118 protein-coding genes (1 of these 118 running past the window's edge) are annotated in these 112512 nt (G+C 60.3%); 50 read left to right on the forward strand and 68 right to left on the reverse strand.

Annotation, left to right across the window (positions count from 1 at the left end):
• The 3 genes from EK369_RS03975 to EK369_RS03985 form a co-directional block, all read left to right on the forward strand.
• On the forward strand, nucleotides 1-593 hold the 3' portion of the coding sequence (locus EK369_RS03975) for a phosphoadenylyl-sulfate reductase (RefSeq protein ID WP_127112360.1). 169 nt of this gene lie to the left of the window's left edge; the window shows 593 of its 762 coding nt (coding positions 170-762); its start codon lies beyond the left edge, outside the window; it ends in the stop codon at nucleotides 591-593.
• A complete protein-coding gene (locus EK369_RS03980; RefSeq protein ID WP_127112361.1) occupies nucleotides 590-1003 on the forward strand; it encodes a DUF934 domain-containing protein in 414 nt (137 codons plus the stop codon). The genes EK369_RS03975 and EK369_RS03980 overlap by 4 nt, the downstream gene beginning before the upstream one ends.
• Nucleotides 1004-1118: 115 nt before the next feature.
• Nucleotides 1119-1976, forward strand: coding sequence for a ferredoxin--NADP reductase (locus EK369_RS03985; RefSeq protein WP_127112362.1), 858 nt, complete (start codon nucleotides 1119-1121; stop codon nucleotides 1974-1976).
• A 131-nt stretch (nucleotides 1977-2107) separates the two neighbouring features.
• Here EK369_RS03985 and EK369_RS03990 read toward each other — a convergent pair whose 3' ends face one another.
• Nucleotides 2108-2377 carry a hypothetical protein gene (locus EK369_RS03990; protein ID WP_127112363.1) on the reverse strand — a complete coding sequence of 90 codons (270 nt, stop codon included), beginning with the start codon at nucleotides 2375-2377 and terminating at the stop codon, nucleotides 2108-2110.
• A 204-nt stretch (nucleotides 2378-2581) separates the two neighbouring features.
• Between EK369_RS03990 and EK369_RS21730 the strand changes: the two genes are divergently transcribed.
• Together EK369_RS21730 and EK369_RS03995 are read left to right on the forward strand one after the other, a co-directional pair.
• Nucleotides 2582-2743, forward strand: coding sequence for an NAD-dependent epimerase/dehydratase family protein (locus tag EK369_RS21730; protein WP_164726849.1), 162 nt, complete (start codon nucleotides 2582-2584; stop codon nucleotides 2741-2743).
• Nucleotides 2744-2747: 4 nt separating this feature from the next.
• Nucleotides 2748-3515 (forward strand): sulfite exporter TauE/SafE family protein, encoded by a 768-nt coding sequence (locus EK369_RS03995; RefSeq protein WP_164726852.1) that lies wholly within the window; start codon nucleotides 2748-2750, stop codon nucleotides 3513-3515.
• A gap of 3 nt (nucleotides 3516-3518) precedes the next feature.
• On the opposite strand, the gene EK369_RS04000 is transcribed toward EK369_RS03995, so the two are convergent.
• Nucleotides 3519-4706: a winged helix-turn-helix domain-containing protein gene (locus tag EK369_RS04000; RefSeq protein WP_127112365.1), complete on the reverse strand. Its 1188-nt coding sequence runs from the start codon at nucleotides 4704-4706 to the stop codon at nucleotides 3519-3521.
• A gap of 120 nt (nucleotides 4707-4826) precedes the next feature.
• Nucleotides 4827-5339 (reverse strand): hypothetical protein, encoded by a 513-nt coding sequence (locus EK369_RS04005; RefSeq protein WP_127112366.1) that lies wholly within the window; start codon nucleotides 5337-5339, stop codon nucleotides 4827-4829.
• A 282-nt stretch (nucleotides 5340-5621) separates the two neighbouring features.
• Between EK369_RS04005 and infC the strand changes: the two genes are divergently transcribed.
• Together infC and EK369_RS04015 are read left to right on the forward strand one after the other, a co-directional pair.
• Nucleotides 5622-6086, forward strand: a complete 465-nt coding sequence (gene infC / locus EK369_RS04010) for a translation initiation factor IF-3 (protein ID WP_235871342.1) — start codon at nucleotides 5622-5624, stop codon at nucleotides 6084-6086.
• Nucleotides 6087-6149: 63 nt separating this feature from the next.
• On the forward strand, nucleotides 6150-6779 hold the full coding sequence (locus tag EK369_RS04015) for an SAM-dependent methyltransferase (RefSeq protein WP_306461200.1): 630 nt from the start codon (nucleotides 6150-6152) through the stop codon (nucleotides 6777-6779).
• Here the strand turns inward: EK369_RS04015 and EK369_RS04020 are convergent.
• The 11 genes from EK369_RS04020 to EK369_RS04070 form a co-directional block, all read right to left on the reverse strand.
• On the reverse strand, nucleotides 6776-7177 hold the full coding sequence (locus EK369_RS04020) for a hypothetical protein (RefSeq protein WP_127112368.1): 402 nt from the start codon (nucleotides 7175-7177) through the stop codon (nucleotides 6776-6778). The genes EK369_RS04015 and EK369_RS04020 overlap by 4 nt on opposite strands.
• Nucleotides 7178-7288: 111 nt before the next feature.
• A complete protein-coding gene (locus EK369_RS04025; protein ID WP_127112369.1) occupies nucleotides 7289-8065 on the reverse strand; it encodes an FAD binding domain-containing protein in 777 nt (258 codons plus the stop codon).
• A gap of 14 nt (nucleotides 8066-8079) precedes the next feature.
• On the reverse strand, nucleotides 8080-10443 hold the full coding sequence (locus EK369_RS04030; RefSeq protein WP_127112370.1) for a xanthine dehydrogenase family protein molybdopterin-binding subunit: 2364 nt from the start codon (nucleotides 10441-10443) through the stop codon (nucleotides 8080-8082).
• Between the two features lie 96 nt (nucleotides 10444-10539).
• Complete coding sequence (locus tag EK369_RS04035; protein WP_127112371.1) at nucleotides 10540-11025, reverse strand: (2Fe-2S)-binding protein; 486 nt, start codon at nucleotides 11023-11025, stop codon at nucleotides 10540-10542.
• Nucleotides 11026-11146: 121 nt separating this feature from the next.
• Nucleotides 11147-12169 (reverse strand): molybdopterin-binding protein, encoded by a 1023-nt coding sequence (locus tag EK369_RS04040; RefSeq protein WP_127112372.1) that lies wholly within the window; start codon nucleotides 12167-12169, stop codon nucleotides 11147-11149.
• The gene (locus tag EK369_RS04045) at nucleotides 12166-13134 is read right to left on the reverse strand and encodes an XdhC family protein (protein ID WP_127112373.1); all 969 of its coding nucleotides are present in this window, start codon (nucleotides 13132-13134) and stop codon (nucleotides 12166-12168) included. The genes EK369_RS04040 and EK369_RS04045 overlap by 4 nt, the downstream gene beginning before the upstream one ends.
• Nucleotides 13135-13270: 136 nt before the next feature.
• Nucleotides 13271-13858 carry a YeeE/YedE thiosulfate transporter family protein gene (locus tag EK369_RS04050; protein ID WP_127112374.1) on the reverse strand — a complete coding sequence of 196 codons (588 nt, stop codon included), beginning with the start codon at nucleotides 13856-13858 and terminating at the stop codon, nucleotides 13271-13273.
• A 3-nt stretch (nucleotides 13859-13861) separates the two neighbouring features.
• Complete coding sequence (locus tag EK369_RS04055) at nucleotides 13862-14416, reverse strand: YeeE/YedE thiosulfate transporter family protein (protein ID WP_127112375.1); 555 nt, start codon at nucleotides 14414-14416, stop codon at nucleotides 13862-13864.
• Nucleotides 14417-14485: 69 nt separating this feature from the next.
• Entirely contained in the window at nucleotides 14486-14956 is a 471-nt protein-coding gene (locus EK369_RS04060; protein ID WP_127112376.1) for a DUF1203 domain-containing protein, read from the reverse strand.
• Between the two features lie 78 nt (nucleotides 14957-15034).
• The gene (locus EK369_RS04065) at nucleotides 15035-16300 is read right to left on the reverse strand and encodes a vWA domain-containing protein (RefSeq protein WP_127112377.1); all 1266 of its coding nucleotides are present in this window, start codon (nucleotides 16298-16300) and stop codon (nucleotides 15035-15037) included.
• Between the two features lie 60 nt (nucleotides 16301-16360).
• Complete coding sequence (locus EK369_RS04070; protein WP_127112378.1) at nucleotides 16361-17269, reverse strand: AAA family ATPase; 909 nt, start codon at nucleotides 17267-17269, stop codon at nucleotides 16361-16363.
• Between the two features lie 172 nt (nucleotides 17270-17441).
• Here EK369_RS04070 and EK369_RS04075 point away from each other — a divergent pair, with 172 nt between their 5' ends.
• From EK369_RS04075 to EK369_RS04190, 25 genes are all read left to right on the forward strand, one after another.
• On the forward strand, nucleotides 17442-18392 hold the full coding sequence (locus EK369_RS04075) for a phosphoadenosine phosphosulfate reductase (RefSeq protein ID WP_127112379.1): 951 nt from the start codon (nucleotides 17442-17444) through the stop codon (nucleotides 18390-18392).
• Nucleotides 18393-18448: 56 nt separating this feature from the next.
• Nucleotides 18449-19492: a dihydroorotase gene (gene pyrC, locus EK369_RS04080; protein ID WP_127112380.1), complete on the forward strand. Its 1044-nt coding sequence runs from the start codon at nucleotides 18449-18451 to the stop codon at nucleotides 19490-19492.
• Nucleotides 19493-19569: 77 nt separating this feature from the next.
• Nucleotides 19570-20250, forward strand: a complete 681-nt coding sequence (locus tag EK369_RS04085; RefSeq protein ID WP_127112381.1) for an orotate phosphoribosyltransferase — start codon at nucleotides 19570-19572, stop codon at nucleotides 20248-20250.
• Nucleotides 20251-20473: 223 nt separating this feature from the next.
• A complete protein-coding gene (locus EK369_RS04090; protein ID WP_127112382.1) occupies nucleotides 20474-21961 on the forward strand; it encodes a replicative DNA helicase in 1488 nt (495 codons plus the stop codon).
• Nucleotides 21961-22371, forward strand: a complete 411-nt coding sequence (locus EK369_RS04095; RefSeq protein WP_127112383.1) for a VOC family protein — start codon at nucleotides 21961-21963, stop codon at nucleotides 22369-22371. Before EK369_RS04090 ends, EK369_RS04095 begins: the two co-directional genes overlap by 1 nt.
• Nucleotides 22372-22419: 48 nt before the next feature.
• Complete coding sequence (locus EK369_RS21735) at nucleotides 22420-22584, forward strand: hypothetical protein (RefSeq protein WP_164726854.1); 165 nt, start codon at nucleotides 22420-22422, stop codon at nucleotides 22582-22584.
• Between the two features lie 48 nt (nucleotides 22585-22632).
• A complete protein-coding gene (locus EK369_RS04100) occupies nucleotides 22633-23577 on the forward strand; it encodes an isopenicillin N synthase family dioxygenase (RefSeq protein ID WP_127112384.1) in 945 nt (314 codons plus the stop codon).
• A 78-nt stretch (nucleotides 23578-23655) separates the two neighbouring features.
• A complete protein-coding gene (alr, locus tag EK369_RS04105) occupies nucleotides 23656-24690 on the forward strand; it encodes an alanine racemase (protein WP_127112385.1) in 1035 nt (344 codons plus the stop codon).
• Nucleotides 24687-25469, forward strand: coding sequence for an MlaE family ABC transporter permease (locus tag EK369_RS04110; protein ID WP_127112386.1), 783 nt, complete (start codon nucleotides 24687-24689; stop codon nucleotides 25467-25469). The genes alr and EK369_RS04110 overlap by 4 nt, the downstream gene beginning before the upstream one ends.
• Nucleotides 25466-26212, forward strand: coding sequence for an ABC transporter ATP-binding protein (locus tag EK369_RS04115; protein ID WP_127112387.1), 747 nt, complete (start codon nucleotides 25466-25468; stop codon nucleotides 26210-26212). Before EK369_RS04110 ends, EK369_RS04115 begins: the two co-directional genes overlap by 4 nt.
• A complete protein-coding gene (locus EK369_RS04120) occupies nucleotides 26212-26748 on the forward strand; it encodes a hypothetical protein (RefSeq protein ID WP_127112388.1) in 537 nt (178 codons plus the stop codon). The genes EK369_RS04115 and EK369_RS04120 overlap by 1 nt, the downstream gene beginning before the upstream one ends.
• Nucleotides 26745-27098 (forward strand): hypothetical protein, encoded by a 354-nt coding sequence (locus EK369_RS04125; RefSeq protein WP_127112389.1) that lies wholly within the window; start codon nucleotides 26745-26747, stop codon nucleotides 27096-27098. Before EK369_RS04120 ends, EK369_RS04125 begins: the two co-directional genes overlap by 4 nt.
• Before the next feature lie 127 nt (nucleotides 27099-27225).
• Nucleotides 27226-27612: a hypothetical protein gene (locus EK369_RS04130; protein ID WP_206198018.1), complete on the forward strand. Its 387-nt coding sequence runs from the start codon at nucleotides 27226-27228 to the stop codon at nucleotides 27610-27612.
• Nucleotides 27613-27901: 289 nt separating this feature from the next.
• The gene (locus tag EK369_RS04135) at nucleotides 27902-28327 is read left to right on the forward strand and encodes a paraquat-inducible protein A (protein WP_127112391.1); all 426 of its coding nucleotides are present in this window, start codon (nucleotides 27902-27904) and stop codon (nucleotides 28325-28327) included.
• 17 nt (nucleotides 28328-28344) lie between these two features.
• Nucleotides 28345-29712, forward strand: coding sequence for a DNA repair protein RadA (radA, locus tag EK369_RS04140; RefSeq protein ID WP_127112392.1), 1368 nt, complete (start codon nucleotides 28345-28347; stop codon nucleotides 29710-29712).
• Nucleotides 29713-29755: 43 nt separating this feature from the next.
• Nucleotides 29756-30307, forward strand: coding sequence for a CvpA family protein (locus EK369_RS04145; RefSeq protein WP_127112393.1), 552 nt, complete (start codon nucleotides 29756-29758; stop codon nucleotides 30305-30307).
• A 245-nt stretch (nucleotides 30308-30552) separates the two neighbouring features.
• On the forward strand, nucleotides 30553-32007 hold the full coding sequence (gene purF / locus EK369_RS04150) for an amidophosphoribosyltransferase (protein WP_127112529.1): 1455 nt from the start codon (nucleotides 30553-30555) through the stop codon (nucleotides 32005-32007).
• A gap of 32 nt (nucleotides 32008-32039) precedes the next feature.
• Nucleotides 32040-32399: a DUF1801 domain-containing protein gene (locus EK369_RS04155; RefSeq protein ID WP_127112394.1), complete on the forward strand. Its 360-nt coding sequence runs from the start codon at nucleotides 32040-32042 to the stop codon at nucleotides 32397-32399.
• Complete coding sequence (locus tag EK369_RS04160; protein WP_127112395.1) at nucleotides 32396-32965, forward strand: DUF2199 domain-containing protein; 570 nt, start codon at nucleotides 32396-32398, stop codon at nucleotides 32963-32965. The genes EK369_RS04155 and EK369_RS04160 overlap by 4 nt, the downstream gene beginning before the upstream one ends.
• A gap of 124 nt (nucleotides 32966-33089) precedes the next feature.
• On the forward strand, nucleotides 33090-33344 hold the full coding sequence (locus EK369_RS04165; protein WP_127112396.1) for a hypothetical protein: 255 nt from the start codon (nucleotides 33090-33092) through the stop codon (nucleotides 33342-33344).
• Between the two features lie 46 nt (nucleotides 33345-33390).
• Nucleotides 33391-34035 carry an SDR family NAD(P)-dependent oxidoreductase gene (locus EK369_RS04170; protein WP_127112397.1) on the forward strand — a complete coding sequence of 215 codons (645 nt, stop codon included), beginning with the start codon at nucleotides 33391-33393 and terminating at the stop codon, nucleotides 34033-34035.
• Nucleotides 34036-34097: 62 nt separating this feature from the next.
• A complete protein-coding gene (locus tag EK369_RS04175; protein ID WP_127112398.1) occupies nucleotides 34098-34757 on the forward strand; it encodes a class I SAM-dependent methyltransferase in 660 nt (219 codons plus the stop codon).
• 90 nt (nucleotides 34758-34847) lie between these two features.
• Nucleotides 34848-35630: a 5'/3'-nucleotidase SurE gene (gene surE / locus EK369_RS04180; RefSeq protein ID WP_127112399.1), complete on the forward strand. Its 783-nt coding sequence runs from the start codon at nucleotides 34848-34850 to the stop codon at nucleotides 35628-35630.
• Nucleotides 35627-36280: a protein-L-isoaspartate(D-aspartate) O-methyltransferase gene (locus EK369_RS04185; protein ID WP_127112400.1), complete on the forward strand. Its 654-nt coding sequence runs from the start codon at nucleotides 35627-35629 to the stop codon at nucleotides 36278-36280. The genes surE and EK369_RS04185 overlap by 4 nt, the downstream gene beginning before the upstream one ends.
• 110 nt (nucleotides 36281-36390) lie before the next feature.
• Nucleotides 36391-37590, forward strand: a complete 1200-nt coding sequence (locus EK369_RS04190; protein WP_127112401.1) for a peptidoglycan DD-metalloendopeptidase family protein — start codon at nucleotides 36391-36393, stop codon at nucleotides 37588-37590.
• Between the two features lie 20 nt (nucleotides 37591-37610).
• On the opposite strand, the gene EK369_RS04195 is transcribed toward EK369_RS04190, so the two are convergent.
• The 4 genes from EK369_RS04195 to EK369_RS04210 form a co-directional block, all read right to left on the reverse strand.
• Nucleotides 37611-38453, reverse strand: a complete 843-nt coding sequence (locus EK369_RS04195; protein ID WP_127112402.1) for an ATP-binding protein — start codon at nucleotides 38451-38453, stop codon at nucleotides 37611-37613.
• Between the two features lie 119 nt (nucleotides 38454-38572).
• On the reverse strand, nucleotides 38573-39535 hold the full coding sequence (tatC, locus tag EK369_RS04200) for a twin-arginine translocase subunit TatC (RefSeq protein ID WP_127112403.1): 963 nt from the start codon (nucleotides 39533-39535) through the stop codon (nucleotides 38573-38575).
• The gene (gene tatB, locus EK369_RS04205) at nucleotides 39532-40038 is read right to left on the reverse strand and encodes a Sec-independent protein translocase protein TatB (RefSeq protein WP_127112404.1); all 507 of its coding nucleotides are present in this window, start codon (nucleotides 40036-40038) and stop codon (nucleotides 39532-39534) included. The genes tatC and tatB overlap by 4 nt, the downstream gene beginning before the upstream one ends.
• An 18-nt stretch (nucleotides 40039-40056) precedes the next feature.
• Entirely contained in the window at nucleotides 40057-40275 is a 219-nt protein-coding gene (locus EK369_RS04210) for a twin-arginine translocase TatA/TatE family subunit (RefSeq protein ID WP_127112405.1), read from the reverse strand.
• Between the two features lie 202 nt (nucleotides 40276-40477).
• Here EK369_RS04210 and EK369_RS04215 point away from each other — a divergent pair, with 202 nt between their 5' ends.
• Both EK369_RS04215 and EK369_RS04220 read left to right on the forward strand, forming a co-directional pair.
• A complete protein-coding gene (locus EK369_RS04215) occupies nucleotides 40478-41140 on the forward strand; it encodes a helix-turn-helix transcriptional regulator (protein WP_127112406.1) in 663 nt (220 codons plus the stop codon).
• A gap of 77 nt (nucleotides 41141-41217) precedes the next feature.
• The gene (locus EK369_RS04220) at nucleotides 41218-41769 is read left to right on the forward strand and encodes an NADase-type glycan-binding domain-containing protein (RefSeq protein WP_127112407.1); all 552 of its coding nucleotides are present in this window, start codon (nucleotides 41218-41220) and stop codon (nucleotides 41767-41769) included.
• Nucleotides 41770-41772: 3 nt separating this feature from the next.
• On the opposite strand, the gene EK369_RS04225 is transcribed toward EK369_RS04220, so the two are convergent.
• The 3 genes from EK369_RS04225 to EK369_RS04235 all read right to left on the reverse strand — a co-directional run bounded on the left by EK369_RS04225 (nucleotide 41773) and on the right by EK369_RS04235 (nucleotide 44872).
• Nucleotides 41773-42858 carry an ABC transporter ATP-binding protein gene (locus EK369_RS04225; RefSeq protein ID WP_127112408.1) on the reverse strand — a complete coding sequence of 362 codons (1086 nt, stop codon included), beginning with the start codon at nucleotides 42856-42858 and terminating at the stop codon, nucleotides 41773-41775.
• Nucleotides 42859-42959: 101 nt separating this feature from the next.
• On the reverse strand, nucleotides 42960-44072 hold the full coding sequence (locus tag EK369_RS04230) for a YhaZ family DNA alkylation repair protein (RefSeq protein ID WP_306461201.1): 1113 nt from the start codon (nucleotides 44070-44072) through the stop codon (nucleotides 42960-42962).
• A 20-nt stretch (nucleotides 44073-44092) separates the two neighbouring features.
• Nucleotides 44093-44872 (reverse strand): SDR family oxidoreductase, encoded by a 780-nt coding sequence (locus EK369_RS04235; protein WP_127112410.1) that lies wholly within the window; start codon nucleotides 44870-44872, stop codon nucleotides 44093-44095.
• A gap of 145 nt (nucleotides 44873-45017) precedes the next feature.
• On the opposite strand from EK369_RS04235, the gene EK369_RS04240 reads away from it, so the two are divergent.
• The 5 genes from EK369_RS04240 (at nucleotide 45018) to EK369_RS04260 (ending at nucleotide 51155) form a co-directional block, all read left to right on the forward strand.
• Entirely contained in the window at nucleotides 45018-46043 is a 1026-nt protein-coding gene (locus EK369_RS04240) for a Hint domain-containing protein (protein ID WP_127112411.1), read from the forward strand.
• Between the two features lie 121 nt (nucleotides 46044-46164).
• A complete protein-coding gene (locus EK369_RS04245; RefSeq protein WP_127112412.1) occupies nucleotides 46165-47772 on the forward strand; it encodes a peptide chain release factor 3 in 1608 nt (535 codons plus the stop codon).
• Between the two features lie 46 nt (nucleotides 47773-47818).
• Nucleotides 47819-48580, forward strand: a complete 762-nt coding sequence (locus EK369_RS04250; protein WP_127112413.1) for a hypothetical protein — start codon at nucleotides 47819-47821, stop codon at nucleotides 48578-48580.
• On the forward strand, nucleotides 48577-49539 hold the full coding sequence (locus EK369_RS04255; RefSeq protein WP_127112414.1) for a glycosyltransferase family 2 protein: 963 nt from the start codon (nucleotides 48577-48579) through the stop codon (nucleotides 49537-49539). The genes EK369_RS04250 and EK369_RS04255 overlap by 4 nt, the downstream gene beginning before the upstream one ends.
• A gap of 218 nt (nucleotides 49540-49757) precedes the next feature.
• Nucleotides 49758-51155, forward strand: coding sequence for a DEAD/DEAH box helicase (locus EK369_RS04260; protein WP_127112415.1), 1398 nt, complete (start codon nucleotides 49758-49760; stop codon nucleotides 51153-51155).
• A 233-nt stretch (nucleotides 51156-51388) separates the two neighbouring features.
• On the opposite strand, the gene EK369_RS22270 is transcribed toward EK369_RS04260, so the two are convergent.
• The 32 genes from EK369_RS22270 to EK369_RS04415 all read right to left on the reverse strand — a co-directional run bounded on the left by EK369_RS22270 (nucleotide 51389) and on the right by EK369_RS04415 (nucleotide 80410).
• Nucleotides 51389-51514 carry a hypothetical protein gene (locus EK369_RS22270; protein WP_268920602.1) on the reverse strand — a complete coding sequence of 42 codons (126 nt, stop codon included), beginning with the start codon at nucleotides 51512-51514 and terminating at the stop codon, nucleotides 51389-51391.
• A gap of 86 nt (nucleotides 51515-51600) precedes the next feature.
• On the reverse strand, nucleotides 51601-53268 hold the full coding sequence (locus EK369_RS04265) for a ribonuclease J (RefSeq protein ID WP_127112416.1): 1668 nt from the start codon (nucleotides 53266-53268) through the stop codon (nucleotides 51601-51603).
• On the reverse strand, nucleotides 53265-54041 hold the full coding sequence (locus tag EK369_RS04270) for a type III pantothenate kinase (RefSeq protein WP_127112417.1): 777 nt from the start codon (nucleotides 54039-54041) through the stop codon (nucleotides 53265-53267). Before EK369_RS04270 ends, EK369_RS04265 begins: the two co-directional genes overlap by 4 nt.
• Nucleotides 54042-54065: 24 nt before the next feature.
• Nucleotides 54066-54818 (reverse strand): biotin--[acetyl-CoA-carboxylase] ligase, encoded by a 753-nt coding sequence (locus EK369_RS04275; RefSeq protein WP_127112418.1) that lies wholly within the window; start codon nucleotides 54816-54818, stop codon nucleotides 54066-54068.
• 107 nt (nucleotides 54819-54925) lie between these two features.
• Entirely contained in the window at nucleotides 54926-56365 is a 1440-nt protein-coding gene (gene nuoN, locus EK369_RS04280) for an NADH-quinone oxidoreductase subunit NuoN (RefSeq protein ID WP_127112419.1), read from the reverse strand.
• Nucleotides 56366-56380: 15 nt separating this feature from the next.
• The gene (locus EK369_RS04285) at nucleotides 56381-57928 is read right to left on the reverse strand and encodes an NADH-quinone oxidoreductase subunit M (protein ID WP_127112420.1); all 1548 of its coding nucleotides are present in this window, start codon (nucleotides 57926-57928) and stop codon (nucleotides 56381-56383) included.
• Nucleotides 57928-60066 carry an NADH-quinone oxidoreductase subunit L gene (gene nuoL / locus EK369_RS04290; protein ID WP_127112421.1) on the reverse strand — a complete coding sequence of 713 codons (2139 nt, stop codon included), beginning with the start codon at nucleotides 60064-60066 and terminating at the stop codon, nucleotides 57928-57930. Before nuoL ends, EK369_RS04285 begins: the two co-directional genes overlap by 1 nt.
• Before the next feature lie 5 nt (nucleotides 60067-60071).
• Nucleotides 60072-60377 (reverse strand): NADH-quinone oxidoreductase subunit NuoK, encoded by a 306-nt coding sequence (gene nuoK, locus EK369_RS04295; protein WP_127112422.1) that lies wholly within the window; start codon nucleotides 60375-60377, stop codon nucleotides 60072-60074.
• A gap of 4 nt (nucleotides 60378-60381) precedes the next feature.
• Entirely contained in the window at nucleotides 60382-60831 is a 450-nt protein-coding gene (locus EK369_RS04300) for a hypothetical protein (RefSeq protein ID WP_127112423.1), read from the reverse strand.
• 32 nt (nucleotides 60832-60863) lie between these two features.
• Nucleotides 60864-61472, reverse strand: a complete 609-nt coding sequence (locus EK369_RS04305) for an NADH-quinone oxidoreductase subunit J (RefSeq protein WP_127112424.1) — start codon at nucleotides 61470-61472, stop codon at nucleotides 60864-60866.
• Nucleotides 61469-61876 (reverse strand): carboxymuconolactone decarboxylase family protein, encoded by a 408-nt coding sequence (locus tag EK369_RS04310; protein WP_127112425.1) that lies wholly within the window; start codon nucleotides 61874-61876, stop codon nucleotides 61469-61471. The genes EK369_RS04305 and EK369_RS04310 overlap by 4 nt, the downstream gene beginning before the upstream one ends.
• A complete protein-coding gene (gene nuoI / locus EK369_RS04315) occupies nucleotides 61873-62367 on the reverse strand; it encodes an NADH-quinone oxidoreductase subunit NuoI (protein WP_127112426.1) in 495 nt (164 codons plus the stop codon). Before nuoI ends, EK369_RS04310 begins: the two co-directional genes overlap by 4 nt.
• A 1-nt stretch (nucleotide 62368) precedes the next feature.
• Complete coding sequence (gene nuoH / locus EK369_RS04320; protein ID WP_127112427.1) at nucleotides 62369-63409, reverse strand: NADH-quinone oxidoreductase subunit NuoH; 1041 nt, start codon at nucleotides 63407-63409, stop codon at nucleotides 62369-62371.
• Between the two features lie 6 nt (nucleotides 63410-63415).
• On the reverse strand, nucleotides 63416-63847 hold the full coding sequence (locus EK369_RS04325; RefSeq protein WP_127112428.1) for a YNQ4 family lipoprotein: 432 nt from the start codon (nucleotides 63845-63847) through the stop codon (nucleotides 63416-63418).
• Nucleotides 63847-65859 carry an NADH-quinone oxidoreductase subunit NuoG gene (gene nuoG / locus EK369_RS04330; protein ID WP_127112429.1) on the reverse strand — a complete coding sequence of 671 codons (2013 nt, stop codon included), beginning with the start codon at nucleotides 65857-65859 and terminating at the stop codon, nucleotides 63847-63849. Before nuoG ends, EK369_RS04325 begins: the two co-directional genes overlap by 1 nt.
• A gap of 3 nt (nucleotides 65860-65862) precedes the next feature.
• Nucleotides 65863-66267 carry a DUF5333 domain-containing protein gene (locus EK369_RS04335; RefSeq protein WP_127112430.1) on the reverse strand — a complete coding sequence of 135 codons (405 nt, stop codon included), beginning with the start codon at nucleotides 66265-66267 and terminating at the stop codon, nucleotides 65863-65865.
• Nucleotides 66268-66356: 89 nt separating this feature from the next.
• On the reverse strand, nucleotides 66357-66734 hold the full coding sequence (locus EK369_RS04340) for a hypothetical protein (protein ID WP_127112431.1): 378 nt from the start codon (nucleotides 66732-66734) through the stop codon (nucleotides 66357-66359).
• A 4-nt stretch (nucleotides 66735-66738) separates the two neighbouring features.
• Nucleotides 66739-68034 carry an NADH-quinone oxidoreductase subunit NuoF gene (gene nuoF, locus EK369_RS04345; protein WP_127112432.1) on the reverse strand — a complete coding sequence of 432 codons (1296 nt, stop codon included), beginning with the start codon at nucleotides 68032-68034 and terminating at the stop codon, nucleotides 66739-66741.
• A gap of 4 nt (nucleotides 68035-68038) precedes the next feature.
• Complete coding sequence (locus EK369_RS04350) at nucleotides 68039-68266, reverse strand: DUF5337 domain-containing protein (protein ID WP_127112433.1); 228 nt, start codon at nucleotides 68264-68266, stop codon at nucleotides 68039-68041.
• Between the two features lie 3 nt (nucleotides 68267-68269).
• The gene (nuoE, locus tag EK369_RS04355; protein WP_127112434.1) at nucleotides 68270-69382 is read right to left on the reverse strand and encodes an NADH-quinone oxidoreductase subunit NuoE; all 1113 of its coding nucleotides are present in this window, start codon (nucleotides 69380-69382) and stop codon (nucleotides 68270-68272) included.
• Nucleotides 69382-70605 carry an NADH-quinone oxidoreductase subunit D gene (locus EK369_RS04360; protein ID WP_127112530.1) on the reverse strand — a complete coding sequence of 408 codons (1224 nt, stop codon included), beginning with the start codon at nucleotides 70603-70605 and terminating at the stop codon, nucleotides 69382-69384. The genes nuoE and EK369_RS04360 overlap by 1 nt, the downstream gene beginning before the upstream one ends.
• The gene (locus tag EK369_RS04365) at nucleotides 70605-71210 is read right to left on the reverse strand and encodes an NADH-quinone oxidoreductase subunit C (RefSeq protein ID WP_127112435.1); all 606 of its coding nucleotides are present in this window, start codon (nucleotides 71208-71210) and stop codon (nucleotides 70605-70607) included. The genes EK369_RS04360 and EK369_RS04365 overlap by 1 nt, the downstream gene beginning before the upstream one ends.
• Nucleotides 71207-71731: a NuoB/complex I 20 kDa subunit family protein gene (locus EK369_RS04370; RefSeq protein WP_127112436.1), complete on the reverse strand. Its 525-nt coding sequence runs from the start codon at nucleotides 71729-71731 to the stop codon at nucleotides 71207-71209. Before EK369_RS04370 ends, EK369_RS04365 begins: the two co-directional genes overlap by 4 nt.
• Entirely contained in the window at nucleotides 71731-72096 is a 366-nt protein-coding gene (locus tag EK369_RS04375; RefSeq protein WP_127112437.1) for an NADH-quinone oxidoreductase subunit A, read from the reverse strand. Before EK369_RS04375 ends, EK369_RS04370 begins: the two co-directional genes overlap by 1 nt.
• Before the next feature lie 436 nt (nucleotides 72097-72532).
• Entirely contained in the window at nucleotides 72533-73318 is a 786-nt protein-coding gene (locus EK369_RS04380) for a crotonase/enoyl-CoA hydratase family protein (protein ID WP_127112438.1), read from the reverse strand.
• A 69-nt stretch (nucleotides 73319-73387) separates the two neighbouring features.
• On the reverse strand, nucleotides 73388-74245 hold the full coding sequence (locus EK369_RS04385) for a hydroxymethylglutaryl-CoA lyase (RefSeq protein WP_127112439.1): 858 nt from the start codon (nucleotides 74243-74245) through the stop codon (nucleotides 73388-73390).
• Nucleotides 74238-74903, reverse strand: coding sequence for a glutathione S-transferase family protein (locus EK369_RS04390; protein ID WP_127112440.1), 666 nt, complete (start codon nucleotides 74901-74903; stop codon nucleotides 74238-74240). Before EK369_RS04390 ends, EK369_RS04385 begins: the two co-directional genes overlap by 8 nt.
• Nucleotides 74904-74908: 5 nt before the next feature.
• Nucleotides 74909-75568 carry a glutathione S-transferase family protein gene (locus EK369_RS04395; protein WP_127112441.1) on the reverse strand — a complete coding sequence of 220 codons (660 nt, stop codon included), beginning with the start codon at nucleotides 75566-75568 and terminating at the stop codon, nucleotides 74909-74911.
• Nucleotides 75569-75584: 16 nt separating this feature from the next.
• A complete protein-coding gene (locus EK369_RS04400) occupies nucleotides 75585-76226 on the reverse strand; it encodes a glutathione S-transferase family protein (protein ID WP_127112442.1) in 642 nt (213 codons plus the stop codon).
• Entirely contained in the window at nucleotides 76223-78187 is a 1965-nt protein-coding gene (locus EK369_RS04405; protein ID WP_127112443.1) for an acetyl-CoA carboxylase biotin carboxylase subunit, read from the reverse strand. Before EK369_RS04405 ends, EK369_RS04400 begins: the two co-directional genes overlap by 4 nt.
• A 73-nt stretch (nucleotides 78188-78260) precedes the next feature.
• Nucleotides 78261-79868, reverse strand: coding sequence for a carboxyl transferase domain-containing protein (locus EK369_RS04410; protein WP_127112444.1), 1608 nt, complete (start codon nucleotides 79866-79868; stop codon nucleotides 78261-78263).
• Nucleotides 79869-79888: 20 nt separating this feature from the next.
• Nucleotides 79889-80410 (reverse strand): lysozyme inhibitor LprI family protein, encoded by a 522-nt coding sequence (locus EK369_RS04415; RefSeq protein WP_235871336.1) that lies wholly within the window; start codon nucleotides 80408-80410, stop codon nucleotides 79889-79891.
• A gap of 235 nt (nucleotides 80411-80645) precedes the next feature.
• Between EK369_RS04415 and EK369_RS04420 the strand changes: the two genes are divergently transcribed.
• On the forward strand, nucleotides 80646-81248 hold the full coding sequence (locus tag EK369_RS04420; RefSeq protein ID WP_127112445.1) for an OmpW/AlkL family protein: 603 nt from the start codon (nucleotides 80646-80648) through the stop codon (nucleotides 81246-81248).
• 94 nt (nucleotides 81249-81342) lie between these two features.
• On the opposite strand, the gene EK369_RS04425 is transcribed toward EK369_RS04420, so the two are convergent.
• Nucleotides 81343-82509 carry an isovaleryl-CoA dehydrogenase gene (locus EK369_RS04425; protein WP_127112446.1) on the reverse strand — a complete coding sequence of 389 codons (1167 nt, stop codon included), beginning with the start codon at nucleotides 82507-82509 and terminating at the stop codon, nucleotides 81343-81345.
• A 264-nt stretch (nucleotides 82510-82773) separates the two neighbouring features.
• The gene (locus EK369_RS04430) at nucleotides 82774-83973 is read right to left on the reverse strand and encodes a DegT/DnrJ/EryC1/StrS family aminotransferase (RefSeq protein WP_127112447.1); all 1200 of its coding nucleotides are present in this window, start codon (nucleotides 83971-83973) and stop codon (nucleotides 82774-82776) included.
• Between the two features lie 137 nt (nucleotides 83974-84110).
• Here EK369_RS04430 and EK369_RS04435 point away from each other — a divergent pair, with 137 nt between their 5' ends.
• Entirely contained in the window at nucleotides 84111-85421 is a 1311-nt protein-coding gene (locus EK369_RS04435) for an MmgE/PrpD family protein (RefSeq protein WP_127112448.1), read from the forward strand.
• On the opposite strand, the gene EK369_RS04440 is transcribed toward EK369_RS04435, so the two are convergent.
• Nucleotides 85394-86065 carry an HAD-IA family hydrolase gene (locus tag EK369_RS04440; RefSeq protein WP_127112449.1) on the reverse strand — a complete coding sequence of 224 codons (672 nt, stop codon included), beginning with the start codon at nucleotides 86063-86065 and terminating at the stop codon, nucleotides 85394-85396. The genes EK369_RS04435 and EK369_RS04440 overlap by 28 nt on opposite strands.
• A gap of 131 nt (nucleotides 86066-86196) precedes the next feature.
• Here EK369_RS04440 and glmU point away from each other — a divergent pair, with 131 nt between their 5' ends.
• The 5 genes from glmU (at nucleotide 86197) to EK369_RS04465 (ending at nucleotide 92552) form a co-directional block, all read left to right on the forward strand.
• Nucleotides 86197-87552, forward strand: a complete 1356-nt coding sequence (glmU, locus tag EK369_RS04445; RefSeq protein WP_127112450.1) for a bifunctional UDP-N-acetylglucosamine diphosphorylase/glucosamine-1-phosphate N-acetyltransferase GlmU — start codon at nucleotides 86197-86199, stop codon at nucleotides 87550-87552.
• Nucleotides 87552-89375, forward strand: coding sequence for a glutamine--fructose-6-phosphate transaminase (isomerizing) (gene glmS / locus EK369_RS04450; RefSeq protein ID WP_127112451.1), 1824 nt, complete (start codon nucleotides 87552-87554; stop codon nucleotides 89373-89375). Before glmU ends, glmS begins: the two co-directional genes overlap by 1 nt.
• An 83-nt stretch (nucleotides 89376-89458) precedes the next feature.
• Nucleotides 89459-90154 carry a DNA alkylation repair protein gene (locus EK369_RS04455; protein ID WP_127112452.1) on the forward strand — a complete coding sequence of 232 codons (696 nt, stop codon included), beginning with the start codon at nucleotides 89459-89461 and terminating at the stop codon, nucleotides 90152-90154.
• A gap of 101 nt (nucleotides 90155-90255) precedes the next feature.
• Nucleotides 90256-91263, forward strand: coding sequence for a GTP 3',8-cyclase MoaA (moaA, locus tag EK369_RS04460; RefSeq protein ID WP_127112453.1), 1008 nt, complete (start codon nucleotides 90256-90258; stop codon nucleotides 91261-91263).
• An 11-nt stretch (nucleotides 91264-91274) separates the two neighbouring features.
• Nucleotides 91275-92552 carry a 3-deoxy-D-manno-octulosonic acid transferase gene (locus EK369_RS04465; protein WP_127112454.1) on the forward strand — a complete coding sequence of 426 codons (1278 nt, stop codon included), beginning with the start codon at nucleotides 91275-91277 and terminating at the stop codon, nucleotides 92550-92552.
• 95 nt (nucleotides 92553-92647) lie between these two features.
• Here the strand turns inward: EK369_RS04465 and EK369_RS04470 are convergent, their stop codons facing one another.
• Genes EK369_RS04470 through EK369_RS04495 form a run of 6 tightly spaced genes read right to left on the reverse strand, consistent with a single transcriptional unit; the run spans nucleotide 92648 to nucleotide 100085 of the window.
• On the reverse strand, nucleotides 92648-93811 hold the full coding sequence (locus tag EK369_RS04470; protein WP_127112455.1) for a M20 aminoacylase family protein: 1164 nt from the start codon (nucleotides 93809-93811) through the stop codon (nucleotides 92648-92650).
• A gap of 19 nt (nucleotides 93812-93830) precedes the next feature.
• Complete coding sequence (locus EK369_RS04475; RefSeq protein WP_127112456.1) at nucleotides 93831-95003, reverse strand: M20 aminoacylase family protein; 1173 nt, start codon at nucleotides 95001-95003, stop codon at nucleotides 93831-93833.
• 26 nt (nucleotides 95004-95029) lie between these two features.
• Entirely contained in the window at nucleotides 95030-96373 is a 1344-nt protein-coding gene (locus EK369_RS04480; RefSeq protein ID WP_127112457.1) for an NAD(P)/FAD-dependent oxidoreductase, read from the reverse strand.
• Between the two features lie 5 nt (nucleotides 96374-96378).
• Nucleotides 96379-97542, reverse strand: a complete 1164-nt coding sequence (gene argE / locus EK369_RS04485; protein WP_127112458.1) for an acetylornithine deacetylase — start codon at nucleotides 97540-97542, stop codon at nucleotides 96379-96381.
• Nucleotides 97539-98234, reverse strand: coding sequence for an SDR family NAD(P)-dependent oxidoreductase (locus EK369_RS04490; RefSeq protein WP_127112459.1), 696 nt, complete (start codon nucleotides 98232-98234; stop codon nucleotides 97539-97541). The genes argE and EK369_RS04490 overlap by 4 nt, the downstream gene beginning before the upstream one ends.
• A gap of 30 nt (nucleotides 98235-98264) precedes the next feature.
• Nucleotides 98265-100085, reverse strand: a complete 1821-nt coding sequence (locus tag EK369_RS04495; RefSeq protein WP_127112460.1) for an ABC transporter ATP-binding protein — start codon at nucleotides 100083-100085, stop codon at nucleotides 98265-98267.
• Nucleotides 100086-100383: 298 nt separating this feature from the next.
• Here EK369_RS04495 and EK369_RS04500 point away from each other — a divergent pair, with 298 nt between their 5' ends.
• The 4 genes from EK369_RS04500 to EK369_RS04515 all read left to right on the forward strand — a co-directional run bounded on the left by EK369_RS04500 (nucleotide 100384) and on the right by EK369_RS04515 (nucleotide 105434).
• A complete protein-coding gene (locus EK369_RS04500) occupies nucleotides 100384-102084 on the forward strand; it encodes a peptide ABC transporter substrate-binding protein (RefSeq protein ID WP_127112461.1) in 1701 nt (566 codons plus the stop codon).
• 111 nt (nucleotides 102085-102195) lie between these two features.
• Nucleotides 102196-103203, forward strand: coding sequence for an ABC transporter permease (locus EK369_RS04505; protein ID WP_127112462.1), 1008 nt, complete (start codon nucleotides 102196-102198; stop codon nucleotides 103201-103203).
• Complete coding sequence (locus EK369_RS04510) at nucleotides 103196-104164, forward strand: ABC transporter permease (RefSeq protein WP_127112463.1); 969 nt, start codon at nucleotides 103196-103198, stop codon at nucleotides 104162-104164. The genes EK369_RS04505 and EK369_RS04510 overlap by 8 nt, the downstream gene beginning before the upstream one ends.
• Nucleotides 104165-104372: 208 nt before the next feature.
• A complete protein-coding gene (locus tag EK369_RS04515) occupies nucleotides 104373-105434 on the forward strand; it encodes a YeeE/YedE family protein (RefSeq protein WP_127112464.1) in 1062 nt (353 codons plus the stop codon).
• Here the strand turns inward: EK369_RS04515 and EK369_RS04520 are convergent.
• From EK369_RS04520 to EK369_RS04545, 6 genes are all read right to left on the reverse strand, one after another.
• Nucleotides 105370-106650: a DUF3422 family protein gene (locus EK369_RS04520; protein ID WP_127112465.1), complete on the reverse strand. Its 1281-nt coding sequence runs from the start codon at nucleotides 106648-106650 to the stop codon at nucleotides 105370-105372. The genes EK369_RS04515 and EK369_RS04520 overlap by 65 nt on opposite strands.
• Nucleotides 106651-106801: 151 nt before the next feature.
• A complete protein-coding gene (locus EK369_RS04525; RefSeq protein ID WP_127112466.1) occupies nucleotides 106802-107473 on the reverse strand; it encodes a phytanoyl-CoA dioxygenase family protein in 672 nt (223 codons plus the stop codon).
• 137 nt (nucleotides 107474-107610) lie between these two features.
• On the reverse strand, nucleotides 107611-109068 hold the full coding sequence (locus EK369_RS04530) for an NAD(P)(+) transhydrogenase (Re/Si-specific) subunit beta (protein ID WP_127112467.1): 1458 nt from the start codon (nucleotides 109066-109068) through the stop codon (nucleotides 107611-107613).
• Nucleotides 109069-109081: 13 nt separating this feature from the next.
• Nucleotides 109082-110653 carry a Re/Si-specific NAD(P)(+) transhydrogenase subunit alpha gene (locus EK369_RS04535; protein WP_127112468.1) on the reverse strand — a complete coding sequence of 524 codons (1572 nt, stop codon included), beginning with the start codon at nucleotides 110651-110653 and terminating at the stop codon, nucleotides 109082-109084.
• A gap of 136 nt (nucleotides 110654-110789) precedes the next feature.
• Nucleotides 110790-111239, reverse strand: coding sequence for a methyltransferase family protein (locus EK369_RS04540; RefSeq protein WP_127112532.1), 450 nt, complete (start codon nucleotides 111237-111239; stop codon nucleotides 110790-110792).
• A gap of 199 nt (nucleotides 111240-111438) precedes the next feature.
• A complete protein-coding gene (locus tag EK369_RS04545) occupies nucleotides 111439-112389 on the reverse strand; it encodes an MBL fold metallo-hydrolase (RefSeq protein ID WP_127112469.1) in 951 nt (316 codons plus the stop codon).
• Nucleotides 112390-112512 lie beyond the last annotated feature (123 nt).

Genomic DNA, 112512 nt, shown 5'->3' on the forward strand with positions numbered 1-112512 from the left:
GCGTGGTGCTGTTGCACATGGCCGCCGTGGTCAACAAGGCAACGCCGGTCGTGTTCGTGGACACGCAGATGCTGTTCACCGAAACCCTGGTCTATCAGGCCGAGGTGGCTGAGCGTCTGGGCCTTACAAACGTGCAGATCATCCGCGCCGATCAGGAAGACATCGACCGCGACGACCCTTACGGGGCGCTGCGTCTGAGTGACACCGACGCCTGCTGCACTCTGCGCAAGACGATCCCGCTGCAACGCGCCCTCAAGGGGTTCGACGGCTGGATCACCGGGCGCAAGCGCTTTCAGGCGGGCAGCCGCGAGGCGCTGGAGTTCTTCGAGGTCGAGGACGGTACAGGGCGTATCAAGGTGAACCCCCTGGCCCACTGGGCGCCCGAGGACGTACGCGCCTATATGACTGAAAACCGCCTGCCCCGGCATCCGCTGGTGGCCCAAGGCTACCCATCCATCGGCTGTGCCCCCTGCACCAGCCCGGTCAAACCCGGCGAAGACCCCCGTGCGGGCCGCTGGCGCGATCAGAACAAGGAAGAATGCGGCATCCATTTTGTCGACGGCAAAATGGTGCGGATAGGAGAAAACGCATGACTGTCATCGTAACCGATACCGGCTTTGGCACCGACGACTGGACCAAAGGCTATGTGCCTGCCAATGGGGTCGCCAATAACGAGCTGTCGCTGGACGTGGCCTCGGACACCGACCCGGCCACGCTGGTTGATCACCTGAAAGGCGTCCAGATGATCCGCGTCGACTTTCCGTCCTTTGCAGACGGTCGCGGTTTTACCATTGCGCGGCAACTGCGTCTGGCAGGCTACAAAGGCCGACTGCGCGCCAAAGGTCACGTGATCTCGGATCAATATGCGATGGCGCGTCGGTCCGGATTTGACGAAGTGGAAATCAGTGATGATCTTGCCACCCGCCAACCCGAATCCGAATGGCTGGCCCGCGCCAACTGGCAGGCGCACGACTATCAGGCCCGCATGCGCGGCAACCGCTGACGCCGCGTAACAGATCGCAACTTTGCGATATGTCAAAGACATATCGTCGATATACCTTCAATTCCCTCGTGGACATGATAAAGGGGGGCAGAATTTCCTGCCCCGAAACCCCGTGATGACAGAGCAAACGCCCGTGACCGACGCACAAGCAACCGCCGTACCCAAGGTACCCACCCTGCCCGACGCCCAAACCGTGACCGAGGTGCAGCACTACACCGACCGCCTGTTCTCGTTCAAATGCACGCGGCCTGCATCCCTAAGGTTCCGCTCGGGCGAGTTCGTGATGATTGGCCTGATGGGCGACCCGCACCCCGAAACCGGCAAGCAAAAGCCGTTGCTGCGCGCCTATTCGATTGCCTCGCCCTCGTGGGATGAAGAGCTCGAGTTCTACTCGATCAAGGTTCAGGACGGCCCGCTGACCTCGAAGCTGCAGCACATCAAACCCGGCGACCAGATCATCCTGCGCCCGAAACCCGTCGGCACCCTCGTGCATGACGCACTGATCCCCGGCAAACGCATCTGGTTCTTTGCCACTGGCACCGGTTTTGCGCCCTTCGCCTCGCTCCTGCGCGAACCGCAGACCTACGAGGACTACGACGAAGTCATCATCACCCACACCTGCCGCGAAGCGGGTGAGCTGACCTATGGCCGCAACATCATCGAGTCGCTGAAAACCGACGAGCTGCTGAACGAAGTGATCGGCGAAGGCTTCTGGAAAAAAATCAAATACTACCCGACCACCACCCGCGAAGAGAGCGCCAAGATGGGCCGGATCACCGACCTCATCAACTCGGGCGAAGCTTATGCCGACCTCGGCGTGGAACCCCTCTGCCCGCAAAACGACCGCGCCATGATCTGCGGCAACCTTGCGTTCAACCTGGAACTCAAGGACATGCTGGAGGCAGCAGGGCTTGAGGAAGGCGCGAATTCGAAGCCCGCGCAATACGTGGTCGAGAAAGCCTTTCTGGACTGATCATCTGAATCAGACTCGTACACAAAGATATCCCGGCTGTTATGCCGGGGTTACTCTTTACGGTTCCAGATGCCGGAAATGGCGCGGCACCCAAGACGCTTTGCATGCTGCAAAACTTAAACCTGTCACGTCTAGCACGTCTGGTTTGAAGGTTCCCACAACCCTTTGCTGTTGCAATAGTTGTACACGCCTCCAATGCACATGCGCGCACCTTTGTTGTACCTCTTGCCATCAAGAATACAGGTTGCCGTTTGGCTAAGCCGGTACTCGGAATCCAAGGTGCTGCTCTGCGGAGTCGATTGCTGAACAGATGGCGTAATCTCTGTTTGCTCAAGGGCAAAACCGCTACCCGCGAACGCGAAGATAAGGGCCGTTGCGGCCAAGGTTTTCAACTTTGTCATTTGGATACTCCTTTGCTCTCGAATTGACTTTTTTGCGGCACCTGTATTTTGACAGAACTTCCTAAATTTTCCATGATACAAATCAATTACTTACGTCTTCATTCGTCTTTCAGAATGTGATTTGTGCACGACCCGCGCGCCGCTGCTCTGTTCTTTGCATTTCCCCAACTCGGACGTAGGCTGACCGACAACCAAGGAGCCCCCATGAACAAAGTTGTTCTCACCGGCGAAACCGGGATGATTGGCAGTGCCGCCCTGCGCGCACTGAACGCCGAACCCCGCATGGCTGAGATCACTTCGATCTCGCGAGGGTCCGGTGGGGTGTGCGATGAAAACCGCGACATCCGTGATTTGTGCGTGGGCTGACCGCATGGACTTCGCCGGTCTCGACACCTACGCCATTCTCGCCCTTGCCGGGATTGTTGCAGGTGCCACCAACGCCGTGGCGGGCGGCGGCACTTTCTTCACCTTCCCGGTGCTGATCTGGGCCGGGCTACCGCCATTGGTTGCCAACACCACCAACATGGTGGCCCTGACCCCCGCCAACCTCGCCGCCTTGCCTGCCTTTCGTCCACAGCTGCGCCGTCTAGGCCGCCGCTGTATCGCCCCCATTCTGATCGGTGCGCTCGGCGGCTCGCTTGGCGCGCTATTGCTGCTGGCGCTGGGGGCCGAAGTCTTTGCAACGCTGGTGCCCTACCTCATCGGCCTTGCCACGCTGTTCTTTGCCACCGCCCCCCAGATGCGCCGGATCGTAGAGCGCCTGACCAAAGGTCGGGACACATCGAACCTTCTCCCGCTCGCGGTGCTCTTTGTTTTTTCGGTCTACGGAGGGTATTTCGGCGCAGGGCTGGGGCAGATCGTGCTCGCCGCACTGATTCTCACCGGCTTTGGCGACCTGCACGAGGCCAACGCCCTGAAAAATGCCGTGACGTTTGCCTCCAGCCTGATGGCCGTGGCGATTTTCGCTCTGACCAGCACAGTGTCGTGGCCTTTTGCCCTGACCATGATGGTCAGTTCTGCCATCGGAGGCTACTTTGGCGGTGTGCTGTCCCTGATGGCTCCTCAACGGGTGTTACGTCTCGGGATCATCGTCTTTGGCCTGTTCCTGACGGGCTATTACCTCTGGCAGGGCGCCTGAGCGTCACATGTCCTCGCGCAGAACCTCGGACACGCCGACAAACCGCGCCAACCGCATGACTTCGGCGTCGAACTTGGCCAACCGCGCAGGCGTCCATTGCACCCGGGGTTCTGCCCACCGCTTGCTGACCGTCAGACGATCCTTGGCGCGCTCGGCCTTGATCTCGCAGCGTCCCACCACCCGGTCGCCCTCGAGGATCGGATAGATGTAATACCCCCACCGACGCTTGGCGGCGGGTACAAACATCTCGACACGGTATTCAAAGCCGAACAGGAACTCCAGCCGGGCGCGATCCCGGATCACCGGATCAAACGGGTTCAGAATACGCAGCCGCGAAGTGGGTGCAGTCAGCTCCTGCAGCCGGGCTTCGAAGTCAGGCAAGGCGAATGCCTGTTTCCAGGCCCCATCCGCACCCTGCACCTCAACCGGAACCAGTTCTGGCGTGGCCCCACACCACGCCCGCACTTCTGCGGACCCCACCGCATCCCAAAACCGCTGGATGTCGCCAAAGCTGCCAAACCCCATCCGCGCCAGCGCCGCACGGTTCAGCCAGTCGATCTGATCCGCATCGGCCATTCCGGCCGCGCGCAACTGTTCCGGAAACACCCGCTCGGCCAGATCATAGACCTTGGTGAACCCATCGCGGTGACAGGTCGCCAACTCGCCAGTGTACCACATGAAATCCAGCGCCAGCTTATGCGGAGGTCGCCGCCACATCTCTTTCTTGCCTTCAATCTTGGTGTCAAAGGCATGGGTCGACAACGCGCCCTCATCAGCAATCCGCGCCTTGATCGCAGCGCGCCCCGCCGCATCAGGCAGTCCCCGGAACCACCCCGCCTGTCCCATCTGCTCGGCTTTGCGACGAAACTGGCGTTGCCACATGGGCAGGAATTCCATGGGTAAGACGCTGGCGTCATGGGTGAAATGTTCAAACACCCCCCGTTTGCGCAACAGCTTGTCCAGCATGGGCTCGCGGTAGTGCTGGTTGCGTGACCAGAGGATATGATGATGGGCGCGCGACACAACCTGAATGGTGTCAAGCTGGACAAATCCAAGGTCATGAATGATCTGCGGCAGATCCAGAGCCCCTGTGGGCGGTGTTGCCAGGCCCTGCGCATTCAGCCAAAGCGCCCGTGCCTGCCGGTTGGGAATGCGCACAGCTGCGCCGCCCGTGTTTTTGCCCTTGGCCATGTCTGCTCCCTGCGCGCACGCGTGTCTTGATGGCAATCCTTTCGCCACACGGTGTCCACTGCAAGCAAAAAACCGCCCGGCCCACGCGGGTCGGACGGTTGCTGTCAACCTGTGTCAGGATCAGTTGCCAGAGGTCGTGTCTGTCACCGCATCGGTCACCGCATCCGTTGCCACGTCAGCGCCTTCCACGACCGAGCTTGCCGTGTCGCTGACCGCGTCTGTCGCGGCTTCGGTTGCCGCTTCGGTTGCCGCCTCGGTGGCGGTTTCGGTGGCGTCCGAGCCTGCTTCTTCGGCCTGGCCGGTCGCGTCGTTCACCAGATCGTTGACCTGTTCGGTGGCGTCATTCACCGCCTCTTCGGCCTGTTCCGTGACCTCTTCGACCATCTCTTCGGCTTGCTCGGTGACCTCGTTCACGGTCTCTTCAGCGGCCTCAGTGGCCTCTTCCATGGTATCCTCAACCACGTCTTCTGCCGCTTCAACGGCCTCTTCCACGGGGCTGGCCTCGGGCTCGGATGTCGTTTCGGCCACCGGTGCCGGAGCAGGTGCCGCCTCATCCGTGCCCTGTCCAGCGACAAAGAAATAGGCAACCGCCACACCGCCCAGCAGGACTATTGCAATAATCAGGTTCCGCATCGTGTTGAACTCCTCTCAGGTCCTCTTTGGTGCAACATGCCCAAAGCTTGGCCCCGAGATGCGCCGCAACCCCTTTAGCTACAAGGGGGAAACTCGCCTGATTTCGCTCATTTCCCATGATTAACCGCTTGTATCACCCCACCGCCCCGCCTAAATTGGCGCGCAGGAAAACTGCACTATCGAAGGAACGAAACCATAGCCCGCAGACCACATAACGCGCCCCCGCAGCGTGACACCGGCCCCCGCGTCAATGACCGCATCCGCTCGCCTGAAATCCGCCTGATCGGCGCCGAGGGTGAAAACGTCGGGGTTGTCAGCCCCCGCGAAGGCATGCGCATGGCCGAAGAGGCAGGCCTGGACCTGGTGGAAATCTCGCCCAACGCGAACCCACCCGTCTGCAAGATCATGGATTTCGGCAAGTTCAAATACGAACAGCAAAAACGCGAGTCCGAGGCCCGCAAGAAACAGACCACCATCCAGGTGAAAGAGGTCAAGTTTCGCCCCAACACCGACACGCATGACTATGATGTCAAGATGCGCAATGTGATCAAGTTTCTGGAAAAAGGCGACAAGGTCAAAATCACCCTGCGCTTCCGCGGCCGTGAAATGGCCCACCAGAACCTTGGCCGCGAGCTGCTTGAACGCGTGGCCAATGACGTCAAAGAGATGGAGTTGGGCAAGATCGAGAATATGCCCAAGATGGAAGGCCGCCAAATGATCATGATGATCGGCCCCCTTTCGCGGTAATCTCGCTAAATGGCAAATAAATTTGACCCCCACGCTTGAAACCCGGGCGTGGGGGTCTTTCTTTTGAACAAACGGTTACAAGAGGGTGCCATGTGGGAAGAGCGGTTTTCATCCAGCAATGAGTATGTCTTTGGCAAGGCTCCGGCCCAGTTCCTGCTGGACCATCAGGCGCGGCTGACGCGTGGCCATACGGCCTTGTCGGTCGCCGATGGCGAGGGGCGCAACTCGGTCTTCATGGCACAACAGGGCCTCGATGTGACAGCGCTCGAGTTTGCCCCCTCCGCCATCGTCCGGGCGCGTGCTCTGGCTGATGAGCTTGGCGTCTCTGTCGATTTCCAACAGCTCGACATCATGGCCGACCCCTGGCCGGACGAGCAATTCGATCTTGTCGCGGGGATTTTCATCCAGTTTGTCGGCCCCGATGGCCGCCGTGTCCAGTTCCAGCGCATGAAGGACGCCACCAAGCCCGGCGGCCTCGTGATGCTTCACGGCTACCGCCCCGAGCAGCTCGAGTACGGCACCGGTGGCCCGCCGTTTGCTCAGAACATGTACACCGAGGTCATCCTGCGCGCCGCCTTCGTCGGCTGGGAGATTCTCGACCTGCGCGAATACGACCGCGAGGTACAAGAGGGCAGCGGCCACTCCGGCATGTCCGCCCTGATCGATCTTGTGGCGCGTAAACCAATGGACTAGGCAATGGCGCGATCTCCGCGCCACCACTTGACCGCGTCCGGGTAATCAAACGCAAGTGAGATCAGGTTCACAGCCATCAAAACGATCAAGGCGACGTCCTGCACATCGCGCGGCCCCTCTCCACCCTGCGCCACGGCCTGCCCCAGCGCGATCACCAGCGGTGTCCAGAGCAGGATGTGCGGAAAAGCCATCGCCTTGGAAAATCCGCGCTCGATCAAAAGGATCGGCAGGTTCAGCGCCATGCCCCCCACTGCGAGAACGGCAAATATCCCCCAGAATGGCGCCCCGCTGACCCAAAAGATCAAGGGCATCAGGTTCACCGGCATCAAAATGAGCGCCACCCAAATCTGTACCCATCCCGGCAACCGCCGAAAACTCGCCCATATTTCACCAATCATGCAGATCTCCTTGAATGCGCAAAGGGCGCCGCATACGCGCCGCCCCCTGCTTCATTTCGCCAAAAATACTCGCGCCGCAGGCTGCGCCCCAACAGGGGCGCATCTGCAACCCTATCCAATCGCGGCGACTGCCCGTTTGGTCAGCACCGCCACCAAATGTGCGCGATACGCCGCAGTCCCGTGCAGGTCCGAGATCATGCCATCCGCGGAGGGTGCCGCAGGCACCGCATCCGCCGAGAAGCTGCCATTCAACGCCGCCTCAGCCTCCGTCCAGCGGAACGCGCCCTCTTCCGAGGCCCCGGTCACGCCCACACGCACGCCTTCCGCCGTTTTGGCCACGAACACACCCACCAGCGCAAACCGCGAGGCAGGCTGCTCGAACTTCTGATAGTTCGCGCCGTCCGGTACGTTGATGCGGACACCGGTGATGATCTCACCTTCGTCCAGCGCCGTTTCAAACATGCCCTGGAAGTAATCATCCGCCGCAATCTCACGGGCATTGGTGACGATGGTCGCATTCAGCGCCAGCATGGCCGACGGATAGCAGGCCGCCGGGTCGTTATTGGCCAGCGATCCGCCAATGGTCCCGCGATTGCGCACGGCCGGATCCCCGATATTGGCCGCCAGCGCAGCCAGGGGCGCACAGGCATCTGCCGCCACCTCAGCATGGGTCGCACCGCCTCCGATGGTCAAAACCCCATCGGCGATGCTGACGCCCTTCATCTCGGCAATGCCCGCAAGGCTTACCAGCTTGGACGGGCTGGCCAGCCGCTGCTTCAGCGTGGGGATCAGGGTTTGCCCGCCTCCCAACGCCTGCGCATCCTCGTCTGCCAGGGCCGCAACCGCTTCGGCGACCGTCGAGGGCTGTTCGAACTCAAAGTTATACATCTCAATAACCCTCCTTATCCGTTCATGGCTGCCCAGACGCGCGACGGCGACACGGGCATATCGATGTGGGTGATGTCATGGCCGCCAGACTGCAATGCGTCGATCACAGCGTTGACCACGGCAGGTGGCGACCCAATGGCACCGGCCTCGCCACAGCCCTTCACGCCCAGTGGATTGTGCGTACAGGGTGTCTGGCTCGAGTGATCCACCGCATAGAACGGCACATCGTCTGCACGCGGCATGGCATAGTCCATGTAGGATGCACTCAGAAGCTGCCCATCCTCGTCATAGACGCAGTTCTCGAGCAAGGCCTGCCCGATGCCCTGGCCAATGCCACCATGTACCTGACCATCCACGATCATCGGGTTGATGATGTTGCCAAAGTCATCCGCCGCCGCAAACCGTTCGACGGTGACCTTGCCGGTCTCGGGATCGATCTCGACCTCGCAGGCATAGGCGCCCGCCGGATAGGTAAAGTTCGCCGGGTCATAAAACGCGGTTTCCTCCAGCCCCGGCTCCAGCTCGTCCAGCGGGTAGTTCGCCGGAACATAGGCCGTCAGCGTCACGCTGCCCCAGTCAATCGACTTTTCGGTGCCTGCAACAGTGAACACGCCGTCCTTCAGTTCAATGTCGGCATCAGACGCCTCAAGCAGGTGCGCCGCGATCTTCTTGGCCTTGGCAATGATCTTTTCGGTGGCCCGCACCATGGCCGAGCCGCAGACCGCAATGGACCGCGAGCCATAGGTGCCCATGCCAAAGGGCACGCGCCCGGTATCACCATGCACGATGTCGATCATGCTCTCGTCGATGCCGATCATCTCGGCCACCACCTGTGGAAAGGCGGTTTCGTGCCCCTGCCCGTGGCTGTGCGCGCCGACAAAGACGCTGATCGAGCCGGTGGCATTCACCCGCACCGTGGCCGCATCATAGAGACCCGCGCGTGCGCCCAGCATGCCCACCACATTCGAAGGCGCAATGCCGCAGGCTTCGATATAGCAGTTCACACCCAGACCCCGCAGCTTGCCCTTGGCTTCGCTTTCCGCGCGACGCGCCGCAAATCCGGAGATATCCGCCGCCGCCTCCAGCTTGTCCATGGTGCCGTGGTAGTCGCCGGTGTCATAGGTCAGCGCCACAGGCGTCTCATAGGGGAACTCGGTGACAAAGTTCTGCCGCCGCAGGGCAATCGGATCGACCCCCAGCTCGCGCGCCGCCTTGTCGATCACACGCTCGATGGAATAGGTCGCCTCGGGGCGTCCCGCACCACGATAGGCATCCACCGGCACCGTGTTTGTGAACAACGACTTCACGTTTACCTGGATAAGCGGTGTCTTGTAGTTCCCCGCCATCAACGTGCCATGCAGATAGGTCGGCACCGAGGTCGAGAAGGTCGACAGATACGCCCCCATATTGGCATGGGTGCGCGTGCGCAGCGCGGTAAAGTTGTTGTCCGCATCCAACGCCAAGTCGATGGTGGTCAGATGGTCGCGACCATGGGCGTCCGAGATAAACGCCTCGGAGCGGGTTGAGGACCATTTGACGGCGCGTCCACAGGCCTTGGCGGCATGGGTGCAGAACGCCTCTTCCGCGTAATGGAAGATTTTCGAGCCAAAGCCGCCGCCAACATCCGGCGCCACGACACGCACCTTATGCTCGGGCAGACCCAGCACAAAGGCGCACATCAACAGCCGGATCACATGCGGGTTCTGGCTGGTGGTATAGAGGGTATATTCGTCGTTCGACTTGTTGTGCTCACCAATGGCCACACGGGGTTCCATCGGGTTGGCCACAAGGCGGTTGTTGACCAGTTCCAGCGTGGTGACATGCGCCGCGCTGGCAAAAGCAGCCTCCATCGCATCGTCTTCGCCATTACCGAAAACCCAGTCATAACAGACGTTTGACGTCAGATCATCATGCACCTTGGTGGCGCCATCCTCGGCTGCAGACTTCATGTTCACCACGGCGGGCAGATCACTCAGGTCCAGCTCGATCGCTTCGGCGGCATCGCGCGCCTGCTCCAGGCTGTCTGCAACGACAGCCGCCACGATCTCGCCTACGTGACGGATCTTGCCATGGGCAATGATCGGGTGCTTGGGTTCCTGTTGCGGCTCACCATGACGGTCGGTCACGCCCCAGCCACAGGGAATGCCGCCGACTTCGGCAAAGTCATCCCCGGTAAAGATCTTCACGACACCCGGCATCGCCTCGGCGGCGCTGGTATCCAGACCGTTGATGGTTGCGTGTGCAACATCAGCGCGCAGGAAATGCACATAGGCCTGTCCGTGTACGTTGATGTCATCGGTGTAGTTGCCGTTTCCGGTCAGAAACCGGACGTCCTCGCGCCGCTTTGGGCTGGCGCCAATGCCTGAATCTTTCGGCATGATATTCCTCCCTGTGATCCGGTCGCCGCTCCTCCACCCTGTCGGGTGTCCTCGCGAGGCAGGCCCAATACGGGCCGACGAGCGCGCCGGCGTGGATTACTCGGCGGCGATCGCGCTCACGTCCTGTCCGGACGCAGCCATGATTGCCTTGACGATGTTGTGGTACCCGGTGCAGCGGCAGATATTGCCCTCCAGATAATCCCGGATTTCCGCCTCAGAAGGCTTGGGATTGTCCTTGAGCAGCGCCGCAGCCGACATCACCATGCCGGGGGTGCAGAACCCGCATTGCAAACCGTGGTGGTCCTGAAACGCCTGCTGGATCGTGTTCAGAGACCCGTCTGCGTTGGCCTGACCTTCAATGGTCGCCACGTCGGCACCGTCCGCTTCGGCGGCCAGCATCGTACAGGATTTCACAGCCTCTCCGTTCACATGCACCACACAGGCACCACACTGGCTGGTATCACAGCCCACATGGGTTCCCGTCAGGTTCAGGTTTTCTCGCAAGAATTGGCTAAGCAAGGTGCGTCCTTCGACATCGCCGGACGCGGTCTTGCCATTCACGGTCATTGTGACCTGTGACATTGGCTCCTCCCAGAGTTGTTTGTCTTGTTTATGTTTTTATAGCTAGGAGTAAAACACGGGTCGGCCACTCTGAGAACCCGCTTTTTATTCACTGGTCAAATTTTACCCAAAATCGGCAGAGTCACGCCTCTGGTGGAGGCGCAGGTTTACGCCGTGATCGCTCGCGCGGCATGGGACGTGTCGGGATTTCCTTGAGCAATCCGCCGACGCCCATCGCCGCAATATCGGCCGCGGAAACCTCTAGCCCACAGGCCACCCGGCTCAGCACCCAATCCGCGCCGTTCAGCGCCGGAGAACGCGCACACCCCGGCAAGCCAATCACCGGCTTGTTCAAATACCCACCAATAAACAACAAGTTACCCGGGTCCACCGGCATTCCGAATCGCGAGACCGAGCCTCCTGCATGCCGCACCGCCTGCGGAGCAACGTCATAAGGATCCGACGTCGCCGACCCGGTCAGGATCATCACCATCTCGCCCCGCGCCGAGCGGATCGCCGCGCCCAGCGCCTCGGTGTCATGTGGGACACGCAGACATTCTGCCAGCGTCATGCCCAGCGCTGCCAAGCGCCCTTCGATGGCGGCGCGACCCTTGTCGCCGACCCCGCCGGGGATCTCTGTAATGATGAGCGTGGCGTTCTTGATCGTGACAGGACGCAGCCGCAGTGCCTGTCGCGCCACGGCGCAGGCACGGTCAACATCCACCTCGGGCACGGCATAAGAGATCACCTTGACCGTCCCCACCATGTTCCCCGCCGCCACCTGTTGCCACTCGGGCACCGTGGCCAGAGTGATCATCGGATTGACCGCGTTGAAGGCCTTCAGCGCGGCGGCGTCCATCTCGACCACCCCCGGCAGGGCGGCCTTGATATTCACGCGTCCGGTAAAGGCTTTGGACAGGGTCACGCCCGCAGCTGCCGGATCAGGGACCAAAGCCGCGGCCAACCGATCCGCCGCCGCATCTTCGTGCAGGTCACCGGGATCGAGCCGGGCAACAATCACCTCGGTCAGCCCAGCCGCCTGCAAGGCCGCAATATGGTCGGCCTCGAGCCACAGGCCTTTGCGGATTTTCCGTGTCCCTGCCTGCACCGAATGCGCGAGGATCGCGCCTTCAGCCTCGGCCACCGGAACCGGGCCGAACTTCATGGCGCTTTCCTCAGCACCTGGATCATCTCCGACAGGATCGACACCGCGATCTCTGCAGGCCCCGCTGCTCCGATGTCCAGCCCAACGGGTCCGTGAATGCGTGCAATCTCATCCGCACTGAACCCGGCCTGTTGCAACCGATCAACGCGCCCCGCATGGGTCCGCTTTGACCCCAGCGCACCGATGTAGAACACCTCGGACCGCAGCGCGATGTGCAGCGCCGGATCATCCAGCTTGGGGTCATGGGTCAGCAACACCAGCGCCGTGCGCGCGTCCAGCCCGATCTGTCCCATCGCCTCATCTGGCCAATCCTCAAGGATAGTTTCGCCCGGGAACCGCGCCTCTGAGCCAAAGGCACTGCGCGGATCCACAAGAATCGGGTCAAACCCGGCAATCCGCGCCATTGGCAGAAAGGCCTGCGCGATATGCACCGCACCCACCACGGCCACGCGCAGGGGCGGGTTGTGAATGGCCACGAAACGGCCATCCTCTTCCATGCCCGAACGATCCATCCGGAAGCGATCCGCAAAGCCGGTGTGTACCAGCGCCCCGCCGCCGGTCTCGGGGTTGCAAACATAGGCCACCGGCTGCCGCGCGCCGCGCGCCGCGACCAGATCGGCCAGCACAGCCGCGTCCAGAACCGTGCCCACAGGCTCGACCAGCACCCGGATCGTCCCGCCACAGGCCAGCCCCACGGCAAAGGCGTCACCGTCGCTCACGCCAAACTCCAGCAAGCGTCCCTTGCCGTCTTCCAGCGCCTCCAGCGCTTCGACCATCACGGCCCCTTCGACGCATCCCCCCGACACCGACCCTTCGATCTGACCGTCCTCTGAGACCACCATCTGCGCGCCCACCCGGCGCGGGGCGGATCCCCAGGTCTCGACCACGGTCGCAAGGGCCACACCACGCCCGGCGCGATGCCACTCCAACGCCAGTTCCGGCGCGCCTGTCAGACTGTCGGCCATGATTTTCCCCCAATGGTTTCCAGACAAGATGGCCGCGCCCCTGCCAATTGACAAGCCACACCCCGCTTATCAACAAAATGAGCCGGTCCCTGGGGGAGGACCGGCCCGACTTCCCTTGTTGAGGGACAGTAATGGCTTACTCGGCGGCGACCGGTGCGGGTCCCGCTCCGTTCAGGCGCTCTGGTAGCGCGAACGCCACGATCACAAAGACGACACCCAGCACAATGCCGAGGATGTCACCCGAGAGAGCCATCAAACCGTCGTATTTGGCCCCCGGAACGGTTCCGAGAGTGACCTTGCCGCCAGCCAGATTGTCCAGCAACCCCGAGGCCTTCCAGGACGGATAGGTCACCATGTAGGCTGCAGCCCCGAGAAGGCCACCGGCGATGAAGAACCAGCCGTCCTTGCGGCCAGATGCGGCAGCACAGACGCCGGTTCCGGGGCAATAGCCCGAGGCCGCCCAGCCTGCGCCCAGCATCAGCCCGCCGATGAACACGCCCGCATAGGCGCTCTTCACCGACATATGCATCACGTCGACGACGCCGATCATCTGGCCTGCAAACATCAGGATCGAGCCTGTGCCAATGGCCAGCAGGATGGTTTTCATCAGGTGCAGATTGCGCAAGGACAACATGCGGATGATCCAGTTGGGGCTGGTCGCCCCTATCCGGTCCAGCGTGGCGCCAAAGGCCACACCAATCACGATAGCGAGGAAAATGGACATGGATCAGGCCTCCTTCTTGTACATCATCATGGCCACGGGCACCGCCGCGGCAAAGGCACCGGCGGCAAAGATGTAGCCCGAGAGCGAGGTCTGCATCATGCCCGACATCATGTGGCCGGACGTGCAGCCCCCGGCGAGGCGCGCGCCATAGACCACGATAAAGCCCCCCAAGAGCGCCACCATATAGCGCTTCATCGGCGTATCGCCGTAGTTGGCGTACCATACGGCGGGCAATCTGCGCTCGTCCTTGGTGACACCCCCGCGCGCCATGGCCGACAGAAAGGCCCCGGCCATCATCGCGAGAACAAAGACAAAGCTGTAGTTCAGCGGGTTTGCGGCGTTCTTGGCGTATTTGCCGCCGGACTTGGCAAGATAGGCATTGGTCGACGTATAAGCACCGTCATCGGTTTGAGTGATCAGTGACGGGTTTACCGCATCGGCCACCATCGCATCGAGAATGACGAACTGGGTCGAGACCCCGATAGGCTTGACCAGCAGCACCGCCAGAAAGAAGACAAAGCCCAAGAGGACTCCGCCGGTTTTCCAGTTGAGAGGCATGGATTGACTCCTCCAGATTTCACATTCCGGTTATTTTATATATTAGACTCGGAATGTAATTGATCTGAATCAATCCGCCCCGGGCACCCGTGTCAGAAAGCAGTTGTTGCGGGCTGAGCGCACATCGACAAAGGCAATATCTTCGCGCGCGAGCAGCTGCGCGGCATAGTCCCTCACCGCGTCCTGTTCGGTGATCTGGCCCGTGCCATAGACGATGCGATGATCTCGCCCGTAGCCTTTGACCAGGTAATCCGGCGATCCGTGCAGGATCGGCGGCACCCCATCGCCGCTCCATGGCGTGCAGGCATCAGCGCAGAGATAGACCGGGCCGCATTCGGCATAGGGTTGCAAGGTGGGAAAGGGGCGCGCGGCCAGCACCAGCACGCCTTTGCCTTCCGGCACGGTGTCCAGACAGGACCGGCAGGGAAACCCCTCGCCATCCGACACCGCGTGTTCGGCGGGCAGGCCGTTTGCATCCGGCCCTCCGGCGCGGATCGAGGCCACAAATTCGGGATCAAGAGGGGTAAATCTAATGGTCATGAGAGACTCCTTTGACTGGGTGTCCCCCTACCTGCCACCGCCCCGAGGCCCGGATCGACCCGGTTCCTGCGCTTTCGCTCAAGGTTCCTGGAGCGCCGCCATCAACCGCGCCTTTTCCCCGGCATCATCCGGTTTCGAGATCGCCACGGCCAGCTCCTCGAGCGTGGCAATCGAATGCCCGGCCCGAAAGCTGTCCACATGCGGCAGCATGGCGCGAATGCCCTGCGCCTTGGGGGCGAACCCCTCCCAGCGCAGCAAAGGGTTCAGCCAGATCAGCCGCCGCGCGGACAGGTGCAGCCGCTGCATCTCATGCGCCAGCGCCGCAGCCTCGCCCCGATCCAGCCCATCCGTGATCAACAGCACAACCGCCCCCTGCCCCATGACCCGGCGCGACCAGTCGCGGTTAAAGTCGTGCAGGCAGTCGCCAATCCGTGTGCCGCCCTCCCAGTCCTGCGCCTCGGCCCCCGCCGCCGCCAGCGCCGCATCGACGTCGCGGGTGGCCAGATGGCGGGTGATATTGGTCAGTCGCGTGCCAAAGGTGAACCCATGCACCTTGGCCCAGCCCGCGCCCTTGTGATTGGCGACAGCGTGGAGAAAATGCAAAACCATCCGACTGTATTGGCTCATCGATCCCGAGATATCGCAAAGCACGACAAGGTTTGGCCAGCGGGGCCGCGGTTTCTGCCGCGCCAAGGTGTGGATGTCCCCGCCCTGTCGCATGGCCGCACGTAGGGTGCGCCGCCAGTCTGCCCGCGCCCCGAGCCGATCCGGCATGCCGCGACGCGACAGGATCGGCTTTACCGGCAGGGTCAGCCGCGCCAGCATGCGCCTGGCTTCGGCGATCTCATCCGTACTCATCTGTTCAAAGTCCAGCTGACGCAGCCGTTCTTCTGATGACATGGTTTGCGAGGCGTCGATCTCGACCTCGCTCTCCTCTTCGCCCCCGTGCGGGTCCTCTTCGGATGTGTCGGGCTGTGCTCCGTCCAGCAACGCTTCTGCCGCGCGTTTCTCGCCGGGTGCGGCCATGCGCTCTTCCTGCACACCGCGCACGGCGGGCAGCATCATCGACATCATGTGTTCCAGATACCGGGGGTCGCGCCAATAGAGCCGAAACACCTGGGCAAACACGGTACGCTGCTCTGGGCGAGAGACAAAACAGGCGTGCAGGGTCCAGTAAAAATCGTCTTTCGAGGTGAACCCCGCTGCCTCAACAGCGCGGATCGCATCAATCACCCGCCCCGGGCCAATCCGCAGCCCCGCCTTGCGCAGGGCGCGGGCGAACCACGTGATATTATGGCTGAGGCGTGGAGTGTCCGGGATCTCGAGCGGAACGAATTCAGGCATGCAACACCCTGGGGGGCCAGCCCCCCAGTCCCCCCGGGATATTTTCGGCCAAAAGAAGCATCACGCGACCGCAAGATCCGAACGCACCTCGTCCAGCAGCCTCTTGGCTTCGGAGCCCTGCAGTTTCTGAATATCGTCCTGATACTTCAGCACGGCCCCCAACGTGTCGGCAATCACCTCGGGGCTGAGCGTGATCATGTCCAGCGCCAGAAGGCATTTGGCCCAGTCGATGGTCTCGGCCACCCCGGGTTTTTTGAACAGATCTTCGGTGCGCAGCTTCTGCACGAACCCCACCACCTCGCGGCTGAGCGCCTCGGCGGCTTCGGGTGCGCGCGATTGCAGGATGGCGATCTCGCGGTCGAAATCCGGATAATCGACCCAGTGATAGAGACAGCGCCGTTTCAACGCGTCATGCACCTCGCGGGTGCGATTCGACGTCACGATCACGATCGGCGGCTCTGGCGCCTTGATGGTGCCGATCTCTGGGATGGTGACCTGAAAATCACTCAGCGCCTCCAGCAGAAAGGCCTCAAACGGCTCATCTGTGCGGTCCAACTCGTCGATCAGCAAGACCGGAGGCCCCGCCGGATCGGGCTGCATCGCCTGCAAGAGCGGGCGCTCAACCAGGTACTCTGGCCCAAACAGTTCGGCATTCAGCGCGTCCCGGTCCGCCGTGCCAGAGGCCTCGGCCGTGCGGATCGCCACCATCTGCGCGGCAAAGTTCCACTCGTAAACGGCACTCGAGGCGTCCAACCCCTCGTAACACTGCAGCCGGATCAGCCGCCGCCCCAAGGCCGCAGAGATGGCCTTGGCAATCTCGGTTTTGCCCACCCCGGCCTCTCCTTCGAGAAACAGGGGCCTGCCAAGTTTCAGCGCCAGAAACACCACGGTGGACAAGGCGCGGCCACAGACATACCCCTCTGCCTCCAGCCCGGACTGGACGTCGTCAATCGATTGCATGGACTGCATGTTACCCCTCTCTCGCTGGCGGTCAGGCTGCACGTGGACGACGGGTTGGTCAAGCACGGCTGCTACTAGAAAATTTCCTTTCGCCACCCCATTTTTGCCTCAATGACACGGTAGCCAGAGAGAAAGAGTAGAACCCGCGACCCCTTTGGCCAGCGGGAAAAGGAACGAGTAGATGCAGGATTCGCCAAACGGGTTTGACACACCGATGCAGGGGCTCAAGACGCCCCAGTGGCTTGAAAAACTGGAAGAAGTTGCCGAAGATCATGGGTATTTCCAACGCCTCGGCCCGAATTATTTCGCCACTTTTGTCGAAGACAAACCCACGTTGCTGGTCACCTTTGAGACTATAGAAGGTATTCAGGAACGCGGTGACACCGGGCAACCCTTGGGGTTCGAACTGGTGAAGGAACTTGGCTGGTCGCATCTGTGCATTCTGACCGAGAAACAAAGCTGGTTCCGCGATCCGGCTGTCTATGCCTTTTTTGATCGCGCCTCGGACGACGGATTCTTCGACGAGTTTGACAACGTCCTGTTCTATGGGGCTGGCCCCTGTGGCTATGCGGCGGCCACCTATTCCGTGGCCTCGCCCGGTGCCCGGGTTGTCGTACTCAACCCGCAGGCCACGCTGACGCCGTCCCTGGCTGGATGGGACAAGCGGTTTGAAGGCACGCGGATGATGTCCTTTACCGACCGCTACGGCTTTGCCCCCGATATGATCGAAGCGGCGGAAAAGGCCTATGTCATCTACAACGATGCAGCGGTTGAAAACACCATTCATGCCGCGCTGTTCCGACGCCCCAATGTCGAGTTGCTGCCAGTGCCTGTTCTTGGCAACCGGGCCTTGGAAATGGCCTTGCAGGATATTCAGGTGCTCTTTCGGATACTTGTTCAGGCGGGGGTCGGCAAAATGACCCGTCAGGGGTTCTACAGCCTGATGCGCGCCCGCCGCGACCACGGACCCTACCTCAGGTCCCTGTTGCGCAAGCTGAACGAACAGAACAGACCACTCCTGACGGCGCTCTTATGCGCCAATGTCACCTCGCGCATGCATGCACCGAACTTTGCCCGCACACTCTCGGCGCTGGAAAAGGCCGCGGTTGGGGGCGACCTGACCGAGGAATGAACCACGCGGCGTCATTGCCACTGGAAACACAAGGCCGTTTTGTGTAATCGGCCCTCATGAGCACCTCCCTGACCATCGCCCGCCCCGATGACTGGCACCTGCACCTGCGCGACGGCGCGATGCTGGAAGCTGTCTTGCCTGAAACTGCCCGCCATTTCGCCCGCGCGATCATCATGCCGAACCTTGTGCCGCCGGTGGTGACCGGGGCCGAGGCCGCTGCCTATCGCGACCGGATCATGGCCGCTTTGCCCGACGGCATGCAATTTGAGCCGCTGATGACGCTCTATCTGACCGAAGACACTGACCCCGAAGACGTGGCTGCCGCTCACGCCAGCGGTCTGATCAAGGCGGTCAAACTCTATCCCGCAGGGGCCACAACCAACTCGGCCTCTGGCGTGACCAATTTCGACAAGGTCCGCGCCGTGCTCGAGAAAATGGCCGAGATTGGCCTGCCCCTCTGTGTGCATGGCGAGGTGACCGACCGCGAGATCGACATCTTCGACCGCGAAGCCGTGTTCATCGACCGCATCCTGGACCCCGTTCGCCAGTCGACACCGGGTCTGCGGGTCGTGATGGAGCACATCACCACCAAGAACGGCGCCGACTATGTCTTGGCCAATGAGACCGACCTCGGCGCCACGATCACCGTTCAGCACCTGATCCTGGATCGCAACGACATGCTGGTGGGGGGCATGCGCCCGCATTATTACTGCCTGCCGATCCTCAAACGCGCCGAACACCGCGAGGCGCTGCTGGCCGCTGCAACCTCGGGGGATGCACGGTTTTTCCTCGGCACGGACAGCGCGCCCCACCCGACCCACGCCAAAGAAAGCGAATGCTGTTCCGCCGGGTGTTTTACCGCGCCAAACGCGCTACCCATCCTGGCACAGACTTTTGAGAAGGCGAGCGCATTGGATAAGCTCGAAGGCTTCACCTCGCGCCACGGCCCCGCCTTTTATGGCCTGCCGGTCAACACGGACACGATCACGCTCACCAAATCGGACAGGGTCACCGAATTCCCCGCCAAGATCGACGCGGGTGACCATACCGTCACCGTCTTCGATCCCGGCTTCCCGGTCTATTGGACCGTTGCATCGTAAGAAATCCTTCTAGAAGGATTTCCCCACATCAGAATTTTCTAGAAAATTCTGCCCGCCAATAAAAGAAGAGCTGCCAAATGATCCCGACCTCCTATCCCTCGCAAGAGGAAATCGCCCGCCTCACTGCCCGCATGCTCTTGGAGATCGGCGCAGTGAACTTCAACACGGATGAGCCCTACACGCTGGCCTCTGGCCTGCCCTCGCCCAGCTACATCGATTGCCGCAAACTGATTTCCTTTCCGCGCATCCGCTCGACACTGATGGACTTTCTGACCGTCACCGTCATGCGCAACGCAGGGTTTGAGGCCTTTGACAACATCGCAGGCGGCGAAACCGCGGGTATTCCCTTTGCCGCGCTTGTCGCCGAACGCATGGCCTTGCCCATGACCTATGTGCGCAAGAAACCGAAAGGCTACGGCAAGAACGCCCGAATCGAAGGCGCCATGAGCGAAGGCGAGCGCGTGTTGCTGGTCGAAGACCTCACCACCGATGGCGGCTCCAAGCTCAGCTTTGTGGATGCGATCCGCGACACCGGCGCCACTTGCGGCCACACGGCGGTGATTTTCTACTATGACATCTTCCCCGAGACCACCAAGATCCTCGGGGATCACGGGGTCGAACTGCACCACCTGTGCACCTGGTGGGATGTGCTGGCCGAGGCCCGCGCCCAGAACGCCTTTAGTGAAGAGACCCTCGCCGAGGTCGAATCCTTCCTCAAGGCCCCCCGCGCCTGGCAAGAGGCCCGCATGAAGGGGTGAGACCCCTCGTAGGTCGGACAATCTGTCCGACCTACAAGCCATGCCGCGGGCGGAATTCCGGTCGCACCGCACAATTTCTGGGCCACCCTCTAGGACCAAACTACCAGATGTGGTAAAAGCCCAGCAGCCCTGATTTATCCACAGCTTGCCCACAAAAACATACAATTTGCGGACAACTCGCGCTGTGATTACAAGCTAAATCTCAAGGGCAGTGAGGGGCAAAATGAACGAAATCGCGACAATCAACGCAACCGGCACCGAAGCGAACTCAGAAGACCCGATGCCGCATTCCATCGAGGCGGAACAACAGCTTCTGGGTGCGATCCTCACCAACAACGACATCTATGACCGCATCGCTGCGATCATCAAACCGGATCATTTCTATGACCCGGTGCATGCCCGCATCTTCGAGGTCGCCTCAGCGCGGATCGCGCGCAACAACCTTGCCTCGCCGGTCACGCTGAAGACCTTTCTCGAGGACGATGAGGGCCTCAAGGAACTCGGCGGCCCTGCCTATCTTGCCCGTCTCGCCGGAGCCGCGATTTCGGCCTTTGCCGCCCGTGACTACGCCCAGATGATCTATGACATGGCGATCCGACGCGAGCTGATCGGCCTTGGCAATGACATCGCAACCAAAGCCACCAAAGCTGACGTGGCGCTGGAGCCCAAAGAGCAGATCATCGAGGCCGAACAGGCGCTCTACAAGCTCTCGGAGCAGGGCAAGACCGACAGCGGCTTTGTCTCGTTCCTGAAAGCCGTCACCGAGGCCGTCAACGTCACCAATCAGGCCTACGAACGGGGCGGCGGCATGGCCGGTGTCTCTACCGGGCTTGTGGATCTCGACAAACAGCTTGGCGGCCTGCACCCTTCGGATCTTCTTATCCTCGCAGGACGCCCCTCAATGGGCAAAACCTCGCTGGCCACCAACATCGCCTTCAACGTCGCCAAGGCCTACAAGAAGGGCGTGAAATCCGACGGGACCGAGGGCGCCCTTGATGGCGGCGTCGTCGGCTTCTTCAGCCTCGAGATGAGCGCCGAACAGCTGGCGGCACGTATCCTCGCCGAAGCTTCGGAAATCTCTTCGCACAAGATCCGTCAGGGTGACCTGACCGAAGGCGAGTTTCGCCGCTTTGTCGATGCGGCCAAGGAACTCGAAGCCTGCCCGCTGTTCATCGACGACACCCCGGCCCTGCCCATTTCACAGCTTGCCGCCCGTGCCCGTCGCCTCAAGCGGACCCATGGTCTGGACGTTCTGATCATCGACTACCTGCAGCTGTGCCGGGGTACGTCGGAAAACCGAGTCAACGAGATTGCCGAGATTTCCATGGGCATGAAGGCCATCGCCAAGGAGCTCAACATCCCCGTGATCGCGCTCTCTCAGCTCTCCCGCCAGGTCGAAAGCCGCGACGACAAACGCCCGATGCTGTCGGACCTGAGGGAATCGGGCTCGATCGAACAGGACGCCGACGTGGTGATGTTCGTCTTCCGCGAGGAATACTACAAGGAACGCGAAAAGCCCGGCGAACACGAGATGGAGCGGATGGCCGAATGGGTCGAAGCCATGGAACGTTTGCATGGCAAGGCCGAAGTGATCGTCGGCAAACAGCGCCACGGTCCCATCGGCACCGTTGAACTCAGCTTCGAGGCGCAGTTCACCCGCTTTGGCAACCTCGTCAAACCCTGGCAACAGCCGACGGACGACAGCTTCTGATGACCGGGATCACCGGTCTGAACCACGTCACCCTGGCAGTCTCAGACCTCCCGCGCGCCATTGCGTTTTACCGCGACACACTGGGCGGACGACTTGCGGCTGACTGGGACAGCGGCGCCTATCTGGAACTTGGATCGTTGTGGCTGTGCCTCTCCTTCGGCCCGGTGAAGCCCCGCGATGACTACACGCACATCGCCCTGTCCTGTGCGCCAGACAACTTCGCGACCCTCGCCAACCGCATCCGCGCCACGGCCGACTTGTGGCAGGACAACACCAGCGAAGGGCAATCGCTCTACTTCCTCGACCCCGATGGGCACCGACTCGAACTGCATGTCGGCACCCTGCAAAGCCGCCTAAGCCATTACCGCACGCATCCGGACAAGGCGGTCCGCCTCCACGGCAACACCTGAACGCGCTTTCCTCTTGACGCCTGCCCCCTTCACGGACCACAAATCCTCATGACCCGCGCGACCCTGATCCTGACCTTCCTTGCCCGTGCCCTTGGCTGGCCGCAGCAAGCTGCGTTGCTGCCGGTCCCGGTCAAAACCACGTCACACCGCTACCCGCACCTCGTCGTGCTGGAACGCCACAGCGCCCACCGTCGCAAGCGCTTCGCAGGCTAGCCACGTTCTCCCCGCCATCCAACACTTTGGTTCCCAGGAGAGAGACACATGACCGAATTCACAGACATCCCCGTGATCGACGCCGCCGCTTTGCACGCAGGCGATCAATCCAATCTTATCGAGGCCTTTCGCACCGCTTACGGCAGCACCGGCTTTGGCTATATCATCAACCACGGCATTGACCCGGCACTGGTCGAGGCGGTTTTCGAGGCCTCCCGCCGGTTTCACGCCCTGCCGATGCAGGACAAGATGGCCATTGCCGTCGACCGCAACCACCGCGGATACATCCCCATTGACACCTCAACGGACGTGAACTCCACCCTGGCCGAGGTGACCAAACCCAACCAATCCGCCAGTTTCATGATGATGCGCGAGGACAGGGCCGAGATCCCCGGCCTCTATCTGTCCGGCCCGAACCAATGGCCGGCGCTGGCCGGTTTCCGGGAGCCGCTCGAGGCCTATGTCACGGCCCTCGCAGGGCTTGGCCACGCCCTGATGCAGGTCGCTCTCAAGGCCGCAGGTGTCTCCGACCTGTCGATCATGTCCGCTTTTGACACGCCGACAATCTGGCTTCGCCTCCTGCACTACCCGCCCGCACCAGCGCAGGCGCCCAAAGACCTCTATGGCTCCGCCCCGCATACGGATTTTGGCTGCCTCACCATCCTTGCGCAGGACGATGTCGGCGGATTGCAGGTCCGCACGCCGTCGGGCAACTGGGTCGATGCCCCGCGTATCCCCGGCAGCTTTGTCGTGAATGTCGGTGACATGCTGCACCGCCTGTCAAACGGACGCCTGCTGTCCACCCCGCACCGCGTCATCAACCGCTCGGGCCGCGAGCGTTATTCCTGCCCGTTCTTCTATGACCCGGGCGTCGCAACCGACGTCGTACCGCAACCCGGCACGGGAACGCCCCGGTTCGAGCGGCTGAACTTTGGCGACTTCCTGCGTGGGGAACTCGAAGCGGCCTACGACGCGCATAAAACCGCCTCGTGACCGCGACAAGGGGGGCAGGATACGTCCGCCGCGCCTTTCCCCCTTGACCTCTCGCGCCCTACCGACAACAACGATCCCATGGCTACCGCGACCCTTTCCATCGACCTTTCCGCCCTGATTGACAACTGGCGTGCGCTTGACGCGCGCTCGGCCTGCGAGACCGCCGCTGTGGTCAAGGCCGACGGCTACGGCCTCGGCGCGGACCGCGTTGCCCGCGCCCTGAACCACGCAGGCGTCACCCGCTTTTTTGTCGCCGCGACCGAAGAAGGCGCTTCTCTACGTGAAGCCCTCGGGCCCGGCCCCGAAATCAACGTCTTCTCGGGCCACATGTCCGGCGACACCGACATGATCGCCGACATGACCCTGACGCCCATGCTGAACAGCGCCGAGCAGATGCTGCGCCATTTCGAGGCCCTGCCACAGGCCCCCTTTGGCGTGCAGCTCGACACCGGCATGAACCGCCTTGGCATGGAGCCCGCCGAATGGGACGCGCTGAAAGACATCGCGCTCGACCTTGGCCCGACCCTCCTCATGTCGCACCTCGCCTGCGCCGATGATCCCGAACACCCGATGAACCCGCAACAGCTGGCGACGTTCCGCCAGATGACCGACGGCCTGAACGTGCCCCGCTCTCTCGCTGCCACCGGAGGCATTCTTCTGGGCGAAGACTATCACTTTGACCTCACCCGCCCCGGCGTCGGCCTCTACGGCGGCATGCCCTTTGTTGACGCCACGCCGGTGGCCCAACTCGACATCCCCGTCATCCAGATCCGCGACGTCGAACCGGGCGAAAGCGTCGGCTACTCCAACACATGGATCGCCGAGCGCCCCAGCCGCGTGGCCACCATCGCCGCGGGCTATGCTGACGGCATTATCCGCGCCATGGGTGAAAACGCCTGGCTGCACGCCGGAGACGACGCCTGCAAAGTCATTGGCCGCATTTCCATGGACATGATCGGCGTCGACGTCACCGACCTCGCCGAGGAGCCGACCAGCCTGCAATTGCTGGGCAGCCACCAGTCCGTCGACACCCTCGCCGAGGCCGCTGGCACCATCGGCTATGAAATCCTCACCTCTCTGGGGCAACGCTACTACAGGCGGTACAAGCCATGACCCTCACCGCCCCCCTCGCCGCGCTGGGACGTGCCACACTGGGCGTGCTGGCGACCATCGGTCAGGTCACGCTCTTTGCCCTCTCGGCGATCACCCATATCTTTCGCCCACCGTTCTACGCCCGCGAATTTGCCGTGGCACTCCTGAACATCGGCTGGCTCTCACTGCCCGTCGTCGGCCTCACCGCCATCTTCACCGGCGGCGCGTTAGCCTTACAGATCTACGACGGCGGCAGCCGCTTTTCGGCCGAGGCCGTGGTCCCCCAGATCGTCGCCATCGGCATGGTGCGCGAGCTTGGCCCCGTGCTTGTCGGCCTTATGGTCGCGGCCCGCGTGACCTCGTCCATCGCAGCCGAGATCGCCACCATGAAAGTGACCGAGCAGATCGACGCGCTGACAACCCTGTCCACCCACCCGATGAAGTACCTCACCGCACCCCGCCTGCTGGCCGCAGTTCTCGTGGTGCCCGTGCTGGTCGGTATCGGAGACATCATCGGCATCTACGGCGGCTTCCTTGTTGGCACCCAACAGCTGGGCTTCAACCCGTCCACTTACGTCCGAAACACCGTTGATTTCCTTCAACAATCCGACATCGTCTCATCCCTCATCAAGGGCGCAGTGTTCGGCGGCATCGCCGCCACCATGGGCTGCTACTATGGCATGAACTCTGGCCGTGGCGCGCAAGGCGTGGGCCGCGCCACCAAGGCCTCGGTCCAGGCCGCCGCCGTCCTGATCCTCGCCGCCAACTTCTTGCTCACATCACTGTTTTTCACCTCATGATCACTTTCACAGACGTCCACAAATCCTTTGGCCCCAAGCGGGTCCTGCGCGGGGTGAACCTCGACATCCCCAAGGGCGAGTCCATGGTGATCATCGGCGGTTCCGGCACCGGCAAATCCGTCGCACTGAAATCGGTCCTCGGCCTCATCACCCCAGACAGCGGCACCATCACCGTCGACGGCAAAGACGCCACCCAGGGCGACCGCGACGCCTTTCTCGCCCGCTTTGGCATGCTGTTTCAGGGCGGCGCGCTGTTTGATTCCCTGACCGTCTGGCAAAACGTCGCCTTCCGCCTGCTGCGTGGGTCCCTGAAGCGCCCCAAAGACGAAGCCCGCGAGATCGCCATCGAGAAACTGCGCCGCGTCGGCCTCACCCCCGACGTCGCCGACCTCTTTCCGTCCGAACTCTCCGGCGGCATGCAAAAACGCGTCGGCCTCGCCCGCGCTATCGCCGCTGAACCCGAGATCATCTTTTTCGACGAGCCGACCACCGGCCTCGACCCCATTATGTCCGGTGTTATCAACGAGTTGATCCGCGAAATTGTCGTGGAAATGGGTGCCACCGCCATGACCATCACCCACGACATGACCTCCGTCCGCGCCATCGCCGACAAGGTCGCCATGCTGCACGACGGCGTGATCCAATGGACCGGCCCGGTCAGCCAGATGGACAGTTCAGGCGATCCCTATCTGGAGCAATTCATCTCCGGCAGTGCAGAGGGGCCGATTGAGGCGGTGCGGTGATGTCTGTTTTTGCTGAACTTTTCCTGGCAGTTGTAACTTTCTTTGTCCAATTGCTCACGGAGCTGCTCAGCTTGGTCTTCTCTACAAGTTGGATGGCTTTGCACTCTCGCGGGATGTCCCGCGTCGCCTACGCAATTTCTGCCGCCTGCACCTTGCACCTTTTTGCAGCGCTCTTGTTGAGTTTTTCTGCATCTCCTCAGCCAGTTTTGCTCTCTTGGTTCTTCTCTTGGCCCGCGATCATCATTTCAGGGACTTTTCTACTCATCAGCCTCCTCGTCCCAACGGCTTTGGCAGGAAAAACGGCAGGCACAGTTGTGCCCACTCTAGTAAGCTACAGCTTTGCTTTTGCTATAGTTCTGGCGACTACTTCCGCATGGTCTAGCCAATCCTCAAGAACCATCTTGATCGACGCAATCTGCGATCCAACGCATCAAGAGATGACCATAAAGGCGCTGCAAAAGCTGCAAAACGAGAAAGTGACTGAACTGCTTGAATCAAAATATGCGGAGCGCTTCAGGGATTGGTGTTCAGAGTGATTTTCACGCTGGAAACACCTACCTTTCTGAAAACGCTCTCCTTATCTGCGGCGGCTATCGCCTTTGTTGCTGCCGGTTTGTCCATCTGGCAAAGGGAAAGAGGTCTTGTAGCACCGGCTGCCCTTATCTGTTTGCCCTTTGTTTTCTGTGCGACCTTTATCGTTTGGAACGTTCTTTCCGAACCATATCTCCCCGCGAAACCACCGTTTATCGGTTTTCACACTTTGGCGCTGTGCATGCTTGTTACAACTCAGTTAGTTGCACTGGGCCTGTTTTTCCGTAGGCACCGTATCGCAGCCCTTGCGGTGAGCCTTTCCTGCATTTGCGGAGCTATCATTTGGCTTTTCTAGTGTTTCATCTGCGTGCAGAGAGTTCCGAAAAAGTCTATATGCTATAAGCTTGAACTACTCGCACGGGATCCAGGCACCAAGGGCGCCGTCGGGCAGCACCCGCCCCGAACAAAAAAGTGACCCCTTAATGATCGTCCTAGGCATCCTCCTTTTGTTCGCGCCCCCAGTGGCCTCCGTGATGGCGCTCATCGTGGCGCTGCGCCTGGTTACAACCCGCCGGCTGCTCTCGTGGTGCCTCATTGGTCTGAATGTCTTCCTCGGTCTCCTGATGTTGTGGGAGTTTCAGTATGATCTGGGCATTCGCCTGCCAGACACGGGCGGTTTTCAAGACGCGGTTGTGACCGAAACCAACCTGTTCATTCTGGTCTCTCTCATTCTGGGAACGCTGGTCGTCGCGATTGCAAAATGGCCCTCCGAGACACGCTCAAAATGGCTGGCCATCGCCACCGCGCTGTTGTGGGCCGCCATTTTGCTGGCGGGTCTGGTCACCAGTCAGCTGGACTTCAGGTTCTGAAGCGCGCCATTCCGGGATTTCCCAGCGATACGTGGCGCTCACACGCGGAGCCCCCGTAGGTCGGACAAAAATGTCCGACCTACCCGCGTCAAACTCTTTAACGCCCCCCACCGCGCGCGCCGTTAACCAGTCCAATCCACCACCCCGGCACCGACGTAATACCGACGTGATACCGACATAAAACAGACCCACGTTTTTGCCAAATCCCCCTTGTTTACCTGTCTTTCCGCCCACTTAACGCCGAAGGCGCTTGTTTCCACCGCGCGCCGTGTTTACCTCTGCCCTCATGATGCTGCGCACTGCCAACCTCGCCCTTTTGATCCTCTACCCGATCGCGTGGTTCGCCCCGCTCCTGCGCGCGGGCCTTCTCCCGGTCTTCGGCCTCAGCGAAATCTCCATCATCTCCGGCCTGCAAAGCCTATGGGACACCGACCCCGCGCTTGCCCTCCTGGTCACTTTCCTCGCGATTTTTGCCCCTTATCTCAAGACCATAGGCCTCGCCCTGATCCACTTTGGGCAACTCCGCCGCCGCACCCTGCCTGCGCTCGAAATCCTCGGCAAACTCGCCATGGCGGATGTTTTCCTGATCGCGCTCTATGTGGTGCTGGTCAAAGGCGCGGGCTATGTGACCGTGGAAACCGGCTGGGGTCTCTACCTCTTTACGGCCTGTGTTTTGACCTCAATCGGCATTAGCCATTTGACCCGCAGGCGTTAGTGGTCCAAAACGAGAACATGGCCAAATCAAAAAACCAGTTCTCCTGCTCCGCCTGCGGCAACATCACCAACAAATGGTCCGGCCGCTGCGACGCCTGCGGCGAGTGGAATTCCATCGTCGAAGACACCCCCCTGTCGGCAGGTCCCAAGGCGGCGAGCCTTGGTGCGACCAAGGGCCGGTCGATCCCTCTGACCGACTTGCGCACCGAAGAGATCCCACCGCCCCGTACCCTCTCCGGTCTGGCCGAGCTGGACCGGGTTCTGGGCGGGGGCCTCGTGCCGTCCAGCGCCATTCTGGTCGGGGGGGATCCGGGCATCGGCAAATCGACTCTGTTGTTGCAGGCAGCGGCCAACTTTGCCAACAAGGGTCTGAAAACCCTATATGTTTCGGGGGAAGAGGCCAGCGCTCAGGTGCGTATGCGCGCGCAAAGGTTGGACTTGACCAGTGCCCCGGTGCAGCTCGCGACCGAGACAAACCTGCGCGATATCCTGACCACGCTCGAGACGGAAAAGCCCCAGCTTGCCATCATCGATTCCATCCAGACCATGTGGTCCGACAATGTCGGCAGCGCGCCCGGCAGCGTGTCCCAGGTGCGCGCCGCCGCGCACGAGTTGACATCCTTTGCCAAGCGCAAGAACACCGCTGTGATCCTGGTTGGCCATGTCACCAAAGATGGCCAGATTGCTGGCCCCCGCGTGGTCGAACATATGGTCGACACGGTGCTCTATTTCGAGGGCGAACGTGGCCACCAGTTCCGAATCCTGCGCGCCGTGAAAAACCGCTTTGGCCCGGCGGATGAGATCGGCGTCTTCGAGATGACCGGCAAGGGTCTGGCCGAGGTCATCAACCCCTCGGCCCTGTTCCTGTCAGACCGCGGCGAACCTACCCCCGGCAGCGTCGTCTTTGCCGGGATCGAAGGCACCCGCCCCGTCCTGACCGAATTGCAGGCGCTTGTCGCGCCCAGCCCGCATTCCCAACCCCGCCGCACGGTGGTGGGATGGGATAGTGGCCGCCTCGCCATGATCCTCGCCGTGTTAGAGGCCCGCTGCGGCATCCCCTTTACCGGTCTCGACGTCTACCTCAACGTCGCCGGCGGCATGAAGATCAACGAACCCGCCGCCGATCTCGCCGTCGCGGCCGCACTATTGTCTGCGCGGGAAGACGCTGCTTTGCCCGCAGATACCGTGGTTTTTGGCGAAATCAGCCTCTCAGGCGCCCTTCGTGCCGTTGGTCAGACAGAAAACAGGTTGAAAGAAGCGCAAAAACTTGGTTTCACAACGGCAATCGCTCCGAAGGGCGGCAAATCCCCGTCCGTCGGCGGCATGGCGCTGAAGCACATGGGGGATCTGGCGACCTTTGTTGGCGAAGTGTTTGGTGCTGGTTAAGGCCCGGTAAGGCCGCCAAAGGACGAAGGGAAGCGAAGAGCGCATGGAAGGTTTCACACTGATTGACGGCGTGGTGGCGGGTGTCATTATCGTCTCGGCCCTGTTGGCCTATAGCCGCGGGCTGGTGCGTGAAGGCATGGCAATTGTCGGCTGGGTCGCCGCTGCTGTGCTGGCGTTTGTCTTTGCCCCACAAGTGGTGCCACTGGTCAAGGAAATCCCCAAAGTGGGAGAGTTCCTCGGCGAAAGCTGTGAACTTTCGGTCATTGCCTCGTTTGCCGCTGTTTTTGCACTGGCGCTGGTGGTTGTGTCGCTGTTCACGCCCCTGTTCTCGTCACTGGTCAAGCGTTCGGCGCTTGGCGGGTTGGATCAGGCGCTGGGGTTCCTGTTCGGCGTGCTGCGTGGCATCCTGCTCGTGGCCATTGCCTTTTTTGTCTATGAAACCGTGGCCACCTCGCAGACCTTTCCGATTGTCGACGACAGTCGCTCGGCCAAGGTGTTCAGCCGTCTGACCGGTCAGATCGAAGAACGTGACCCTGCACAGGCGCTGGGATGGATCACCCAGCAGTACGAAGACCTCGTGGGCGTCTGCGAATAGTTTTCCTCAGTTTAATCAAATGGAAAGGCCCGCTCATGTGCGGGCTTTTTTGTTCACACCTCTGTTTTAACTGGTTTGGTAACGCATTGGTTGCGCCAGACAGAACAAGTCCCCTCAAAAAGCCCCGCATTTTCAGTACCGCGACATTTTCGATTGTGATCCTTTGGTGACAAGCGTGGTTTGACCCCTTATGAGGGGCCTCAAGCCTGCCCAACGGATTCGGAGCACCCGCCTTGTCCACTCTTATGCCGCCTGCCCACCCTTTCGATGACGACAAGCTGAAAGAGGAGTGCGGCGTTTTTGGCGTTGTCGGCCTCAAGGATGCTGCAAACTTTGTTGCCCTTGGGCTACATGCCCTGCAACACCGTGGACAAGAAGCCGGCGGCATCGTCTGTCACCACCCCGAGCACGGCTTTAACAACGCCCGACGCTTTGGCTATGTGCGTGACAACTTTACCAAGGAAAGTCTGATGAAAACCCTGCCCGGTCCGCTTGCGATCGGGCATGTGCGTTACAGCACCGCAGGTTCCAAGGGCGCGGCCATCCGTGATGTACAACCCTTCTTTGGCGAGTTCTCCATGGGCGGCGCGGCGATTGCCCATAACGGCAACATCACCAACGCCGATTCCTTGCGCAAGGAACTGATCGAGCGTGGCTCGATTTTTCAGTCTTCGTCGGATTCCGAATGCATCATTCACCTGATGGCGCGGTCCCTGCAACGCAACATCCCCGAACGCATGGAAGACGCCCTGCGCCGCGTCGAAGGGGCCTTTTCGGTGGTTGCCATGACCCGCACCAAACTGATTGGTGTGCGCGATCCGCATGGGGTCCGTCCTTTGGTGCTGGGTAAACTTGGCGAAGGCTGGGTTCTGTCTTCGGAAACCTGCGGCCTCGATATCATCGGCGCGGAATACCTGCGCGAGATCAAACCGGGCGAGATGGTGGTCATCACCGAAGATGGCGGCGTCGAAAGCTCGTTCCCCTTCCGTCCGCAACCGTCAAAGTTCTGTATCTTCGAACACGTCTATTTCTCGCGTCCCGACAGCATCATTGGCGGCCAGTCGGTTTATGAAACCCGCCGTCAGATCGGCGTGGAGCTGGCCCGCGAAAACCCGGTCGAGGCTGATCTGGTCTGCGCCGTGCCCGACAGCGGCACGCCCGCCGCGATCGGTTTTGCCCACGAGAGCGGCATTCCCTTCGGCATGGGGATCATCCGCAACCAGTACATGGGCCGGACATTCATCGAACCGACCGAGCAGATCCGCAACATGGGCGTGCGCCTGAAACTGAATGTCAATCGCTCGCTGATCAGGGGAAAGCGCGTGATCCTCGTGGACGATTCGGTTGTGCGCGGCACTACCAGCCGCAAGATCAAGGAAATGATCCTTGATGCGGGCGCGGCCGAGGTACACTTCCGCATCGCCTCGCCCCCGACGGCCTGGCCCTGTTTCTACGGTGTCGACACGCCCCAGCGCGACAAGCTGCTGGCCGCAACCATGACCGAGGATGAGATGGCCGAGCACCTCGCCGTCGACAGCCTCAAGTTCATCTCGCTCGACGGTCTTTATCGCGCCGTTGGCGAGGCCCAGGGCCGCGACTCGTCCTGCCCGCAATACTGCGACGCCTGTTTCTCGGGCGAATACCCGGTCGTACCCGCAGACATGATGGAAAAAGGCTTTGAGATGAAGGCGGCGGAGTGATTCCACCCAAACTACCTGAAGACATCACTCAAGTGATCACTCACTGGCCAGACACGGCGCAAAAGACCTTCCACCATCTGCGCCAAATCATTTTTGACACTGCCGCCTCCAACCCGCAGGTCGCCCCCCTCAGCGAAGCGCTGAAATGGGGGGAGCCCTCTTTCCTTACCAAAACAGGCACCACACTGCGCATTGACTGGAAGGCCAGATCACCGGATGAAATCGGCCTCTTTGTGATCTGCCGCACCGACCTGTTGGACCAAATCCGCGCCATGTATCCAAACGCCTTTCGCTTCGAAGGTACCCGCGCGCTTTACCTGCGCCTCGACGCCCCGATCCCGGAACAGGCGGTCGCCTACCTTGCCACCCGCACGCAGACCTACAAGCTATGAACCTTTTGAACCTTGATGCCCGCTGGCGCCGTTTCAACGACGAAGGCCGCAAGTGCCCCTGCTGCGGGCAATCGTTCAACGGTATCTTCGACATCGGCTATGACCACCCCGATTGCTGGCCACATGGCGCATTGCGGGAAAGCGGCACAGACGATCTGCTGGTTGGCGAGGACCGGCTGACCGCAGATCTTTGCCGCTGGCAAGAACACCGCTTTATCCGCTGCGTCCTGCCCCTGCCGATCCGTGGCAGTGATGAGGTCTTCAATTTTGGTCCCTGGGCCAGCGTGCAACCCGACACCTTTTACAGTTACCTGAACGACGCAACAGGCGTGGAATCGGGCTTCAAGGGCGGTGCTGCCTGGCTGATGAACGATCTGCCCGGCTTTGAAACCCACGACCCCCTCGCCTGCGACCTGCGCCCAGGTCCCGAAGGCCATCGCCCCCAGCTCTTTGCACATGAAGGGCCGCTGGCTGAGGCTCAGGAGAACGGGCTGAGCTTTGACCAGCTGTTGGACATCTATGCCGCCACCGGCACCGACATCCGGCCACATCTGGCGAACGACTAGCAAGTTGATGCTGCAATGCGGCAATTTCCCGCCGACACCCGCAGCATCAGACCTTTCCTTCCCTTCCGCCCCCTGATACCTGCCCGCTTCGACCCCATATCAGGGTCAACAGAACAGGTATCTCATGAGCAACAACACCCCAAAGAACGTGGCTGACGAGGCCACCCAAAAAGGCGCGCTTCAACGCGGCACGCTGACCCTGATCGGGATCATGGGCAGCTCGGACGCCATGCGTGCGTTGATCATGCTGCCCTCGGGCAAAGTGGTGACGGCGCATGAGGGCGAGACATCCAGCGTTGGCACCGTGGTCGGCATTGACGAGGCTCGCGTGATCCTGCTCCGCGGGGGCAAAGAACTCACCCTGGAAATGCCCGCCTGAGCCTCGACCTCTTGACCTCACCCGCAGAACCCCGCACATGGGGGCCATGACCGAAAAGATCGCACTTATCATGGGCGCGTCCCGTGGCCTTGGCGCCGCGCTGGCCGAAGCCCTCGCCCCCGAGTATCACATCGTCGCCGTGGCCCGCACCACCGGCGCATTGGAAGAGCTCGACGACCGCATTCAGGCCAAGGGTGGCAAAGCCACGCTCGCGCCGATGGACATCACCAACAAGGACGCCATGGCCCAGCTTTGCCGGTCAATCCATGACCGCTGGGGCAAGGTTGACCTCTGGGTTCACGCCGCCATCCATGGCGCGCCGCTGACACCTGCGGGGCATATCTCAGAGAAAGACTGGGACAAATCGATTGCCATCAACGTCACGGCGACAGGCATCCTGATCCCTTTCCTGACCCCGCTTCTGGGCGAAGAGGGCCATGCCGTGTTCTTTGACGACCCACGTGGCGGCGAAAAATTCTTTGGCTCTTACGGGGCCACCAAGGCCGCGCAAATCGCGCTGGCCAAAAGCTGGCAGGCCGAGAGCGTCAAAACCGGCCCGCGCGTCTCGGTTCTCGCACCATCCGAGATGCCCACCGGCACCCGCGCCCGGTTCTTCCCCGGTCAGGACAAAGACGCATTGGCGCACCCTCGTGACGAAGCCCAACGCCTGCTGCCCGAAATCACAGGCTGACGCGCGATTGACCCAATTGGCCCGCTGACCTAGCCTTGATTTCAGGCAAGGAGGCTCACGCCATGCGCCATTTCGCGTTTTACCGCAGGATCACACAATCGGAACGTCTGGCAGGTGCCTATGACGCGGCTGCGGCCAATTGGCAAAAAGGTATCGCCGGGCTTGGCTATCCGGCGGCCTACGCGGCTCTTGCAGAACAGGCCGTCGCGCGTGAGCCAAGCCGCCACGGCGAAACATTGCTTGACGTAGGAACAGGGTCCGGTGCGATGGGCCTGGCGATGATGCAAGCGCTGCGCCAACACGCAGAAATTGACCTCATGGACATGTCCGAGGAAATGTTGCGGGCAGCCAAAGCCGCACTTCCCCAAGTACGCAACTGCTTTACCGGGCTGATTGGCAGGGCACGCCTTCCCTCGTCCGCCTATGACCGTGTTTCCTGCGCTCACGCCATCGAACACGGGTCCGACCCACAGTCTCAGATTGCATGGTTGAAACGTCTTATCCGCCCGGGTGGGCAATTGGTGCTTGCCGTGTCGCGTCCTCATTGGTGCACTGCGCTGGTGCGCCTGCGGTGGGGACATGCCGCTTACCAACCGAACACCGTGTGCCACTTTCTCGAAGAGCAAGGCTTTGAGGACATCCACGTCCACCCACATGCCAAAGGCCCCCCATCGCGAACCAGCTGTGGCTACCTTGCACGTCGGCCGGTTCATGGAACCTGAACTCTCACCCACCCAGAGCTTGCCCCGCCCCCGTTGCTCGCTTAGACACAACCTAAGAGCATTTCGGGGCAGTTTCAGGGGCAAAAACATATGCGCATTCTCATCACCAATGACGACGGCATAAATGCCCCCGGCCTTGCGGTCCTGCACACCATCGCAACCAAGATCGCAGGGGATGCGGACGAGGTCTGGACCGTTGCCCCGGCTTTTGAGCAATCCGGCGTTGGCCATTGCATCAGCTATACGCACCCGATGATGGTCTCCAAAATGGGAGAACGCCGCTTTGCCACCGAAGGCAGCCCTGCGGATTGCGTGCTGGTCGGCATCCACGACGTGATGAAAGACACGCCCCCCGACCTGATCCTGTCCGGCGTGAACCGCGGCAACAACTCGGCTGAAAACACGCTTTACTCCGGCACCATCGGCGCCGCACTGGAAGGCGCCTTGCAGGGGGTGCCCTCGATCGCCCTCAGCCAGTATCTCGGCCCGGAAAACTATGACATCGACGACCCGTTCGAAGCGGCCTCGCAGCATGGGGCCGAGACCATTCGCAAGATCCTCGACGCCACCCCGCAAGAAAGCGCCGATTATCGCCTGTTCTACAACGTGAATTTTCCGCCTGTGCTGGCCAACAACGTCAAGGGCATCAAGGTTGCGACCCAGGGCTTTCGCCGTGGCACCTGTTTCAGTGTCGAGCCGCACAATTCGCCCTCGGGCCGTCGGTTCCTGTGGATCAAGGGCGGCAACCAGCGCATCATGACCGAACCGGGATCGGACGCGGCGGCCAACCTTGATGGCTATATCTCGGTCACGCCCATGCGCGCCGACCTCACCGCCCATGACACGCTGGACGCGTTGAAAGCCATCGAATGACCGATCCTGCCGCCCTCGCCCAACGCAAGATGCAGTTCCTGTTCGCGCTGCGCTCTAAGGGCGTGACCGATCAGGCTGTGCTGACGGCGATGGAACGGATCGACAGGGGACCTTTCGTGCGCGGTCTGTTTTCCGAGCGCGCCTATGAGGACACGCCGCTGCCCATCGCCTGCGGCCAGACAATCTCGCAGCCTTCCGTGGTGGGCCTGATGACGCAGGCCCTGGACGTCAGCCCGCGCGACAAGGTGCTCGAGGTGGGCACTGGCTCGGGCTATCAGGCGGCGATCCTCAGCCAGCTGGCGCGCCGGGTCTACACGGTTGATCGCCACAAGCGACTGGTGCGCGAGGCCCGCGCCATTTTCGAGGCCATGGATCTTGCCAATATCACGGCTTTTTCGTCGGACGGCAGCTTTGGCCTGCCGGATCAGGCCCCCTTTGATCGGATCATCGTGACCGCCGCTGCCGAAGACCCTCCGGGTCCGCTTCTTCAACAATTGAAGGTTGGCGGCATCATGGTTGTCCCTGTCGGACAGTCGGATTCGGTGCAAAGCCTGATCCGGGTGCGCCGCCACGAAGCGGGCTTTGACTATGACGAGATGCGGCCCGTGCGCTTTGTGCCATTGGTCGAGGGGCTTGCGCCGGACAGCTGATCTGGGGCATACCCTGCCTCAGAAGAGGCGAAAACGCCCGGTTCCTGGTAAAGAGTAATGACAAGCCACCACTTGCGTGTTGCAGCAGGGTGGCAATTGAGGATTTCGAGATGGCATTCCCGGTTTTGGCTCGGACATCGGTGCGCATTCTCATGGCCAGCGTTGCCCTCGGCGCGCTTGCGGCCTGCGAGGATGGGCTGGACTATGACATGCGCGGTGGCTTTGGCAGCACGCTGGACACCACGACAGCGGCACAAAACGCGACCGCCGAACGCCCGCGGCCCGACAAACGCGGCATCATCTCTTACCCGAACTACCAGGTCGCGATTGCCCGCCGGGGGGACACTCTGACAGACGTGGCCACCCGCATCGATATGCCGGTGGCAGACCTGGCCGGATACAACGGCATCCGCCCCGACGACACGCTGCGCCAGGGCGAAGTCATTGCCCTGCCCTATCGCGTCGCCGAACCCTCAGCCGCAACCGGTGGCACCGGCGTCGTCACGCCGCCCTCGAACGTGGACATCACCGCCCTTGCAGGCAACGCCATCGACGACAGTTCTGCCGCGACCTCTCGTGTGGACAGCGAACCGTTGCAACCTGCGCCCAAGAACGCGCCCAAAGGGGAAACCGGGCTTGAACCCATTCGCCACAAGGTGAAACGCGGCGAGACTGCCTTTACCATCTCGCGGCTCTACAACGTGACACCACGCGCCCTGTCGGAATGGAATGGGCTCGACAGCTCGTATACGATCCGTGAAAACCAGATCCTGCTGATCCCACCGGCCAGCACGAAAAAATCCGGCGGCTCCACCGCCGCAACCGCTGCAGCCGCTGCCACAACGGCACCGGGACAGGGCACACCAACCCCAACCCCGCCAAGCGCCAACAAACCCCTGCCCGAACCCGAGGCCGAGGTGACCAAGCCTGCCTCACCGGATATGGGGGAAACCCAGACCTCCAAGGCGCGCATGGACTATCCTGTTAAAGGCAGCATTATTCGCCCCTATTCCAAGGGCAAGAACAACGGCATCGACATTTCCGCCCCCGCTGGCAGCCCGGTCAAGGCCGCCTCGGGTGGCAAGGTGGCCGCAATCACCACGGATGCGGACAACGTCAAGATCGTCGTGCTGCGTCACGACAACAATCTGATGACAGTTTATTACAACGTCGATGCGGTCAGCGTGAAAAAGGGTGCCAACGTCAAGCGCGGGCAATCGATTGCCAAGGTGCCCTCGGGTGACAGTTTCGTACATTTCGAGGTGCGCAAGGGCTTCGACTCGGTCGATCCGATCCCCTATCTGCAGTGACGTGGGACAGCGCGCGCAGCTTAGCTAAGCTTCACGCCCCGTCGTCCCGCCAAATCGATGAAATACTGCCACGCCACCCGGCCCGAGCGCGCGCCGCGCGTGGCCTGCCATTCGATGGCTTCGGCCCAGAGCGTGTCCTCGTCGATCTCGACCCCATAGGCGGCACAATAGCCCCGGATCATATCGAGGTATTCGTCCTGCGAACAGGGATGGAAACCGAGCCACAGGCCGAAACGATCCGACAGCGACACCTTTTCCTCAACCGCTTCGGATGGGTTGATGGCGCTAGACCGCTCGTTTTCGATCATGTCGCGCGGCATCAGGTGGCGCCGGTTCGAAGTGGCGTAAAACACCACGTTTTCGGGGCGCCCTTCGATCCCGCCATCCAACACGGCCTTGAGCGACTTGTAATGCTGGTCATCGTGGCTGAACGACAGATCATCGCAGAACAACAGGAACCTCTCTTCGCGTCCCCGCAGCAGATTCAATAACCGTGCAACACTCGGCAGGTCCTCCCGCTGCAATTCCACGATCTTCAGCGGCAATCCCTGTTGCAGCACCTCCGCATGAACCGCCTTCACGAGCGAGGATTTCCCCATGCCCCGTGCCCCCCACAAGAGGGCGTTGTTGGCAGGCAATCCGCGGGCAAACTGCGCCGTGTTTTCCAACAGCGTGTTGCGCGAACGATCGACACCAATCAACAGCGAAAGGTCCACGCGGTTGACCTTGGCCACCGGCTCCAGCCGATCCGGTTCCACATGCCACACGAACGCGTCTGCCGCGGCAAAATCCGGGGCTTTCAGCGGCGCAGGCGACATGCGCTCCAGCGCGTCAGCAATGCGGGTCAGCTTGTCCTGGTCCATGAGACACTCCAATCGTTCGGGACAGGTTCAAACCATGTTCGCCGTCCCTGAACAAGCCCCCCCATAAGAAAACGCGCCAGACCCTGGGCCCGGCGCGTTTGATCTAACGACGATGTAGATCAGGACTTGGCGTTGTCCTCGTCCTCTTCGTCGAATTCTTTCATCAGCGGATCATCGGCCTCTTCTTCGTCGTCTTCAAACCAGACGCCCTCGGCCCGCAGCTTGGCTTCGCGCTTCTTCTCGACGCGGTGCACCAGGAAGATCGACACCTCATAAAGACCATAAACCACGGTGAAGAGGATCAGCTGGGTCACAACATCCGGCGGGGTAACCAGGGCCGCCAGCACCAGAATGGCAACCATGGCGTATTTGCGCACGCTGCCCAGACCGCGAGCTGACACGAGGCCGGCCTTGCCCATCAGGGTGAGCAATACGGGCAACTGGAAACACAGACCAAACGCCATGATGAATTTCAGCGTGATATCCAGGCTTTCATTCACCTTGCCGAAAAAGGTGACCTTGATGCCTTCCTGCGTCTCCGGCACGGCCACAACCTCGCCCGGCACCTCCGGGCTCGCCTCGGACAGGAGGTTGGCAAAAATCGAGCTGACGTCGGCAAAGCCCAGGAAAAACGACATTGCCAGGGGGGTCACGACAAAATGCGCAAACGATGCCCCAAGCAGGAACATGAACGGCGACGCGACCAGAAACGGCAGGAACGCGCCTTTTTCGTTCTTGTAAAGCCCCGGCGCCACAAAACGCCACATCTGCATGGCGATATACGGAAAGGCCATGGCGAACCCAAAGACCATCGAAATCCGGAACAGCGTGAACAGGTACTCTTGCGGCGACGTGTATTGCAGTGTCGGAGAGGGATCACCCAGTGCCCGCAGCGACGCCTCGATCGGGGCCAGCAGGAAATTCAGGATATGCACCGCGATAAAGTCCCCACCGATGGGGATAAAGCAAATGGTGATCCCGACAATCAGCGCCAGGACCGAGCGGATAAGCCGCGTGCGCAGCTCTGCCAGATGCTCAATCAACGGGGCCGAGCTGTCTTCGATCTCGTCGGTGTTGCTCATTCTTTGTCCTCAGAGGGGGCCGTATTTGCAGTCGCGTCGAACTTGCGCGCCGACTCGGCCCGTGCCCGGGCCTCGGCTGCCACTTTTTCCGCCGCTTCGGCCTCGGCCTCCAGGCGCTCCTGTGCCTTCTTGGCGGTGGCGTCCTGGATCTTCTTGGCGTTGTCCGCGCGCTCTTTGGCGAGCTTGCCAGTGTTGCTGGTTGGATCAATGCCCAGATCGGTGACAGACTTCAGCGCGTCATTGGCCGCACTGCGCGTCGCCGCAACCGGGTTTGCCGCCTTGGCATAGACGTCGCCTGCACTTTTCAGCGTGTCCGTCACATCCTTGACGCCCGCCTGATCCGCCGCCTGGTTCATGGCGCTTGAGAACTCGCGCGCCATCCCTTTGGCCTTGCCGACAAACTGGCCGACCTGCCGGAACAATACGGGCAAATCCTTGGGCCCCACGACAATCAGCGCAACAACGCCGATCACCAGGAGCTCGGTCATACCGAGATCAAACATGGCGCGTCAGACCCCGTCTCAGACTTTGTCTTTGTCTTCTTCGGGGGTGATGTCCTTGGCCGCATCAGCAACGTCCTGCTCCAGCTGGTCCTCCCCTTCCTTGATGCCCTTTTTGAACGAGGTGATGCCTTTGCCCACTTCGCCCATCAGGCCCGAGATTTTGCCGCGGCCAAACAGCACCAGCACAACAACTGCGATCAACAGAAGGCCAGGAAGGCCGATATTTCCGATACCCATGGGTTTTCTCCTATGCATCGGGGCGGGAGTGTCCGCCTCCGGTAAATGACCCGACATAGTTAAAACTTCGCCGCCGGAACGAAAAGTGCCAAATCCGCCCGGTATGGCGGTTTTTGAGCGGTTTTTGGCAAGAGTTTTGTCAACAGCTTGTCAGTTGACAGGTTTTTGTCAGTAATAAGGGAAATCCTTAGGAGAATCACCCATGAAACGCTCGGACCGGCTCTATGACCTGATTCAGATTCTCAAGGACGGTCGCCTGCACCGCGCAGAGGACATGGCCCGCAATCTTGGCGTCTCTGTGCGCACTATCTATCGTGACATGGATACACTTGCCGCCAGCGGTGTCCCGGTCGAAGGCGAACGCGGTGTCGGCTATTCGGCGCGCGCCGCCATTACCCTGCCCCCCCTGAACCTGACCGAGACAGAGCTAGAGGCGCTGCATCTGGGGCTGGCGGCCGTGGGCAACGGCGTTGATGGCGACCTCAAGGACGCCGCCGAAACGCTCAGCGCCAAGATCGACGCCGTCCTCCCCGAGGATCGCCACGGCGCGCCCAAAAGCTTTGGTTTCGCGGTCTATCCCTTTGCCGACGCCGCCCATGGTTTCAAGTTCCTCGGCACCCTGCGCAGCGCCATTCGCAACCGCCAGAAACTGCGTGTGACAATGCAGAACGCGGCTGTCCTTGATGTTCGCCCCCTGAAACTCGACTACTGGGGCCGCATCTGGACCTGTCTGGTCTGGAGCGATACTGACGACAGCTTTGTCACCTTACGTGCCGATCAGATGCAGGTCGTCGCGATCCTGCCGGGGTTGTTCGTTGACGAACCCGGCAAGCGCCTCGAGGATTACGACCCTACTGCACAATGACACGCAAACGGTGACACGTATCAAGGCCGGTGCCCCCCTGAAATGCTAAACCTGACATTAATAACCCGGAGGATCTCATGAAAACCGCGCGTTTTTTCATTCTGGCTGGCCTGCTCGCCAGCCCTGCGCTCGCTGATGAACCTGAATGTCGCAGTTATGGGGCCACTCAGGCCTACGACCGCGAAACCCTTTGCGTCAGCTCCTTTCTCTCCCCGCAGTCAGGCAATCGCTATGACGCAAAATCCATCAGCGATGACGACGACCGCACCGCATGGTGTGAAGGTGTCAAAGGCAACGGCGTTGGCGAGTTGATTGCCCTTGAGTGGGACAATGCCGCTCCGCTGCACAGCCTTTGGATTTCAAATGGCTATACCAAATCTTCCACATCGTTCAGCGCAAATGGGCGCGTCAGGGATGTCACCATCGCTGTGTGGCGTCAGGGGGCCGCCGATTCAGACTATACCGCTTTTCAGCATCGGCTCGAAGATCATGGCATCGAACAGGGGATCGACATGCCCACGCCCATCGCCCCGCTCGACCGGGTCCTGATCCGCATTGACAGCGTCTATCCGGGCAGCAAATGGCAAGACACCTGCATCAACGAGATATGGGCAGATTTCGGGATGTAACCGCTATTCCGTCGCCGGAAAGACAAAACACCGATCCCGCCGAATTGTCAGCCACAAGGGGGTCCCTTCAGCCGGCAGGAACACGTTGGGCACGGTCGCCTTCAGTGTCGAGCCGTCATAATCCATGCGGAACTCGACAAGGCTTTCGTACCCCATGAAACGCGCGCGCTCGACGACGCCGCGCGCCGCCACACCGTCTGTGGCGGTCGGGTTCGGCCCTTTGCCGCCGCGATCAAAGTCCAGTTTCAGATGCTGCGGGCGGATCACGATGTCCACATCTTCCCCATCCTGCAGGCCTGGCGTCAGGAACTGCCCAAAGGGGGTCTCTGTGAGCGCACCTTTACTTTTGCCCCGGATCACATTGATATCGCTGAAAAATCCAACCGCAGCCTTGTCCACAGGCGCGTTGTAAATATTGTAAGGCGCACCTTGCTGCACAATCTTGCCGTCACGCATCAGCGCGATTTCATCCGCCATGCGCATCGCCTCTTCCGGCTCATGCGTCACCAGCAAAACCGCGGTGTCTTCTTCCTTCAACACGCTCAACGTCTCATCGCGGATATCGTCGCGCAGACGGTTGTCCAGCCCCGAGAACGGCTCGTCCATCAGCATGATGCGCGGACGCGGCGCCAGCGCACGGGCCAGAGCGATCCGTTGTTGCTCGCCACCCGACAGGACGTGCGGATACTCATCCACGGCCCAGATCAGACCCACCTTGTCCAGCAGCTCTTCGACCCGCGCGCGCTTGGCCTCGCGCGTGTCCTTAAGCCCAAAGGCCACGTTGTCGGCCACGGTCATATGCGGAAACAGCGCAAAATCCTGAAACATCAGCCCGATGTGGCGACGCTCAGGCGGAACACGGAACACCGTGTCACAGATCAGCTTGCCATCGACATAGATCTCACCGGAATCCTGCATCTCGACCCCGGCGATCATGCGCAGCGTGGTCGACTTGCCACAGCCCGAGGGTCCCAACAGACAGGTCACATGCCCCGGCTGGATCATCAGCGAGACGTCATTGACCACGTCGCGGTCACCAAATCGCCGCTTCAGATGCCGGATTTCAAGCCGGGGAGGAGTTGCCGTCACTTAAGCCTCGCGCGAATGCCCAATGAAAACCATCGGAATTGAAAAACCCTTACCAGCCCCCCCACGATGCTGCAAGAGACAGCGCCGGGGCGAATTGCCTCTCATGCCGGGTCAAGAACGTCAAAACGGCGTTCCGCCAGAATCCGACCATTGACTTGCACCGCCACGCTATGTGGTCCGGGATGCAGCCTGAACGTCGTCGCATTGCCTTTCAGCACGTGGCGTTTGCGCATCTTCAGGCTTTCACGATCCGTCACAACCCCTTGTTTCAGCTTGAAAACCTTACGACCGGGTTTGCCGCTTGGGCGATGAAAGCTCAACACGTAATCCACGATAACAGGCGTTTCCGCATCCGCGTCCAGAGCGACTTCAAACTCCAGCGCATCACCAATGGCCACGCTTTCACGGACAAGGGTGAAAGATGCCACCCGCACAGGCGCATCCGCCCGGTATCCCAACAACTCCAGCGCCCCGGCGTGCCCCTGTTTCACAAGCGTCCGCAACGCATGCCGGGTCATCCAGTCCAGCTCTTTCTGCGCCTGCCGCCCCTCTTGGTGCCACTCCCCCAGCCGCGCCACCACGGCCTCGGGATCAATCTTGGCAATGTCATTCAGGTGATTGGCAACCGAACGCGTCACATAGCGCGTCGGATCCGCATGCAGCCTATCCAGCAATGGCAAGGCCCGCATCGGATCCATGGTGATGGCCTTGGCCCAGGGCAGTTTCGGGCGCGTGCCCTCGCTGACCAGCCGCCGAACGTGATAGTTGCCATCCCCGGCCCACGCCTCGAGCCGCGCAAGGGTCTCTTCTGGCCAACGGTTCAAAAACGGGCGGATGTAGAACTCCATGGAAAACCGCTGGGTCGCCGCATAGAGCAGCTCCAGCGCCCGCTCTCGATGCGCCTCCAGCCCATGCCGCACGGCCAGAATACCCGGCACCGCGTGGATGAACCGGCCAAAATCATCGTCCCTCAGCCCGGGATCAAGCGGCGCAGGCATTGCGGCCTCAAGCTGTTCTGCCATCTCGACGAAGTCCGGAGCCAACCGCGCCGCAACGCAATCCGCGATCCACTCCAGTCGCTCCAGCAGCTCGCGCCCGTCAAGACCGGCCACCACCTCGCGGTGAAACCCCTCGCCGTCAAACCCAGCAATGGCGGTCGCGTATTCGGCCGCCAAATCACTTAAGGAATCAGCGTTAAATAGCTGATCTTTCAACGAAAACCCTTGCGCCATTCTCAGAGCGTGGCGTTGACGTTGCCACCATCCAGCAGCACGTTCTGCCCCACCATGAAACTGGCATATTGCGAGCACATAAAGGCGCAGGTCGCACCAAAGTCACGTGGATTCCCGTCCCGTCCTGCGGGGATCGTTGCCTGCCGCGCCGCACGCGCCTCTTCAAAACTGATGCCCTGGTTTTGCGAGGTGCCCCTGTCCAACGCGTCAATCCGATCGGTGGCATGGCTGCCCGGAAGCAGATTGTTGATACAAACCCCATGCGGCGCGACCTGCCGCGAGGTGCCCGCCACATAGCCGGTCAACCCGGCCCGTGCAGAATTCGACAGCCCCAATACCGCGATCGGCGCCTTTACGGATTGCGAGGTGATGTTCACCACGCGCCCCCATCTCTTTTCAATCATCCCGGGCACCAGCGCCTTGATCAGCGCAATGGGGGTCAGCATGTTGGCATCCAGCGCCGCGACAAAGTCGTCCCGATCCCAGTCCGTCCACATCCCCGGAGGTGGGCCACCTGCGTTATTGACAAGAATATCAACACCCTGCGCCGCTTCGATCAGCTTGGATTGGCCTTCAGGCGTGGTCACATCCACCGCCACCGTTGCCACCTCAACGCCGAAACGGTCGCGCAAATCCTGCGCAGCAGCTTCCAGTGCTTCGGCCCCGCGGGCATTCATCACCAGATTCACACCGGCTTCGGCCAAGGCCGTGGCGCAGGCCAGCCCCAAGCCTTTGGATGATGCACAGACCAATGCGCGCTTTCCCTTGATCCCCAGATCCATGATCTCACTCCCTGTTCGTTGAATTGCGACCATGTAAATCACATTTCCCGGCAAGGGCCAGCAAATTGCCGGGCGCCGGGCCACAAAGCGCCACAATCTCAAGGCAATGCTTGAACAAAGCCCGTAAAAGCGCGAAATTGAGCAGATGTCCCAGACCCAACACGCCTTGTCCCTGCCCTCTCAACGGCTGCCGGTTTACCGGGCCGAGCTTTTGCGGGTCACCGATGGCGCAAATCTGGGCGACACCCTGTCCTTTGCCGACGAACTGGTGCCGGATGACGTTTACGAGCTGACCTTTGGCGCCATGCTGCAAAGCCTGTCGATCCATGTCGGGGAAAAAGACGCCTATCATGTCAGCCCCGAGAGCCTGCTTGGCCACCCCGGCGCCAGGCTTGTTGCTGACAGCGTTCTGACGGTCATGCCACCCACAGGCGAAACCATTGAAATCCTCGTTCTGGTCGAAGTCGACACAGAGGGCCACGTGGTCCAGATCTATGCCGCGCCGCTCAGCCCGATCAGTGAAAAGCTGCCCTATTCCCTTGTGGGCATTGACAAAAATGCGGCCCGCCTGCGCATGGCCCAGATGGCCTGTGTCAGCTTCACCCGCGGCACCCGCATCACGCTTGCCACCGGCGAACAGCGGGCGGTGGAACACCTGCAGGCAGGCGACCGCGTACTGACACGTGATGATGGCCCCCAGGAAATCCGCTGGATCGGCCACCTGACCATGCGGGCCTCGGGCGAATTTGCCCCGATCCGCATCAAGGCCGGCACCCTCAACAACGCGGGCGACCTCACCGTCAGCCCCGATCACCGCCTGTTCATCTACCAGCGCCACGACCACATTGGCGCGGGCCGCTCGGAACTGCTCGTCCGGGCGCGCCACCTTGTCAACGGCGAGACTGTCAAAGTCGCCGAGGGCGGCTATGTCGACTATTTCCAGCTGTTGTTCGACACCCACCAGATCATCTTTGCCGAAGGCATCTCGGCCGAAACCATGCAGGCCGACCAACGCACACGGCCGGTGTTGCCCGAGGACGTCAAACAAGAGCTTGCGCGCCCGAAACAAGGCCACAACGCGCCCCCGCGCCACCAGGCCTACGAGGTCAATGAAACCCTGCTCGACCGCCCGGACGCGGTTGAACTGCTGCGTCGCGCCTCGTCCAAGTAATCCCTGCTTCTTTTGGCCAAAAATATCCCGGGGTGAATTGGCCCTTCAGGGCCAAGAGGGGCTGGCCCCTCCGACCCATCTCAGTATTGCGCCCGGGCCGCGGCCCGACTATATGGCCCACATGTTAGACGTGACCCCAAACCGCCCTGATCTGCCGCCGGAAATTGCCCGTCGCCGCACTTTTGCGATCATTTCGCACCCGGACGCCGGCAAGACGACGCTGACCGAGAAATTCCTCCTCTATGGCGGCGCCATCCAGATGGCCGGACAGGTGCGCGCCAAGGGCGAAGCCCGGCGTACGCGCTCGGACTTCATGCAGATGGAAAAAGATCGCGGAATTTCGGTCTCGGCCTCGGCCATGTCCTTTGATTTTGGCCCCTACCGCTACAACCTGGTCGACACGCCCGGCCACTCGGACTTTTCCGAAGACACCTATCGCACGCTCACCGCCGTGGACGCTGCCGTGATGGTGATCGACGGCGCCAAGGGCGTTGAGAGCCAGACCCAGAAGCTGTTCGAGGTTTGCCGCCTGCGCGACCTGCCGATCCTGACCTTCTGTAACAAGATGGACCGCGAAAGCCGCGATACCTTTGAAATCATCGACGAGATTCAGGAAAACCTCGCCATCGACGTCACACCCGCCTCCTGGCCGATTGGCGTGGGGCGCGAGTTCATGGGGTGTTACGACCTTCTGAACGACCGGCTCGAGCTGATGGATCGCGCCGACCGTAACGTGATCTCGGAATCTATTGAAATCAAAGGCCTGGACGACCCCAAGCTGGCCGAACACGTACCCGCCCACCTGCTCGAGCAATTCCTGGAAGAGGTCGAAATGGCACGCGAGCTGCTGCCCAAACTCGACCCCCAGGCGGTGCTCGAAGGGCATATGACACCGATCTGGTTCGGCTCGGCCATCAACTCGTTTGGTGTGCAGGAACTGATGACCGGGATCGGCGACTTTGGCCCGGAACCCCAAGTCCAAAGCGCACAACCGCGCAAGATCGCCCCGGAGGAAACAAAAGTTTCGGGTTTCGTGTTCAAGGTTCAGGCCAACATGGACCCGAAACACCGTGACCGCGTCGCCTTTGTGCGCATGGCCTCGGGCCATTTCAAACGCGGCATGAAACTGACCCACGTGCGCTCGAAAAAACCGATGGCGATCTCCAACCCGGTGCTGTTCCTCGCCTCTGATCGCGAACTGGCCGAAGAGGCCTGGGCAGGCGACATCATCGGCATCCCGAACCACGGTCAGCTGCGCATCGGCGATACCCTCACCGAAGGCGAAGCCTTGCGCGTCACCGGCATCCCCTCGTTTGCGCCGGAACTGTTGCAAGGCATTCGCGCAGGCGACCCGATGAAGGCCAAGCATCTGGAAAAAGCCCTGATGCAGTTCGCCGAGGAAGGCGCTGCCAAGGTCTTCAAACCGATGATCGGGTCCGGCTTTATCGTCGGCGTTGTCGGCCAGTTGCAATTCGAAGTGCTCGCCAGCCGGATTGAGATGGAGTACGGCCTGCCGGTGCGCTTTGAGCAAAGCCAGTTCACCAGCGCACGCTGGGTGAGCGGCAGCCAACAAGCGGTTGATAAGTTTGTAAATTCCAACAAACAACATATCTCCTACGACCATGACGGAGACGTGGTTTACCTGACCCGTCTGCAATGGGATATCGACCGTGTTGACCGGGATTATCCCGACGTCAAACTGACCGCGACCAAGGAAATGATGGTCTGAGCCAAAGGGCGATTGCGCGGGCCTTTGCCCCGTGCAATCATGCCCCATGTCGAGCGAAGATCTGACCTACCCAAGCGGCCTGCAAGAGCTGAGTGAACGCCACAATTCCCGCCGGAAACCGTTTGATTTCGGCGAGGAATCCTTGCCTGCGCTCGACATTGATCTGACCGGTCTGAGGGATCGGATTGTCCCCGCTTCGGCCACGACACGACAAAAGGGCGAACCGCTTCGGGGCACCCATTGGATGCGCAAGCGCCGCAAGATTGCCGAAGAGTTTGTGGGCAATTCCGAACTGGCCTACCTGAACGCGCTTTTGATCTCAAACCTGCGCAAGACCGATGCACCGCCCCAGACCGCCCCCTTGTTCCTGCGTCTTTGGGCCGAAGAACACGAACACCTGATCGCCGCGCTGGACCTGCGCTGGAAAGTCTCGTCCATCATGACCTTTGCCGACCACGGCGCCACCGATGTTCAGCGCCAGGTGGGTCAGGCCATGCGCATGCTCTTTGCCATGATGAAACTCTATGAATTCGAACGGCTTTACAGCGGCTTTAAACCCAGAAAACTCTTTGGCCTTGGCAATCGCAAACGGGCGGCCCTTCCCATGCAAATGGAAAAGTTTTCGCTCACCAATGGCGGGCTGGATGCCAACACCCTGGCCCCTGTCTGGGAACTGGCGCTGACGGACCGGGGCATTGCACCCCTGGCCAATCACCTCTTCGAAGAGCTGAACCGCGACGATGGCACCATCTTTCGCCGCCTGCGCCGCATGCGTGATGAGCTGACCGAGAAAAGAGCCGGGAAATGACCCGCTGGGGCGTGGTCGCAACCATCAAGGCACCGCCGCGCGAGGTCCTGAACTTTGTCGCCTATCATCTCGAGCTTGGCGCCGATCACCTGTTCATCTACCTCGACAACCAAAACCCCACGGCCCAGGCCGCGCTCGACGCGCACCCGCAAGTCACCGTCACCCGCACCGATGGGGCCTACTGGCGCGCCAGTGGCATCAAGAAACCGGTCAAACACCAACCTCGCCAAACCTATAACGCCACCCACGCCTATCAGATGGCGACAGATCTCGATTGGCTTGTGCACATCGACGTGGATGAGTTTCTGTGCCCGGCCGACCTCTCTGTCAGCGCGCTGCTGGACACCCTGCCCCCAGACATGGCCTGTGCCCGCGTGCGCCCTGCCGAGGCCCTGGCCACGGATGGCATCGCAGGGCTGGACCCTGACGCAACCTATTGCAAGGCTTGGATCAGGAACCAGGGCGACATGCGCAGGATCGAGGCCGATCTCTACCCGGATTTTGGTGGATACTTCCGGGCCGGCTTTGTCAGCCACACGGTTGGCAAGATCTTTTTGCGCACCGGCCTCGGCCCGCTCGAGTTCCGCATTCACCGTGCCATGGTCGAGGGTGAGGAAATCACCCCCCGTACCGTGCTGGACGGCATCGACCTCTGCCACCGTCACATTGCCGACTGGGACGCATGGCAAAAGGTTTTCGACTTCCGCATGGACCGTGGATCGTACCGCGAGGGTCTCAAGGCCTCGCGCTCGGGCGAACCCGGCGGCATGACCATCAACGAGGTGTTCACATTCCTGCTGCAGGATGGTGGCCAAGAAGGGCTGCGCCGGTTTTATGAAGAGGTCTGCCTCGCCCGTCCGGCCCTGTTGCAAAAACTCGAGGCGCACGGCCTGCTCCGGGTGTTCCACCTCGACCTTGCTCGCAAGCGCAAAAAGCACTTTCAGAACTGGCGTCGATAAGCGGTAGGATGCCCGCAATTGTCACCGGTTGTTCCAAAAGTGTCTCAGTGTTTCGCAAATCGGGACAATCCGCCTGCGTTTCCGGGCTTTGATTGACCACCCCGTGGTTTTTCGCTACACAGCGCCAGTGGGTCGTAATTGCGGCAAACCGCGGGGCCGAACGGGCCCGACCCCACCATACGCTACGGGCCGGATGTGTCCGTAAACCACGGATACACATGACAAAATTTTCCGATTTGAACCTTAACCCCAAGGTGATGAAAGCCATCATCGAGGCGGGATACGAAACGCCAACCCCTATTCAGGCGGGCGCGATTCCCCCGGCACTGGAAGGCAAGGACGTCTTGGGCATCGCCCAGACCGGCACCGGCAAAACCGCCAGCTTTACGCTGCCCATGCTGTCACTGCTCGCCCGCGGACGGGCCCGCGCACGGATGCCACGCAGCCTCGTGCTCTGTCCGACCCGCGAACTGGCGGCACAGGTGGCCGAGAACTTCGACACCTATTCCAAGCACCTGAAACTGACCAAGGCGCTGCTGATTGGCGGCGTGTCGTTCAAGGAACAGGACAAGCTCATCGACAAAGGCGTCGACGTGCTGATCGCCACCCCCGGCCGTCTGCTCGACCATTTCGAACGTGGCAAGCTGTTGCTGACCGGCGTTCAGGTAATGGTGGTGGACGAAGCTGACCGTATGCTCGACATGGGCTTCATTCCCGACATCGAACGCATCTTCTCGCTGACACCTTTCACCCGCCAGACGCTGTTCTTCTCGGCCACCATGGCACCCGAGATTGAGCGTATCACCAACACCTTCCTGTCGGCCCCGGCCCGCATCGAAGTGGCTCGTCAGGCCACCGCGTCCGAGACCATCGAACAGGGCGTCGTGATGTTCAAAGCCTCGCGCCGCGACCGCGAAGGCAGCGAAAAACGCCGTGTCCTGCGCGCATTGATCGATAGCGAGGGCGAGGCCTGCACCAACGCCATCATCTTCTGCAACCGCAAGACGGATGTGGATATCTGCGCGAAATCGCTCAAGAAATACGGCTATGACGCGGCACCGATCCATGGCGATCTGGACCAGTCTCAGCGGACTCGCACTTTGGATTCCTTCCGCAATGGCGAATTGCGCATTCTGGTGGCCTCTGACGTTGCCGCCCGTGGGCTGGATGTGCCCAGCGTCAGCCACGTCTTTAACTTTGATGTCCCCGGCCATGCCGAAGACTACGTGCACCGCATTGGCCGCACCGGTCGCGCGGGACGTGACGGCAAGGCCTTTACCATCTGCATTCCACGAGATGAGAAAGCCTTTGATGCGGTTGAAAAGCTGATCCAAAAAGAAATCCCTCGGGTTGAGAACCCGGCCAAATCTTCAGAACCCCGCAAATCGCGCAAGAAGCCCGAAGCAGAAGTCGAAGTCGAAGCCGCCCCGGTTCAGCCCAAAGTCGTTGAGGAAACACCAGCTGAAAGACCGGCCAAGGACACCTCAAAAGGCAAACCCCAACGCGGCCGCGGTCGTGGCCGTCAGGATCGGGGGCGTGACGACAAGGTTGTCGGCATGGGTGACCATCTACCCAGCTTCATTGCCCTCAGCTTTGACGAACGCCGCACCAGCTAAGCCAGGAATGACCTCGTAGGTCGGACAAATTGTCCGACCTACCCCGGCTCAATCATTGTAGTCATCGGCACGCAGCCCGGCGCGTTCAAGGTGCACGGGCAAAACCCGGCCATATAGCTGTCTGGTACGCTCCGGCGCGCCAACCCTGTAACCCTGTTCGGGTCTTCCACATGGGAAAAGATCGCAGCGTAGCCCCGCCTTGGCCCCTTCTGCCCTGGCCTGAGAAACCCTTTCTATACCGCGCAACCGCCACAGCCGAGATCGTCCCGCACCTGCGCCAGCACCGCATCACGCGCGGGGCCAGGCTGATGAATGGGATAGCGATCCAGGTCGACCAGATCATTGGCGATATGAGACATGACGTCCTCCTGTGTCATGCCCCATGCCAGCGCGATTTCCGGCGATGTTCTACCGCGTTTTCTCCGACCTCAATGTCGCAAATGCATCAGTTTAACCGGCTGATGATCACCGTAACCTCTGGTTTGCGCCCGATCTCATCAACGCATGTATTGCGGGCAATCCGGCGCAGCTCCATCTCAAGCTTGTCATCATCAGACAGGGTTTTCTCTGCCGCCCGCCCCAGAAACTGCGTCAGATCCGCTTCCAGCACATCCACCAGCGGTGCATCACTGCGGCCCAACTCGGACAGACCTTTGACCTCGCACCAGGCATCCCCAAGCGGCTCGTCATCCTCGTCAAGGATCACCGTCACCACCACATGCCCGTTCAGCGCCATGCGAATCCGGTCGCGGACAATGCCATCCAGCGCCCCGATCTGCACCGCTCCGTCCAGATAGGTGCGTCCGGTTTCAACAAACCCGCAGACCATCGGGGAGTCTCCGGTCAGGTCCACCATGGTGCCGTTCACTGCCACGAGCGACCCACGCCCGCGCGCCAGTGACAACTTGGCATGTTCGCGCAAATGACGATGCTCGCCGTGGTTCGGAATCACCATCGTCGGGTTCACGATATCCTGCAACCGCTCCAGATCAGGGCGGTTGGCATGCCCCGACACGTGATAAAGCCCCGAGGCATCATCCACCACATCGACACCCATCTCCGAGAACTGATTCACGATGCGGATCACACCGCGTTCATTGCCCGGAATGGTCTTGGACGAGAACAGGAACAGGTCTCCCTCTTTCAACTCAATCCCGTTGTACTTGCCCCGTGCCAATTGCGCCGAGGCCGCCCGGCGTTCGCCTTGCGAACCAGTGACCAGCAACATCAGGTTTTCACGCGGAATGGCGCGGGCATCCTCGGGGCTGACCACCTTGGGGAAGCTCTTCAGAACCCCCTCCTGGATCGCGGCCTCGATCATGCGGCGCATCGCGCGGCCCATCAGGCAGATCGACCGCCCGGCACGTTCGCCCGCCTCGGCCAGGGTCTTCACCCGTGCCACGTTTGACGCAAAGGTGGTCGCGACCACCATGTTCGGTGCCTCGGTCACCAGTTTCTCAATCTCGGGCCCAACGCTTGCCTCAGAGCGCCCGGCATGGCGTGAAAACACATTGGTCGAGTCACAGATCAATGCCTTGATGCCACCCTTGGCGACACTGGCCCACAGTTTTTCATCAAAAGGTTCCCCCACCACCGGCGTCTCGTCCAGCTTGAAGTCGCCCGAATGGATCAACCGCCCCGCAGGCGTATCAATCACAAGCGCCGCACTTTCCGGGATCGAGTGGCTGACCGGCAGGAATCCAACCGAAAACGGCCCGGCCTTGGTGGTCTCTGGCCAGGTGCCAACGGTGGTGACAGTGGTCTCCGGCAGACCGCGATCCGCCATCTTGTGTCGCGCCAGGTTCGCCGTAAAGGCGCGGGCATAGACCGGCACGCCCAACTTTTCCCAATAATGCCCCACGGCACCGACATGGTCTTCATGCCCGTGGGTGATGAACACCGCTTCCAAACGATGCTTGTTCTCGGCCAGCCATCTGATGTCGGGAAAGATCAGATCAACACCGGGGCTGGTGTCCATATCCGAAAACGTCACGCCCAGATCCACGAGGATCAGCCGTTCTTTATCTTCGGGCCCATAGCCGTAGACATAGGCATTCATGCCAATTTCACCTGCGCCACCGAGGGGCAGGTAAATCAAACGCTCACTGCTCAATTGCCGTGTTCCTTGTTATAATTGTGGATCACGGTCAGCCCGTGCATGGTCAGATCTTCTTCGAAACGGTCAAACAGCTGCACCGATTGCTGGAACAAGGGCGCAAGCCCCCCGGTCGCGATGACTTCCATCGGGCGCTCCCGCTCGGCCTTGATCCGCGCGCAGATTTCCCGCACCAGACCGACATAGCCCCAGAACACACCCGATTGGATACAGGCCACCGTGTTGGTGCCAATCACCGATTGCGGCTTGGCGATATCGACATGCGGCAGGGCGGCGGCGGCATTGTGCAACGCCTCAAGGCTCAGGTTCACCCCCGGCGCAATCACGCCGCCGATATAGGCGCCATCCGCGGCGACAACGTCAAAAGTGGTTGCCGTGCCAAAGTCGACGACAATCAGATCGCCTCCATGGCGGTTATAAGCCCCCGCCGCATTGACCAGCCGGTCGGGGCCAACAATCGTGCCCTCATCGACCCGCGCCTCAACCGGCAACAGGCATTCCGGGCGCCCCACGACATAAGGTCGGCACCCAAAGAACCGATCCGCAAAGACCCGCAGGTTGAACACCACGCGCGGCACCGTCGAGGAAATGATCACCTCTTTGATGTCCAGGTCGATCTCATAGTGTTTGATCAGTGTCGAGAACCAGGTGAAATAGGCATCCGCCGTCCGGCTGTGATGGGTCGAGGTGCGCAACGTGCACAGGAATTTCTCGCCGTCCCAGATGGAAAAAACGGTGTTGGTGTTGCCGCAATCAATCGCCAATAGCATCGCGCACGCCCTTTTTACGTGGTTTCAAAAGAACACCTCTGCCGCCGGAATGGCGACAGTCCCCCCCGAGGTCTTCAACACCAGATTGCCGTCCAAGTCCACCGTTTCAAAGGTTCCGACGGTTTCGTCACGTGACGTTCTGGCGGTGATCACCTCTCCCAGTTTCGCCGCGCGCGCCAGCCAGGCCTCGCGGATCGGCGCAAACCCATAGTTGGTGAACTGCGCCTCCCAGGCCGCATAGGCTGGTGCCAAAAGGGCCAGAAACGCCTCGGGTTCAACCGCAATTCCGGTCTCCGACTTCAAAGAAACAGGTGCCACAGCGCGCGCCTCCAGCAGGCGCGCATCAGGCGCCTCCGTCAGGTTCACCCCGATCCCAATGGCAAAATGCCCAACCTTGCCCCCGGCCACCCCGGCACTTTCCAAAAGAATGCCCGCCACCTTGGCGCCGTTCAACAAGACATCATTGGGCCACTTCAAAGCAAAGGCCTCGGGCCTGCCGGTCGCTGCCACAAACGCATCATAAAGCGCCAAAGACGCCACAAACGACCGCAACGCCACAACCTCGGGCCCTTCCTTGGGCTGCAACACCAGGGTGCCCGCAAAATTCCCCACGGGATCTGCCCAGGGCCGCCCACGCCGTCCGCGCCCCTTGGTCTGGCGCAAGCCCAGGATCCACTCCGGCCCCCGCAGTTCCGAGGCAATCCGCGCCGCTTCCGCGTTGGTGCTGTCCACCTCCGCCAAAACCCGCTTGCCATATCCTTCGGGCCATCCGGTCATGGTCATCCCTTCGTATTGCCCCAAATACTCTCGCCAAAGGCATCTTAAAAATACAGCGACGCGCCCCATGGGGCGCGTCACAATTTCCAAACAGCCAGATCAGACGCTTACTTGACCAGCGTCGCCGCCGCGGCCTGCGCGATGCCTTCGATGCCAAAGAGGTTCACAACCCCAATCAGCATGATCGCAGCCGAGCCCATCAGCAGGCCGTACAGAACCGGCGACTTGCCGTTGTCCAGCCCGTCACCCTCTTCACCAAAATACATGTAGTAAACGATGCGCAGGTAATAGAAGGCACCAATCACCGAGGCGATAACACCCAGCACGGCCAACCAGGCCAGACCGGCGTCATAAGCCGCGCGCAGCACATAGAACTTGCCAAAGAAACCCACCAGCGGCGGCACACCGGCCAGCGAGAACAACAGGATCAGCATGGCCATCGCCTTGCCGGAATTGGTGCGCGAATACATGTTGAGCGACCGGATATCGGTCACCGGCTCACCATCTTTTTCCATCGACAGGATAAAGGCGAAGGTACCGACATTCATGGTGACGTAAATCGCCATGTAGATCAGCAGCGCCTGCACGCCAAAGGCGGTGCCCGCCGCCAGCCCCATCAGGGCATAACCCATATGCGCGATCGACGAATAGGCCATCAGACGTTTGATGTCGGTCTGACCAATCGCCGCCACGGCGCCCAGGAACATCGACAGCACCGACAACAGCGCGATGATCTGCTGCCAGTCACCCACATTGCCGCCAAAGGCGTCATGCAACACGCGTGCAAACAGCGCCATGGCGGCCACTTTCGGCGCGGTGGCAAAGAAGGCGGTGATCGGTGTCGGCGCGCCTTGGTAGACGTCCGGGGTCCACATGTGGAACGGCACGGCCGAGACCTTGAACGCCAGACCACAGGCAATGAACACGAGACCAAAGAGCATCCCCAGCGACACATGGCCATGACCCGCGGCGTCGATGATACCGGCGAAATTGGTTGTGCCAGCAAAGCCGTAAACCAGCGACGAACCATAAAGCAACAGACCCGACGACAGTGCGCCCAGCACAAAGTACTTCATGCCCGCCTCAGCCGACTTGGCACTGTCCCGGCGCATCGAAGCGATCACGTAAAGCGACAGCGACTGCAATTCGAGCCCCATATAAAGCGCCATCAGGTCGCCTGCGGAAACCATGACCATCATGCCAACAACCGACAGGGTCACCAGCACGGGGTATTCGAACCGCAGCATACCGCGACGGCTCATGTAATCCTGCCCCATGATCAACACGGCAGCAGCGGACAACAGGATCGTCACCTTGGCAAAACGGGCAAAGCCGTCGTCGTTGAACATGCCGTCAAAGGCCACACGCTCGCCCTCGCCGCCCAGCCCGATCCACGCGGCAACCACCACGAAAACCGCAGCAGTGGCCCAGGTCAGGGTGCCCGCGATGCCGTCCTTGCGCGTGTAAACCGCGCCAATCAGCGCCACCATCGCATAACAGGCCAGCAGGATCTCTGGCAGAATGATATTCAGATCAGCCTGGATCATTTTCTCAAGCTCTCCTTAATGCGACGCCATTGCCGCGTCCCCGATCGGGGTTTGCGCAACTGCGGTTTCATAGTTGTGGATCAGCGCCTCGACCGAGGGGCCAATGATATCGGTGACCAGTGGCGGATAGACACCCAGGATCAGGGTCATCGCCACCAGCGGGGCAAAGATCCATTTCTCGCGGGCGGTCATGTCGCTGATCGACTTCAGGCTTTCCTTGATGAGATCGCCAAAGACCACACGGCGATAGAGCCACAGCGCATAAGACGCCGAGAAGATCACGCCCGAGACCGCGAAGAGAGCAACCCAGGTGTTGGCCTTGAAGATACCCAGGATGGTCAGGAATTCCCCGACAAAGCCCGAGGTGCCCGGCAGGCCGACGTTGGCCATGGTGAAGAACATGAAGATCAGCGCATAGGCCGGCATCCGGTTCACCAGACCGCCATAAGCATCAATCTCACGTGTGTGCATGCGGTCATAGATCACGCCCACACACAGGAACAACGCGCCCGAGATGAAGCCGTGGCTCAGCATCTGAAAGATAGCCCCGTCAATACCCTGCTGGTTGGCAGCAAAGATACCCATGGTCACATAGCCCATGTGCGCCACCGAAGAGTAAGCGATCAGCTTTTTCATGTCTTCCTGCACCAGCGCCACCAGCGAGGTATAGACAATCGCAATCGCCGACATCCAGAGAACCAGATCGGTCATCACGGCCGAGCCAACCGGGAACATCGGCAAGGAGAAGCGCAGGAAGCCGTAGCCGCCCATCTTCAACAGGATCGCCGCCAGAACCACAGAACCCGCAGTGGGCGCCTGCACGTGTGCATCCGGCAACCAGGTGTGCACCGGCCACATCGGCATCTTCACCGCAAAGCTTGCGAAGAACGCCAGGAACATCAGCGTCTGCATACCGCCGACGATGTGGATGCCCAGCACCGAGAAGCTTTCCGAGGCGAACTCATGACGCATCAGGGTCGGAATGTCGGTGGTGCCTGCGTCGGCAAACATCGCCACCATCGCAACCAGCATCAGGACCGAGCCGAGGAAGGTATAAAGGAAGAACTTGAAGCTGGCGTAGATGCGGTCCTTGCCGCCCCAGATGCCGATGATCAGGAACATCGGGATCAGGCCCGCCTCAAAGAACAGGTAGAACAGTACCAGGTCCAGCGCCATGAAGACGCCGAGCATCAGCGTTTCCAGCAGCAGGAAGGCGATCATGTATTCCTTGACGCGGTGCTCGACGTTCCACGAGGCCGCAATCACCAGCGGCATCATAAAGGTGGTGAGCATCACGAACAGAACCGAGATCCCGTCCACACCCAGTTTGTATTTCAGGCCCATCAGCCATTCGCGTTCTTCCACGAACTGGAAGCCGGTGTTCGAGGGGTCAAACTCGAACAGGATGGCCAGCGACACCAGGAAGGTGATGACCGTGGCCACCATCGCGACCCATTTCGCGTTGCGCTGAGCCGCCGCCTCTTCCCCGCGCAGGAAGATCGCGAGGATCGCCGCTGCGAGCGCAGGGATAAAAGTCACAAGGGAGAGCAAGCTATCGTTCATTAGTGCGCTCCTCCGCTGAGCGAAATCCAGGTGATAAGAACGGCAACGCCGATCACCATGGCTAGTGCATAGGTAAAGATGTAACCGGACTGGGCGCGGCCCGCGAGGCGGGTGAACCAGGGCACGATGCCCATCGCCACGCCATTGAGGAACCCGTCGATCACGTTGCCATCACCGCGTTTCCAGAAGAAACGGCCAAGCGCCTTGGCGGGACGGACAAAGATCGCGTCGTAAAGCTCGTCAAAGTACCACTTGTTCAAGAGGAACTGATAAAGCGGACGCTGGCTCTCGGCCAGTTTCGCAGGGAAGGCCGGGTTCACGATGTAGAAATAGAACGCAGTCACAAAACCCAACAGCATTGCGATGAACGGCGAGACCTTGACCCATGTCGGGGCGTGGTGGGCATCGTCCAGCACGTGGTTGTCCGGGTGCATGAAGATCGCGCCTTCCGGGGCTTCGCCATGATGCGCCGCCATGACAGGCGCATGCGCCGGATCGTCATGTTTGGCGGCGTGATCATCGCCGTGCTCTTCGGTCGCGTGCGCGTCCTCATCGCCATGATCGTCCGTGGCAGGCTCGTCGCCGTGGCTGTCCGCAGCTTCATGGTGCGCCGGAATGCCGAAAAAGGCATTGACCTGCTCGTGTTTGCCAAAGAACGACCCGTACCACAGCATCCCCGAAAAGATTGCCCCCAGCGCCAGCACGCCAAGCGGCACCAGCATGACCATGGGGCTTTCGTGGGCGTGGTCGTGGGTGTGCTTGTTGCCGCGTGCCTCACCGTAAAAGGTCAGGAACATCAGCCGCCACGAGTAGAACGAGGTGAACAGCGCCGCAATGACCAGCATCCAGAAGGCATAGCCCCCTTGCGTGCCGGCCCATGCGCTCTCGATCACCGCATCCTTGGACAGGAAGCCGGCGAAACCGATATGGGTCAGCGGGATGCCAACGCCGGTGATGGCCAGCGTACCGATCATCATCGCCCAGAAAGTCATGGGCAGTTTCTTACGCAGGCCGCCATAGTTGCGCATGTCCTGCTCGTGATGCATGCCGTGGATCACCGAGCCGGCGCCCAGGAACAGCATCGCTTTGAAAAACGCGTGGGTGAACAGGTGGAACATGGCGACCGAATAGACGCCCACACCTGCGGCCACGAACATGTAACCCAGCTGCGAACAGGTCGAATAGGCGATCACGCGCTTGATGTCGTTCTGCACCAGACCCACGGTCGCGGCAAAGAACGCGGTGGTGGCACCGATATAGACCACGACCATCTTGGCTTCGGGCGCATATTCAAACAGCGGCGACATCCGGCAGACCAGGAAAACACCCGCCGTCACCATGGTCGCAGCGTGGATCAGCGCCGACACAGGGGTCGGACCTTCCATCGCGTCCGGCAACCAGGTGTGCAGGAACAGCTGCGCCGACTTCCCCATCGCGCCGATGAACAACAGGAAAGCCAAGAGGTTCGCGGCATTCCAGTCGGTCCACAGGAAGGTGATCGAGGTTTCCGCCAGCGCCGGTGCGGCGGCAAAGACGTCGTCAAACTTGATCGAGTCGACCATGAAGAACAGGCCGGCGATCCCGAGGGCAAAGCCAAAGTCACCCACGCGGTTGACCACAAAGGCCTTGATCGCGGCGGCGTTGGCCGACGGTTTCTTGTAGTAAAACCCGATCAGCAGGTACGAGGCGACGCCCACACCTTCCCAACCAAAGAACATCTGCACCAGGTTGTCGGCGGTGACCAGCATCAGCATGGCAAAGGTAAAGAAAGACAGATACGCAAAGAAGCGCGCCTTGTAGTGCTCATCCTCTTTCCAGGCCTCGTCATGGGCCATGTAGCCAAAGGAATAAAGGTGCACCAGCGCCGAGACCGTGGTCACGACGATCAGCATGATCGCGGTCAGCCGATCCAGACGGATCGCCCAGGCCGTATCCAGCGTGCCGGACTGGATCCAGTCGAGAACGTGAATGTAATGGGTCTGCCCATCATGGGTCAGGAACACGACCCAGCTCAAGAGACAGGCCAGGAACAACAGGCCAGTGGTGACCCACTGCGCGCCCTTTTCCCCGATAAAGCGCCAGCCGAAGCCACCAATAAGGCTACCGATCAGCGGAGCGAACAGGATGATCTTTTCCATCTGCCTTAGCCTTTCATCACGTTGACATCTTCGACCGCGATGGTGCCGCGGTTACGGAAGAAGGAGACAATGATCGCGAGGCCAATCGCGGCTTCCGCCGCGGCAACGGTCAGGATGAACAGGGTGAACACCTGCCCGACCAGATCGCCCATGTAGCTCGAGAACGCCACCAGGTTAATGTTGACGGAAAGCAGCATCAGTTCGATCGACATCAGCAGGATGATGACGTTCTTCCGGTTCAGGAAGAGGCCAAAGATCCCGATGACGAAGAGAACCGCCGCCACGGTGAGATAATGTTCCAGTCCGATCATATTCTCAAAGTCCCTCGAATTTTTTCTTGCCGTTACGCAGCTTTGGGAACGCTGCTGCGCAGGCGCAGTTTTCTTCTGTTTTTTTCTGTAGCGACACTTCGAAGCCTCGCGCGTCAAACTGTTGTTTGACCTTTTCAAGTGAGTAGCGTTCTTGCGAGTTCAGCATTGCATGCAGAGTGCTTCTCGCTTCTTCTGAGCGGTCGAAACTATCGGACCGCCCCTCTTTCTTCCATTCCGCGCGAACTTCAACGGTTGTGCCGGAACCACAATCGGAAACGACGAGCTTTCCATTCTGGACGCAACCATCATCAAAGCAAAATCCACCCACTTCCTCATAGGACACGACACCCTGACCAATCACACGATGATCAATTTCGACCCAATGATGCGAGACAACAGAGTTGTGCTCACACTCGCCAATAGGAAAGGCGTATGAGGCGACGGGCAGCAACATCGCAGCCAGAAGAGATATGAGCGCTTTAAGCTTCAAACACCCTGCCCCGGTTTCACGTCTTTCAGTTCCATCGCGTCTTTGGGATCGCGCCACATCTGGTGCAGCACGTTCTGACGTTTCACGTCACGGCGGTGGCGCATGGTCAGAACGATGGCGCCTATCATGGCGACCAGCAGGATCAGACCGGCCAGTTGGAACAGAAGGAAATACTGGTCGTAGATAATCAGGCCCAGAGCGGCGGTGTTCTGCACACCCTCGGGCGCAACAGCGGCGCGCGACGCCTCGGCGGTGTCGGCAAACTGCCAGACGCCGATGGCCATGCCGAACTGCATCAGCAGGATCACGGCAATCAACAGCGCCAGCGGCATGTATTGCGCCATGCCTGCTTTCAGCTCGGCAAAGTCGATGTCCAGCATCATCACCACGAACAGGAACAATACGGCGACCGCCCCCACGTAGACGATGATCAACAGCATCGCGACAAATTCCGCCCCCAGCAGCACGAACAGCCCCGCCGATGACAGAAAGGCCAGGATCAGCCAGAGCACCGAATGCACCGGGTTGCGGCTGATCACGGTGAACAGCCCGCCCGCGATGGCGCTGAGCGCGAAGAGGTAAAAGGCCAGAGCAACCATACTCATGTGTCACTATCCTCGTTTTCGGCCATGACACCTTCGGCAAGCTCCAGGGCTTTGGTCATGGCGGGTATGCCGGCGAACATCGACATCTGTCCGATGGTCTCGACGATTTCTTGTTTTGTTGCGCCCGCCTCCAGAAGGTGACGAACGGTCATGCGGATTTGCGGCTCGCCCTGGGCGCCCAGAACGGTCAGCGCGGCCAGCGTCAGCAGCAAACGGGTCTTGGCGTCCAGCCCGTCCTTGTTGATGGTGTTGCCAAAGAACATCTCCATCATCTCTTTGGACATGGTGGGCCACAGGTTTTCGAACCCTTTCGGGGTGAACGACTCCATCGCAGGGTTCATGGCCTTGGCCATCTCCTGATACTGCGCGATCATCGCTTCAAAGGGGTTCTTGCCATCGGTCATCGGTAGGGTGCATCCAATTCGAGGTTCTTGGCGATCTCGGCTTCCCAACGTTCGCCGTTCGCGAGCAATTTATCCTTGTCGTAGAACAACTCTTCGCGGCTTTCGGTCGAGAACTCGAAATTCGGCCCTTCGACAATCGCATCCACCGGGCAGGCTTCCTGGCAGAAGCCGCAGTAGATGCACTTGGTCATGTCGATGTCATAGCGCGTGGTGCGGCGGCTGCCATCTTCGCGGGGTTCCGCGTCAATGGTGATCGCCTGCGCCGGACAGATGGCTTCGCACAGCTTACAGGCGATGCAACGCTCTTCCCCATTGGGGTAGCGACGCAGCGCGTGTTCGCCGCGGAACCGCGGGCTCAGCGGACCCTTTTCATGCGGGTAGTTGATCGTCACCTTTGGGCCGACAAAGTACTTCATCCCCAGCCGGAACGCCTTGAAAAAGTCGGTCAGCAGGAAATAGCCAGCCGCGCGTTTATAGTCGATCTGAGTCATATCAGCCTCCAATCGCCCAGCGGGCATAGGCGCCGCCGAAAAGTTCGAATTTCGCCAGGAACGCCACCAGAACAACCCAGACCAGCGACATCGGCAGGAAGACTTTCCAACCAATGCGCATCAGCTGGTCATAGCGGTAGCGCGGCACCAATGCCTTGACCATCGAGAACATGAAGAACGCGAGGCCCATCTTGGCAATCATCCAGAAGATACCATCCGGCAGACCCGGGATCGGCGACAGCCAGCCCCCAAAGAACAACAGGCTCACCAGCGCGCACATCAGCACCACGGCCACCAGTTCACCGATCATGAACAACAGGAACGGGGTCGACGAGTATTCCACCTGATAGCCCGCCACCAGTTCAGATTCCGCCTCTGGCAGGTCGAACGGAGGACGGTTGGTTTCCGCCAGCGCCGAGATGAAGAACAGGAACAGCATCGGGAAATGCGGCAGCCAGTACCAAGAGAAGATGCCATACTTGCCATCCTGCGCGGCAACAATGTCGCCAAAGTTCATCGAGCCGGTCGAGATGATGATGCCGATGATGATCAGACCCAGGCTGACCTCGTAAGAGATCATCTGCGCAGCCGACCGAAGCGACCCGAGGAACGGGTACTTCGAGTTCGACGCCCAGCCGCCCATGATCACGCCGTAAACCTCAAGGCTCGACACCGCGAACACATACAGGATTGCAACGTTGATGTCCGACAGGACCCAGCCATCGTTGAACGGGATCACCGCCCAGGCGATCAGCGCCATCACCAGCGACACCATCGGTGCCAAAAGGTACACGGCCTTGTCCGCACCAGCCGGGAAGACCACTTCTTTCACGATGTACTTCAGAAAGTCCGCAAAGCTCTGCATCAGGCCAAAGACACCAACAACGTTGGGACCCCGGCGCAGCTGGACCGCGGCCCAGATCTTGCGGTCGGCATACATCAGAAAGGCCAGCGCCACCAAAAGTGGAACGACAAGCAACAGGATCTGGCCCACTGTCAGCAGCAGGATCCCGAGGTTCGTGGTGGTAAAGAATTCAATCATGGGTCCTCACACCGTGGGTATTCCGTTGTCTTTACAGTCCGCAACGATGACTTCGGCGTCGATCGTCTTGAGACCGTCCGGCAGCGCCGACGAGATGGTATAAGCCGCATCCCCTCTCCACATGCCGTCGTCAAATGTCGTGGTCGTGCGCACGTGGCGCGCAAAACCGTATCCCCGGATCAGCGCATATTGCGCCGCGGCGCATTCCGCATAGCGGGCCACGCTGTTGGGGGCTTCGGGGTCGTCCTTGTCGCCGCGCATGGCGACATGAAACCGGACGAGATCGTCTTCCAGCAACCGTGTCTCAACACCCTGATACAGTGCATCCTGCGACACGGTCCCGCCACAGGACACGCCCTCACCACAGGTCGGCGCACAGGCCGACAGACCCAGCGCCAGCGCCGGAACCATGGGGGATATGAGGGCGTTCAGGTGCATTACTCTGCGGCGACCTTCTGGTTGGCGCGGTCCTTGGCGTTGGCGGCCAGTTCGGCCATCAACTCGGACGCGCGGGCAATCGGGTTGGTCAGATAGAAATCATCCACGGCAGCAAAGAACTTGCCCGCTTTCAGATCGGCGATCGGCAGCGGCTCCCAGCCGTTGTCGACAACCTGATCGATCTGCGCCAGATGCGGCACCTCGGCCACCAGCGCCTGACGCAACTGCGCAAGGCTGTCATAACCCAGCGTTGCACCCAGCTCGGCGCTCAGCGCGCGCAGGATGGCCCAGTTTTCCTTGGCCTCACCCGGTGCAAACCCGGCACGCATCGCCAGTTGCGGACGGCCTTCGGTGTTTACGAACACCCCGTTCTCTTCGGTATAGGCCGCTGCGGGCAGGATCACGTCGGCGCGATGCGCACCGCGGTCACCATGGCTGCCCTGATAAATCACGAACGGCCCCTCGGCGATCTCAACCTCATCAGCACCCAGGTTGTAAACCACCTCGGCCCCTTCCAGCGCGACATCCATCCCGCCTTCGGTCACGGCACCGACATCCATCGCGCCCACACGGCTCGCGGCGGTGTGCAGCACCATCATCTTGCCGGTCAGCTTTTCGGTCAGCTCCATGCACTTGGCCAGAACCGCAATCCCGTCGCCTTCGTTGATGGCGCCCTGCCCAACGATCACAACTGCATTGTCCGAGGCCTCGGCGGCCTCCAGCATGCCCGGGAACATCCGGCGGCCGGGCCCGTGATGGGTGGTCTCATAGGTCAGATCACCGCTTTTCACACCCACGGTGTGGACCTCGGCACCGCGCAGCCAGGCCTTGCGGATACGGGCATTGAGAACCGGCGCCTCGTTGCGTGGATTCGACCCGATGATGTAAATAACCTTAGCGTTATCAATATCTTCGATGGCCGCATTGCCCACATAGGCCGAGCGATTGTCTGCCGGAAGAACTGCGCCATTGGTGCGGCATTCGATGTTGCCTTCCAGACCGTCAACGATCTGTTTCAACGCAAATGTCGCCTCAACCGGGGCCAGATCGCCAATCAGAGCAGCGACTTTCTTGCCCTTCATGGCCTCGGCAGCCGCGCTCAGCGCTTCGCCCCATGTGGCGGGCTTCAGCTTGCCATCAACCCGCACATAGGGGCGATCCAGACGCTGGCGGCGCAGACCGTCCCAGACAAAGCGGGTCTTGTCGGAAATCCACTCTTCGTTCACGCCATCATGGTTGCGCGGCAGGATGCGCATCACTTCGCGGCCCTTGGTATCGACGCGGATGTTCGACCCCAGCGCATCCATCACGTCGATGGTCTCGGTCTTGGTCAGCTCCCACGGACGAGCGGTAAAGGCATAAGGCTTCGAGGTCAGCGCGCCCACCGGGCACAGATCAATGATGTTGCCCTGCAGGTTCGAATCCAGCGTCTGGTTCAGATAGCTGGTGATCTCGGCGTCTTCACCGCGTCCCGTCTGACCCATCTGGCTGATGCCCGCGACCTCGGTCGTGAAGCGCACACAACGGGTGCAGGAAATACACCGCGTCATCGTGGTCGAGACCAGCGGCCCCAGATCCAGATCATCCACCGCGCGCTTGGGCTCCTGGAACCGCGTGTCCGAGATGCCATAGGCCATGGCCTGATCCTGCAGGTCACACTCCCCACCCTGGTCGCAGATCGGGCAATCCAGCGGGTGGTTGATGAGCATGAACTCCATCACCCCTTCGCGGGCCTTCTTGACCATGGGCGAGTTGGTTTTCACCACCGGAGGCTGGCCTTCGGGGCCGGGGCGCAGATCGCGCACCTGCATCGCACAAGAGGCCGCAGGCTTGGGCGGACCGCCGACAACCTCGACCAGACACATCCGGCAGTTGCCGGCAATCGACAGACGTTCGTGGTAACAGAACCGTGGAATTTCCACACCGGCCTGCTCACAGGCCTGGATCAGCGTCATCGCGCCGTCTACTTCCACTTCGGTCTCGTCAATGACGACTTTGCGCAGGTCAGACATGGTCTACTTAGCCCTCAATAGCGCGCCGATCGCGCTTTTCTTTGCAATTTCCGCGCGGCCGACCACGCAGAAGGTTTCAGGTTGTCCATAGATCGCGCCCTGAGACTTCAGGTAAGCCTCGCCCTTGGCGCGCATCCGCTTCTTTTGCTCTTTGGATTTCATGTACGTCTTGATTTCGTCGTTCGAGTAGCCCAGCTCATTGGCCCGCGCCTTCAGCTCCCAGGCTTGCCCAAGCGCCTTCATCTTGCGGGCGGCGATATCTTCGCAGATTTCGCTGATTTCCCAGCCCACAGCCGCGGCGAACAGCTTGTTTTCGATCTCGGGAACGTCACTCAAAGGCGGTTTGGCCGCCGCGGCAGCCCCTGCCAGAACACTCACGCCCAATACAACCGGCAACATCACACGCATCTTTACTCTCCTGTCTGCGGACACGCGGGACTCGCGCGCCTCTGCTGCGACAGGAGCGTTTTGTGCTCGTGTTATGCAATAACCTCGGCTCATGGCTTGCAAATGCCCTCCATGATCAGGTCGTCATCGTCCATTTTCAGGGTTTGGTTCTCTTGATCCGGGCCGCTGATCCATTCAATCCGCGAGGTGCCGTATTGTTCGATGCAATAGCGTGTCGCCGCATAGCGCCCCGCCTCTTTGGCACCGTTGATCGACTGCGTGGCGCGGCGCACTTCTACAGAGAAATGCTCGCGTTTTTCTTTCTCGATCGCCTCGACCTTGGATTTGAACTCAATCCCGTCAAAGGCAAACTCGGTCTTGTTGCGGTGATCCTTGAACGTGCCACAACCCGAGACCAGCGCAAGCGACAGAACCACGCACACGCCAAGCGCACCCCTGCCCGTCATGATATGCTGCCCCAGGATCACTGTCTTACTCCGCCGCCATCGCGCCCATACGGCCCGTTTTCTGGGCCTTGATGCGGTCTTCAATTTCCTCACGGAAGTTCTTGATCAACCCCTGGATCGGCCAGGCCGCTGCGTCGCCAAGGGCACAGATGGTGTGGCCTTCGACCTGCTTGGTGACGTCGAACAGCATGTCGATCTCTTCGATCTCGGCCTCGCCTTTGACCAGACGATCCATCACGCGCATCATCCAGCCGGTGCCTTCGCGGCACGGCGTACACTGACCGCAGCTTTCGTGCTTGTAGAACTTCGACAGACGCCAGATCGCCTTGATTGGGTCGACGCTCTTGTCCATGACGATCACCGCCGCGGTCCCCAGGGACGACCCCACCTTGCGCAATTCGTCAAAGTCCATCACCGCGTCGCGCATGTCTTCGCCGCGCACACATGGCACCGACGAGCCACCGGGGATCACCGCCAAGAGGTTATCCCAGCCGCCGCGAATACCGCCGCAATGTTTCTCGATCAGCTCTTCGAACGAAATCGACATCGCCTCTTCAACCACACACGGGTTGTTCACATGGCCCGAAATACCAAAGATCTTGGTGCCCGCATTGTTGGGGTTGCCAAAAGACGAGAACCACTCAGCCCCGCGCCGCAGGATGGTCGGCACAACGGCAATCGATTCCACGTTGTTCACCGTGGTCGGACAGCCATAGAGCCCCGCCCCCGCCGGGAACGGCGGCTTCATGCGCGGCATGCCCTTTTTGCCCTCAAGGCTTTCCAGCAATGCGGTTTCTTCGCCGCAGATATAGGCGCCCGCACCGTGATGCAGGAACAGGTCAAAATCCCAGCCCGAGCCAGCGGCATTCTTGCCCAGCAGACCCGCGTCGTAAGCTTCGTCAATCGCCGCCTGCAGCGCTTCGCGCTCGCGAATGTACTCGCCGCGGATGTAGATGTAACAGGTGTGCGCGTTCATCGCGAAGGACGCAATCAGGCAGCCTTCGATCAGCGTGTGCGGATCGTGGCGCATGATCTCGCGGTCTTTACAGGTGCCGGGCTCGGATTCATCCGCGTTCACAACCAGATACGCCGGGCGCCCGTCGCTTTCCTTGGGCATGAAGGACCACTTCAAACCGGTCGGGAACCCTGCACCACCACGGCCACGAAGCCCCGAGGCCTTCATGTTGTCGATGACCCAGTCACGTCCGTTCTGGATGATCTTTGCCGTGCCATCCCAGTGGCCGCGCGCCTTGGCGCCCGCCAGCGTGCGGTCATGCATGCCATAGAGGTTGGTAAAGATACGGTCCTGATCTTTCAGCATCTCGTTACCCTTGCGTTGCCCGGCGCGCGCGCCAGATCTGAAAAATGTTCACCAGCGCCCAGACCAGCGCCGCAATAGCGGCAAAGTCAAACAGCAGCGCGTAGCGTCCCGGCAGGCCAGCGGCCTTGCCAATGAATTGGGCGGCCATCCACAGAACCATGCTGCCCGCGATCACAAGGGCGACCATGCGCCCCTTGCGTGCCAGCTCTTGCTCTGTTGCCCCGCCCCCCATGTCTTAGTCCTCGTCGTAGACGCCACCCTTGGCGACCTTTTTGGAGAACTCGGTTTCTTCGCCCGATGCGAGCGTCTTGGCCTGGTCGACCCAGCCGTCGCGTTCGATCCGACCCTTGAAGGACAGTTTGTCGTCCATCTCGGTGATGTCATCCGCACCCCAGGCAGCGATCTGCGCAAATGAGGTCACGCCAGCCGCGTGCAGCTTTTTCTCCAGCGCCGGGCCGACGCCCTTGAGCTGTTTCAGGTCATCCGCAGACGCCTCTTCAGCCCCTTGCGGCGCTTCTTCGGCCTTCTTGGCCTTGGGCGCGGCCTTTTTGGCCTCTTCCGCCTGTTTCGCGGCAGGTTTCGGCGTTGCCGGCGCGGCGGGAGGCTTTTCGGCGGCCTCTTGACCGGCAACCTCGCCCGCGTCGTTCAGCCAAGGCGTCGTCAGCGGCACTTCGGTGCCATCAATACGCTTGACCGTGTCGCCCAGATCGGTCGCCAGCTGCGCCGATGCGTTATACTTGGTCTTGCCGCTCTCATAGTCTTTCAGCGTGGTCAGACCCGACAGCGGTTCCGAGGCAAAACGGCCATTCATCGGACCCGGAGCCGGCACCTTGCCCGCCGCCAGATCGTCGAGCAACTGCGCAAACCCTTCGGTCGTCATGTCCTCGTAATAATCCTTGCCGATCTGCGCCATGGGCGCGTTGGTGCAGGCCCCCAGACATTCGACCTCTTCCCAGGAAAACTTGCCATCCGCCGAGACCGTATGCGGCGTCGGCGCGATCTTGTCCTTGCAGACCTCCATCAGGTCTTCGGCGCCACAGATCATGCAGCTGAGCGTGCCGCAAATCTGGATATGCGCCACCGACCCAACGGGCTGCAGCTGGAACATAAAGTAGAAGGACGCCACCTCAAGCACGCGGATATAGGCCATACCCAGCATGTCGGCCACGGCCTCAATCGCGGGCTTTGACAGCCAGCCTTCCTGTTCCTGCGCCCGCCACAACAGCGGAATAACCGCCGAGGCCTGACGGCCCTCGGGGTATTTGGTCATTTGACCTTCGGCCCAGGCCAGGTTTCCTTCGGTGAATGCGAAGCTTTCGGGTTGTTCGCTATGAAGACGACGAAGCATTAGCGGTCGATCTCCCCAAATACGATGTCGATGGTGCCGATGATCGCCGCCACGTCGGCCAGCTGGTGGCCCTTGGCGATGTGATCCAGCGATTGCAGGTGGTTATAGCCCGGTGCACGCAGCTTGGCGCGGTACGGACGGTTGGTGCCATCCGCTTGAATATACACGCCAAATTCGCCCTTGGGCGCTTCCACCGCGGCGTAAACCTCGCCCTCGGGGACCTTGAAGCCTTCGGTGTAGAGCTTGAAGTGGTGGATCAGGCTCTCCATCGAGGTCTTCATGTCACCGCGTTTCGGCGGGGTCAGCTTGCCGCGTGCCAGCACGTCGCCGGTGGCTTCGCGCAGTTTCACGATGGCCTGACGGATGATGCTGGTCGATTGACGCATTTCTTCCACGCGCATGACATAGCGGTCATAGCAGTCGCCGTTCTTGCCGATGGGGATCTGGAAATCGAACTCGTCATAGCACTCATAGGGCTGGGCGCGACGCAGGTCCCAGGCGAGCCCCGCCGAGCGCAGCATCACGCCCGAATACCCCTGTTCCAGCGCGGTATTGGTGTCGATCACGCAGATGTCCACGTTACGCTGCTTGAAAATGCGGTTCTCGGTCAGCAGAGTCTCGATGTCGTCCAGAACATTGGGGAAATGGAACGCCCATTCCTCAATGTCATCCAGCAGAGCGTCGGGCAGATCCTGATGCACACCGCCGGGGCGGAAATAGGCCGCGTGCAGACGCGCGCCACAGGCCCGTTCGTAAAAGATCATCAGCTTTTCGCGCTCTTCAAAACCCCAGAGGTTCGGGGTCAGCGCGCCAACGTCCATCGCCTGCGAACAGACGTTCATCAGGTGGTTCAACACGCGGCCAATCTCGCAGTACAGGACCCGGATCAACTGCGCACGACGCGGCACTTCGGTGCCGGTCAGCTTTTCGATCGCCATGCACCATGCATGTTCCTGGTTCATCGGCGCCACGTAATCGAGGCGGTCGAGATACGGCAGGTTCTGCAGGTAGGTACGGCTTTCCATCAGCTTTTCGGTGCCGCGGTGCAGCAACCCGACGTGCGGGTCAGCGCGTTCCACGATCTCGCCGTCCAGTTCCAGAACCAGACGCAGCACACCGTGGGCCGCAGGGTGCTGCGGACCAAAGTTGATGTTAAAGTTGCGGATTTTCTGTTCGCCGGCCAGCGCGTCGTGGCTGCCGTCAGTGAACTTGGAGCCGTCCATCATTTCGCCTCCCCCTTCTCATCACCGGGCAGGATGTATTCGGCACCCTCCCACGGGGACATGAAATCAAACTGGCGGTAATCCTGCGTCAGTTGCACAGGCTCATAGACCACGCGCTTTTCGACCTCGTCATAGCGCACCTCGGTGTAACCCGTGGTCGGGAAATCCTTGCGCAGCGGGTGGCCGGTAAAGCCATAATCCGTCAGCAAACGCCGCAGGTCCGGGTGATCGCTAAAGATGATCCCGAACATGTCGAACGTCTCCCGCTCGGCCCAGTTGGCACAAGGGTGAATGTCAGTGATCGACGGCACCATTTCATCTTCGCGCACCGCGACCCGCAGGCGGATGCGGTGGTTCTGATAGATCGACAACAGGTGATAGATCACCGTGAATCGCTTGGGGCGATCCGGGAAATCTGCCGCGGTCAGGTCGATCAGCGTGGCAAACTTGCAGGTCTGGTCGGTTTTCAGAAACTCGATGAACCCGGCGATGTTGGCCGGGGCCACGTCCACGTTCAACTCGCCAAAGGCGATGTCCCAGCCAAGGACACAGTCCGGGCGCTTGGCTTCGATATAGGCGCCCAACTCGTTCAGTGCTTCGCTCATCTCTCAATCGTCCCCGTGCGACGGATCTTGCGGTGCAGCTGCAGGACCCCATACATCAGCGCCTCGGCGGTCGGAGGACAGCCAGGCACATAGACGTCAACCGGCACGATCCGGTCACAGCCCCGCACAACGCTGTAGGAATAGTGGTAATAGCCGCCGCCATTGGCGCAGGACCCCATCGAGATCACATACCGCGGCTCGGGCATCTGGTCGTAAACCTTGCGCAGGGCCGGTGCCATCTTGTTGGTCAGCGTGCCCGCAACAATCATCAGGTCCGACTGGCGCGGCGAGGCGCGCGGGGCAGTACCATACCGCTCAAGGTCATAGCGCGGCATCGAGGTGTGGATCATCTCGACCGCGCAGCACGCCAGACCAAAGGTCATCCAGTGCAAAGACCCGGTGCGGGCCCAGTTGATCATGTCCTCGGTCGAGGTCAGCAGGAACCCTTTGTCCTGCAGATCCTTGTTCAGCGCCTGGGTGACAACTTCCTTGTCGGCGCCCGCCGTGTTGGCTCCGGTCATCACTCCCATTCCAGGGCTCCCTTTTTCCACTCATAGGCAAAGCCGATGGTCAGCACGCCCAGGAAAACCATCATCGACCAGAAGCCCAGCATGCTGATGTCCTTAAAGCCCACGGCCCAGGGGAACAGCATCGCAATTTCCAAATCGAAAATGATGAACAGGATCGACACGAGGTAGAACCTCACGTCAAATTTCATCCGCGCGTCGTCAAAGGCATTGAAACCACACTCGTAAGCACTCACCTTCTCAGGATCGGGATTTCTTACGGCAAGGACAACAGCTGCGAGGATCAGAACAAGGCCTAGTGCAATTGCGACGGCCAGAAAGACGAGAATGGGAAGGTATTCCCTCAGCATCTCTTCCACGGGGTGGCTCCTTTCATGCACGGGTCAAATGACGTGCAGTCAGATGGCTGTTTTGACTAAAGGGGGTTTACCCTTGCCCTATGGCAGGGTCAACCAAGCGGCGACACATTCAATTTCGTGAAAGCGTTGCATTTTTTCTTGGTGAACAAAGGTATGCAAAGGCATACCGGTGCCCTGCGGCAATTGGTCAGCCGCTGATTTTAAGGGATTTTCGGGGGGTTGGCGGCGTACCCTGCGCGAATCCCGTTGTGCGGCAAAAGCACACGAAAGACTCATCTTTTTCACAGACCGTCCGCAGGCTCTGGAATTTTTGCATTCGGAACGGATTTTTCACGGGGCTTTTTCGGTATGCCGCCGCATGCCCGAAACAAGGCCGACAGAGTCGCACCAGAGTCGCTTTTTGGATGGCGACCCTGGTCCCACTATTCGGACCGGCTCAGCCCTGGCTCCACGCTGGCTTGCGCTTGTCAAAGAATGCGCCGATGCCTTCCTTGGCCTCGTCGCCTTCCCATGTTTCTGCCAGCGCGTTCACCGCGTGGTCAATCGCGGCCTGGTCGATCACCGGGCCAAACCGCCGCGCCAGCGCTTTTGAGGCCGCCACCGCCTTGGGGGCGCAGTTGAGGAACGGCACCACTTCGGCCTCGACCGCCGCGTCCAGATCCTCCGCCGGAACCGCCCTGGCCAACAGGCCCAGCGTCACTGCTTCTTGGGCGCCAAACAACCGCGCCGAAAAGAACACCCGCCGTGCCATCGCCTCACCCATGCGGGCAATGACATAGGGCCCGATATTGGCCGGGATCAGGCCGAGTTTCACCTCGGTCAGCCCCATCTTCACATGATCGGCCCCGATGGTGACATCACAGACCGAGGCCATGCCCACGCCACCGCCAAAGGCATTGCCCTGCACCCGCCCGATCAGCGGTTTCGGCAGCTCGTTCAGCGCCCGCAGCATGATCGCCAGCTTGGCGCTTTCGGCCTTGCGGGTCGCAGCGTCCATCTTCATCTGCGCCTGCATCCAGGCCAGATCACCGCCCGCGCAGAATGACTTGCCCGCCCCGGTCAGGATCACCACACGCACCGCGTCATCCGCCGCCAGCTGCCCCGCGGCCACAACCAACTCGTCCAGCATCTGCGCATTCATCGCGTTGTGCTTTTCCGCCCGGTCCAGCGTCAGCGTGGCCACGCCCCGCGCATCCGTCACTACAGAAATCGTCTCAAACATCTCTCTCTCCTCAACCGCAGAGAATTTTCTAGAAAATTCTCCACCCGTGAAATTCTTCTAGAAGAATTTCTAGTCCCCGGCCCGCATCGCACGCGCCATATCCGCCGCCTCGGTCAGCACCGCCCGGTCCAGCCCGGTCTGATATCCCAAGCCAACCAGCAGATCGTTCACCGCCTCGGTCGCCACATTGCCCTTGGCCCCCGGCGCATAGGGACAGCCACCCAAGCCCCCCACGGCCGCATCAAACACCCGCACGCCCAGGCCCAACGACGCCTCGATGTTCGCCAGCGCGCGGCCTGCGGTGTCATGATAATGCCCGGCCAGTTTCCCGGCGGGCACTTCGCTCACCACCGCCTCCAGCATCGCCGTGATGCTCTCCGGCGTGCCCTGCCCGATGGTGTCGCCCAACGAGATCTCATAACACCCCATATCCCGCAGAGCAGCGGCCACCTCGGCCACCTTCTCTGGCGGTGTCGGCCCGTCATAGGGGCAATCGGTCACGCAAGAGACATAGCCCCGCACCGGAATGCCCGCCGCCTGCCCCGCCTCGGCCACCGGCGCAAAGCGCTCCAGCGACTCGGCGATGGTGGCGTTGATATTGGCCTTGGAAAACCCTTCCGACGCCGACCCGAATATGGCGATCTCGTCGGCCTTGGCGGCCATGGCCCCCTCGAACCCCCGCATGTTCGGCGTCAGCGCCGCATAAGACACCCCCGCCGCGCGGCTGATCCCCGCCAGCACCTCTGCACTGTCGGCCATCTGCGGCACCCACTTGGGGCTGACGAAACTCGCCACCTCGATGCGCCTGAACCCGGCCTGGCTCAGGCAATCCACCAGCGCGATCTTTTCCGCCGTCGGGATCAGGCGCTTTTCATTCTGCAGCCCGTCCCGCGGGCCCATTTCGAAGATTTCGACAAAGTCAGACATCCGGAGCCTCGTAAAAGTCCTTGGTGTAAATCCGTTGCACATCCTCGGGCGGCAAAGACCGCTGATAGGCTGGCCGCGCCGCGATCCGCGCGCCATAGGCGGCACAGTGCGGCAGGTCGCCAAAGGACACGAACCTCTTCGCCACCTCGACGCCATAGCCCACCGCGCAATCCGCCCCGCTGAAACCGCTCGCCAGCAGATAGTCGCGCCCGTCCGACAACTGCCGCTCGAGCCGCCCCAACACCTTGTGCAGCCGCCGCGCTTCCAGGTTCATCTGCGTGGGCGAGCGCATCTCAGGCTTGTACAAGACAATATGCGCCTGGGTCAGGTTCGCCATATGCTGCCCGATGCTTTCGGCGTAATGCAGCATGTCGAGGTATTCCATGCGTTCCGCATCCCCCGCAGGCCGCCCCAACCCTTTTTCAGGAAAGATCTCGCACAGGTACTCCACACTGGCCCCGCTCTCGACGATGACCTTGCCGTCGATCTCCAGCGCCGGCACCCGCGCCGCCGGGTTGATCTCCAGATAGTCCGGGCTGCGCAGCGACTTGTCGAAGAAATTGTGCACGACCAACTCATAGTCCAGCCCCATTTCCTCCAACAGCCACAGCACCCGGAACGACCGGGCCTCATGGGCGTGATGCAGTGTGATCTTCATAGCGCTCAAACCTCCGGCACCGGGTAAAACTCTTTCTTGTAGAACTCCTGAGGCCCGTCTTTCTCGCGCGCCCGCTGATAGGCTGGCCGCGCCTCGATCCGCGCGCGATAGGCCGCGAGGTTCTGAAACCGGTCCATCTCTACGTAATAAGGCGCCGAAAACAGGTTGAACCCCATCATCGTATCCGCCGCCGAGAACCCGCTCTCCAACAGCCAGTCCCGCTCTCCCAGCGTGCGCTCCATCGCCTTCAACGTCGCCGCCAGACGCGCCGCCTCCAGCTTCAGCACCACCGGCGATGCAGGCGTCGGGTCACCCATGAACAGATGCTGCATGTTGAGCGAGGCCAAAACGCTGGCCTGTGTCTCGGCAAACCCCAGCCACTCCAGAAACGGCACCCGCTCGGCATCGCCAGCAAGCCGCCCAAGCCCATGTTCGGGGCGCGTTTCGGTCAGGTATTCAATGATCGCGCCGCTTTCATAAATCGTCAGCCCGTCAATCTCCAACGCAGGCACACGGCCCACGGGCGAAATCGCCTTGAACTCTGAGGCGCGCAAAGAGCCATCGGTGATGGAATAGTGTTTCAGCTCGGCGTCCAGCCCCATCTCTTCCAACAGCCACAGGATGCGGAAGGATCGGGAAAACGGAATATGGTGCAGGCGGATCATGGACGGCCCTTTCTTTCTAACGCTTCAGATCTGGCCGCGTGACAATTGCACTGTCGCGCGCGGCAAACCCGTCAAACCATTGGGTCAATGCGGGGTGCTGCTGCAACAGATCGCGCCCCGGTTCATAAAGCACAAAATAGTCCAGCATCGCAAAAAGATGCCCCTCGGCGGCCCCGGCCGCGCCGGGACGCAACACCAGACCTTCGGCGGCAACCTCTTCCAGCGCCCCCAGGATGCGCGGCGCCGCCTGCATGCCCGCATCGACAAGCGCCGCATCGGCGGGCTCTCCCATCAACGGCGCATAGACTCCGTGCGAAAACACCTGTCGCACCAAGGGCCTATAGACATAGGAATCCACCATGCCGATCACCTGCCGCGCACGGGCCCGCGCCGGGGCGGTGTCCGGCATCAACCACACGCCGCCAAGCACCTCTTCCAGATAGCCCAGAATCGCGGCGGTCTCATACAGCGCAAAATCCCCGTGCCTCAGCACCGGCACCCGGCCAAAGGGCTGATCCGCCCTCAGCCGGTCTGCGTCGGTTGCCGCAAACGGGTTGCACTCTTCATAGGCATAGGCCTGACCTTTCTCCGCCAGCGCAATCCGCACCGAGCGCGTATAGACGCTGTGGCAAAAGCCGGTCAGGCGCAGGTCACTCACGCAGCGGCCTCCGCCTCGTCTTCTTCGACCAACTGGATCAGCGCAGCACCTTCCTGCACCTGGTCGCCCGCGTGGGCCAGAACCTCGGCCACCACGCCATCACGCGCGGCCAGCAGCGAATGCTCCATCTTCATGGCTTCCAGAATGGCCAGCCGGTCGCCCTCTTTCACCTCTTGTCCGGCCTCGGCAAAGATCGCCTTGACCAATCCCGGCATGGGTGCGGCAATCACATTACCGCCCGCCGCCTCGTCCGAGGCCCGATCCAGCGGATCGACCACATGGAACACATAGCCATTGCCCCAGAACACCGTCAGTTCGTCACCGACATAAGAGGTCCGCGCCTTGACCTTGGTCTGATCGACAAACCACGCGCTGCCCGAAAAATGCACGCGATGCTGCACATCCCCCAGATCGACGCGGTATTCACCGGTCCCCAGAACAGTGACCCGCACCTCGATATCTTCTTCGTTGTGGCTGAGATGCACGGTCTGCGTCAGCGGAGACCACATCACAAACGCCGCCTCGGGCGCACCATCCGGCGCATCCATCAGGCCCAGCGCCGTCAACGCCGCCACCGAGCGCGCCTTGGTACAGGCCACGGGGGCTGCCGCCAACGCGTCCAGATGCCGTGCAATCAGCCCGGTGTCCACGTCCCCCTTCACAAAGTCCTCCTGCGCCGCCAACAGGCTCAGGAACGAGACATTGGTCACCGTGCCGCCCACATCCGTGTGGCGCAGCGCGGTCTCCAGCTTGGCCAGCGCAATTGCGCGGGTCGCCCCATGCACCACCAGCTTGGCAATCATCGGGTCATACCACGGGCTGATGGTGTCGCCCTGACGCACACCGCTGTCAAACCGCGCGCCCTCAGGGAAGCCCAGATGCGTCAGCGTACCGGTCGCCGGCAGGAACCCCTTGGGCACATCCTCGGCATAGATCCGCGCCTCAAAGGAATGCCCGGTGATGCTCAGCTCGTCCTGCGACTTGGGCAAAGGATCCCCCGACGCGACCCGCAACTGCCATTCCACCAGATCAACACCGGTGATGGCCTCGGTCACCGGGTGTTCCACCTGCAGACGCGTGTTCATCTCCATGAACCAGAACCCATCGGCGCGTAAGCCATCCGAGCCATCGACGATGAACTCCACCGTACCAGCGCCCTTGTAGCCAATCGCCTCGGCCGCGCGCACACCGGCCTGCCCCATGGCCGCGCGCACCTCGGCGCTCATCCCCGGCGCAGGCGCTTCCTCGATCACCTTCTGGTGACGGCGCTGCAGCGAACAGTCGCGCTCAAACAGATGCACCGCGTGGGTGCCATCGCCAAAGACCTGCACCTCCACGTGGCGCGGTTGCGTGACGTATTTCTCGATCAACACATCCGCGTTGCCAAAAGCCGTGGTCGCTTCACCTTGCGCACTCGCCAGCGCATCGGCAAACTCCGCCGGGTCTTCCACCAGACGCATGCCCTTGCCGCCGCCACCCGCAACCGCCTTGATCAGCACCGGATAGCCGATCTTATCCGCCTCCGCCGCCAGAAAGGCGCCATCCTGATTGGCACCATGATAGCCCGGCACCACCGGCACCCCGGCCTCTTCCATCAAGACCTTCGCGGCGTCCTTCAGCCCCATCTTGCGGATTGCATCCGCCGACGGCCCGATAAAGACCAGCCCCGCCGCTTCCACCGCATCCACAAACTCCGGGTTCTCGGACAAAAAGCCATAGCCCGGATGAATACCCTGCGCGCCCGTCTCCAAGGCCGCCGCAATGATCACATCGCCCTTCAGGTAGCTCTCCGACGGCGCCGCGCCGCCGATATGCACCGCCTGATCCGCCATCGCCACATGCTTGGCACCCGCATCCGCGTCTGAATACACAGCCACGGTCTTCACACCCAGTTTCCGGGCGGTTTCCATCACACGGCACGCAATCTCACCACGGTTCGCAATCAAAATCTTGTTGAACATCTCACGGCCTCCCGACCCGATCCTTCATTTCGCCCGAAATACTCCGGGGGTGTGGGGGCTGGCCCCCACGACATCACATCCGGAACACACCAAACTTCGTCTCTTCCACCGGTGCATTCAGGCTTGCACTCAAGCTCAACGCCAACACATCCCGCGTCTTGCGCGGATCGACGATGCCGTCATCCCACAGCCGCGCCGAGGCATAGAGCGGGTGGCTCTGATGCTCGAACATATCCAGCGTCGGCTGCTTGAACGCGGCCTCTTCCTCGGCCGACCATGCGCCGCCCTGCCGCTCGATGGCGTCGCGTTTGACCGTGGCCAGAACCCCAGCCGCCTGCTCGCCGCCCATCACGGAAATCCGCGAATTCGGCCAGGTCCACAGGAACCGGGGGCTATAGGCCCGCCCCGCCATGCCATAGTTGCCCGCGCCGAACGAGCCCCCCACCAGCATGGTGATCTTCGGCACCTTGGTGGTCGCCACAGCCGTCACCAGCTTGGCGCCATGCCGGGCAATGCCCTCGGCCTCGTACTTCTGACCGACCATGAACCCGGTGATGTTCTGCAGGAACACCAGCGGGATACCGCGTTGCGAGCACAGTTCGACAAAATGCGCGCCCTTGGCAGCACTTTCCGAATACAAAACCCCGTTGTTGGCGATGATCCCCACCGGGCAGCCTTTGACATGGGCAAAGCCACAGACCAGCGTCTCGCCAAACCGCGCCTTGAACTCGTCAAAGCGGCTGCCATCGACCACGCGGGCAATCACCTCGCGGATGTCATAAGGCGTGCGCAAGCCCGCGGGCACCACGCCCAGAATCTCTTCGGGGTCATAGGCCGGCTCTTCCGGGCTCTGCCAATCCACGGTCTGCGGTTTCTTGCGGTTCAGATACTCAACGGCCCGGCGTGCCAAAGCCAGCGCATGGGCGTCATCCTCGGCCAGATAGTCGGCCACGCCGGACAGGCGCGTGTGCACATCGCCGCCGCCCAGATCCTCGGCCGAGACAACCTCACCCGTCGCCGCCTTGACCAGCGGCGGGCCCGCCAGAAAGATCGTGCCCTGTTCCTTCACGATGATGGTCACATCCGACATCGCAGGCACATAGGCACCTCCGGCGGTACAGGACCCCATCACCACGGCAATCTGCGGAATGCCCTTGGCGCTCATATTGGCCTGATTGTAGAAAATCCGCCCAAAGTGGTCGCGGTCCGGGAACACCTCGTCCTGATTGGGCAGGTTCGCGCCGCCACTGTCCACCAGGTAGATACAGGGCAGATGGTTCTCTTCGGCAATCTCCTGGGCGCGCAGGTGCTTCTTGACCGTCATCGGGTAATAGGTGCCGCCCTTTACCGTGGCATCGTTGCAGACCACCATGACCTCCTGACCGCTCACGCGCCCGATCCCGGCAATCACACCCCCACAAGGGGCTGCCCCGTCATACATGCCATGCGCCGCCGTCGAACCGACCTCGAGGAACGGCGATCCCGGATCCAACAGGTTTGCCACCCGCTCGCGCGGCAGCATCTTGCCCCGGCTCAGGTGGCGGTCACGCGCGCGCTCTCCCCCACCTTGTGCCGCCGCCTCAGCGGCCTCGGCCACCACCGCCATCGCCTCCAGATGGGCGGCGCGGTTGGCGTTGAAATCATCTGACGTCGTCAGCGCCTTGGAGTGCAGTTTTGTCATCGTGTCATTCCCCGGTAAATTCAGTTCAGCCCGTTCAGGCTTTCTAGATAAAGCGCCTGTTTGGCGGTCAGCCCCATCAGACAGGCAACCCCGGCGGGCCCTGCCCCCGTGCCGCCGCCCCAGAGCGCGCGTTCATAGCCGCAGGTGGCGTCGCGATAGGTGATCCAGGCCCGCTGCATGTCGCGCAACGCATCTGCCTGCGACGGCGCGGAAGACCCGATCTCTTTCATCTCGGCATCCATCGCCTTGGCTTCGGCGCGCACGCGCTTGTAAGCCCCGTTCAGCCGGGCGTCCCAGTATTGCAATTCGGCGTCGTAGCACCCGACCATGCCCACGGTCGAATATCCGCCCGGTGTCGCCTCCATACAGGCATTGGCCGCCTCACCGGCGCAGAACGACAGATCGTTCAGATGGTCAAAGTCCTGCATGCAGGTCTCGGTGGCTGCGGGTGAAAAGATCACGCCCTCTTGCGCCATGCCCGGCGCAGCCAGGCTGGTGGCCGCCCAGACCGCCACCGCAAATGCGACTCGATTCGACATCATGAACGCCCCCTTTTCCGGGCTGCGCCGGACAGGCTCCGGGTGACGTCGGGTCGCCCCGCGCCGCGCAGCAATGCGCCTATGGAAACCCTGCTATTCACCACGCGCAACCCACCTGATTTCCTTGGTTTTTCAAAAGCTTCCCATGGGATTTCCGCGTCTCATCTTGACCCAGATCAAACCCCGCAGAGACCCCGCAAGACAGAGTGGCCGGGCAAACGCAGTAAAAGGTACAACAATGAGACGTTACACTTCCGCATTGGCACTCACCGCCGCGCTGGCAGCCCTCTCGGCTCCGGCCCTCGCCCAGTCGCAGGGTGATTGGACGGTGGGTGTCGGGGTTGCCAACGTGAACCCCAAATCGAACAACGGCACGCTCGCGGGCGGCAAGGCCACGATCAGCGATGACACCCAGCTGTCGCTGACCGTCGAATACTTCATCCGTGACAACATCGGCATCGAACTGCTGGCCGCAACGCCGTTTTCGCATGACATCAGCATCAACGGCGCCTTCGCGGGCGAGACCAAGCAACTGCCCCCGACCCTGTCGCTGAACTATCACTTCGCGACCGCGTCCAAGTGGAAGCCCTATGTCGGCCTCGGCCTGAACTACACCACCTTCTTCGAGGAAAAGAGCCCGCTCGGAACGCTCCGCCTCAAGGACAGCTGGGGCGTCGCCGCTCAGGTCGGTCTTGACTACCAGGTCAGCGACAACGGCGCGCTGCGGGTCAACGCCCGCTGGATGGACATCGACACCAAAGCCTATCTCGACGGCGCCTACATCGGCAAAGCCGAGATCGATCCGGTCGTGCTGGGCGTGTCCTACGTTCACCGCTTCTGATCTCCGTGGTTTGGCGGCGGGGCATGACCCACGCCGCCGGTCCGGTTCAAACCCCGTCAGGAGACGCACCTGGCGGGGTTTTTCTGTGCCAAAATCAGCCGCCCTGCGCGGTCATCAACTCGCGACCGATCAGCATCCGACGAATTTCCGACGTCCCCGCACCGATCTCCATCAGCTTGGCGTCGCGGAAAATCCGCCCCACCGGGTTGTCGCTCAGGTATCCCGCACCGCCCATGGCCTGCACCGCCTGATGCGCCTGGGTCATCGCCACCTCGGACGCATACAAACAACAGGCCGCCGCATCCTGACGGGTGATCCGCCCGGCGTCACAGGCCTTGGCACATTCATAGACATAGGCCCGCGCCGAGTTCATCGCCGTATACATGTCGGCAATCTTGGCCTGCATCAGTTGAAAGTTGCCAATCGACTGACCAAACTGCTTGCGCTCGACCATATAGGGCATGATCTCATCCAGACAGGCCGCCATGATGCCCGTGCCCAATCCGGCCAGCACCACGCGCTCATAGTCCAGACCGGACATCAGAACCGCAACACCCTTGCCCTCTTCGCCAAGAATATTCTCAAACGGCACTTCGACGTCTTCAAAGATCAGCTCGGCTGTGTTCGATCCACGCATCCCCAGCTTGTCAAAGTGCGGCGAGGTCGAGAACCCCTTCATCTCTTTTTCAATCAGGAACGCCGTGATCCCGCGGGGGCCCGCATCCATGTCGGTCTTGGCATAAACCACCAGCGTGTCCGCATCCGGGCCGTTGGTGATCCAGTACTTGTTGCCATTCAGCACAAAGCGGTCGTTCTTCTTGTCCGCGCGCAGCTTCATCGACACCACGTCCGACCCTGCCGACGGCTCCGACATCGCCAGCGCGCCCACATGTTCACCCGACAACAGGCGCGGCAGATATTTTGCGCGTTGCTCGTCATTGCCGTTCAGCTTGATCTGGTTGACGCAGAGGTTCGAATGCGCACCATAAGACAATGCAACCGAGGCACTGGCCCGCGCGATCTCTTCACAGATGATGACATGCGCCAGATAGGACATGTCGGCCCCGCCGTATTCCTCGGGCACCGTGACCCCCAACAGACCCAACTCGCCAAACTCTTTCCACAGCTCGTTTGGAAACTCGTTCTTCAGGTCAATCTCAGCCGCCATCGGCTTGATCCGCTCCTGCGCAAAGCGATGCACCATCTCGCGCATGGCATTGACGTCTTCGCCCAGATCAAACTCCATCGTGTGCATGAACATCGCTCGGTCTCTCCCGTTATTGAACACTTGTTCATATAACTAGGCGAATTGCCGACACCGATCAAGAATTTTCCCGCCACCCGTATTTTTACGGCGGGTCACAGGAAAAATTTTGCAAGATAGGTAAAATTGTATCCTTGCGCGGATACCACGACCCTCACCCCATCTCTGGGGCGGGCTTTGCAAAATCATAGGAGTCCATTTTGTACAACTTGGAGAGTCACCCCCAAAAAAGATGTACAACTTGGTTATTTCATGTGCATTTCACGCAAAACCGCCCTGCCAGACGGCGCTGACCTCGGCCCGAATGATCCGCGCAATCAACGCGCAATCCTCCAGACTAAAGGTTAACGGCAGCCGCATGTCGACGATGCCTTTCAGCACCCGGTCACTGGCGGGCATGGGTTCGGACGGGGCATAGCGCCACGAATCATAGCGCGAGGTGAACCCGGCGGGTTCCGCGCCCCCGAACCACTTCAATTCCACGCCCCGCGCCAGACAACGGCGGATCACCTCGTTCACATTGTCCTCGCTCCAGTCGAGCAGCAGGAACTGGATGGATGAGCCGACATAGAACTCTGCCTCGGGACGTTCCACCACGGTCAGCCCCGGAGTGTCGCGCAACCCATCCTCGACAACCCTGTAACGGTCATTCCAGCGCGCACATTGGGTGTCCAGATCCCGCAGCTGGGGCCGCAGGATCGCTGCCCGCAAATGGTCCATCCGCCCGGAAATATTGGGTGTCACGTATTTTACGCCCTCAAATGCCTCAACCGGAGGCCGCGCCAGATGCCGTTCATACAGCATATACGACCCCGACAGCATGATCGCCCGCGCCATCAGCGCGTCATCGTCCGAGATCAGCAACCCGCCCTCACCCGAATTCACATGTTTATAGGTCTGCGTCGAATAGGCCGCCATCACGCCCTGCCGTCCCGACAAAACCCCGTTCCAGCGCGCGCCCATGGTGTGGGCACAATCCTCAATGACTTTCAGCCCTTGTGCGTCGCAAATCTCCAGCAGACGCTCCATATCACACAAGTGCCCGCGCATATGGCTCAGCATCAGCACATCAGCCTGATGTGCCTTGGCCGCCAGATCATCGAGGTCGATCACCAGGTTTTCCGTCACCCCCACAAAGACCGGCACCGCGCCGACACTGGCAATTGCGCCCGGCACCGGGGCCAGCGTGAACGCATTGGTCAGCACCTTGTCGCCGGGCTGCACCTCCAGCGCGCGCAGGGCTGTCGCCAGCGCATACCCGCCCGAGGCCACGGCCAGGCAGTATTTTGCCCCCATCTGGGTCGCAAACTCCTGCTCCAGCAGGGCTGTTTCGCCGTCTTCGCCCGCCGCCACGTTGTAGCGGTGCAAACGTCCGCTCTTCAAAACCTCCAGCGCCGCCGCGATCCCTTCGTCGGGGATGGCTTCCTGCTGGGTGAAATTGCCTGTGAAATTCTCTGTCATGGGCGCAGCTTTGTCCGGCTTGGCGCGGGGCGTCAACGGCCAGTTTGGTCTGTTTACCCCCCTGAACTGGCTAAAAATGTCGCGAACTGACCGTTCGGCGGCTTTACCCTTGCTAGGCTTGGGACAAGGAGGAAACCATGACAAATCCGCTCGATTTCATCCATTCCCTGGCGTGGAAAGACCTTGATTCGGCTGTTCAGAAACAGACCGAACTCGCCCTTCTCGACATCATCGGCGTGGCCGCTGCAGGCATAAAAACAAGGCCTTCGGCCTATGTGCGCGAGCTTGCCACCGAGGAGTTTGGCGGCGCTGTTCCCATGCTCTTTGATGGCCGCACCGCCTCCCCCTCCGGCGCGGCGCTGGCAGCCGGGATCACCATCGATTCCATCGACGCCCACGACGGTTTCAACCCCGCCAAAGGCCACATCGGCGCCCCATTATTCCCCGCCGCCCTGATGTTGGGGCATGTCCACGGCATTTCCGGAGTGGAGTTTTTAACAACAATTGCAATGGGTTACGAGATAGGCGCACGGGTCAGCGTTGCCCAGCATGGCACCTGCCCCGACTACCATACCTCGGGCAGCTGGGGCGCTGTCGTCGCCGCTGCAGCCGGGTCGCGGATCATGAAACTGGACCATGACACCACCCGCCACGCCCTCGGAATCGCCGAATACCACGCCCCCCGCAGCCAGATGATGCGCTGCATTGACCACCCCACGATGTTGAAAGACGGCGCAGGCTGGGGATCCATGTGCGGTGTCTCTGCCGCGCGGCTTGCCGCCAAGGGTTTCACCGGCGCCCCGGCCATCACCGTGGAACAGGCCCCCGACTACTGGTCCGATCTCGGCCAGCGCTGGTTTGGGCTGGAGCAGTATTACAAGAATTACCCCGTCTGCCGCTGGGCCCAGGCCCCCATCGAAGGCGCGTTGGCTCTTCAGCGTGAAAACAGTGTAAGCCACTCAGATATAAAGAAAATAGAAGTTCACACCTTCCACGAATCCGTGCGGCTTGCAGTCAAGAGACCCGCCGAAGGAGACGCGGCGCAATACTCGACATCCTTCCCCGTCGCGGTTGCCCTGAAGCATGGAGACGTGCGCCCGGAACACCTCGTTGACGAGGCCCTGAACGACCCTGACGTGCTGCGCCTGTCCGATGCGATGGAGATGTTTGAGGCGGACCATGCCAATCAGAACTTCCCGGCCCAACGTCTGGCCCGCGTCACTTTGGTTCTTCAGAACGGTACGCGGCTCGAGGGCGATTGGAATGAACCCAAATGGGATCACACCGCCCCGCCGTCCGAACCCGAATTGCGCCACAAGTTCAGAGACTTATCTCATCCGGTTCTGGGTCAGGACCATGCAGGCGCCATCGAGGAGACGCTTGCCAATCTATCAGATCTGCCGCTTTCGGCCCTGACCGATCAGCTGTTACGCCCAATCAGTTCCTGAACCAGACGCGGCAAATCCGCATAGTCATGCAGCAGTGCTTCGGGTTCCAGCGCCGCCATATCCTCGCCGCTGGGCCCGAAGGTCACGAGTACCGAGGGCACCCCTGCACGGCGCGCTGTCTCACGGTCCGTGACGCTGTCGCCAATCAGAATCGTCTTTCCCGGATCCCCCCCCAACCGCCGCGCGGTTTCAAACAATGGCTCCGGATCCGGCTTGCGCACGGGCAACGTATCAGCCCCGATGAGCGCCCCAAACGCGTCGCGCACGCCTAAGGACACCATCAACGCTTCGGCCAGCGCCTCGGGCTTGTTGGTGCAAATTCCGACGCCATAGCCCTGATCTGAAAGGGTTTTCACCGCAGACATGGCGCCGGGATACATCACCGTGTGGTGATCCAGTGCCTCGCCGTAAGCCTCGAGCAGCATGGGATAATACTGCTCCACAATATCCTGATTCATCCGTCCCAACCGCGTCAGGCCCAGGGTCAACATGGCCTTGCCCCCGCGCAGGGCTGTACCTGCATCTGTCTCGACCCTTAGGACATCCCCCTCGCCCATGGCGCGGAAACAGGCATTGGCCGCCGCCAGCAAATCCCGGCTGGTATCCGCCAAAGTGCCGTCGAGATCAAAAACAACTGTGCGCATGTTACCCCCTGGAACTGGCGCGTTTTCGCCCATCGCTGTTACACGCCGTAACGCCTTTTGATGGTGTCCGGCCTTGCGCCAGAGTTGTGAACGGATAAAACGGGCGCAAATGAATTACAAAGAGAATTAATATGAATATTGCCCTCGTCATCCTGGCCGCCGGAAAAGGCACAAGGATGCAATCCGACATGCCCAAGGTTTTGCACCAAATTGCGGGTGCTCCGATGCTGGCGCATGCGATCCGCTCTGCGGAAGTGTTGAACCCGAGCCGGACAATAGTCGTCGCGGGACACGGGTTTGATGATGTCAAAAGCTCATTGGACACGTTTGCGCCAGACGCAGAGGTTGTTCTGCAACAAGAACAAAAGGGCACGGCCCATGCCGTTGATGCGGCGCGCGACGCACTGCGAGAGTTTGACGGCGATGTCATCGTCCTGTTCGGGGACACCCCTTTCGTGCGCACCGAAACGCTCGAGCGGATGGTTGCGGCACGTCAGGACAATGCCGTGGTCGTGCTGGGGTTCGAAGCGGCTGATCCAGGAAAATATGGGCGCCTTGTGATGCAAGGCGACACCCTTGAGGCCATTGTTGAATTTGCCGACGCGTCGGATGAACAACGCGCTATAACATTCTGTAATAGCGGAGTAATGCTTGCCAGAAGTGATGAGCTGTTTTCGATGATTGAGGCCATTGAAGCCAACAATGCACAGGAAGAGTATTACCTGACTGACATCGTCGCAATTGCGCGGGATCGTGGGCTTTCGGTGACGGCCGTTGCGTGTGACGAAGTCGAAACACTGGGCATCAACTCGCGCATTCACCTGGCCGAGGCCGAAGCAATTTTCCAGGCAAATGCCCGTCGTGAGTTGATGGAACTTGGCGTGACCCTGCAACAGCCAGACACCGTGATGTTGTCCCATGACACAGTGATAGGCCGCGATACGGTCATTGAGCCAAACGTGTATTTTGGCCCCGGCGTGACCGTGGAAAGCGGTGCACTGATACGCGCCTTTAGCCACCTCGAAGGCTGCCATGTATCCCGCGGTAGCGTGGTTGGGCCCTATGCCCGTCTTCGCCCCGGAGCCGAGTTGGCAGAGGACGTCAAGATCGGCAATTTCGTCGAGGTGAAGAACGCAACGCTGGATGCTGGCGCCAAGGTCAACCATCTCAGCTATATCGGAGACGCCGCGATTGGGGCGGCCGCCAATGTCGGAGCGGGTACGATTACGTGCAACTACGACGGCGTGATGAAGCATCGAACGACGATTGGCGCCAATGCCTTTATCGGGTCCAACACAATGCTGGTTGCCCCGGTTAACATCGGCAATGGCGCGATGACGGGCAGCGGATCTGTTATTACAAAAGACGTTGAAGACGACGCGCTGGCCATTGCGCGCGCGCCTCAGGTATCCAAACCGGGCCTGGCACGCAAAATGTTCGATTTGTTAAAGGTTAAGAAGCAAAAAGCTTCTAGAGGTGGCGAATAATGTGCGGAATTGTTGGCATCCTTGGCGGCCATGAAGTGGCACCCATCTTGGTCGAGGCCCTAAAACGGCTGGAGTATCGCGGTTATGACAGCGCCGGAATTGCTACGGTTCATGATGGGGTTTTGGAACGCCGCCGGGCCGTTGGCAAGCTCGTCAACTTAAGTGACCTTTTGGTGCACGACCCACTGCAAGGTAAATCCGGCATTGGTCACACCCGCTGGGCCACACACGGTGCACCTTCGATCGACAACGCGCACCCCCATCGCGCGGGGCCTGTGTCAGTTGTGCACAATGGCATCATCGAAAACTTTCGCGAACTGCGCGAGGAGCTGGCGGCAGCCGGTATTCAGTTCGTAACAGAGACCGACACGGAAACCGTAGCCCTGCTGACCCAGCTCTATATAGAAAAAGGTGCACAACCCGTTGAAGCGGCGCGCAAAACCCTGTCCCGCCTGGACGGCGCCTTTGCCCTGGCCTTTCTTTTTGAGGGAGAAGAAGACCTGATCGTGGCCGCGCGCAAGGGATCCCCCTTGGCAATTGGGCATGGCGACGGCGAAATGTTCGTGGGCTCCGACGCTATTGCGCTCGGTCCGCTGACAGACCGCATCACCTATCTTGAAGAAGGCGATAGCGCGGTTCTGACGCGCACCTCCCTGGAAATTCGCAACGAAGCCGGCGAAATCGCCAATCGGGAAATGCAAACCATCCGGCTTGATCAGACACGGGTGGATAAGGGTGGCCATAAACACTTTATGGCCAAGGAAATCGCCGAACAGCCCACCGTTATTGGCGAAGCCATTCGCCATTATCTCGACAACACAGGCGCGTCAGTGGTTTTGCCGGACCCAGGCCTGGATTTCACCCAGATCGACCGGCTGACGATGGTGGCCTGTGGCACCGCTTATTATGCCTGTTTCACGGCGAAATACTGGTTTGAACAGCTTGCGGGTATTCCTGTTGAAGTTGATGTCGCCTCGGAGTTTCGGTATCGTGAGCCCCCCATCAGCAAAGGCACCGTCGCCCTGTTCGTGAGCCAATCCGGCGAGACCGCGGACACGCTGGCGGCGCTGCGGTATTGCGAAGGCAAAGCTGACAAGATCGTGTCGGTGGTCAATGTACCCGAAAGCTCGATTGCCCGGGAAAGCGATCTGGTTCTACCGATCCTTGCAGGAACCGAGATCGGCGTTGCGTCGACCAAGGCGTTTACATGCCAGCTTACCGTGTTGTTGATGATAGCGCTCAAGGCGGCCGCCGAACGCGGCACGATGACGGCGCAGGAGGTTGCGGATAAACTGTCAGCTTTGCGCATGTTGCCCGGAGTCATGAATGCCGCTCTGGAACGCGAAAGCACCTTGCAGGCCGTGTCCCACAATCTGTCAGAAGCTCGGGACATTTTGTTTCTTGGGCGTGGGGTGATGTACCCCTTGGCGCTTGAGGGTGCTTTGAAATTGAAGGAAATCAGCTATATACACGCCGAAGCTTATGCTTCAGGAGAGCTGAAGCATGGCCCTATCGCCTTGGTAGATGAACATGTTCCTGTGGTGGTTCTGGCGCCACGTGATAGTCTTTTCGATAAGACCATCAGCAACATGCAAGAGGTCATGGCCCGCAATGGCAAGGTGCTGCTGATCACAGACGCAGAGGGCGCATCACAGGGCGGCGACGGTGTCTGGGATACGGTTGTGATGCCGGTCGTTGACCCGGTTCTAAGCCCGATCCTCTATTCGATCCCTGCCCAGCTGCTGGCGTACCACACTGCTGTTGCCAAGGGCACCGACGTGGACCAACCGCGAAATCTGGCGAAATCGGTGACCGTGGAGTAGGTACTTACTTCCGTGGCATCGGTGGCAGCTCAGAATGAGAGATCCAGTGTCTTTGACACAGGCAACCAAAAGTGGACAATGACATGACGCTTGACGAAGCCCTCTCTGCCCTCAGAGCCGCCGCAGAGCCCGGTCGCGCGGAACAGATGGCGCAGTACCACAAGCAGACCCGAGAGGTTCTGGGGGTTCCCAACCCGGCAACAAACGATCTGACCAAGGCCTGGCGGCAGGCCTTGAGCGTTGACGAGCGTGTTCACCTAGCCGGCGCCCTCTGGGCAACGGATGTTTTCGAGGCGCGGATTGCAGCGGCAAAATTGTTGACCCAAGCCCGATTGCGGCCGGATGCAGAAGCTTGGAGTCTTATCGCTTCTTGGGTGCCGGATTTCGACAGCTGGGCCATTGCGGACCACGCCTGTATGGCGGGTCAAAAGCGGCTGATCGCTGATCCAATGCGCGTCGATGAGGTTGAAGGCTGGACCCGTTCTGAACACATGTGGACCCGACGGGCGGCGTTGGTGATCACCTTGCCCTGGACCAAGCAGAACCACCCCAAGCCTCTGGATCTTGAAATTCGGGATCGGGTGCTTGGCTGGGCTGGCGGCTATGTATCTGATCCTGATTGGTTTATTCAGAAAGCTGTGGCTTGGTGGTTGCGCGAGCTTTCCAAGCATGACGCGGAACGGGTCGTGGGGTTTCTGGACACATATGGCGACGCAATGAAGCCCTTTGCGCGCAAGGAAGCGACCAAGCACTTTGGCAAGCTCGGAATTAGCCAATAACCCCGCCCCTTAAGGCACCCAAAGCATCTTTGACAGAGCCATGCACGGAAAGGCAGCCTCTGCCCTTGCCCCCTTACCCCATTGGGACTACCTATTAGCGCATGATCGCTCCTTTGATTGACCCCTTCCAACGTGCCGTGAATTACCTGCGCGTTTCCGTGACAGACCGCTGCGATTTTCGCTGCGTCTATTGCATGGCTGAAAACATGACCTTTCTGCCCAAGAAAGAACTGTTGACGCTGGAAGAGCTGGACCGAATGTGTTCGACCTTTGTCCGATTGGGCGTGAAAAAACTGCGGATTACCGGGGGCGAGCCGCTGGTACGACGCGATATCATGACCTTTTTCCAAGCGATGGGGCGCCATCTGGAAAGCGGCGCACTGGATGAGCTGACGTTGACCACAAATGGCTCGCAGCTGGAGCGGTTCGCAGACCAGCTGTACGCCTGTGGTGTGCGGCGTGTGAACATTTCGCTCGACACCATCGACGAAGCCAAGTTCGCCGAAATCACCCGCTGGGGCCGTCTGCCGCAGGTCATGCGCGGCATCGATGCGGCCCAAAAGGCCGGGCTGAGGGTCAAGATCAATGCGGTTGCACTCAAAGGCTTCAACGAGGACGAGCAGATTGCGATCACCCAATGGTGCGCCAGTCGCGACATGGACCTGACCTGGATCGAGGTCATGCCAATGGGGGATTTGGGTGAGGAAAATCGCCTGGATCAATACTGGCCGCTGAAAGATTTGCGGGCGCGCTACGCCGACGCCTACACATTGACGGACCTGGCGGAACGCACTGGTGGCCCTGCCCGGTACGTGCGGCTGGAAGAAACCGGTCAGAAGATCGGGTTTATCACACCGCTGACACACAACTTCTGTGAAAGCTGCAATCGGGTCCGGCTGACCTGCACGGGCCAGCTGTTCATGTGCCTCGGACAGGAAGACATGGCCGACCTGCGCGAGCCGTTGCGCGCCAGCGACGAAGGTGAAGGCAAGCTGGAAGAGGCCATTCGGGCTGCCATTCGGCTAAAGCCCAAAGGCCATGATTTCGACTATTCCCGCCAGCAGGTTGATGGGCAGATGTCGCGCCACATGAGCCACACCGGCGGCTGATTGGGGCCATCATGGGCGCTGCACCGCTGACCCTCACCTATCATCTCTACCGCGCCGTGACGGCCCTCGCGGCCCCCTTGGCCTTGCGTGCTGCGCGCAAACGTTTCATAGCCCGAAATGGGCCGATGACGCGATTTCCCGAGCGGAATGGCCGTTTTTCCGAGCCCCGTCCGGCTGGACCGTTGATCTGGCTGCACGCGGTGAGCGTGGGAGAGTTTCTGTCAATTCTCGATCTGGTACGGGATCTTACCCAAGATGGCACCAAGGTACTGGTGACAACCACGACCTCCTCCGCTGCGGAACTGGCGGCTCAGCGTCTGCCATCCGGCGTGCTGCACCAGTTTGCACCGGTTGACACGCCCGGCGCGGTGCGGCGCTTTCTCGACCACTGGCATCCTGACCTTGCCGTTTTTGTTGAAAGCGAGATTTGGCCCAATCAGATTGTCATGGCACATAAACGTGGCATTCCGCTGGCGCTGATCAATGCCCGCTTGTCCGGAAAATCTCTGGAGCAATGGCAAAAACACCGGTCAACCGCCCGCGCGCTCCTGTCCCGCTTTTCCCGTATTCTTTGCCAGACCGACACAACCCGTAACGCACTGATCCAATTGAGTTCCGACGATGACACGATTGAAACCACGGGTGACATGAAAGCGGCTGCGGGCGCGCTGCCGTATGACCCAAGCGAGGTTGAAAGGTTAGCGCCGCTGCTCGCAAAGCGCCCGCTGTGGGTCGCCAGTTCGACGCATGAAGGTGAAGAAGACCAGGTCAGTGCCGCGCATCGCGCCGTGATCCGCGAGCACGCTGACGCCTTGTTGATCCTTGTGCCCAGGCATCCCGAGCGTGGCGACGCGATCGAGGCACTTCTCAAGCAAAAAGGCTGGACCATCGCCCGTCGCAGCCGGGGTGATCTTGTTGCCCCTGACACACAGGTCTACCTCGCCGATACGCTCGGCGAGACGGGTCTGTGGTACCACCTTTCGCCAATCGTGTTAGTCGGCGGCTCGTTTACCCCTGTTGGGGGTCACAACCCGTATGAGCCCGCGCATTTTGGCTGCGCCATCCTGCACGGCCCTCTGTACGCCAACTTCACGCTTGCCTACGAAGCCATGCGGGCCGCGGGGGCCTGCGAAGAGGTCGAAGATGCCGCTGCTCTGGGCGGGGCCGTGGCCGACCTTATCCGCAGCGACCGGCAACAAAACCTGGCCCGCAACGCGTCTGCCTTTATTGACCAGGCAGGCAACAACCGCGCAGGTGTGGTTTCGTCCCTGATCAGCCTCATGAAATAGGGCCACGCACACGGCGCAGCCCCTTGCTTTCTTATTGGTGACAAATACCCCGGGTTGAATCGGGGCACTGGGTTAAGCGGAGCTGCGCCCGTCGCTTACGCAGCCGGCATGCGCTGTTCGACAATTTCAGCCCACCAGCTGCATCCCGCCGGAATGGCCTCGTCGTTAAAGTTGTACTCTGGGTGATGCACCATGGCCGTGTCGCCATTGCCAACAAGAATGTAGGCGCCGGGGCGTTCTTCGAGCATGAATGCAAAATCCTCTCCGCCCATGACCAAAGGCGCATCTTCGCAATGCCCGCTGACAGATTTGGCCACTTCTGCGGCAAAGTCGGTCTGCTCATCGCTGTTGACCATCACCGGATAGCCACGGTGGTAATCCACCGCCGCCGTGCCGCCAAAGGTCGCTGCGACTCCGGTGCAAACTTCCTTGATGCGCGTCTCGGCCAGATCACGCATAGCGTGGCTCATGGTGCGCACGGTGCCTTTGAGGTGAACACGTTGCGGGATCACGTTGAAAGCGTTTGAAGACGTTTCAAACGAAGTCACGGACACAACGATCTGATCTACTGGGTCCGCGTTGCGGCTGGCGATGGTCTGCAGCGCCATCACGGCCTGCGCGGCCATTACGGTTGTATCAACTGTCTCTTGTGGCTTGGCCGCGTGACCGCCCTTGCCTTCAAACTCAATATCAAAGGTGTCGGTAGCGGCAAAAAATGCGCCCGGACGGATGGCAAAGGACCCAACCGGCTTGCCCGGCCAATTGTGCATGCCATAAACCTCTTGAATGCCCCAGCGGTCCATCATGCCGTCATCGCACATCTCTTTGCCGCCGCCGCCGCCTTCTTCTGCGGGCTGGAAAATCACCACAACCGTTCCGTCAAAGTTGCGGGTTTCGGACAGATACTTGGCAGCGCCAAGCAGCATGGCCGTATGTCCGTCATGGCCACAGGCATGCATCGCGCCATCGGTCTTTGAGGCATAGCCCAGCCCGGTTGCCTCGTGAATGGGCAATGCGTCCATATCGGCGCGCAGACCAATCACTTTGCCCGAACCGGTCGCCTTGCCCTTGATCACCCCGACAACGCCGGTGCGGCCAATGCCGGTGACGATCTCGTCGCAGCCGAACTCGGCCAGTTTCTCGGCCACCAGCGCGCTGGTGCGATGGGTTTCAAACAGGATTTCGGGGTGGGCATGGATGTCCCGCCGCCACTCGGTAATCTCAGCCTGCAATTCGGCAAATCTGTTCTTTACTGGCATTTCGTCTCGCTCCTGTTTCTCAGTTCAGCGCCATGCGGCGCTCGACCAATTCCGCGAACCAGCTGCTGCCAACCGGGATCGCGTCATCGTCGAATCTGTATTCGGGGTGGTGGCACATCATCGTGTCGCCATTGCCTAGGAAGATATAGGCGCCGGGGCGCTCTTCAAGCATAAAGGCAAAATCTTCGGCGGGCAGGATCGGCGGTGTATTCACGTCAATGTTCTGATCCCCCACCACAGATGCAGCTGCGTCGATGGCATATTGCGTTTCCTGATCGTGGTTGACCGTGACCGGATAGCCGTCCTCCCAAGTCACCTCAGCCGTCGCCCCAAAGGCCGAGGCCGTGTCTTCTGCAACCCTGCGAATACGCTCTTCCGCCAGCTTGCGGTTTTCCGTGTCCAAGGTGCGCACCGTTCCCTTGAGACGCGCGGTATGCGGGATCACGTTCGATGCGACGCTATCGGTTTCAAAGGTGCCAACAGTGACCACAACGCGGTGCACCGGGTTGATGTTGCGCGCGACGATGGACTGCAAACTCACCACGATCTGCGAGGCGACAAGCGTGGTGTCGATCGCCTGATGCGGCTCAGCGGCATGGCCACCTTTGCCGGTGACCTTGATCTCAAACTCGTCCGCCGACGCCAAGAGCGCACCGGGGCGAATTGCAAACTGCCCAACGGGCGTGCCTGGCATGTTGTGCAGCCCATACACTTCCTGAATGTTCCAGCGATCCATCATGCCGTCATCACACATGGCTTTGCCGCCGGCGCCGCCCTCTTCGGCGGGTTGAAAGATCAGAACGGCGGTGCCGTCAAAGTTCCGGGTTTCGGCAAGATATTGCGCTGCGCCCAGCAACATCGCAGTGTGGCCATCATGGCCACAGGCGTGCATTTTCCCGTCGGTTTTGGATGCGTACTCCAGCCCCGTAGCCTCATGGATTGGCAGCGCATCCATGTCCGCCCGCAGACCAATCACGCGACCTTTGGTGTCCTGCCGCCCCTTGATCACGGCCACAACGCCGGTTTGGCCGATACCGGGCGTGATTTCGTCAACGCCGAATTCTTTCAGACGGTCCTGAACAAAGGCTGCGGTCTCGTGCACATCGTACATCAGCTCGGGATGCTCGTGCAGGTAGCGCCGCCATCCGGTGATCTCTTTGTGCATTTCTGCAATACTGTTTTTAACTGGCATCGTCTTTCCCCTCTATTTTCGCAAAACTAAAGATCCGGTCCAAGGTCGAGTTTCGACCCGTCGGTAAATCGGTTGAACCGAAAGCGGCCAAGGTCATGCCCGACGTCTCCACCACTGACGAGATCGGCCATGATCCGGCCAAACCCCGGGCCGATGCCAAAGCCATGTCCACACATACCCGTACAAATCGACAGACCGGGGATCGGCGCGCGGTCCACCACAGGAACAATGTCTGGCATGGAATCGATCATTCCGGCCCATGACGCGACAATCTCAACCTCCCCAATGTCTGGCAACAGAGCCATGAATCGGCGGCGAATATCCTCGACCTTGCGCTGGTTGGGCGCGGGATCAAGCATCCGCATGCGTTCAAACGGTGTTTCAGCCCCTGCCCCCCAATGGCGCGCGGTGGTCCAGCCATCGGGATACCCCGCAGGTGCCTTGGGGAGATAGGTGCGCCCTGCAAAGTCGCGACGCAGCTGAGGCAGATAATGAAACAGGTGCCGAAACGCGTCCCACCCGATAAACATCTCATGGAATCCGGCAGCGGCAAGCGTGTAGCCGCCATCCGACCGGCGCCGGAACGCCAGTTTCAAATCAACGCCGCCTCCTGAATGAAGCTCAGGTAGAGAGTTCGTCGCTGCAACGGTTGCCTTGACCGAAAGCTGCGGAATCTTCACGCCCTCGTTGCGCAGAAAGAGCGACGACCAGGCACCGCCGGCGACAACCACTTCGGGGGCCTTGATGGGTCCCTTTTCGGTCACGACACCGCTCACCCGGCCCCCTACCCGCTCTAAAACACGTGCGGCGCAGTTTTCGACAATCACGGCCCCATGCCGCACAGCGGCGCGCGCCATCGCCGGGACGGCCAGCCAAGGTTCGGCTTTCATATCCGAGGGCGTATGAAGCGCGCCGAAATACCGGTGTTTCATCCCCGGGATCATCTGGTCCAGTTCCGCCACGGACAGAACCCGACTGTCCACGCCGGTTGGCGCTGCGTCACGAACCCAGGTCTCGTAGCGCTCCATCTCGGCCGCGCTTTCGGCAAAGTAGGTCAGGCCACAGGACGTCAGCCCGATATCTTCTCCCAGATCTGCGTCGATATCCTTCCACAACCTATTGGCCTCGATCATGATTGGCAGCTCGGCCAGGTCGCGTCCCTGTTGCCGGATCCAGCCCCAGTTGCGCGATGACTGCTCTCCTGCAACCCGACCCTTTTCCACAAGAACCGGTCGCAGACCCTTTTTCGCGAGGAAATAGGCGGTTGAAACGCCAATCACACCGCCGCCAATGATGACGACATCAGCCTCAGATGGCAGCGGTCCTGCGTGTTCGACAGGATTGGCCATCGTGATCGGAAACCCTGGCATCTGACTTAGCCTTTCAACATGTCCAGTAATCGCCGCATGAAGTCCTGCCCCGCTTCGAACTGGGCAACGGTCAGATACTCATTTGGCTGGTGCGCTTGTGCGATGTCGCCGGGTCCGCAAATGACTGCGGAATAGCCTGCGTTCTGGAAATGCCCGGCCTCGGTTCCATAGGATACAACACGTGAAGCATTGTCGCCCGTCAGACGGCGCACGATCTGTTCTGCTTCACCGTCCTGTTCCGGTGTCAGAGCGGGCACGCCAAAGAACTCTTCCAGGGTGATATGCGCCGTGGGCTGTACGGTTTGCATCTCGGCCTCAACCTCGGCCACACGGGCCTTGAACCGGGATTTCCAAACGTCCGAGCTGTCGCCGGGCACAAAGCGGAAGTCGAGGCCAAACCGGCAATCCAGCGCCGTGATGTTATGTGCCGTTCCCCCGGTGATCTGTCCGACATGCACGGTGGTCCAAGGCGGATCAAAAACCGCGTCAATCTCGCGGGGGTCTGCATCGCTGTTGGCCGCGTTCATCTCGTTAGCCCATTCAATTAGCTTGGCACCATACATTATCGCATTCACGCCAGTGTGCATGATCGACGAATGCACTTCGAAGCCGCGCATATGCACGTGAAACCCGGTGCCGCCTTTGTGACCGGTCACGGCCTGCATCATCGAAGGCTCTCCGACGATGACAGCGCTGGCCTTTGGCACCACAGGGGCCATGGCCTCGATCAGCGGGGGGGCGCCGGTACAGCCGATTTCCTCGTCGTAGCTAAGCGCGATTTGCAACGGGCGTTTCAAGCCGGTGTAGTGCCCCTCGACCAAGGCCCAGATCGCCAATGCGTCAAAGCCTTTCATGTCACAGGTGCCACGGCCGTACAGCTTGCCCTCTTTCTCGACCACCTCGAACGGATCTGTGCCCCACGGCTGCCCCTCAACGGGCACGACATCCGTATGGCCGGACATCACAACACCGCCTTCGATCTCGGGGCCCACATGTGCAAAGATGGCGGCCTTTTCATTGTCTTCGTTGTAATGGCGATGTGCCTTGATTCCATGGCTGGTCAGATAGTCATCAACCCAGTCGATCAGTGGCAGGTTGCTATCATGGCTCATCGTGGGAAATGAAACCAACTTGTCGAGAATTTCACGGGGCGACAGCTTGGTGGTCACAGTCGGTATCCTCCTGAAACGGTGAGAACCTCACCGGTGATAAATGACGCGTCTTCAGACGCAAGAAAACGCACGGCGCGCGCGATGTCCTGCGGCCTGCCGATCCGTCCCAAAGCGGTTAAGTCGACAAATTTCTGGGTCAGGTCGTCTGACCGTGGGGATTCATCGATGTTGATGGCACCGGGAGCCACGGCATTGACGCGGATGGCCCGCGGGCCGAGTTCTTTTGCCGTGGCCTGCGTCCATAGGTTCAGCGCGGCCTTGCTTGCCCCGTAGAACGCCGCCCCCATAGGGGGCAGGACAGCGTTCACCGAGGAAATGCTGACAATTGCCGCACCGGCTGTCAAATGCGGCAGGGCTGCGGCCAGCAGAGCTTGTGGGGCCAACAGGTTGACGTCCACAATTGCGTGCAATGCGTCCGGATCAAAGGCCTCCACCGGTGAGGGCGCGACCAATCCAGCATTGTTCACGATAACGTCCAACCTGCCAAACCGCGCCAGTACTTCAGCGACAAGGCTGTCTGCAGCGGCCGGATTGCGCAGGTCGGCCTGGACGTAACTCAGGTTTTCCTGGTCGCCGGGCGGTTCAGTAGAGAGATAAGTTGCCAGCACCTTGTGATCCTGTGCCAGTTCCTCGGCAATTGCCTTGCCGATTCCCCGTGCACCTCCGGTCACAAGAGCCACTTTCATCATCGTCGAGCCGTGAGAACTTGCATGGTTGACTCAATACCCGCTGTCCGTGGTCAAGATCAGGTGGCCTGGCGAAACTTCACGGTACTCGCTAGGCGGCGCCTCGTATCCGACGGGATGGATTGGCGAAGGGATCGGTTTGAAGTTGAGATCTTTTTCCGATTTCCGCTGGCGCGGGTCCGCAATGGGAACCGCCTTCATCAAGGCCTGTGTATAGGCATGCTGCGGGTTCTCGAATACTTCACGGCGCGGCCCGATTTCGACAATACGCCCCAGGTACATCACGCCGACATAGTGGCTGACCCTTTCTACCACGGCCATGTCGTGACTGATGAACAGGTAGCTCAGTTCCAGTTCGGCCTGCAGCTCCATCATCAGGTTCAGGACCTGCGCCTGAACCGAGACGTCCAGCGCCGAGACAGCCTCATCCGCAACGATCAATTTGGGATTAAGCGCCAAGGCGCGGGCAATGGCGATACGCTGCCGTTGGCCGCCGGACAGCTCATGCGCGTAGCGTTTCATGAAACTGCGTGGCAGTTCCACACGGTCAAACAGCATTGCCACGCGGTCCTGAAGTTCGCTGCCGGAATGAGTCCCAAAGTTGCGCATCGGCTCTGCGACCTGTTCCATCAACTGCATTTGCGGGTTGAGCGAGGCAAATGGGTCCTGAAAGATCATCTGCATGTCCTGGCGGATCTTGTGCAGCTCTTTTTGGTTCAACGACAGGACGTCGCAATCGTCGAACTCAACCTTGCCCGACAAAGGCTCCACAAGCCGCAGGATCGAGCGGCCCGCAGTGGACTTGCCACAGCCGGACTCTCCCACCAGGGACAGGGTTTGACCCTTATTGACCTTGAACGACACATCCTCAACGGCATGCACATTGGCCACGGTACGCCGCAGCAAACCGCCCTGAACGGGAAAGCGGGTGGTGAGGTTGCTGACCGTAAGGATGGGTTCGTCCGTGCCTGGAATATCCTCGATCACCTGATCGTCATGACCGAAGAGCTTCATGGGGCGCGGCAAATCCGTACCCTTCATTTCACCCAATTTCGGAACGGCAGCCAACAGCGCCTTGGTGTAATTGTGCTGTGGGTTCTCGAAAATCTCTTCGACGGTCCCCTCTTCGACCTTGTTGCCGCGGAACATGACAACCACGCGGTCGGCCATTTGCGCCACCACGGCCATGTCGTGCGTGATGAACATCACCGCAGTACCCGTTTCACGTTTGAGGCGGTCCATCAACGCGAGGATTTCGGCCTGAATGGTCACATCAAGGGCGGTGGTCGGTTCGTCGGCAATCAGCAGACGCGGTTCACAGGCCATCGCCATCGCAATCACAACCCGCTGCCGCATGCCGCCGGACAGCTCGTGCGGATATTGTTTCAGGCGCCGTTCCGGCTCTGGAATGCGGACTTGGCGCATCAGCTCCAGCGCACGCGCCTGGGCCTCTTGCTTGTTCATGCCCTTGTGCAGCCGCAACCCTTCGGTCAACTGGCGCCCGACGGTAAATACCGGATTCAGGGCCGTCATTGGCTCCTGAAAGATCATCCCGATCTCGTTTCCGCGAATCGTCCGCATCAAATTCTGATCGGTAACTGCGAGATCAATGTCCTCGGCTTCCTTGCGGTCAAAGATCAATTGACCACCTGCGATTTTGCCACCGCCGAACTCAACCAGGCGCATCAAAGACAGGCTCGAAACGGACTTTCCCGAGCCGGATTCCCCAACGATACAAACGGTTTCGCCTGGATTGACCTTGAACGAAACATCCTCGACTCCGACGACGGTTCCAGACTTGGTCTCGAACTCGACTCGCAGGTTTTCGATGGAGGCAATTGCATTATCCAACATCGCCCAACTTCCCCGTTTTCTATTGGTGAAACTTTTGTTGGACGCTAGCGGCAGTGCGCCCTGACTGTCAAACAGGTGGGTTCATTTCACGAGGGTTGCGTAGGGGAAAGCGGATTCAAAGGGTTGCAATTTGTCGCCCCTTGGTCTGAGATGCCCTCAGTCGCGAGGGGATGTTATTTGGGAAGCGCTGCTTTTAGGGCGCTCACCCGATTTGTCTTCTCGCATGACACATCAAACCCCGAGCGACAGACAATGTCGCCGGATACAAGGCACGAAAGTGCTCAACAAGGAGTGAACTATGAAGATTCAGTCACTGTTGCTGGGGGCCGTAGCGGCCACGGCACTGGCCCCTGCCGCGTTTGCAGAACGCGGATCGGATGGCCATGTAAACATCATCTACTGGCAAGCGCCGTCGATTCTGAACCCGTTCCTGTCGGGCGGTACCAAGGATATCGAATCGGCCTCGCTGGTGATTGAACCGCTTGGGCGCTACGACCCGAACGGCGCGCTGGTCCCCTTTCTGGCCGAAGAAATCCCGACCGTTGCCAATGGCGGCGTATCCGAGGATCTGACTTCGATCACGTGGAAACTGAAATCTGGCCTCAAGTGGTCGGACGGCTCTGCCGTAACCTCGGCAGACGTCAAATTCACCGCTGAATACTGCATGCACCCAGAAGGTGGTTGCGCTCAGCTGGCAAAGTTTGATGGGGTTGAGAGCGTCGAAGTTGTCGACGATCTGACCGTCAAAGTAATGTTCAACGAGCCCAAGCCAAACCCCTATGGCCCGTTCATGGGTGGTCAGTCGCCGATCATTCAGGCCGCTCAGTTTGCGGACTGCCTGGGTGCCAAAGCCCCTGAGTGCACCGACGCGAACTTTGCACCCATCGGCACCGGCCCGTTTGTTGTGGACGAGTTCAAGCCGAACGACGTGATCTCGATGTCGGCGAACCCGAACTACCGTGACCCGGCCAAGCCCGCCTTTGCCACGCTGACCTTCAAAGGTGGCGGTGACGCAACCGCAGCTGGTCGTGCGGTTCTGGAAACCGGCGAGTTTGACTATGCCTGGAACCTCCAGCTGGCGCCCGACGTTCTGGCCAAGATGGCCGAGGGCGGCAAAGGCACCCCGATCGCGGCCTTTGGTTCGCTGGTTGAGCGTCTGGAAATGAACATGACGGATCCGTCGCCGGACCTCGACGCGGACACCCGCTCGACCGTCAAGGCACCGCACCCGTTCCTCAGCGACATCAACGTCCGCAAAGCGCTGTCGATGGCTATCGACCGCAACCTGCTGGTTGAAGTTGGCTACGGTCAGGCCGGTCGTCCGACCTGTAACCTGGTTCCCGGACCTGCCGTGTATGCGTCTGACAACACCGATTGTCTGACCCAGGACATCGCCGGTGCCAACAAGATGCTGGATGATGCTGGCTGGGCCATGGGTTCGGACGGCGTGCGCGCCAAAGATGGCGTCCGTCTGTCGATCCTGTACCAAACTTCGACCAACGCCGTGCGTCAGGACTTTCAGGCGCTGATCAAGCAGTGGTGGTCGGAGATCGGTGTTGAAACCGAACTGCGTAACCTGAACGCCTCGGTCTTCTTCGGTGGCGACCCGGGTTCGCCCGACACCTACCAGAAGTTCTATGCGGACGTGGAAATGTACGCCAACAACTTCGACGGCACCGATCCTCAGGCGTATCTGTCGATGTATCGCTGCGGCAACGAGCCGAAGCCAGAATCGCAGTGGCAGGGTGAGAACATCAACCGCTTCTGTGACCCTGCGTACGACAAGCTGATTGACGAGCTGGGCCGCACTTCGGATCTGGAAACACGCTACAAGCTTGCCAAGCAAATGAACGAGATGCTCACCAAAGAGAGCTACACGATCATCCCGCTTGTCGACCGTGGCCGTGTCTCTGCACACTCCAACACCCTGGGTGGTGTGGTTCTGAATACTTGGGACTCGGAACTGTGGAACGCCTCTGACTGGCATCGCGTCAAATAAGCTGACGTCAAGAAACGCGCCCCCGTGCCTTGCATGGGGGCGTCTTTCCATATACGAGGCCGCAGCCTCACGCCTCTTCACAAAAAAGACTGATCAATAAGGGCGCCGCATATGCTGACATTCACGATCCGACGACTGATCCTGGCGGTTCCGACGCTCTTATTCATAAGCCTTGTCATCTTCTTGCTGCTTGAGCTCGCTCCGGGCGATCCAATGGCGCAAGTCCCGCTGACCGTTCCCCCTGAAGTCAAAGAAAAGATGCGCGAGGCGCTTGGACTTGGCGAGCCTTTGCACGTCCGCTACTGGAAGTGGGTGGTTCAGTTCTTCTGGATTGAGCCGCAGGTGATGTTCGACAACATGTTCGGCACGACCTTCGCCGAAGGCAAACAACGTATTCTCAGCTGGCAGACCCGCTCGCCGGTGATGGACATGGTGGCCCAGCGGCTGCCGCAAACCCTTTGGGTTGTCGGCATGTCCTACATCGTGGGCATTCTGATTGCCCTGCCGATCGGGATTTACTCGGCCTACCGTCAGTATTCGGTCTTTGACCAGTCCGGTACCTTCATCACCATGATCGGCTTTTCTATCCCGCCGTTCTTTACCGGCCCGCTGTTGATCATGGTTTTTGCCGTGCAACTGGGGTGGTTCCCTTCGGTCTATGACACCACTCATGTGGTGAATGACTGGGACAGCTTTGTGGTGCAGCTGAGGCAGATGATCATGCCGGTCATGGTTCTGGCCTTGCAAACCACAGCCCAGATCAGCCGCTTCATGCGCGCGTCAATGCTCGACAACCTCAATCAGGACTACGTCCGCACCGCCCGCGCCAAAGGCCTGCCAGAGAATATCGTGGTGTTGGTGCATGTGCTGCGCAACTCGATGATCCCCGTGGTCACGGCCATCGCGCTGGGGATCCCCGGCATCTTTGGCGGCGCCATCATTACCGAGGTGGTGTTCAAGGTGAACGGCATTGGCGACCAGTTGCTGAACGCGCTCTTTGCCAATGACCTGCCCAGCGTGCAAACCCTGACCTTTATGATCGCGGTGCTGATCGTTGTCTTCAACCTGATTGCCGACGTGCTTTACGGCGTCCTGGACCCGAGGATTCGCTATGACTGAACAAGACCAAAAGATCGAAGCCCTCCAGGACGCTGTTCCGACCGATCCACCGCATTCGCAGTGGAAGGATGTCTGGGACCAGTTCCGCAAACACAAAGGCGCCCTGATGGGAGGGTCCTTTCTGTTGTTGATCACGCTGGCTGTGTTGATTGGCGAATACGTCTGGACCATCGACCCGCAAAAACTCGACATTCGCAACAAGGACGTGCGCCCGATTTACACCGCGATCTGGAATGGGGATGCCAAAGTGCAATGGGCACACCCCTTGGGCACCGACAACCTTGGGCGCGACGCGCTTGCCAACCTGATTGTAGGTGGGCGCACCTCGATGGCTGTGGGCTGGGTCGCCATGATCCTCGCACTGTCGATTGGCACCACAATTGGCGTGCTTGCAGGTTATTTCCGCCGTCTGGACGGGCCGCTGATGCGCTTTACTGACCTTGTGTTGTCGCTGCCCATCCTGCCCCTGTTGCTGGTGGCCGTGACACTGTTCCGCGAACAGCTGCGTGCGACATTCGGGCCGGAAACGGGTATGTTTATCCTGATTGTCGGCGTCGTCGGCGTCACCAGTTGGATGCAAACGGCGCGGATTGTGCGATCTGAAATCCTCGCGTTGAAAGAGCGAGAGTTCATTGTCGCGGCCCGTTCCATCGGAACCACGCCGGGTGCCATCATCCGACGCCACCTTTTGCCCAACGTCATTTCCCCGATCATGGTTTCGGCAACCCTTGGCCTTGCCATCGCGATCATTACCGAAAGCGCGTTGTCGTTCCTTGGTGTGGGCTTCCCGCCTGACTTCCCGACCTGGGGCAAGATGCTGGCGGACGCTGTGCCACGTATGGACCAGTTTCCAGAGCGTGTGATGCTGCCGGGCCTTGCGATCTCGCTCACGGTGCTGAGTGTGAACTATCTCGGCGACGGTCTGCGCGACGCGCTCGATCCTCGCATTCGCGGCCGTTGAAGCAAAAGAAAAGACAAAACTTCACATCTTCAGGAAAAGGCCGGGTCGATTTGCCCGGCCTTTTTCTTTTTCCAAAACAAGACCTCAAGTGACCCTTCGAAAACGGAACACTTTCCCATATTGCGTCCAGCTGCGCATAGATCAAACACTTGAAAGTATCCGAATTTGTCTTCAAGTGGGAAAACGTTCCAATACGCGAGTCAAAACGATGTTTGAATCCCTCGGTTTCGAAAATATCACCGCCCCTCAGGTCACCGTGTTCTTTGCGCTTGGCCTTGGGCTTGTCTTTGGTGTCCTTGCCGAGCGTACTGGTTTTTGCCTGCGACGTGCTCTGGTTGGCGAGGATCGCCGCGCTGCGCTCGGCGTTTGGCTGATCGCTTTGGCCGTCGCTCTGGCAGGCACGCAAGCGGCTGTTCACCTTGGTTTCATCAGCTTCGCAGATCACCGCTATCTGGTCGCGGACCTGCCCCTGGCAGCCCTGGTGACCGGCGGCGCGTTGTTCGGAGCCGGCATGGTCCTGACCCGCGGTTGTGCCTCGCGCCTGACCGTGCTCAGTGGCACAGGCAATCTGCGCGCCATCCTCGTCATGCTGGTCTTTGCCTTTGTGGCCCATGCCACGCTCAAGGGCGTTCTGGCCCCTGCCCGTGTTTGGCTCAACGGCTTCACCCTTCCACTTGAAAGCGCGGCACTGCCCGGCGCGCCTTTGATCTGGACGGGCGTCATTGCCCTTGGCGCGGTGGTGTATGCCCTGCGCTCCGGTAACGGCGCGCTGAAACTGGCGGGCGCTTCCCTTTTGGGTCTCTTGGTGCCGCTGGGCTGGGTCGGCACCGGCTTTATCCTTTATGACGATTTCGACCCGGTTACCTTTGAAAGCCTCGCGTTCACGGCTCCCATGGCCGACACGCTGTTCTTCGGCATCGCCTCTTCGGCGGTCCCTGCCAACTTTGGCGTGGGCCTGATCGGCGGCATCGTTCTTGGTAGCCTGATTGCTGCACTGCTCTTCCGCAGCTTCAAATGGCAAAGCTTCGAAACCCCTGCCCAAACCGGTCGCTACCTGCTTGGCGGAACTCTGATGGGATTTGGAGGCGTCATGGCCGGAGGCTGCACCGTCGGCGCGGGTCTGTCGGGTATCCCGACGCTCTCGATCACAGCGCTGGCCGCGATCCTGTCGATCATTGCAGGAGGTTTGATCACCGGACGCCTGCTCAGTGCATCCGCTTCCGGATCCGACGCACCATCCACCACACAAGCCCTACAACCGGCAGAGTGAGCATCGCGGTCAGGTATCCTTTGGAAACCCCCAGCGTACTGGCCACGGGATAAGCGACATATGACGCCAGAGAGACCGCGTAGTAGCTGATCGCCACCACAGACAGCCCCTCGACGGTCTCTTGCAAGCGCAGCGCCATGTCGGCGCGCCGGTCCATGCTCTCGAGCAGCGCCTGGTTCTGCGCCGAGCGCGCCACGTCGACCTTGGTCCGCAGCAACTCTCCTGCGCGCATCGCCCGGTCCGCCAAAGCCTCAAGACGCGACTTGGTCGAGGCGACCGTACGCATCGCCGGGTCGTAGCGGCGCATCATGAACTCAGCAAAGGTCTGACGCCCGTCATAGCGCAACTCCCGCAGCACCTCGACGCGCTGGTTCACAATGGCTTCGTAGGCCCCTGTCGCCCCAAATCGAAACGAATTGGCAGCGATCATGTTTTCCAGCTCAGCCGAGGTCTGCAACAGGGCATCCAGTGTTTCCTCTGCCGGCACATCACCGGTGGTGATTTGCCCCATCATCTGGTTGAGACGACTTTCAATTGTCCCCATCGGGCCCGACAACTCTCGCACACGGGCAAAGCCCAGCATCGACATGGCTTTGTAAGTCTCGATCTCGCACAGTCGCTGTACGATGCGTCCAATACGTCGCTGATCAGTTCCGGGCGATACAAAGGCCGCCATACGCATGTGCCCTTGCGGGTTGATGCGAAAGTCCGTGGCAACCACGGCCGCTTCGTCGAGCACCTCTGACACCGCCAGGCTCTCTGGCACAAACCAGTCTTTCAGGTCCGCGCTCAAGGTGGACTTGTCAGGGCGTTCCTCGACCCGGATCAATACGGACGTCACTCGCACGCCAGGTGCCTTTGCCAACCAATCCTCGGGGAAGACTTCAAAGTCGGCAGGGTCAAACGGGCGCGCGCTGAGCCCCGGCGTGAACAGCGTGTAGGTCACGAACTCCGTGTGCTGCTCCCACTTCAAAGAATGCCGCCCGATCTGCCCCGAGTAATGCGTTGCGCCGGGCTGCGGATGTGGTGCGCCGTGTCGGTCCAGCAGCGCGGTCAGATGGGTCAAGTCCGCTTCCCGATCACGGCCCACCGCATTGACCGGCTGCTTGATTGCCAGGAACACTGCCGAGCACGGCGCATCCAGCGTCGGAAAAGGCCGGGCATGCAACTCATTTGCCAGCTTATAGCGCAATGGGTGGTCTTCTACGGGTGGCATCACGAACTCCTGATTTCCGCGCACCCTAGCTTTTTACCACGCAAAGTAAAGAAAAATGTTACTTTTCAACAGGTTACTGGAATACAAACGTATACAAACTGGACAACCCACTGCAATTAAAGCCGAAAACGTAAGCCCTTTCTGCGAAAACTCAGATTGACCACTCTAAGCCACGCCCCAAAGGTTGGGACGCATAATCGACTCGGAAAGCCCGCCGACCTTCCAAAGTGCTAGCTGGCAAAGAGCGGTGCAGCGTCAGCATGGATAGTATTAGAACATCGCCCGGCTCTGCGACGGTGGTTTCTGTTTCATATTTTTCCGCCGCTAATTGGGCATGCCTCGTTTCCAATTTCCCTGCACAATGGCTTCCCAATGCGATCTCCATCGCACCATTTTCTGCAGTATTGCGATCCAGATGAACCCGCACAAACAACATGCCTTCCAAAACTTTCAGAGGCGGCTCGCAATGCCACACCCCGGCTTTGCAGGACCAGTTTGAGAAGCCCCTAACATTTGCATGCCCTCGCACCGCGATGATCCTGTCTTGATGCCAAGGAACGCCCCAGTTGCTTCGCTCCGCCTTTTCAAAAGACACCAACCTTACTGGCCGCATTCCAGGCCAAACTGCGCGGATGCGCTCATTAAATTGTGCGTTTGTAAGGCACTCGAAAAGGGAGGACTCAGGGTCAATGCGCTTACCCGGACGACCATCTTGCAAAGCAAGCTCATCAAGGCGTTGCAACTCTCGTTTACTCAGCGCGCCGCGCAACCAAACACGGCCTGTCTCTTGAAACGCAGTGAGCAGTTCTTTGTGGTTTGCCATAGATTGTTGCTTTCTTTCAAACTTGTCCGTCTTGAATTGCCGGAAAACCAGCCGGCCAACAATCTGCTTCTACAAGACGAAGAAAGAAAAAAGGCGCCCCAGATTGGAGCGCCTTTCCTGAACTTTTGCCCACATCCTTAGCTTATCAGGTTCAGCAGGCTGTCCAGCGACTGTTTCGCGTCACCGTAGAACATGCGCGTGTTTTCTTTGAAGAACAGCGGGTTCTCGATGCCCGAATAGCCAGTCCCTTGGCCGCGTTTCGAAACGAAGACCTGCTTGGCCTTCCAGCACTCCAGAACCGGCATGCCGGCGATCGGGCTGTTGGGATCTTCCTGCGCCGCAGGGTTCACGATGTCGTTCGACCCGATCACGATGGCGACGTCTGTTTCCGGGAAGTCATCGTTGATCTCGTCCATTTCCATCACGATGTCATAGGGCACCTTGGCTTCGGCCAGGAGCACGTTCATGTGCCCCGGCAGACGGCCAGCAACAGGGTGGATGGCGAAACGCACTTCCTTGCCCTTGGCGCGCAGACGGCGGGTCAGCTCGGCAACATTCTGCTGAGCCTGCGCCACAGCCATACCGTAGCCTGGAATGATGATGACACTGTCAGCTTCTTCCAGCGACGTGGCAACGCCCTCGGCGTCGATGGCGATCTGCTCGCCTTCGACTTCCATTGCAGGACCAGTGGTGCCGCCAAAGCCGCCCAGGATCACGCTCACGAACGACCGGTTCATTGCCTTACACATGATGTAAGACAGGATCGCACCGGAAGAGCCCACAAGCGCACCAACCACAATCAACAGGTCGTTGCCCAGGGAGAAACCGATCGCGGCCGCGGCCCACCCCGAATAGGAGTTCAGCATCGACACAACCACCGGCATGTCGGCACCGCCGATGCCCATGATCAGGTGATAACCGATGAACAGCGCGGCAATGGTCAGGATCAGCAGCGGCAGAATCGCACCTGAACTGAGGTACCAGATCAGGCACAGAACCGAAATCGCCGCCGCCGTGGCGTTCAGCAGGTGCCCGCCCGGCAGTTTGGTCGCATTCGACGTCACCTTGCCCGAAAGCTTGCCATAGGCAATCACCGAGCCTGTGAAGGTCACAGCACCAATCCAGATACCCAAAGAGGCCTCAACGCGAAGGATGTTGACCTCAACACCTTCTTTCTTGGCCAGAAGGGCCGCAAAACCATCCAGACCTTTGGCCAGTTCCTTGGACAGGGGCAGCATACCGTCCGGGCTCATCGCCATGACGTTGCCCAGTTCGAAATGGGCGTTATAGCCCACAAACACAGCCGCCAGACCGACAAGCGCGTGCATCCCGGCCACCAGTTCCGGCATCTGGGTCATCTCGACCTTGGACGCCAGCTGATAACCAATCATGCCGCCAGCTGCGATCAGGATGATCGACAGCCACCACAGGCCCGCACCGGGGCCGATCAGCGTGGCAAAGACCGCAAGGCCCATACCGACAATACCGTACCAAACGGCGCGTTTCGCGCTTTCCTGCCCCGAAAGGCCACCAAGCGAGAGGATGAAGAGAACAGCCGCTACAACGTAGGCTGCGGTCGTAAATCCGAATTCCATGATCCCGACCTCCTTAAGATTTCTGGAACATGGCGAGCATGCGCCGTGTCACGAGGAAGCCGCCGAAGATGTTGATCCCGGCCATAAAGACCGAAAGCGCGGCAAGCAGAATAACCAGGAAACTGCCCGATCCGATTTGCATCAGCGCCCCCAGAATAATGATCGACGAAATGGCGTTGGTGACAGCCATCAGCGGTGTGTGCAGAGAGTGCGCAACACCCCAGATCACCTGGAAGCCAACAAACACCGCCAGCACAAAGACGATAAAGTGCTGCATGAAGCTGGCAGGCGCCACGAGGCCGACCCCCAACAACAGGGCACCGCCCACGGCCAGCAGTGTCACCTGGCTCTTGGTCTGCGCCTTGAAGGCCGCCACTTCGGCGGCGCGTTTTTCTTCCGGAGTCAGCTCCGGCACCACTTCTTTTGGCTTGGCCGCAATCGCCTGAACTTTTGGCGGGGGTGGCGGGAAGGTGATGTCACCCTCAAACGTCACGGTCGCGCCACGGATTACATCGTCTTCCATATCGTGGTTGATCTGACCGTCTTTCTCAGGGGTCAGGTCGGTCATCATGTGACGGATGTTGGTGGCATAGAGGCTCGAGGCCTGGGCACCCATGCGGCTGGGGAAGTCGGTGTAGCCGATGATGGTCACGCCATTCTCGGTCACGATCTTCTCGTCCATGACGGTCAGCTTGCAGTTGCCGCCTTTTTCCGCTGCAAGGTCAACAATGACCGAGCCCGGCTTCATCGCGGCGACCATGTCTTCGGTCCACAGTTCCGGCGCTTCGCGGTTCGGAATGAGGGCCGTGGTGATCACGATGTCCACTTCTGGCGCCAGTTCACGGAACTTGGCGAGCTGTGCTTCGCGGAACTCCGGGCTGGAAACAGAGGCGTATCCGCCGGTAGCGGCGCCGTCCTGTTGCTCCTCTTCAAAGTCCAGATAGACAAATTCCGCACCCATCGATTCGACCTGTTCGGCCACTTCGGGCCGCACATCGAACGCCAGAGTGATGGCGCCGAGCGAGGTCGAGGTGCCGATTGCGGCCAGACCGGCTACACCAGCGCCGACGACCAGAACCTTGGCGGGTGGTACTTTACCCGCGGCAGTGATCTGCCCGGTAAAGAAGCGGCCAAAATTGTTACCGGCTTCGATGACCGCGCGATACCCGGCGATGTTGGCCATTGACGACAGTGCGTCCATCTTCTGCGCACGAGAGATACGTGGCACCATTTCCATGGCAATCACGTTGGCACCCTTGGCCTTCGCGGCTTCCATGCCATCTTCGTTACCAGCAGGGTTAAAGAACGAAATCAACGTCTTACCCTTGGTCAGACGCTTCAGTTCCGTCTCGTTCGGCTGGCGAACCTTGGCGACAATGTCGCAGGCTTTCCAAAGCGCCGCGGCGGTCTTGATGATCTCAACGCCCGCCTCTTCATAGACGGCATCCGAAAATCCCGCATTGGCCCCGGCTCCGCTCTCAATAGCGCAGTCATAGCCCAGTTTCTGGAGCTGAATGGCAGAGTCCGGTGTCATCGCGACCCGATTTTCTCCGTCAAACACCTCTTTTGGTGTACCGATCTTCACGTTTCCTATCCCCCTTCAGTCAAAGAGCAAGATTATTGCGTGCAGCTGATGCTGCAGTTGCAGAAAGTTTTAACGCGCCCCTTAATGCTGCACAAGCAAAGTGATGTATGTCCTGTATCTTTGCGCCGCAGCGTCATCACACCCACCTCCGCACTTTCTGGCAGTACCGCGCAAAATCCGCGCGAAACTTGACCCGCAAACGGTTTTCTTCCGGCACAACGAACCGACGTTCGATGATCCAGAGGAAAACCGGCACCAGCACCAAGGCCAGAACGGCGTCCCAATAAAGTGCCATTCCCAAAAGGATGAGCAAATCGCCCAGATAGATCGGGTTGCGCGTACGCGAAAAGATTCCGCTCTGCACCAGCCGATCTGCCTCTTGATGGGGAATGATGGTGGTTTTCTGACGCCGCATCTCGGTTGCAGCCAGCGCAATCAGGATCACGCCGCCCCCCACGAGCAATCCACCGACAAATTCAGCCCAGCGTCCACCCAGACTCAACCCCAAAGTCAGGAACTGAGACTGGCACCAGGCCAGCGCCAGAAACACGGCAAGCCACACCGGTGGAATATCCAGCCAGCGCAACACGCTATACTTCACTTATTAAGTAACAGCCTGCGATCATCCCGATATCAGATAATGAGCAGGAATATTTCTGCCATGTGAACATGCGGGATTGGATCAGCATGGATGTGCTATGGGCAACATTTGCGTCAAAGGCAAGCAGACAACGCGCCGCAGAGGTGAATTCGGGCACATATTTTGTCTTTGACCGGAAAGTGGCCTATTCCCATTCCATTTCCTCAAAAACGCGACCGGCGTTCTTGGTGGCCAGCTCTTCAAAGGTATCCAGGTTGCGCCAACGTTCCTGATCCACGTAGTAGGCCCCGGCCAGATCACCCCCCTCGTCGATGTGCGTGCCAACTTTTTCGCGCAGATCGGTCAGGTAGTCATAGGTATAGCGGCGCACCTGGGCCAGATTCGTCGGATGTCCGTGGCCGGGAATGACATAGGTCGGGGCCAGCGGCTCCATCTTGGTTTCCCAGGTTTCCAGCCAGCAGCTCGTGCAGATCCCCTCAAAGATCGGCAGCATGCGCTCGTGAAAGGCGATGTCGCCGGCGATCAGCATGCCCCATTGCGGCAACCATACCTGTGCGTCGCCCGGATCATGAGCAGGCCCCATGTGCATGACATGGATGTCAACGCCCCCTAGGGTCAGCTTGTGCTCGTCTTCAAAGGACAGGTTTGGCGTCACGATACGCGTGCCTTCTGCCTTGTCGCGATTGTAACGCTCCATACCTTGCAGGATGAAATCTGCCTCCTCGGTAAAGGCGTCGATCGCATCCACATGGGCGAGGATGTCTACCCCCTGATCCATCCAATAGGCATTCCCGAGCATCGCGTGCCCCTGCCCGTTTTCATTGATGACCAGCACCACTGGCTGCTCCGTCACAGCCTTGATCTCATCATGCAGCGCCGCCGCCAGCCGCACCGAAGCGCCGCCATTTACAACCACAACGCCTTCATCCGTCACGATAAAGGACAAGTTGTTGTTGTGGCCCGAGTTCTCATACGTCGGAGGCGCAGTCGCGCCGATGGCTGAGAAAACATGCGGGATGACTTCCACGGGTTTCGAGTACAGTTCGGACTGTGGGTATTGGTCCGCGATATCCTCGCTCGCAATGGCAGCGCTGCCAATCAAAGCCAAGGCCGCCAGTCGTGCAAATCGTACCATCCCCGAATCCTCCAAATCGAATGCTTGTCACAGCAATAATAAACAAATTCGCAATTGTGAATAATTATTAAGTGACGACACGGCGCGCTTGCAACATACCGAGTAGTATGTAGCCTGCGGGAA

The organism is Shimia sediminis (genome assembly GCF_003990645.1).
Classification (GTDB): domain Bacteria; phylum Pseudomonadota; class Alphaproteobacteria; order Rhodobacterales; family Rhodobacteraceae; genus Shimia; species Shimia sediminis.

Bases quoted from the DNA above. Each gene is read 5' to 3' on its own strand.
- EK369_RS03980 (WP_127112361.1), top strand. From the start codon at position 590: ATGACTGTCATCGTAACCGATACCGGCTTTGGCACCGACGACTGGACC.
- EK369_RS03985 (WP_127112362.1), top strand. From the start codon at position 1,119: ATGACAGAGCAAACGCCCGTGACCGACGCACAAGCAACCGCCGTACCC.
- EK369_RS03990 (WP_127112363.1), bottom strand. From the start codon at position 2,377: ATGACAAAGTTGAAAACCTTGGCCGCAACGGCCCTTATCTTCGCGTTC.
- EK369_RS21730 (WP_164726849.1), top strand. From the start codon at position 2,582: ATGAACAAAGTTGTTCTCACCGGCGAAACCGGGATGATTGGCAGTGCC.
- EK369_RS03995 (WP_164726852.1), top strand. From the start codon at position 2,748: ATGGACTTCGCCGGTCTCGACACCTACGCCATTCTCGCCCTTGCCGGG.
- EK369_RS04000 (WP_127112365.1), bottom strand. From the start codon at position 4,706: ATGGCCAAGGGCAAAAACACGGGCGGCGCAGCTGTGCGCATTCCCAAC.
- EK369_RS04005 (WP_127112366.1), bottom strand. From the start codon at position 5,339: ATGCGGAACCTGATTATTGCAATAGTCCTGCTGGGCGGTGTGGCGGTT.
- EK369_RS04020 (WP_127112368.1), bottom strand. From the start codon at position 7,177: ATGATTGGTGAAATATGGGCGAGTTTTCGGCGGTTGCCGGGATGGGTA.
- EK369_RS04025 (WP_127112369.1), bottom strand. From the start codon at position 8,065: ATGTATAACTTTGAGTTCGAACAGCCCTCGACGGTCGCCGAAGCGGTT.
- EK369_RS04030 (WP_127112370.1), bottom strand. From the start codon at position 10,443: ATGCCGAAAGATTCAGGCATTGGCGCCAGCCCAAAGCGGCGCGAGGAC.
- EK369_RS04035 (WP_127112371.1), bottom strand. From the start codon at position 11,025: ATGTCACAGGTCACAATGACCGTGAATGGCAAGACCGCGTCCGGCGAT.
- EK369_RS04040 (WP_127112372.1), bottom strand. From the start codon at position 12,169: ATGAAGTTCGGCCCGGTTCCGGTGGCCGAGGCTGAAGGCGCGATCCTC.
- EK369_RS04045 (WP_127112373.1), bottom strand. From the start codon at position 13,134: ATGGCCGACAGTCTGACAGGCGCGCCGGAACTGGCGTTGGAGTGGCAT.
- EK369_RS04050 (WP_127112374.1), bottom strand. From the start codon at position 13,858: ATGTCCATTTTCCTCGCTATCGTGATTGGTGTGGCCTTTGGCGCCACG.
- EK369_RS04055 (WP_127112375.1), bottom strand. From the start codon at position 14,416: ATGCCTCTCAACTGGAAAACCGGCGGAGTCCTCTTGGGCTTTGTCTTC.
- EK369_RS04060 (WP_127112376.1), bottom strand. From the start codon at position 14,956: ATGACCATTAGATTTACCCCTCTTGATCCCGAATTTGTGGCCTCGATC.
- EK369_RS04065 (WP_127112377.1), bottom strand. From the start codon at position 16,300: ATGCCTGAATTCGTTCCGCTCGAGATCCCGGACACTCCACGCCTCAGC.
- EK369_RS04070 (WP_127112378.1), bottom strand. From the start codon at position 17,269: ATGCAGTCCATGCAATCGATTGACGACGTCCAGTCCGGGCTGGAGGCA.
- EK369_RS04075 (WP_127112379.1), top strand. From the start codon at position 17,442: ATGCAGGATTCGCCAAACGGGTTTGACACACCGATGCAGGGGCTCAAG.
- pyrC (WP_127112380.1), top strand. From the start codon at position 18,449: ATGAGCACCTCCCTGACCATCGCCCGCCCCGATGACTGGCACCTGCAC.
- EK369_RS04085 (WP_127112381.1), top strand. From the start codon at position 19,570: ATGATCCCGACCTCCTATCCCTCGCAAGAGGAAATCGCCCGCCTCACT.
- EK369_RS04090 (WP_127112382.1), top strand. From the start codon at position 20,474: ATGAACGAAATCGCGACAATCAACGCAACCGGCACCGAAGCGAACTCA.
- EK369_RS04095 (WP_127112383.1), top strand. From the start codon at position 21,961: ATGACCGGGATCACCGGTCTGAACCACGTCACCCTGGCAGTCTCAGAC.
- EK369_RS21735 (WP_164726854.1), top strand. From the start codon at position 22,420: ATGACCCGCGCGACCCTGATCCTGACCTTCCTTGCCCGTGCCCTTGGC.
- EK369_RS04100 (WP_127112384.1), top strand. From the start codon at position 22,633: ATGACCGAATTCACAGACATCCCCGTGATCGACGCCGCCGCTTTGCAC.
- alr (WP_127112385.1), top strand. From the start codon at position 23,656: ATGGCTACCGCGACCCTTTCCATCGACCTTTCCGCCCTGATTGACAAC.
- EK369_RS04110 (WP_127112386.1), top strand. From the start codon at position 24,687: ATGACCCTCACCGCCCCCCTCGCCGCGCTGGGACGTGCCACACTGGGC.
- EK369_RS04115 (WP_127112387.1), top strand. From the start codon at position 25,466: ATGATCACTTTCACAGACGTCCACAAATCCTTTGGCCCCAAGCGGGTC.
- EK369_RS04120 (WP_127112388.1), top strand. From the start codon at position 26,212: ATGTCTGTTTTTGCTGAACTTTTCCTGGCAGTTGTAACTTTCTTTGTC.
- EK369_RS04130 (WP_206198018.1), top strand. From the start codon at position 27,226: ATGATCGTCCTAGGCATCCTCCTTTTGTTCGCGCCCCCAGTGGCCTCC.
- EK369_RS04135 (WP_127112391.1), top strand. From the start codon at position 27,902: ATGCTGCGCACTGCCAACCTCGCCCTTTTGATCCTCTACCCGATCGCG.
- radA (WP_127112392.1), top strand. From the start codon at position 28,345: ATGGCCAAATCAAAAAACCAGTTCTCCTGCTCCGCCTGCGGCAACATC.
- EK369_RS04145 (WP_127112393.1), top strand. From the start codon at position 29,756: ATGGAAGGTTTCACACTGATTGACGGCGTGGTGGCGGGTGTCATTATC.
- purF (WP_127112529.1), top strand. From the start codon at position 30,553: ATGCCGCCTGCCCACCCTTTCGATGACGACAAGCTGAAAGAGGAGTGC.
- EK369_RS04160 (WP_127112395.1), top strand. From the start codon at position 32,396: ATGAACCTTTTGAACCTTGATGCCCGCTGGCGCCGTTTCAACGACGAA.
- EK369_RS04165 (WP_127112396.1), top strand. From the start codon at position 33,090: ATGAGCAACAACACCCCAAAGAACGTGGCTGACGAGGCCACCCAAAAA.
- EK369_RS04170 (WP_127112397.1), top strand. From the start codon at position 33,391: ATGACCGAAAAGATCGCACTTATCATGGGCGCGTCCCGTGGCCTTGGC.
- EK369_RS04175 (WP_127112398.1), top strand. From the start codon at position 34,098: ATGCGCCATTTCGCGTTTTACCGCAGGATCACACAATCGGAACGTCTG.
- surE (WP_127112399.1), top strand. From the start codon at position 34,848: ATGCGCATTCTCATCACCAATGACGACGGCATAAATGCCCCCGGCCTT.
- EK369_RS04185 (WP_127112400.1), top strand. From the start codon at position 35,627: ATGACCGATCCTGCCGCCCTCGCCCAACGCAAGATGCAGTTCCTGTTC.
- EK369_RS04190 (WP_127112401.1), top strand. From the start codon at position 36,391: ATGGCATTCCCGGTTTTGGCTCGGACATCGGTGCGCATTCTCATGGCC.
- EK369_RS04195 (WP_127112402.1), bottom strand. From the start codon at position 38,453: ATGGACCAGGACAAGCTGACCCGCATTGCTGACGCGCTGGAGCGCATG.
- tatC (WP_127112403.1), bottom strand. From the start codon at position 39,535: ATGAGCAACACCGACGAGATCGAAGACAGCTCGGCCCCGTTGATTGAG.
- tatB (WP_127112404.1), bottom strand. From the start codon at position 40,038: ATGTTTGATCTCGGTATGACCGAGCTCCTGGTGATCGGCGTTGTTGCG.
- EK369_RS04210 (WP_127112405.1), bottom strand. From the start codon at position 40,275: ATGGGTATCGGAAATATCGGCCTTCCTGGCCTTCTGTTGATCGCAGTT.
- EK369_RS04215 (WP_127112406.1), top strand. From the start codon at position 40,478: ATGAAACGCTCGGACCGGCTCTATGACCTGATTCAGATTCTCAAGGAC.
- EK369_RS04220 (WP_127112407.1), top strand. From the start codon at position 41,218: ATGAAAACCGCGCGTTTTTTCATTCTGGCTGGCCTGCTCGCCAGCCCT.
- EK369_RS04235 (WP_127112410.1), bottom strand. From the start codon at position 44,872: ATGGATCTGGGGATCAAGGGAAAGCGCGCATTGGTCTGTGCATCATCC.
- EK369_RS04240 (WP_127112411.1), top strand. From the start codon at position 45,018: ATGTCCCAGACCCAACACGCCTTGTCCCTGCCCTCTCAACGGCTGCCG.
- EK369_RS04245 (WP_127112412.1), top strand. From the start codon at position 46,165: ATGTTAGACGTGACCCCAAACCGCCCTGATCTGCCGCCGGAAATTGCC.
- EK369_RS04250 (WP_127112413.1), top strand. From the start codon at position 47,819: ATGTCGAGCGAAGATCTGACCTACCCAAGCGGCCTGCAAGAGCTGAGT.
- EK369_RS04255 (WP_127112414.1), top strand. From the start codon at position 48,577: ATGACCCGCTGGGGCGTGGTCGCAACCATCAAGGCACCGCCGCGCGAG.
- EK369_RS04260 (WP_127112415.1), top strand. From the start codon at position 49,758: ATGACAAAATTTTCCGATTTGAACCTTAACCCCAAGGTGATGAAAGCC.
- EK369_RS22270 (WP_268920602.1), bottom strand. From the start codon at position 51,514: ATGTCTCATATCGCCAATGATCTGGTCGACCTGGATCGCTATCCCATT.
- EK369_RS04270 (WP_127112417.1), bottom strand. From the start codon at position 54,041: ATGCTATTGGCGATTGATTGCGGCAACACCAACACCGTTTTTTCCATC.
- EK369_RS04275 (WP_127112418.1), bottom strand. From the start codon at position 54,818: ATGACCGGATGGCCCGAAGGATATGGCAAGCGGGTTTTGGCGGAGGTG.
- nuoN (WP_127112419.1), bottom strand. From the start codon at position 56,365: ATGATCCAGGCTGATCTGAATATCATTCTGCCAGAGATCCTGCTGGCC.
- EK369_RS04285 (WP_127112420.1), bottom strand. From the start codon at position 57,928: ATGAACGATAGCTTGCTCTCCCTTGTGACTTTTATCCCTGCGCTCGCA.
- nuoL (WP_127112421.1), bottom strand. From the start codon at position 60,066: ATGGAAAAGATCATCCTGTTCGCTCCGCTGATCGGTAGCCTTATTGGT.
- nuoK (WP_127112422.1), bottom strand. From the start codon at position 60,377: ATGATCGGACTGGAACATTATCTCACCGTGGCGGCGGTTCTCTTCGTC.
- EK369_RS04300 (WP_127112423.1), bottom strand. From the start codon at position 60,831: ATGTTGCTGCCCGTCGCCTCATACGCCTTTCCTATTGGCGAGTGTGAG.
- EK369_RS04305 (WP_127112424.1), bottom strand. From the start codon at position 61,472: ATGAGTATGGTTGCTCTGGCCTTTTACCTCTTCGCGCTCAGCGCCATC.
- EK369_RS04310 (WP_127112425.1), bottom strand. From the start codon at position 61,876: ATGACCGATGGCAAGAACCCCTTTGAAGCGATGATCGCGCAGTATCAG.
- nuoI (WP_127112426.1), bottom strand. From the start codon at position 62,367: ATGACTCAGATCGACTATAAACGCGCGGCTGGCTATTTCCTGCTGACC.
- nuoH (WP_127112427.1), bottom strand. From the start codon at position 63,409: ATGATTGAATTCTTTACCACCACGAACCTCGGGATCCTGCTGCTGACA.
- EK369_RS04325 (WP_127112428.1), bottom strand. From the start codon at position 63,847: ATGCACCTGAACGCCCTCATATCCCCCATGGTTCCGGCGCTGGCGCTG.
- nuoG (WP_127112429.1), bottom strand. From the start codon at position 65,859: ATGTCTGACCTGCGCAAAGTCGTCATTGACGAGACCGAAGTGGAAGTA.
- EK369_RS04335 (WP_127112430.1), bottom strand. From the start codon at position 66,267: ATGCGTGTGATGTTGCCGGTTGTATTGGGCGTGAGTGTTCTGGCAGGG.
- nuoF (WP_127112432.1), bottom strand. From the start codon at position 68,034: ATGCTGAAAGATCAGGACCGTATCTTTACCAACCTCTATGGCATGCAT.
- EK369_RS04350 (WP_127112433.1), bottom strand. From the start codon at position 68,266: ATGGGGGGCGGGGCAACAGAGCAAGAGCTGGCACGCAAGGGGCGCATG.
- nuoE (WP_127112434.1), bottom strand. From the start codon at position 69,382: ATGCTTCGTCGTCTTCATAGCGAACAACCCGAAAGCTTCGCATTCACC.
- EK369_RS04360 (WP_127112530.1), bottom strand. From the start codon at position 70,605: ATGGACGGCTCCAAGTTCACTGACGGCAGCCACGACGCGCTGGCCGGC.
- EK369_RS04365 (WP_127112435.1), bottom strand. From the start codon at position 71,210: ATGAGCGAAGCACTGAACGAGTTGGGCGCCTATATCGAAGCCAAGCGC.
- EK369_RS04370 (WP_127112436.1), bottom strand. From the start codon at position 71,731: ATGACCGGAGCCAACACGGCGGGCGCCGACAAGGAAGTTGTCACCCAG.
- EK369_RS04380 (WP_127112438.1), bottom strand. From the start codon at position 73,318: ATGTTTGAGACGATTTCTGTAGTGACGGATGCGCGGGGCGTGGCCACG.
- EK369_RS04385 (WP_127112439.1), bottom strand. From the start codon at position 74,245: ATGTCTGACTTTGTCGAAATCTTCGAAATGGGCCCGCGGGACGGGCTG.
- EK369_RS04390 (WP_127112440.1), bottom strand. From the start codon at position 74,903: ATGAAGATCACACTGCATCACGCCCATGAGGCCCGGTCGTTCCGGGTG.
- EK369_RS04395 (WP_127112441.1), bottom strand. From the start codon at position 75,568: ATGATCCGCCTGCACCATATTCCGTTTTCCCGATCCTTCCGCATCCTG.
- EK369_RS04405 (WP_127112443.1), bottom strand. From the start codon at position 78,187: ATGTTCAACAAGATTTTGATTGCGAACCGTGGTGAGATTGCGTGCCGT.
- EK369_RS04410 (WP_127112444.1), bottom strand. From the start codon at position 79,868: ATGACAAAACTGCACTCCAAGGCGCTGACGACGTCAGATGATTTCAAC.
- EK369_RS04415 (WP_235871336.1), bottom strand. From the start codon at position 80,410: ATGATGTCGAATCGAGTCGCATTTGCGGTGGCGGTCTGGGCGGCCACC.
- EK369_RS04420 (WP_127112445.1), top strand. From the start codon at position 80,646: ATGAGACGTTACACTTCCGCATTGGCACTCACCGCCGCGCTGGCAGCC.
- EK369_RS04425 (WP_127112446.1), bottom strand. From the start codon at position 82,509: ATGTTCATGCACACGATGGAGTTTGATCTGGGCGAAGACGTCAATGCC.
- EK369_RS04430 (WP_127112447.1), bottom strand. From the start codon at position 83,973: ATGACAGAGAATTTCACAGGCAATTTCACCCAGCAGGAAGCCATCCCC.
- EK369_RS04435 (WP_127112448.1), top strand. From the start codon at position 84,111: ATGACAAATCCGCTCGATTTCATCCATTCCCTGGCGTGGAAAGACCTT.
- EK369_RS04440 (WP_127112449.1), bottom strand. From the start codon at position 86,065: ATGCGCACAGTTGTTTTTGATCTCGACGGCACTTTGGCGGATACCAGC.
- glmU (WP_127112450.1), top strand. From the start codon at position 86,197: ATGAATATTGCCCTCGTCATCCTGGCCGCCGGAAAAGGCACAAGGATG.
- glmS (WP_127112451.1), top strand. From the start codon at position 87,552: ATGTGCGGAATTGTTGGCATCCTTGGCGGCCATGAAGTGGCACCCATC.
- EK369_RS04455 (WP_127112452.1), top strand. From the start codon at position 89,459: ATGACGCTTGACGAAGCCCTCTCTGCCCTCAGAGCCGCCGCAGAGCCC.
- moaA (WP_127112453.1), top strand. From the start codon at position 90,256: ATGATCGCTCCTTTGATTGACCCCTTCCAACGTGCCGTGAATTACCTG.
- EK369_RS04465 (WP_127112454.1), top strand. From the start codon at position 91,275: ATGGGCGCTGCACCGCTGACCCTCACCTATCATCTCTACCGCGCCGTG.
- EK369_RS04470 (WP_127112455.1), bottom strand. From the start codon at position 93,811: ATGCCAGTAAAGAACAGATTTGCCGAATTGCAGGCTGAGATTACCGAG.
- EK369_RS04475 (WP_127112456.1), bottom strand. From the start codon at position 95,003: ATGCCAGTTAAAAACAGTATTGCAGAAATGCACAAAGAGATCACCGGA.
- EK369_RS04480 (WP_127112457.1), bottom strand. From the start codon at position 96,373: ATGCCAGGGTTTCCGATCACGATGGCCAATCCTGTCGAACACGCAGGA.
- EK369_RS04490 (WP_127112459.1), bottom strand. From the start codon at position 98,234: ATGATGAAAGTGGCTCTTGTGACCGGAGGTGCACGGGGAATCGGCAAG.
- EK369_RS04495 (WP_127112460.1), bottom strand. From the start codon at position 100,085: ATGTTGGATAATGCAATTGCCTCCATCGAAAACCTGCGAGTCGAGTTC.
- EK369_RS04500 (WP_127112461.1), top strand. From the start codon at position 100,384: ATGAAGATTCAGTCACTGTTGCTGGGGGCCGTAGCGGCCACGGCACTG.
- EK369_RS04505 (WP_127112462.1), top strand. From the start codon at position 102,196: ATGCTGACATTCACGATCCGACGACTGATCCTGGCGGTTCCGACGCTC.
- EK369_RS04510 (WP_127112463.1), top strand. From the start codon at position 103,196: ATGACTGAACAAGACCAAAAGATCGAAGCCCTCCAGGACGCTGTTCCG.
- EK369_RS04515 (WP_127112464.1), top strand. From the start codon at position 104,373: ATGTTTGAATCCCTCGGTTTCGAAAATATCACCGCCCCTCAGGTCACC.
- EK369_RS04520 (WP_127112465.1), bottom strand. From the start codon at position 106,650: ATGCCACCCGTAGAAGACCACCCATTGCGCTATAAGCTGGCAAATGAG.
- EK369_RS04525 (WP_127112466.1), bottom strand. From the start codon at position 107,473: ATGGCAAACCACAAAGAACTGCTCACTGCGTTTCAAGAGACAGGCCGT.
- EK369_RS04530 (WP_127112467.1), bottom strand. From the start codon at position 109,068: ATGGAATTCGGATTTACGACCGCAGCCTACGTTGTAGCGGCTGTTCTC.
- EK369_RS04545 (WP_127112469.1), bottom strand. From the start codon at position 112,389: ATGGTACGATTTGCACGACTGGCGGCCTTGGCTTTGATTGGCAGCGCT.